Annotated in this window: 116 protein-coding genes, 1 pseudogene and 1 riboswitch (1 of these 118 only partly in view); of the genes and pseudogenes, 60 read left to right on the forward strand and 57 right to left on the reverse strand. The window is 58.4% G+C overall.

Going from position 1 to position 110,742, the window contains the following annotated elements; genetic code table 11:
* Positions 1–160: 160 nt before the first annotated feature.
* The 10 genes and pseudogenes from UB90_RS17955 to UB90_RS17995 all read right to left on the reverse strand — a co-directional run bounded on the left by UB90_RS17955 (position 161) and on the right by UB90_RS17995 (position 6,164).
* Positions 161–601: a hypothetical protein gene (locus UB90_RS17955; protein ID WP_227512130.1), complete on the reverse strand. Its 441-nt coding sequence runs from the start codon at positions 599–601 to the stop codon at positions 161–163.
* Positions 543–842 (reverse strand): recombinase family protein, encoded by a 300-nt coding sequence (locus tag UB90_RS23330; protein WP_074712614.1) that lies wholly within the window; start codon positions 840–842, stop codon positions 543–545. Before UB90_RS23330 ends, UB90_RS17955 begins: the two co-directional genes overlap by 59 nt.
* Positions 788–1,129, reverse strand: a pseudogene (locus tag UB90_RS17960) (transposase); the annotation flags it as partial. The gene UB90_RS23330 and the pseudogene UB90_RS17960, both read right to left, overlap by 55 nt.
* A 152-nt stretch (positions 1,130–1,281) precedes the next feature.
* Complete coding sequence (locus tag UB90_RS17965) at positions 1,282–1,611, reverse strand: hypothetical protein (RefSeq protein WP_039982235.1); 330 nt, start codon at positions 1,609–1,611, stop codon at positions 1,282–1,284.
* A gap of 1 nt (position 1,612) precedes the next feature.
* Positions 1,613–1,999 carry a response regulator gene (locus UB90_RS17970; RefSeq protein ID WP_005612843.1) on the reverse strand — a complete coding sequence of 129 codons (387 nt, stop codon included), beginning with the start codon at positions 1,997–1,999 and terminating at the stop codon, positions 1,613–1,615.
* A 43-nt stretch (positions 2,000–2,042) separates the two neighbouring features.
* A complete protein-coding gene (locus tag UB90_RS17975) occupies positions 2,043–2,900 on the reverse strand; it encodes a CheR family methyltransferase (RefSeq protein WP_009175623.1) in 858 nt (285 codons plus the stop codon).
* Positions 2,897–3,385, reverse strand: coding sequence for a chemotaxis protein CheW (locus UB90_RS17980; RefSeq protein ID WP_005612856.1), 489 nt, complete (start codon positions 3,383–3,385; stop codon positions 2,897–2,899). Before UB90_RS17980 ends, UB90_RS17975 begins: the two co-directional genes overlap by 4 nt.
* On the reverse strand, positions 3,369–5,504 hold the full coding sequence (locus UB90_RS17985) for a chemotaxis protein CheA (protein ID WP_065325094.1): 2,136 nt from the start codon (positions 5,502–5,504) through the stop codon (positions 3,369–3,371). The genes UB90_RS17980 and UB90_RS17985 overlap by 17 nt, the downstream gene beginning before the upstream one ends.
* A 1-nt stretch (position 5,505) precedes the next feature.
* Complete coding sequence (locus tag UB90_RS17990) at positions 5,506–5,880, reverse strand: response regulator (protein ID WP_005612860.1); 375 nt, start codon at positions 5,878–5,880, stop codon at positions 5,506–5,508.
* On the reverse strand, positions 5,877–6,164 hold the full coding sequence (locus UB90_RS17995) for an STAS domain-containing protein (RefSeq protein WP_005612862.1): 288 nt from the start codon (positions 6,162–6,164) through the stop codon (positions 5,877–5,879). The genes UB90_RS17990 and UB90_RS17995 overlap by 4 nt, the downstream gene beginning before the upstream one ends.
* A 332-nt stretch (positions 6,165–6,496) precedes the next feature.
* Here UB90_RS17995 and UB90_RS18000 point away from each other — a divergent pair, with 332 nt between their 5' ends.
* The 5 genes from UB90_RS18000 to UB90_RS18020 all read left to right on the forward strand — a co-directional run bounded on the left by UB90_RS18000 (position 6,497) and on the right by UB90_RS18020 (position 13,015).
* Complete coding sequence (locus UB90_RS18000; RefSeq protein ID WP_065325092.1) at positions 6,497–8,854, forward strand: methyl-accepting chemotaxis protein; 2,358 nt, start codon at positions 6,497–6,499, stop codon at positions 8,852–8,854.
* A 160-nt stretch (positions 8,855–9,014) separates the two neighbouring features.
* A complete protein-coding gene (locus UB90_RS18005; RefSeq protein ID WP_050774557.1) occupies positions 9,015–9,950 on the forward strand; it encodes a CheB methylesterase domain-containing protein in 936 nt (311 codons plus the stop codon).
* Between the two features lie 26 nt (positions 9,951–9,976).
* Positions 9,977–10,540, forward strand: a complete 564-nt coding sequence (locus UB90_RS18010) for a chemotaxis protein CheD (protein WP_065325091.1) — start codon at positions 9,977–9,979, stop codon at positions 10,538–10,540.
* 237 nt (positions 10,541–10,777) lie between these two features.
* Positions 10,778–11,416 carry a TetR/AcrR family transcriptional regulator gene (locus tag UB90_RS18015; RefSeq protein WP_065325112.1) on the forward strand — a complete coding sequence of 213 codons (639 nt, stop codon included), beginning with the start codon at positions 10,778–10,780 and terminating at the stop codon, positions 11,414–11,416.
* Between the two features lie 27 nt (positions 11,417–11,443).
* Positions 11,444–13,015 carry a 5-guanidino-2-oxopentanoate decarboxylase gene (locus UB90_RS18020; RefSeq protein WP_065325090.1) on the forward strand — a complete coding sequence of 524 codons (1,572 nt, stop codon included), beginning with the start codon at positions 11,444–11,446 and terminating at the stop codon, positions 13,013–13,015.
* A gap of 9 nt (positions 13,016–13,024) precedes the next feature.
* On the opposite strand, the gene UB90_RS18025 is transcribed toward UB90_RS18020, so the two are convergent.
* The 6 genes from UB90_RS18025 to UB90_RS18050 form a co-directional block, all read right to left on the reverse strand.
* Positions 13,025–13,831, reverse strand: coding sequence for a carbohydrate ABC transporter permease (locus UB90_RS18025; RefSeq protein ID WP_065325088.1), 807 nt, complete (start codon positions 13,829–13,831; stop codon positions 13,025–13,027).
* On the reverse strand, positions 13,828–14,703 hold the full coding sequence (locus UB90_RS18030) for a carbohydrate ABC transporter permease (RefSeq protein ID WP_065325086.1): 876 nt from the start codon (positions 14,701–14,703) through the stop codon (positions 13,828–13,830). Before UB90_RS18030 ends, UB90_RS18025 begins: the two co-directional genes overlap by 4 nt.
* A gap of 60 nt (positions 14,704–14,763) precedes the next feature.
* Complete coding sequence (locus UB90_RS18035; protein ID WP_005612878.1) at positions 14,764–16,041, reverse strand: ABC transporter substrate-binding protein; 1,278 nt, start codon at positions 16,039–16,041, stop codon at positions 14,764–14,766.
* A 117-nt stretch (positions 16,042–16,158) separates the two neighbouring features.
* Positions 16,159–17,229, reverse strand: a complete 1,071-nt coding sequence (locus UB90_RS18040; protein ID WP_065325084.1) for an ABC transporter ATP-binding protein — start codon at positions 17,227–17,229, stop codon at positions 16,159–16,161.
* 243 nt (positions 17,230–17,472) lie between these two features.
* A complete protein-coding gene (locus UB90_RS18045; RefSeq protein ID WP_065325082.1) occupies positions 17,473–18,540 on the reverse strand; it encodes an FAD-binding oxidoreductase in 1,068 nt (355 codons plus the stop codon).
* Between the two features lie 6 nt (positions 18,541–18,546).
* Positions 18,547–19,773: an aromatic ring-hydroxylating oxygenase subunit alpha gene (locus tag UB90_RS18050; RefSeq protein WP_065325080.1), complete on the reverse strand. Its 1,227-nt coding sequence runs from the start codon at positions 19,771–19,773 to the stop codon at positions 18,547–18,549.
* A gap of 139 nt (positions 19,774–19,912) precedes the next feature.
* Positions 19,913–20,119: riboswitch (cobalamin riboswitch) on the reverse strand.
* A 274-nt stretch (positions 20,120–20,393) separates the two neighbouring features.
* On the opposite strand from UB90_RS18050, the gene UB90_RS18055 reads away from it, so the two are divergent.
* From UB90_RS18055 to UB90_RS18085, 7 genes are all read left to right on the forward strand, one after another.
* Complete coding sequence (locus UB90_RS18055) at positions 20,394–21,410, forward strand: C4-dicarboxylate TRAP transporter substrate-binding protein (protein ID WP_065325078.1); 1,017 nt, start codon at positions 20,394–20,396, stop codon at positions 21,408–21,410.
* Between the two features lie 84 nt (positions 21,411–21,494).
* Complete coding sequence (locus UB90_RS18060) at positions 21,495–22,169, forward strand: TRAP transporter small permease subunit (RefSeq protein ID WP_039982249.1); 675 nt, start codon at positions 21,495–21,497, stop codon at positions 22,167–22,169.
* Positions 22,166–23,566, forward strand: coding sequence for a TRAP transporter large permease (locus UB90_RS18065; protein ID WP_005612896.1), 1,401 nt, complete (start codon positions 22,166–22,168; stop codon positions 23,564–23,566). The genes UB90_RS18060 and UB90_RS18065 overlap by 4 nt, the downstream gene beginning before the upstream one ends.
* 229 nt (positions 23,567–23,795) lie before the next feature.
* Positions 23,796–24,527 (forward strand): response regulator, encoded by a 732-nt coding sequence (locus UB90_RS18070; RefSeq protein ID WP_065325076.1) that lies wholly within the window; start codon positions 23,796–23,798, stop codon positions 24,525–24,527.
* A gap of 81 nt (positions 24,528–24,608) precedes the next feature.
* Complete coding sequence (locus UB90_RS18075) at positions 24,609–26,879, forward strand: sensor histidine kinase (RefSeq protein ID WP_065325110.1); 2,271 nt, start codon at positions 24,609–24,611, stop codon at positions 26,877–26,879.
* Positions 26,876–27,346, forward strand: a complete 471-nt coding sequence (locus UB90_RS18080) for a response regulator (RefSeq protein ID WP_065325074.1) — start codon at positions 26,876–26,878, stop codon at positions 27,344–27,346. The genes UB90_RS18075 and UB90_RS18080 overlap by 4 nt, the downstream gene beginning before the upstream one ends.
* Positions 27,339–28,439 (forward strand): sensor histidine kinase, encoded by a 1,101-nt coding sequence (locus tag UB90_RS18085; protein ID WP_065325108.1) that lies wholly within the window; start codon positions 27,339–27,341, stop codon positions 28,437–28,439. The genes UB90_RS18080 and UB90_RS18085 overlap by 8 nt, the downstream gene beginning before the upstream one ends.
* Positions 28,440–28,485: 46 nt before the next feature.
* On the opposite strand, the gene UB90_RS18090 is transcribed toward UB90_RS18085, so the two are convergent.
* The 3 genes from UB90_RS18090 to UB90_RS18100 are packed head-to-tail and all read right to left on the reverse strand — an operon-like array spanning position 28,486 to position 30,596.
* Positions 28,486–29,106, reverse strand: a complete 621-nt coding sequence (locus UB90_RS18090) for a class I SAM-dependent methyltransferase (RefSeq protein ID WP_065325072.1) — start codon at positions 29,104–29,106, stop codon at positions 28,486–28,488.
* 1 nt (position 29,107) lies between these two features.
* On the reverse strand, positions 29,108–29,875 hold the full coding sequence (pssA, locus tag UB90_RS18095) for a CDP-diacylglycerol--serine O-phosphatidyltransferase (protein WP_005612909.1): 768 nt from the start codon (positions 29,873–29,875) through the stop codon (positions 29,108–29,110).
* Positions 29,868–30,596, reverse strand: coding sequence for a phosphatidylserine decarboxylase (locus tag UB90_RS18100; protein ID WP_263643592.1), 729 nt, complete (start codon positions 30,594–30,596; stop codon positions 29,868–29,870). Before UB90_RS18100 ends, pssA begins: the two co-directional genes overlap by 8 nt.
* Before the next feature lie 315 nt (positions 30,597–30,911).
* Between UB90_RS18100 and UB90_RS18105 the strand changes: the two genes are divergently transcribed.
* Positions 30,912–31,391, forward strand: coding sequence for a MarR family winged helix-turn-helix transcriptional regulator (locus UB90_RS18105; RefSeq protein ID WP_065325069.1), 480 nt, complete (start codon positions 30,912–30,914; stop codon positions 31,389–31,391).
* 42 nt (positions 31,392–31,433) lie between these two features.
* On the opposite strand, the gene UB90_RS18110 is transcribed toward UB90_RS18105, so the two are convergent.
* Complete coding sequence (locus UB90_RS18110) at positions 31,434–33,398, reverse strand: TonB-dependent receptor plug domain-containing protein (protein WP_065325067.1); 1,965 nt, start codon at positions 33,396–33,398, stop codon at positions 31,434–31,436.
* 306 nt (positions 33,399–33,704) lie between these two features.
* On the opposite strand from UB90_RS18110, the gene UB90_RS18115 reads away from it, so the two are divergent.
* The 4 genes from UB90_RS18115 (at position 33,705) to UB90_RS18130 (ending at position 39,620) form a co-directional block, all read left to right on the forward strand.
* Entirely contained in the window at positions 33,705–34,754 is a 1,050-nt protein-coding gene (locus tag UB90_RS18115) for a homocysteine S-methyltransferase family protein (RefSeq protein WP_065325065.1), read from the forward strand.
* Positions 34,747–37,476 (forward strand): methionine synthase, encoded by a 2,730-nt coding sequence (gene metH / locus UB90_RS18120; RefSeq protein ID WP_065325063.1) that lies wholly within the window; start codon positions 34,747–34,749, stop codon positions 37,474–37,476. The genes UB90_RS18115 and metH overlap by 8 nt, the downstream gene beginning before the upstream one ends.
* Before the next feature lie 90 nt (positions 37,477–37,566).
* Positions 37,567–38,016, forward strand: a complete 450-nt coding sequence (locus UB90_RS18125; RefSeq protein ID WP_065325061.1) for a thiol-disulfide oxidoreductase DCC family protein — start codon at positions 37,567–37,569, stop codon at positions 38,014–38,016.
* On the forward strand, positions 38,013–39,620 hold the full coding sequence (locus UB90_RS18130) for an SDR family oxidoreductase (protein ID WP_065325059.1): 1,608 nt from the start codon (positions 38,013–38,015) through the stop codon (positions 39,618–39,620). Before UB90_RS18125 ends, UB90_RS18130 begins: the two co-directional genes overlap by 4 nt.
* Positions 39,621–39,662: 42 nt before the next feature.
* On the opposite strand, the gene adh is transcribed toward UB90_RS18130, so the two are convergent.
* Positions 39,663–41,183 carry an aldehyde dehydrogenase gene (gene adh / locus UB90_RS18135; RefSeq protein ID WP_065325058.1) on the reverse strand — a complete coding sequence of 507 codons (1,521 nt, stop codon included), beginning with the start codon at positions 41,181–41,183 and terminating at the stop codon, positions 39,663–39,665.
* Between the two features lie 147 nt (positions 41,184–41,330).
* Positions 41,331–42,290, reverse strand: coding sequence for a GAF domain-containing protein (locus UB90_RS18140; protein ID WP_204161361.1), 960 nt, complete (start codon positions 42,288–42,290; stop codon positions 41,331–41,333).
* Here UB90_RS18140 and UB90_RS18145 point away from each other — a divergent pair.
* Positions 42,289–42,702, forward strand: a complete 414-nt coding sequence (locus tag UB90_RS18145; protein ID WP_319822662.1) for a YrhK family protein — start codon at positions 42,289–42,291, stop codon at positions 42,700–42,702. The two genes, UB90_RS18140 and UB90_RS18145, sit on opposite strands and share 2 nt — an antisense overlap.
* Before the next feature lie 142 nt (positions 42,703–42,844).
* The gene (gene pheT / locus UB90_RS18150) at positions 42,845–45,241 is read left to right on the forward strand and encodes a phenylalanine--tRNA ligase subunit beta (protein WP_065325054.1); all 2,397 of its coding nucleotides are present in this window, start codon (positions 42,845–42,847) and stop codon (positions 45,239–45,241) included.
* A 133-nt stretch (positions 45,242–45,374) separates the two neighbouring features.
* Here the strand turns inward: pheT and UB90_RS18155 are convergent, their stop codons facing one another.
* A complete protein-coding gene (locus UB90_RS18155; protein ID WP_065325053.1) occupies positions 45,375–46,265 on the reverse strand; it encodes a LysR family transcriptional regulator in 891 nt (296 codons plus the stop codon).
* An 88-nt stretch (positions 46,266–46,353) separates the two neighbouring features.
* Between UB90_RS18155 and UB90_RS18160 the strand changes: the two genes are divergently transcribed.
* From UB90_RS18160 to UB90_RS18180, 5 genes are all read left to right on the forward strand, one after another.
* Positions 46,354–46,989 (forward strand): class I SAM-dependent methyltransferase, encoded by a 636-nt coding sequence (locus UB90_RS18160; RefSeq protein WP_065325052.1) that lies wholly within the window; start codon positions 46,354–46,356, stop codon positions 46,987–46,989.
* A gap of 83 nt (positions 46,990–47,072) precedes the next feature.
* Positions 47,073–47,522 carry a YtoQ family protein gene (locus UB90_RS18165; RefSeq protein ID WP_065332050.1) on the forward strand — a complete coding sequence of 150 codons (450 nt, stop codon included), beginning with the start codon at positions 47,073–47,075 and terminating at the stop codon, positions 47,520–47,522.
* Complete coding sequence (locus UB90_RS18170; RefSeq protein ID WP_065325049.1) at positions 47,519–48,049, forward strand: GNAT family N-acetyltransferase; 531 nt, start codon at positions 47,519–47,521, stop codon at positions 48,047–48,049. The genes UB90_RS18165 and UB90_RS18170 overlap by 4 nt, the downstream gene beginning before the upstream one ends.
* Before the next feature lie 180 nt (positions 48,050–48,229).
* Complete coding sequence (locus UB90_RS18175) at positions 48,230–48,727, forward strand: hypothetical protein (RefSeq protein WP_225262527.1); 498 nt, start codon at positions 48,230–48,232, stop codon at positions 48,725–48,727.
* 217 nt (positions 48,728–48,944) lie between these two features.
* Positions 48,945–49,412, forward strand: a complete 468-nt coding sequence (locus UB90_RS18180; RefSeq protein ID WP_227512125.1) for a hypothetical protein — start codon at positions 48,945–48,947, stop codon at positions 49,410–49,412.
* A 14-nt stretch (positions 49,413–49,426) separates the two neighbouring features.
* Here UB90_RS18180 and UB90_RS18185 read toward each other — a convergent pair whose 3' ends face one another.
* Both UB90_RS18185 and ald read right to left on the reverse strand, forming a co-directional pair.
* Positions 49,427–50,233: a mechanosensitive ion channel family protein gene (locus UB90_RS18185; RefSeq protein ID WP_005612950.1), complete on the reverse strand. Its 807-nt coding sequence runs from the start codon at positions 50,231–50,233 to the stop codon at positions 49,427–49,429.
* A gap of 277 nt (positions 50,234–50,510) precedes the next feature.
* Complete coding sequence (gene ald, locus UB90_RS18190; RefSeq protein WP_065325045.1) at positions 50,511–51,635, reverse strand: alanine dehydrogenase; 1,125 nt, start codon at positions 51,633–51,635, stop codon at positions 50,511–50,513.
* Positions 51,636–51,774: 139 nt separating this feature from the next.
* Between ald and UB90_RS18195 the strand changes: the two genes are divergently transcribed.
* From UB90_RS18195 to UB90_RS18215, 5 genes are all read left to right on the forward strand, one after another.
* Positions 51,775–52,236, forward strand: a complete 462-nt coding sequence (locus UB90_RS18195) for an Lrp/AsnC family transcriptional regulator (RefSeq protein WP_005612955.1) — start codon at positions 51,775–51,777, stop codon at positions 52,234–52,236.
* Positions 52,237–52,446: 210 nt separating this feature from the next.
* The gene (gene ppk2, locus UB90_RS18200; RefSeq protein ID WP_005612958.1) at positions 52,447–53,364 is read left to right on the forward strand and encodes a polyphosphate kinase 2; all 918 of its coding nucleotides are present in this window, start codon (positions 52,447–52,449) and stop codon (positions 53,362–53,364) included.
* Between the two features lie 207 nt (positions 53,365–53,571).
* A complete protein-coding gene (pgsA, locus tag UB90_RS18205; RefSeq protein ID WP_005612960.1) occupies positions 53,572–54,243 on the forward strand; it encodes a CDP-diacylglycerol--glycerol-3-phosphate 3-phosphatidyltransferase in 672 nt (223 codons plus the stop codon).
* Complete coding sequence (gene moaD, locus UB90_RS18210) at positions 54,243–54,488, forward strand: molybdopterin converting factor subunit 1 (protein WP_005612963.1); 246 nt, start codon at positions 54,243–54,245, stop codon at positions 54,486–54,488. Before pgsA ends, moaD begins: the two co-directional genes overlap by 1 nt.
* Positions 54,489–54,492: 4 nt before the next feature.
* On the forward strand, positions 54,493–54,939 hold the full coding sequence (locus UB90_RS18215) for a molybdenum cofactor biosynthesis protein MoaE (RefSeq protein ID WP_065325043.1): 447 nt from the start codon (positions 54,493–54,495) through the stop codon (positions 54,937–54,939).
* Here the strand turns inward: UB90_RS18215 and UB90_RS18220 are convergent.
* The 4 genes from UB90_RS18220 to ubiA all read right to left on the reverse strand — a co-directional run bounded on the left by UB90_RS18220 (position 54,926) and on the right by ubiA (position 58,614).
* Complete coding sequence (locus UB90_RS18220) at positions 54,926–55,327, reverse strand: nuclear transport factor 2 family protein (protein WP_227512126.1); 402 nt, start codon at positions 55,325–55,327, stop codon at positions 54,926–54,928. The genes UB90_RS18215 and UB90_RS18220 overlap by 14 nt on opposite strands.
* Before the next feature lie 9 nt (positions 55,328–55,336).
* Positions 55,337–55,657, reverse strand: coding sequence for a hypothetical protein (locus tag UB90_RS18225; RefSeq protein ID WP_005612972.1), 321 nt, complete (start codon positions 55,655–55,657; stop codon positions 55,337–55,339).
* Positions 55,654–57,570, reverse strand: coding sequence for an OmpA family protein (locus UB90_RS18230; RefSeq protein WP_065325041.1), 1,917 nt, complete (start codon positions 57,568–57,570; stop codon positions 55,654–55,656). Before UB90_RS18230 ends, UB90_RS18225 begins: the two co-directional genes overlap by 4 nt.
* Before the next feature lie 81 nt (positions 57,571–57,651).
* Positions 57,652–58,614, reverse strand: a complete 963-nt coding sequence (ubiA, locus tag UB90_RS18235) for a 4-hydroxybenzoate octaprenyltransferase (RefSeq protein WP_005612976.1) — start codon at positions 58,612–58,614, stop codon at positions 57,652–57,654.
* Positions 58,615–58,626: 12 nt separating this feature from the next.
* On the opposite strand from ubiA, the gene UB90_RS18240 reads away from it, so the two are divergent.
* The 5 genes from UB90_RS18240 (at position 58,627) to UB90_RS18260 (ending at position 62,693) form a co-directional block, all read left to right on the forward strand.
* A complete protein-coding gene (locus UB90_RS18240) occupies positions 58,627–59,367 on the forward strand; it encodes a 16S rRNA (uracil(1498)-N(3))-methyltransferase (protein ID WP_065325039.1) in 741 nt (246 codons plus the stop codon).
* On the forward strand, positions 59,367–60,236 hold the full coding sequence (locus UB90_RS18245) for a GNAT family N-acetyltransferase (protein WP_065325037.1): 870 nt from the start codon (positions 59,367–59,369) through the stop codon (positions 60,234–60,236). Before UB90_RS18240 ends, UB90_RS18245 begins: the two co-directional genes overlap by 1 nt.
* Positions 60,233–60,760 carry a hypothetical protein gene (locus UB90_RS18250; protein ID WP_065325035.1) on the forward strand — a complete coding sequence of 176 codons (528 nt, stop codon included), beginning with the start codon at positions 60,233–60,235 and terminating at the stop codon, positions 60,758–60,760. The genes UB90_RS18245 and UB90_RS18250 overlap by 4 nt, the downstream gene beginning before the upstream one ends.
* 102 nt (positions 60,761–60,862) lie before the next feature.
* Entirely contained in the window at positions 60,863–62,233 is a 1,371-nt protein-coding gene (locus UB90_RS18255) for a glutamate--cysteine ligase (RefSeq protein WP_065325105.1), read from the forward strand.
* Between the two features lie 205 nt (positions 62,234–62,438).
* Positions 62,439–62,693, forward strand: a complete 255-nt coding sequence (locus UB90_RS18260) for a hypothetical protein (protein WP_005640783.1) — start codon at positions 62,439–62,441, stop codon at positions 62,691–62,693.
* A 103-nt stretch (positions 62,694–62,796) separates the two neighbouring features.
* Here UB90_RS18260 and UB90_RS18265 read toward each other — a convergent pair whose 3' ends face one another.
* From UB90_RS18265 to UB90_RS18290, 6 genes are all read right to left on the reverse strand, one after another.
* Positions 62,797–63,282, reverse strand: coding sequence for a YHS domain-containing (seleno)protein (locus tag UB90_RS18265; RefSeq protein WP_005640780.1), 486 nt, complete (start codon positions 63,280–63,282; stop codon positions 62,797–62,799).
* A 281-nt stretch (positions 63,283–63,563) separates the two neighbouring features.
* Positions 63,564–64,172, reverse strand: a complete 609-nt coding sequence (plsY, locus tag UB90_RS18270; protein ID WP_406707421.1) for a glycerol-3-phosphate 1-O-acyltransferase PlsY — start codon at positions 64,170–64,172, stop codon at positions 63,564–63,566.
* A complete protein-coding gene (pyrC, locus tag UB90_RS18275) occupies positions 64,172–65,482 on the reverse strand; it encodes a dihydroorotase (protein ID WP_065325032.1) in 1,311 nt (436 codons plus the stop codon). The genes plsY and pyrC overlap by 1 nt, the downstream gene beginning before the upstream one ends.
* Before the next feature lie 49 nt (positions 65,483–65,531).
* Positions 65,532–66,065 carry a hypothetical protein gene (locus tag UB90_RS18280; protein ID WP_065325030.1) on the reverse strand — a complete coding sequence of 178 codons (534 nt, stop codon included), beginning with the start codon at positions 66,063–66,065 and terminating at the stop codon, positions 65,532–65,534.
* A 5-nt stretch (positions 66,066–66,070) separates the two neighbouring features.
* The gene (locus UB90_RS18285) at positions 66,071–67,030 is read right to left on the reverse strand and encodes an aspartate carbamoyltransferase catalytic subunit (protein WP_065325028.1); all 960 of its coding nucleotides are present in this window, start codon (positions 67,028–67,030) and stop codon (positions 66,071–66,073) included.
* Positions 67,031–67,266: 236 nt separating this feature from the next.
* The gene (locus UB90_RS18290; RefSeq protein WP_065325101.1) at positions 67,267–67,821 is read right to left on the reverse strand and encodes a YqgE/AlgH family protein; all 555 of its coding nucleotides are present in this window, start codon (positions 67,819–67,821) and stop codon (positions 67,267–67,269) included.
* 179 nt (positions 67,822–68,000) lie between these two features.
* Between UB90_RS18290 and UB90_RS18295 the strand changes: the two genes are divergently transcribed.
* Entirely contained in the window at positions 68,001–68,825 is an 825-nt protein-coding gene (locus UB90_RS18295) for a protein-disulfide reductase DsbD domain-containing protein (RefSeq protein ID WP_065325027.1), read from the forward strand.
* A 67-nt stretch (positions 68,826–68,892) separates the two neighbouring features.
* Positions 68,893–69,384 carry an NUDIX hydrolase gene (locus tag UB90_RS18300; protein ID WP_065325025.1) on the forward strand — a complete coding sequence of 164 codons (492 nt, stop codon included), beginning with the start codon at positions 68,893–68,895 and terminating at the stop codon, positions 69,382–69,384.
* Here UB90_RS18300 and UB90_RS18305 read toward each other — a convergent pair.
* The 7 genes from UB90_RS18305 to UB90_RS18335 form a co-directional block, all read right to left on the reverse strand.
* The gene (locus UB90_RS18305; RefSeq protein WP_065325023.1) at positions 69,330–72,743 is read right to left on the reverse strand and encodes an efflux RND transporter permease subunit; all 3,414 of its coding nucleotides are present in this window, start codon (positions 72,741–72,743) and stop codon (positions 69,330–69,332) included. The genes UB90_RS18300 and UB90_RS18305 overlap by 55 nt on opposite strands.
* 75 nt (positions 72,744–72,818) lie before the next feature.
* Entirely contained in the window at positions 72,819–74,282 is a 1,464-nt protein-coding gene (locus tag UB90_RS18310) for an efflux RND transporter periplasmic adaptor subunit (protein WP_065325021.1), read from the reverse strand.
* Between the two features lie 118 nt (positions 74,283–74,400).
* Positions 74,401–74,943, reverse strand: coding sequence for a molybdenum cofactor biosynthesis protein B (moaB, locus tag UB90_RS18315; RefSeq protein WP_065325019.1), 543 nt, complete (start codon positions 74,941–74,943; stop codon positions 74,401–74,403).
* A gap of 5 nt (positions 74,944–74,948) precedes the next feature.
* Entirely contained in the window at positions 74,949–75,572 is a 624-nt protein-coding gene (locus UB90_RS18320) for a LysE family translocator (RefSeq protein ID WP_065325017.1), read from the reverse strand.
* Positions 75,569–76,168, reverse strand: coding sequence for a metallophosphoesterase family protein (locus UB90_RS18325; protein ID WP_065325015.1), 600 nt, complete (start codon positions 76,166–76,168; stop codon positions 75,569–75,571). Before UB90_RS18325 ends, UB90_RS18320 begins: the two co-directional genes overlap by 4 nt.
* A 24-nt stretch (positions 76,169–76,192) precedes the next feature.
* Positions 76,193–76,960: a uracil-DNA glycosylase gene (locus UB90_RS18330; RefSeq protein WP_065325013.1), complete on the reverse strand. Its 768-nt coding sequence runs from the start codon at positions 76,958–76,960 to the stop codon at positions 76,193–76,195.
* 60 nt (positions 76,961–77,020) lie between these two features.
* Positions 77,021–77,980 (reverse strand): L-threonylcarbamoyladenylate synthase, encoded by a 960-nt coding sequence (locus tag UB90_RS18335; protein ID WP_065325100.1) that lies wholly within the window; start codon positions 77,978–77,980, stop codon positions 77,021–77,023.
* Between the two features lie 209 nt (positions 77,981–78,189).
* Between UB90_RS18335 and UB90_RS18340 the strand changes: the two genes are divergently transcribed.
* From UB90_RS18340 to UB90_RS18350, 3 genes are read left to right on the forward strand one after another with little or no spacing between them, the layout of a single operon-like run.
* On the forward strand, positions 78,190–79,902 hold the full coding sequence (locus UB90_RS18340; RefSeq protein ID WP_065325011.1) for an acyl-CoA dehydrogenase: 1,713 nt from the start codon (positions 78,190–78,192) through the stop codon (positions 79,900–79,902).
* Complete coding sequence (locus UB90_RS18345; RefSeq protein ID WP_065325009.1) at positions 79,902–80,945, forward strand: MBL fold metallo-hydrolase; 1,044 nt, start codon at positions 79,902–79,904, stop codon at positions 80,943–80,945. The genes UB90_RS18340 and UB90_RS18345 overlap by 1 nt, the downstream gene beginning before the upstream one ends.
* A gap of 45 nt (positions 80,946–80,990) precedes the next feature.
* Positions 80,991–81,452 carry a DUF6173 family protein gene (locus UB90_RS18350; protein ID WP_005675718.1) on the forward strand — a complete coding sequence of 154 codons (462 nt, stop codon included), beginning with the start codon at positions 80,991–80,993 and terminating at the stop codon, positions 81,450–81,452.
* Between the two features lie 232 nt (positions 81,453–81,684).
* Here UB90_RS18350 and UB90_RS18355 read toward each other — a convergent pair whose 3' ends face one another.
* The gene (locus UB90_RS18355) at positions 81,685–82,971 is read right to left on the reverse strand and encodes an Nramp family divalent metal transporter (RefSeq protein WP_065325007.1); all 1,287 of its coding nucleotides are present in this window, start codon (positions 82,969–82,971) and stop codon (positions 81,685–81,687) included.
* Positions 82,972–83,139: 168 nt separating this feature from the next.
* Between UB90_RS18355 and mntR the strand changes: the two genes are divergently transcribed.
* From mntR to UB90_RS18370, 3 genes are all read left to right on the forward strand, one after another.
* Positions 83,140–83,574 (forward strand): manganese-binding transcriptional regulator MntR, encoded by a 435-nt coding sequence (gene mntR / locus UB90_RS18360; RefSeq protein WP_009175563.1) that lies wholly within the window; start codon positions 83,140–83,142, stop codon positions 83,572–83,574.
* 142 nt (positions 83,575–83,716) lie between these two features.
* Positions 83,717–83,851, forward strand: a complete 135-nt coding sequence (locus UB90_RS18365) for an aa3-type cytochrome c oxidase subunit IV (protein WP_005629607.1) — start codon at positions 83,717–83,719, stop codon at positions 83,849–83,851.
* 27 nt (positions 83,852–83,878) lie between these two features.
* On the forward strand, positions 83,879–84,502 hold the full coding sequence (locus UB90_RS18370; RefSeq protein ID WP_009175758.1) for a hypothetical protein: 624 nt from the start codon (positions 83,879–83,881) through the stop codon (positions 84,500–84,502).
* A 102-nt stretch (positions 84,503–84,604) separates the two neighbouring features.
* Here the strand turns inward: UB90_RS18370 and UB90_RS18375 are convergent, their stop codons facing one another.
* Positions 84,605–84,949, reverse strand: coding sequence for an AzlD domain-containing protein (locus tag UB90_RS18375; protein WP_065325005.1), 345 nt, complete (start codon positions 84,947–84,949; stop codon positions 84,605–84,607).
* Entirely contained in the window at positions 84,946–85,674 is a 729-nt protein-coding gene (locus UB90_RS18380) for an AzlC family ABC transporter permease (protein ID WP_065325003.1), read from the reverse strand. The genes UB90_RS18375 and UB90_RS18380 overlap by 4 nt, the downstream gene beginning before the upstream one ends.
* Before the next feature lie 25 nt (positions 85,675–85,699).
* On the opposite strand from UB90_RS18380, the gene UB90_RS18385 reads away from it, so the two are divergent.
* The 6 genes from UB90_RS18385 (at position 85,700) to UB90_RS18405 (ending at position 90,307) form a co-directional block, all read left to right on the forward strand.
* Positions 85,700–86,611, forward strand: a complete 912-nt coding sequence (locus UB90_RS18385) for a formate dehydrogenase accessory sulfurtransferase FdhD (RefSeq protein WP_204161360.1) — start codon at positions 85,700–85,702, stop codon at positions 86,609–86,611.
* Between the two features lie 121 nt (positions 86,612–86,732).
* Positions 86,733–86,900 carry a hypothetical protein gene (locus UB90_RS22870; RefSeq protein ID WP_157888770.1) on the forward strand — a complete coding sequence of 56 codons (168 nt, stop codon included), beginning with the start codon at positions 86,733–86,735 and terminating at the stop codon, positions 86,898–86,900.
* Between the two features lie 191 nt (positions 86,901–87,091).
* Positions 87,092–87,730 (forward strand): molybdenum cofactor guanylyltransferase MobA, encoded by a 639-nt coding sequence (gene mobA / locus UB90_RS18390; protein ID WP_065325001.1) that lies wholly within the window; start codon positions 87,092–87,094, stop codon positions 87,728–87,730.
* A complete protein-coding gene (gene mobB, locus UB90_RS18395) occupies positions 87,727–88,218 on the forward strand; it encodes a molybdopterin-guanine dinucleotide biosynthesis protein B (protein ID WP_065324999.1) in 492 nt (163 codons plus the stop codon). The genes mobA and mobB overlap by 4 nt, the downstream gene beginning before the upstream one ends.
* 20 nt (positions 88,219–88,238) lie before the next feature.
* Positions 88,239–89,051 carry a molybdopterin guanine dinucleotide synthesis gene (locus UB90_RS18400; protein ID WP_065324998.1) on the forward strand — a complete coding sequence of 271 codons (813 nt, stop codon included), beginning with the start codon at positions 88,239–88,241 and terminating at the stop codon, positions 89,049–89,051.
* Positions 89,048–90,307, forward strand: coding sequence for a molybdenum cofactor synthesis domain-containing protein (locus UB90_RS18405; protein WP_065324996.1), 1,260 nt, complete (start codon positions 89,048–89,050; stop codon positions 90,305–90,307). Before UB90_RS18400 ends, UB90_RS18405 begins: the two co-directional genes overlap by 4 nt.
* A 236-nt stretch (positions 90,308–90,543) precedes the next feature.
* On the opposite strand, the gene UB90_RS18410 is transcribed toward UB90_RS18405, so the two are convergent.
* The 5 genes from UB90_RS18410 to UB90_RS18425 all read right to left on the reverse strand — a co-directional run bounded on the left by UB90_RS18410 (position 90,544) and on the right by UB90_RS18425 (position 93,315).
* Entirely contained in the window at positions 90,544–91,056 is a 513-nt protein-coding gene (locus UB90_RS18410) for a GNAT family N-acetyltransferase (RefSeq protein ID WP_065324995.1), read from the reverse strand.
* A 28-nt stretch (positions 91,057–91,084) separates the two neighbouring features.
* Positions 91,085–92,116, reverse strand: coding sequence for a hypothetical protein (locus tag UB90_RS18415; RefSeq protein WP_065324994.1), 1,032 nt, complete (start codon positions 92,114–92,116; stop codon positions 91,085–91,087).
* Positions 92,117–92,152: 36 nt separating this feature from the next.
* Complete coding sequence (gene greA, locus UB90_RS18420; RefSeq protein WP_009175625.1) at positions 92,153–92,623, reverse strand: transcription elongation factor GreA; 471 nt, start codon at positions 92,621–92,623, stop codon at positions 92,153–92,155.
* Between the two features lie 178 nt (positions 92,624–92,801).
* On the reverse strand, positions 92,802–92,957 hold the full coding sequence (locus UB90_RS22875; protein WP_157888771.1) for a hypothetical protein: 156 nt from the start codon (positions 92,955–92,957) through the stop codon (positions 92,802–92,804).
* The gene (locus UB90_RS18425; protein ID WP_065324993.1) at positions 92,935–93,315 is read right to left on the reverse strand and encodes a VOC family protein; all 381 of its coding nucleotides are present in this window, start codon (positions 93,313–93,315) and stop codon (positions 92,935–92,937) included. The genes UB90_RS22875 and UB90_RS18425 overlap by 23 nt, the downstream gene beginning before the upstream one ends.
* A gap of 154 nt (positions 93,316–93,469) precedes the next feature.
* Here UB90_RS18425 and soxR point away from each other — a divergent pair, with 154 nt between their 5' ends.
* The 4 genes from soxR to UB90_RS18445 all read left to right on the forward strand — a co-directional run bounded on the left by soxR (position 93,470) and on the right by UB90_RS18445 (position 98,464).
* Positions 93,470–93,925, forward strand: a complete 456-nt coding sequence (soxR, locus tag UB90_RS18430) for a redox-sensitive transcriptional activator SoxR (RefSeq protein ID WP_005632233.1) — start codon at positions 93,470–93,472, stop codon at positions 93,923–93,925.
* Between the two features lie 235 nt (positions 93,926–94,160).
* On the forward strand, positions 94,161–95,810 hold the full coding sequence (locus UB90_RS18435) for an electron transfer flavoprotein-ubiquinone oxidoreductase (protein WP_009175604.1): 1,650 nt from the start codon (positions 94,161–94,163) through the stop codon (positions 95,808–95,810).
* Between the two features lie 124 nt (positions 95,811–95,934).
* Positions 95,935–97,653, forward strand: coding sequence for a tetratricopeptide repeat protein (locus tag UB90_RS18440; protein WP_009175546.1), 1,719 nt, complete (start codon positions 95,935–95,937; stop codon positions 97,651–97,653).
* Positions 97,640–98,464 (forward strand): 4-(cytidine 5'-diphospho)-2-C-methyl-D-erythritol kinase, encoded by an 825-nt coding sequence (locus UB90_RS18445; RefSeq protein ID WP_065324992.1) that lies wholly within the window; start codon positions 97,640–97,642, stop codon positions 98,462–98,464. The genes UB90_RS18440 and UB90_RS18445 overlap by 14 nt, the downstream gene beginning before the upstream one ends.
* Positions 98,465–98,523: 59 nt before the next feature.
* On the opposite strand, the gene UB90_RS18450 is transcribed toward UB90_RS18445, so the two are convergent.
* Positions 98,524–99,534: a polyprenyl synthetase family protein gene (locus UB90_RS18450; protein ID WP_065324991.1), complete on the reverse strand. Its 1,011-nt coding sequence runs from the start codon at positions 99,532–99,534 to the stop codon at positions 98,524–98,526.
* A gap of 57 nt (positions 99,535–99,591) precedes the next feature.
* On the opposite strand from UB90_RS18450, the gene UB90_RS18455 reads away from it, so the two are divergent.
* The 3 genes from UB90_RS18455 to UB90_RS18465 all read left to right on the forward strand — a co-directional run bounded on the left by UB90_RS18455 (position 99,592) and on the right by UB90_RS18465 (position 100,993).
* Entirely contained in the window at positions 99,592–99,813 is a 222-nt protein-coding gene (locus UB90_RS18455) for a putative signal transducing protein (RefSeq protein ID WP_005632250.1), read from the forward strand.
* On the forward strand, positions 99,785–100,594 hold the full coding sequence (locus tag UB90_RS18460) for a tRNA1(Val) (adenine(37)-N6)-methyltransferase (RefSeq protein WP_065324990.1): 810 nt from the start codon (positions 99,785–99,787) through the stop codon (positions 100,592–100,594). Before UB90_RS18455 ends, UB90_RS18460 begins: the two co-directional genes overlap by 29 nt.
* Positions 100,595–100,825: 231 nt before the next feature.
* Positions 100,826–100,993: a YdcH family protein gene (locus tag UB90_RS18465; RefSeq protein WP_005641483.1), complete on the forward strand. Its 168-nt coding sequence runs from the start codon at positions 100,826–100,828 to the stop codon at positions 100,991–100,993.
* Positions 100,994–101,108: 115 nt separating this feature from the next.
* On the opposite strand, the gene yddG is transcribed toward UB90_RS18465, so the two are convergent.
* Positions 101,109–102,020 (reverse strand): aromatic amino acid exporter YddG, encoded by a 912-nt coding sequence (gene yddG, locus UB90_RS18470; RefSeq protein WP_005641486.1) that lies wholly within the window; start codon positions 102,018–102,020, stop codon positions 101,109–101,111.
* 5 nt (positions 102,021–102,025) lie between these two features.
* Positions 102,026–102,964: a transcriptional regulator GcvA gene (locus UB90_RS18475; protein ID WP_065322474.1), complete on the reverse strand. Its 939-nt coding sequence runs from the start codon at positions 102,962–102,964 to the stop codon at positions 102,026–102,028.
* A gap of 112 nt (positions 102,965–103,076) precedes the next feature.
* On the opposite strand from UB90_RS18475, the gene UB90_RS22880 reads away from it, so the two are divergent.
* On the forward strand, positions 103,077–103,241 hold the full coding sequence (locus UB90_RS22880) for a hypothetical protein (RefSeq protein WP_009175597.1): 165 nt from the start codon (positions 103,077–103,079) through the stop codon (positions 103,239–103,241).
* 86 nt (positions 103,242–103,327) lie between these two features.
* Here UB90_RS22880 and phbB read toward each other — a convergent pair whose 3' ends face one another.
* The 4 genes from phbB to UB90_RS18495 all read right to left on the reverse strand — a co-directional run bounded on the left by phbB (position 103,328) and on the right by UB90_RS18495 (position 107,432).
* Entirely contained in the window at positions 103,328–104,050 is a 723-nt protein-coding gene (phbB, locus tag UB90_RS18480) for an acetoacetyl-CoA reductase (RefSeq protein WP_009175580.1), read from the reverse strand.
* Positions 104,051–104,273: 223 nt separating this feature from the next.
* Entirely contained in the window at positions 104,274–105,449 is a 1,176-nt protein-coding gene (locus UB90_RS18485; protein ID WP_009175651.1) for an acetyl-CoA C-acetyltransferase, read from the reverse strand.
* A 396-nt stretch (positions 105,450–105,845) separates the two neighbouring features.
* Complete coding sequence (locus UB90_RS18490) at positions 105,846–106,685, reverse strand: EAL domain-containing protein (protein WP_009175721.1); 840 nt, start codon at positions 106,683–106,685, stop codon at positions 105,846–105,848.
* A gap of 183 nt (positions 106,686–106,868) precedes the next feature.
* Positions 106,869–107,432 (reverse strand): TlpA family protein disulfide reductase, encoded by a 564-nt coding sequence (locus tag UB90_RS18495; protein WP_065324988.1) that lies wholly within the window; start codon positions 107,430–107,432, stop codon positions 106,869–106,871.
* 19 nt (positions 107,433–107,451) lie between these two features.
* Between UB90_RS18495 and argH the strand changes: the two genes are divergently transcribed.
* The 4 genes from argH to UB90_RS18510 all read left to right on the forward strand — a co-directional run.
* Entirely contained in the window at positions 107,452–108,843 is a 1,392-nt protein-coding gene (gene argH / locus UB90_RS18500; RefSeq protein WP_040642900.1) for an argininosuccinate lyase, read from the forward strand.
* Between the two features lie 24 nt (positions 108,844–108,867).
* The gene (locus UB90_RS22950; protein ID WP_165610554.1) at positions 108,868–109,044 is read left to right on the forward strand and encodes a hypothetical protein; all 177 of its coding nucleotides are present in this window, start codon (positions 108,868–108,870) and stop codon (positions 109,042–109,044) included.
* A gap of 252 nt (positions 109,045–109,296) precedes the next feature.
* Complete coding sequence (gene lysA, locus UB90_RS18505) at positions 109,297–110,562, forward strand: diaminopimelate decarboxylase (protein WP_065324987.1); 1,266 nt, start codon at positions 109,297–109,299, stop codon at positions 110,560–110,562.
* A gap of 96 nt (positions 110,563–110,658) precedes the next feature.
* Positions 110,659–110,742 carry the 5' end (the start) of a TIGR02302 family protein gene (locus UB90_RS18510; protein ID WP_065324986.1) on the forward strand. Its footprint extends 2,580 nt past the window's final position, so the window shows 84 of its 2,664 coding nt (coding positions 1–84); it begins with the start codon at positions 110,659–110,661; its stop codon lies off the right edge, out of view.

Consider the following 110,742-nt stretch of genomic DNA (forward strand, 5'->3'; position numbering starts at 1 on the left):
CTTTTGTCAACACGTCCTAGCAGGAAAATCAAACAAGAGGTTATGAACTGGGTACTCTTGCGGTTGAGGTCGGTCTTACATTGCAAAGTGAACATGATGATCAGACTCGCTCGAAGGAGTAGAGATTCGCTTGTCGCCCCTTTTAATTCGCGGGTTTCCCTTACTTGAATCGGTACCTATCTACTGCCTTCCCAATCCTTTCATTAATCGGTATCGGGTGTTCATCAGACATGCGCTGGATCGCCTCGATCTGGGTGTCCAAAAACTCTCCGAAATGGGAAGGTTGGATCCCAGACGCCGCCGCGTGGGACACCAGTAGCCCAAGGATTTGCCGGTCCAGCATCCGCAAATGTTCGGCCCGGTTGGTCTCGATCACATCGCTTGGCAGGACACCAGAGCAGTTCTCATGCAGGTCATTGGCGATGACGCTGGCGACCTCGCGCCAGAGGTTGTGTAAGGGCCAGCGGGCGCGGTTGCTGTCGGTGGTGGGGCGGGTGTATCGGATCTTTTCACAGAACTCGGTGTAGGCGTCGCCCACCATGTTACGCAGGTCTTTCCATGACCGCATTTCCCATCGGTTGCGCAGTTGTTTTGCCCCCATCGTGCCCTTGTAGCTCCGAGATCTCGCCTTCGGACTGTGTATGGATCAGCGTATCGGTGAATGACATCTGTTGGTAGATTTGCGTCACATCCGCTTGGTTGCGGCTAAGGCGATCCAGACCTTCGGCGAGGACGACGTCGAAGTGATGGTCCTGGTTGTCTCGCAGAAGTGACTGAATTACGCTCCGCCTGTACCGCCGTGATAGGGGATGCTCACGTTCAGCGCCTTTTGGCGGCGGCACAGGGTGCTGAAGTCCGGCATGGTCCAGTCAAGCCCGACCAACTGCAGCAGGCTCTGCACGAACCCGGTCGTCTGTCTCAGGGGCATGCCAAAGAGCACCTTCATCGTCAAACAGGTCTGGATCGCGGCATCGCTGAAGCTCTGTTGGTGACCGCGCTTCTCGGTCGGCAGAGGGATCCATTCCATGACAGGATTAAACCAAATCGTCAATGATCCCCGCTGACGCAGTGCTTCATTGTAAGCCGACCAGTTCGTGGTCTTGTACTTCGTAGGGGCCCAAGAGTTCATGCCTACCAGCTATCAGCCTGGATTCATGTCGTGAATCCCTTACCCGATTTGTGCAACAACGCCCCCTATGTGGCTAAACAGCATAAGCCGCGCAGCACGCATTGACCTATGTCTTTGCGAGTGCTGCACGGCTTATCTATTAACCGAACTGTTCAGAGTTCGAAGAGTTCATGTCGTTCTCGGAGTCTATCTCGCAATAGTTGGAGGGTAATACTGTCGGTTGCCAAGTCGATATCAGTACAGTCCTCTGTTCCAACCTGCTCTCGCAAAGTGTCAAAGAAAGTGGACATCCCTCCAAGGGTTTGGGAGATCAGGTCAAAATCTTGCAGCTCACGAATTTCAGCGCTGGTGGGGGGGGAACGACGCTCGAGTATTGTCAGCACTGTATCTTCAAGCTGCTGAATCTGCTTTTGCAGTTGGCGCATTTCGCGCGCCGAATTTGCATAAACAGTATCGAGCGGTTTAGAAGAATTCGCGCTCATCTCACAGGCGCCCCACAACTTGTTCGATAGCCTGTCGCATAGATGCGACCGTGAAGGGCTTGCGAATGATATTATTCAAGCCGAGCTTCTTGCCAACCTCGATCATTTCAGGGGTCGGTTTGCCCGTCACCAGAATGAAACCAATGCGTTGGGTCGCAGCATGCCCACGTACTGCCTGCAGCAGACCGAGACCATCCATGCCGGGCATGTTGTAATCCGATAGCACCAAGTGAACTGGATTGGTCGCCAGTTTTTGGAACGCAGATTGCCCGTTGTTTTCGACGAGATAGTTCTTGACGCCGAGTTCATCGAGACACTGGGTAAGAATGCCTCGGCTGGTCGACATGTCGTCGACAACCATCACGCGCAGAGAGTCTTTCAAGCTCATCGTTTTTTCCTCGTGTTCTCGTCTTGGCTAACCGTGAGTGAAACTAGCCTGGGGTATTGACGTATGTTGTGATGCCGACCGTCTTCAAATGTTGTGATGCCGGGCCGGACATTCGTTCTGAGTGACCTATGAAAAGGTACCCGCCGGGGGTCAGTGTGCGTTGGAACGCTTGCCACACTTTCTGTTGCGTCGGATTGTCGAAGTAGATTGCGACATTGCGACAAAAGATTGCATCGAACTTCCCTTTGAATGGGAAAGGCTCAATCAGGTTCAGCACACCATAGGTGACCTTCTGGCGTAGGTGCTGAGGCACGCGGCCGGTACCCTGTTTCGCGCCCGGTTCGAGCTTCATCTTGTACTGTTTGGGAATGCCATCAAAATCCTCTAGCGGATATTGGCCTTCCTCTGCTGTTCTGACGACAACCGGGTCGATGTCTGTGCCCAGGATCTTTATGTCGTAACGATCCGCATCGGGGCACATGTCGTGCAGGACAGCGGCGATTGTGTAGGGCTCCTGTCCGATGGAACATCCCGCGGACCAAATTCGGACGCGCCCCCCTTTCTTTGCCTTCTCCAGCAATGGTGGAAGAACGTCATTGCGCAACGTCTCAAAATGATGCGGTTCCCGGAAGAACTGCGTCACATTGGTGGTCAGCAGGGACAGAAGTTCGCTTCTTTCTTGATCCGCATTTGGTCCATCTAGCTGCTTCAAATATTCTTTGAACGCTTTGATGTTTTGCTTTCTCAATTTCCGAGACAAGCGTGAAGAGACCAGAGGTTTCTTGCTTGGCGACATCGCCAAGCCGAAGTGTTTGTATGCGAATTGAGCAATGGCCTCGAAATCCTGATCAGACAGGATAATGCCATCGTCAAAGGGTTCGATTTGACCAGCGATGCTCACGAGAGGCCTTGCTCCGGTGCAGAAATGACAGCGTCCAGATTGATGATACGAACCATGGTGTCATCATGGGAAATGATCCCCTGAATATACTCCATCGTGTATCGGCTATCGACAGGGGGAGTGTCTTGGATCTCTTCTGGATTGATCGAGATGATCTCGGACACGGATTCTGCCAGCAGTCCCACGGGCTTGCCATGAACAGCAACCACGATCACGACATTCCGTTCGCTTGCCTCTGTTTGTTGCAGGCCGAAACGGGCGGATAGATCATAGATCGGAATCACTGCGCCGCGCAAATTCATCACACCCAGCACATCCATAGGAGCATGCGGTAGGATTGTGACAGGAGCCCAGCGGCGGATTTCCCGGATTTGGGTGATTTTCAGGCAGAAGGCCTGGCCGGCAACGGTGAAACTTACAAACTCGCTCTGCTGAGCATGTTTGACCTCTTGGTCGCCAATTTTAACTTCAGCTTGCGATTGCATTGCTCATTCTCCGATCTGAATCAAAGGTGGCCGATGTCGGCGAGGCCGCGATGATGCTTTCTGAGTCCAAGATCATGGCGATTTTACCGTCGCCCAAGATCGTTGCCGCTGCCACGCCTGGGATGTTTCCACAAACGCCATCGAGGCTTTTGATCACGACCTGTCGTTGGTCGTGAATATCGTCCACGGCGAGGGCGCTACGTTGCCCCGTTTCCGTTTCTACCAAGAGATACACTCCAGGTGGTTTGTCGCCTTCGGGTTTGCGCAACCCGAGAGCACCCGCTACGTCACAAATCGGGACAAAGTTGCCGCGAATGGACAGCAACGTGCCGTCAGCGCCCAGGCTGTTGATCATGTCATCACTGCCACGCATCGTCTCAATGATGGATGTAATCGGGACAACCATGGTTTGATCCGCAACGGACACAACCATGCCGTCCATGACTGCCAAAGTGAGGGGCAATATGATGGTAAAGGTAGATCCTTTGCCCGGCGTGGACGAGACGTTGATCCTGCCGCCCAGTGCCGTCACCGCGTTTTTGACCACATCCATGCCAACACCACGTCCAGAGAGGTTTGACACCTCCTTTGCAGTGGAGAATCCCGGCAAGAACAGCAAGTTGTCGATTTCTGCATCTGTCAGGTCGGCATTTTCCGGGATCAATCCCTTCTCAATGGCGATCTGCTTGACGCGGGGACGATTGATCCCTGCACCATTGTCTTTAATTTCGATGCAGACACTGCCGGACCGGTGCGACGCTGATAGGCGAATTTCACCGGTTCGGTTCTTGCCAGCGGCTTCACGATCTTCCGGTTTTTCGATGCCATGATCGACAGCATTCCGAAGGATGTGCGTCAACGGATCAGAGAGGCGCTCGATTACGGTCTTGTCGACCTCGGTATTTTCACCTTCAGTGATCAGTTTTGCCGTTTTCTCCGTCGCCGATGATGCCTCGCGGACAATACGTGCCATCCTCTGAAAGAGTGGCTTCACGGGCTGCGCACGGATAGACATGACGCCTTCCTGTATGTCGCGCGCCAGATTCTTAAAGCCTTCCAGTTCAGTTTCGACATCGCGCAGATCAGCCACATCAAGGTTGGCAATCTGCTGCGCCAACATCGAATGGTTGATGATGAGCTCGCCAACCGCGTTGATCAGCCGGTCCACCCGCTCCAGATCAACACGAAGGGTCGGCTTAGGTCCGCGTTGTTCTGACTTATTGCTCTCCGGCTTTACTGTTTCGACCTTTTCCGTCGCTTGAGGAGTTGCCATTGGAGTAGCCTCTGCAGGTGCCGGCGCGTCAAAAGGGGCTGGCGTCTCGGGCTCGGCACTATCCCCGGGGACGCCAAATGCGGCGTTCAGTGCAGCCAGGGCAGCGGCTTCCTCCTCTGCGTCCTTGTCGGATGCAATTGAGAGTTCACACAGGCCTTCGACAAATTCGAATACTGCTTCAACCGCAGATTTCGGCTCTGTCGTGGTCAAGGTCAGGTTCCAGGCGAGGTAACTGTCATCCATCGCCATGGCATCAAAACCGGGGAGTTCTGTTTCATCCAGAACAACCTCTAGCGTGCCAAGCTCGGACAGAGCCTGAAACAAGAAGAATGGTTCGTTGCCGGTCCCAAACATTTCTTTGAGCGGCCGGAAGCGAATTTCATAGGACTTCTCTTCCTCCGCTGCCAAAGGCAACGGAACCGAAGGGCCGCCGAGCCCCATAGGCTCAAACGTGAGATCCTCTTCTTCCTCGTCGAGATACTCTTCAAGGCCTGCAATGAGGACATCATTGTGTTCCTCATCGACGCTGCCGCCATCGCGAGAAACGGTGACAAGATCCGCAAGATGATCGCTACAGCGCAAAAGCAACTGGATCAGCTTGGTATCAAGTTCGAGTTTGTTGGACCGAACCTCGTCAAAGACGGTTTCAAATTTGTGGGCAAATGCCACTAACTCATCAAGCCCAAATGCCCCGGCACCACCCTTAATCGAGTGCACAGCCCGGAACACGGCATTGACAACCTCGGGATCGTGATCGCCTCCTTCGATAGCGGTCAGACCCTCATCCATCGCTTCGAGGAGCTCTTCACACTCCTCAAAGAATGTATCTTGAATCGACCCCGACATTTTATGCAACCGCTCCGGTCACGCGCTTTAGCGCAAAAATCAGGGATTGATCGTCAAAAGGTTTGGTAATCCAGCCAGTTGCGCCAGCGTCGCGAGCGCGTGCTTTCATCTCAGGTGCGCTCTCGGTCGTCAGCACGAGGATCGGTACCTTGGAGTTGATGCCGTCCCCCCGCAGTTCCTCGATCACACCAAAGCCATCAAGATTGGGCATGTTGATGTCGGTAATCACAACATCGGGCGCCACATCATCATACATGTCAACGCCTTCACGCCCATCAACGGCGCAATGGTACTCAAAACCCGCTTCTTCCAGCGTTGCCGCCAGCAGATTCCGGATAGTACGAGAGTCGTCGATTGCCAGAACTTTGGTTTTCATACTGTTTCCTCGTCTTCAAATCGGTTGGGTTCCAAACCCAGAAGGGTGAGGGATTTTCTGCACCCCTCGTTGACATTAGTGACCGAGAAACCCAGGCCCTCGGAACGCCACTGTTGCTCTGCTCCCAAAAGCAGTTGCAGGCAGCGAGACGGCATTACCGCAACTTTGCTGCAATCGACCTCAACAGCCTTGTCACGAGAGGCGTTGAGAAAGGCGACCAGTGGGTCTAGATCCGCGAAGGCATTGGGCAAATCCAGAGTATGCTTTTGCGTTTCGGTGGTCATATTCGCGATTCGCACCCCCGTTTAAGGCGATTGATTTCAGTTCGATGGGAGCAGTCTTAGCTTCAGGGCCTTAACATTTGATTTCCGCCCTTCTGGAGAAATCACCAAAGATCGCTAAAGCCGATTTTGTTCGGACTCATGAAGCAGACCTGCTGACCCAGCATAGCGCCTTGGAAGGGATAAGATTGCAGTTCGACCGGCTATAAGATGTCACCGAGAGAATATAAGAAGATCGAATTTGCCCCCGTAAGGCGCAAATTAACCCCTGATGGAGGAGACATATCCCCAAGTATCATGCGCATCATATTGGATGCGTCGTCTTGGAGGCCCTAATGACTGCGCTGTCTCGACTGAAGATTCGCTACAAACTACCTGCATTTCTTGTGGGATTCGCGGTGCTGGCCAGTACCATTCTCGTGACGGTCAGTACCGTAAATTATCAGAGAAACGCGTGGGTCACGGTCGCGAATCGATTCGAATCCATCGTCTCTGACCGTGAGACAGTCTTGACGGCTTTGTTCAAATCCATTCGTGCAGATGTTGAGGTGCTCGCGCAGATGCCGTCTACGGCGACCGCTACACAACGTATCTCTGCCGCATGGGGTGGAGTGAGCGATTCGCCAGCAGAAACGCTGCGACAGATGTACATTTCTGAAAACCCCAACGCGCCAGATGAACGATTCAAGATGGATCGAGCTCAGAAAACGATCCCGTACAACATTCATCACGCAACATTTCATCCGTCGTTCAGAGAGCTGTTGGTCTCAAAGGGATACAGCGACGCCTATCTGGTGACGGTTGCAGGCGATGTAATTTACACAGTCGCAAAGCAAGATGATTACGGCAGCAACCTGCTATCGGGCGCGCTGAAAGACAGCAGTCTGGCTTCTACGTTTCAGCGGATCATGTCTGCACCGACAGACGAGATTGTGTTTTCCGATTTTGACCGTTTTGCACCGCGAGGGAATTCTCCGAAGGCATTTGTTGGAACGCAAATCGTGGCGAGCAGCGGTCAAGTGGTGGGCGTGTTGATTTTGCAGATACCGGAATCTCTCGTGAATCAGATCATTACCCCGTCCGAGGGGCTAGGCGAAAGTACCGAAGTCTTTCTGGTCGCCGAAGATGGCCAGGCGCGGTCGCGATCACGATTCGATGATGGTCACAATATGCTGGATGCGCTGACATTTTCGACCCAAGAACGTGTCGCAGAGCAGGGCCAAGTGTTTGATCGCAACGCTGTCGGGCTGCGCGGTACTCCTGTGGTCGCGTTAAGCCGACAACTCTCAATACCGGGCGTGACCTGGTTTTTGACAGTAGAGCAGGAGCGCGCGGAAGTTCTGGCCCCGGTACGCAATGACAGGTGGTTGTTGATCCTGACATCTCTGGCGAGCGCGCTGCTTATGACCGCAATCGGTTGGTGGTTCGCGCGTAGCTTTCTCAAACCGATCGACGGGCTGTCAGAACGTATGAGTCAAATCAGTGAAGGGAAACTGGATGCTCCTATCCCCGAGGCGGATCGCTGGGATGAGTTTGGTCATATGGGTAAAGTTCTTCAAACCATGCAAGGGGATCTGAGAGCCGCCAAAGAAGCGGAAGCGCGCCGACAGGAACTCCAAGTTCAGCAAGCAGAGGTGGTCCATCATATCAGTGAAGGCCTTGTGCAACTGGCAAACGGAAACCTTGCACATCGGATCACCAATCCTTTCGATGATGAACACGAAAAGCTGAGAACAGATTTCAACGCTGCTCTCACGGAGTTGAGCGGTGTGGTGCGGCAAGTTGCGGATACCGCAGGGGGGATTCGATCCGGCTCCGATGAAATCAGCCAAGCCTCGGATGATTTGTCGTCCCGTACCGAAGCACAGGCCGCAACACTGGAACAGACTGTGGCCGCGCTGGATGAGTTGACGGCGAGCGTTAAATCGGCTGCAGCAGGCGCAAAGAATGTCGAGGACATCGTCAAGCAGGCGCAGGGCGAAGCGCAGAAAAGCGATATTGTCGTGCGCAATGCCGTAGATGCCATGACCAAGATCGAGCAATCGTCAGAAAAAATCGCGCAGATCATCTCTGTCATTGACGATATTTCTTTTCAGACCAATCTCTTGGCTCTAAATGCCGGGGTCGAAGCCGCACGCGCAGGCGAAGCAGGGCGTGGGTTTGCCGTTGTCGCATCGGAGGTGCGCGGTCTGGCGCAGCGCTCTTCTCAAGCAGCACTTGAGATCAAAAATCTTATTTCAGAATCCACTCAACATGTTGGGGACGGCGTCAACCTTGTTGGCGAGGCAGGGAGTTCTCTGAAATCGATTGTCGAGCGTGTTTCGCATATCTCGAGCTTGGTGTCTGAAATCGCCGAAGGTGCAGCAGAACAATCCGCCGGATTGAGTGAAATTAATGACGGCGTGACGCAGTTGGATCAGGTCACCCAACAAAATGCGGCAATGGTCGAAGAGGCGACCGCTGCCAGTCATTTGTTGAAATCTGATGCGGGAAAATTGGCCGATTTGGTTGCGCAGTTTCAAACGGGGCAACCGGTCGCACCAATGCGCACCGTAACAATACCGGAGGTCACAAGCCCGGATTGTGAACCGATGCAAGTCTCAGCACATGGAGATGATCTTGAATTTGATCCACCAGTACCAATGCCTTCCTCTAGCGGGTCTGCAGCGCGCGACCTCTGGCAAGATTTTTGAATGAGCGGGCGAAATACGTGGTCCTTAGTTGACCGGTTCTACGTCGCTGAACATGAACTTCCCGGGTCTCCGGGGCAAACAAACGGGTAGTAAATTGTCTTCATTGAGCGTTTTGATAGTCACCACTGATCGTAACTTTGCCCGGACTCTGCAGAGTCAGATGGAAGCTGCTTATCCCGGCTTGCAGGTGCTGTTGGCCAACAATTTGATGATGGCCTATAATCAGGCCGAAGCTGGGCAGCCTAGTTTTGCATTTGTTGAAGATGGCTTCACGAAACTGCCGGAATTTGAGATGATGTTGGCGCTGTTTTCGGCGCTGGACGTGCGGTGGGTTTCGGTGATGGACGATCGGAACTCCACGCCAGCGCGCCGATCTTCGCCGCTGCTCAATGTGGGGGCGGGTATTTTTGAGCTGACCAAATCCGACAGCCCGCGTCAGTTCATTCAGTACTTTGATATGATGATCAAAGCGCCGCGTAGAAATTCGCCATCGGCAACTTCAGCAAAGCCCTCTGTTGGCAGGGATGACTTCAAGAAGATCATCCTGATTGGGTCTTCGACCGGCGGCGTCGAGGCGCTGAGAAATGTTCTGGTGGGCTTTCCGATCCAATGTCCGCCCACTTTGATCGTGCAGCATACGGGAAAGAGTTTTGGCAGCGGTCTGGTTTCCCTGCTTGATCGGATTTGTCCCGCCAAAGTTGTCGCGGCTGAAGACAATATTCCCCTACAAAGCGGTCACGTTTATATCGCTGCGGGCCAGCCACGACATATGGGAGTCACACCCCGAAAGCCCTTCAAGATTCGGATGAAAGAGGGCCCGAATATCTCTGGGCATACGCCTTCAGTTGACGCTTTATTTTCGTCCGCAGTCCCATTTGCCAAAGATGTCGTTGCCGCAATTTTAACTGGTATGGGGCAAGATGGGGCAAAGGGGATGTTGGATCTGCGAAAAGCAGGTGCAGCGACATTCGCCCAAGACGAGAAAACTGCCGTGGTCTACGGAATGCCCAGAGTTGCCTGGGAAATCGGGGCCGCGCAAAAACAAGTGCCCTTGGCCAGAATGGCCGGTGCAATTCTGCAAGCCTGCAAGACCTGAGACGAGACATCTGGAAGGAAGCCGCTTTGTCGAATGTTTTTCAAAATACGAGTACGGTCACTGTTCTGCAGGGTGACTATAAAGTTACGACCGATCCTAAGGTGGTTTTCTCAACCGTTTTGGGTTCCTGCATTGCGGCTTGCATCTATGATGAACAGGTCGGTGTTGGCGGCATGAACCACTTCCTACTCGCATCCTCATCGGGTGCTGGAGGTGTCAGTGCGCGATATGGTGTGCATGCGATGGAGCTTCTGATCAACGGGATCATGAAGAAAGGCGCGTTGCGGTCTAACCTCAAAGCGAAAGTTTTTGGCGGTGCAAAGATGTCTGCCAACCTATCTGACATCGGTGCAAATAATGCGGACTTCGTACAACGGTTTCTCAGAGAGGAGGGCATCCCGGTGATTTCTTCGTCGGTCGGGGGCACATCTGCACGCAGGGTACGCTTTCACGCCTGCTCGGGTGCCGCGCAGCAGACCCATGTGGCCGATGATCGTCGACTAGGTGAAGAAGAGCGCGCAGCAGTTGCACGTACGCAGGCAGCTCCGGTTCGCAAACCTGCCGCCGCAGACAATGTGACCCTGTTCTGATTTAGAATTCAGCGTCTATGGTCAAAGTTAGTCACAAACCCCTGAATGCATTCGCGTTCAGGGGTTTTAAGTGATGATACCGTGTCGTTCTCGAACATCTTCAAGTGACGTACCCGCGTTTTTCGTCACCGGTGCTAGAATCCGATGTGATCTGGCTGCCAGCACTCTACATGAGGGCTCTTGCTTGACGTTGGACATTAATTGTACGATTGTGCAATAAAAGTGAGGACGCTTATAGTGAATGCCGCCCCTAAAGAACCCAAGTTTCGTCGCGAGAATCCTGAACAGCGTCGAGAGCAGTTAATCGAGGCCACTTTGCGGGTTATCGCGCGCAAAGGTGTTTCCGCAGCGACAGTGCGTGAAATATCTGCCGAAGCAGGCGTTGCCTTTAGTCTGATCCGCCATCACTTCCGCACCAAAGAAGATTTGATGTACGCAGCATATGCTCACCACATGCAGAATATGGCGCATCTTTCGTTGTCTTCTGCAGGCGACATCAGTCGTCCGTTACCTGACCGTCTAAGGCAGTGCATACGTGATACGCTGTCTGCACCGGTGACCAATGGCGAGAGCTTGCAGATTTGGGCCGGGTTTATCCAGATGGTCCCACATGACGATCGTATGAAGCAAATTCACAGCGATACATATTTAGGTTTTCGAAACACGCTAGAGCCGCTCATCAGAGAGGCATTGGTGTCACAGGGCAGTCCCGCGACTCCTGCGGAGGTGGAAGCAAAAGCGATTGCCTGTAACGCCGTTTTGGACGGGCTTTGGCTGGAAGGGTCCATGCTCCCCGATATGTTGCCTCATGACAGATTGACCGCACTCGCAGAGGAGACGGTGTTTCGCATTCTCGGACTGCCTACATCTGTCTGATATCTATTATTTATTTAGGAAATGCCCATGGTAACAGTCGGCCAGACCTTAGTTCAAAATCTCGTTGATCGTGGAGTGGAGATCATATTCGGCATCCCGGGTGTGCACACGATAGAACTGTATCGTGGAATTGAGAACGCGGACATTCGCCACATTACCCCACGCCATGAACAAGGTGCAGGCTTTATGGCCGATGGTTATGCGCGCGTGTCTGGCAAGCCCGGTGTGGTGTTTGTGATCACGGGGCCGGGCCTCGTGAATACAATGACGCCCATGGCGCAAGCGCGTGCAGATAGTGCCCCTATGATTGTTGTCACTGGGGTCAATCGTCGCGACAGCCTCGGTAAGGGGTTGGGGCTTTTGCACGAGTTGCCCGATCAGATCGGCCTCTCACAAACAGTGTCCAAACATGCGGAGCATATCGCGAGTGGGGCTGATCTGGAGGGTGCGTTGACGCGCAGCTTTGCGGCACTCGAAGGTCGCCCAGGACCAGTTCATATCGAGGTGCCCACTGATGTGATGGATCTACCTGTTTCACCCCCCCTGTCGATCACAACACAATGCCAGCAATCGCAGCCGGATCTTGAACCTTTTGTTCAGGCATTGGCCGATAGCGCTCATCCCGTAATCCTTGTTGGTGGTGGGTGTCGTCGACAAGATCAGGCGCTAACGCAGCTGGCTGAGAAGCTAGATGCGCCGGTGGTTCAGACAGTAAATTCACGCGGTTTGATGCATGGGCATCCTTTAACAGTCCCCGCCAGCCCGTCGTTGCAATCTGTGCGCAGCTTGATTGCACAAGCCGACTGCGTTCTGGCATTGGGCACCGAATTGGGTCCGACGGACTATGATATGTACGCAACCGGGACTTATCCCGAGATGGACACGTTGCTGCGCATTGATGTGTGCGACGAACAACTCGCGCGTCACCCTGCAGAACGTACTCTCCTTGCAGATCTGAACGAGTGCCTGCCTGAATTGGCGTGCCAAGTTACTGAAAAAGCGAAAACAAATGGGGCATCTCGTGCAGAGCGCGCGCGAAACGCTGCCCGTCAAGAAGTTGAATCACAGACGCCCGGCTATGGAGATTTCATAGCCCAAGTTGAAACCCTGCGAGAGGCCATGCCCAGGGCGGTCTTGGTGGGAGATTCAACACAAGCGGTCTATGCGGCCAACTTGTACTTTGATCATGATCGACCGGGTGGCTGGTTCAATGGTGCAACCGGTTTTGGCGCGCTGGGTTATGCGATCCCTGCTGCAATAGGGGCTGCGCTTGCAGATCCTTCCGCACCGGTCATTGCATTGATGGGGGACGGGGGGGCACAGTTCACCCTTCCCGAGCTGGGTGTGGCCAGTGATGAGAACCTCCCCGTCCTGTTTGTGGTCTGGAATAACAACGCATACCTAGAGATTGCCAATTCAATGGAGGCGGCGGGTATTGCAGCCACTGGATGCCACCCCGGCGCGCCAAATTTTGAGGCGATTGCAGCGGCCTATCGGTTGGGGTTCAGGCGTATATCACCCGCGCAGCTTGCTGTCGCATTGGCGGAAATGCTGCCGCTCGCAGGTCCGATGCTGCTGGAGATTGATATGCGGGCATGATGCGGATGGCTATTTGATCCCAGCGCGCATGAAGCTCTGAACAAACTGGCGTTGAAACAGCAAAAAGGCCAGCAAGAGTGGTCCGGACGTCATCAATGTGGCTGCATTGATGACGCTCCATTCGACACCTGAATCGATCGCTGAAAAGATGCTCAGACCGACCGTAACGGGGCGCGTCTCTACCGAGTTGGTGATGATCAGGGGCCAGAGGAAATTGTTCCAATGGTGGCTCACCGACACCAGGCCGTAGGCGAGATAGGTCGGGATCGCCAAGGGCATGTAGACCTTTACCAGAATACCAAGTGTCGACATGCCTTCGACTTGCGCCGCTTCTTCCAATTCCTTGGGGACAGACATAAATGTCTGACGCAACAGGAAAATCCCGAACCCCGATGCAATATAGGGCAATGCAATTGCGGGGATTGTATCGACAAGATCGAGAAGCCGGATGGCCTTGTAGTTCTCAACGATGAGGATGTCGGGCATGATCAGCAATTGCAGCAACACCAGCCCGAACAATACGCCGCGTCCGGGAAATTGATAGCGGGCAAAGGCATAGGCGGCGAAAGTGCACAGGACGATCTGACCTGCGAGGATCACGGTCACCAACACGAATGTGTTGAGGAAATAGCGCCCGAAAGGAGCCGCGTTCCAAGCCTTGATGAAGTTCTCTAGCGTGAGCGGCGCAAAAAGATCAAACCGCGCCTCATAAGCCGCCGGATGAACTGCTGTCCAGATCGCATAGGCCAGCGGCAACACCCAGATCAGCGCCAACGCCCATGCACCGGCAGTGTTCAGAATACGATCAGCTGTCATCTGTAGTGTACCTTGCGATCAAAGAGGAAGAACTGCCCGATGGCTAGGATCATCAGGAAGACCAACAACACAACGGTCAGCGTTGCAGCGTAGGCCGTATCCCAAAAACGGAAGGCCACTTCGTAGATGTAGAACAGCAATAGAGAGGAAGCATTGTCCGGTCCGCCTCCCGTCAGGATGAAGATGTGATCAACCATGCGGAACGAGTTCACCACTGCGTTGATCGAGACAAAAAGCGTGGTCGGCATCAGCAGAGGTAAGGTGATGCGGCGAAAGATGGTCCAGCCCCCGGCGCCTTCGACACGCGCAGCCTCAATCAGCGAGGTCGGGATGGTTTGCAGCGCCGCGAGGTAGAAGATCATGAAGAACCCCGCTTCCTTCCAGATCGTTACCACCATCACACCAAAGAGCGCAGAGTTCGCAGAACCAAGAATATTGGTCTGACCAAAACCAAGCGCGCCGCCAATCTGGTCGATAAGCCCGAAGCCGGGGGTATAGAAGAACATCCAGATGTTGGCGACAGCGATCATTGGCAACACAGTGGGCGTGAAATAGGCCATCCGTACAAAGCCACGACCAGCCAATTGGCGGTTGACCCAAAGGGCCATGACCAGCGCAATAATGATCGAGAGCGGGATGGTTCCGGCGGCGTAAATTGCGTTATTCCACAGAACCTTCCAGAAAATCGGATCGCCGATCAGTGTGTCGTAATTCTCAAGGCCTGCCCATTTGGCGGGACGTCGCCCCCGTGGCGTGGTGAAAAAGCTGCTCCACAACGTGGTCAGTGCAGGGAGATGTGTAAAAGCGATCAGGAAAACAAAGCCCGGCAGCAACAGCAGCCAAGCGTGTATCCAGCCTCGTGTGCGCAGCATTTTCGGCTCCTGAAAAACATGCGCGCTAACTCTGATCGGGCAGCGCGCATGGGGTTGATTTTAGCGGTAGTCCTGAAGGATCGCGTCGGCCTTGGCTTGCGCTTCTTTCAGTGCTTCTTCGGAGGTTTTCTGACCGGTGATTGCAGCCGCGAGCGCGTCGTTAAAGATGCGGGTCACGCGCTGGTTTTCATAGGTTGAGAGTTCCGCCACAGCATGTTCCAGCTGATCGCGGGCGACCAGAACCGGTGGGAACTCAGCCGCATAGGCTTTCATGGTTTCAGTTTCCCATGTTTCGGGGCGCGGTGCCACATAGCCGGTTGCAATGGTCCATTTGGCGGATTGCTCCGGCCCGGAAATCCACTTCACGAAATCAAACGCTGCCTTGGCCTGTTCGTCCGAAGCCCCCTTGAAGAGGAAGAAATTGCCACCACCGGTCGGTGCGCCACGACGTTTGTTTGCAGGCAACATCGCCACACCAAAGTCAAACGGAGCATTTTTGCGCACGTTGGTCAGATTGCCGGTCGAGGTCCACATCATTGCGGTCTGACCCTCAAAGAACGCCTTGGGAGTAGCGCCCCACTCAATGATGCCGGGTGCCATCACTTTGTGTTCCTTGGAGAGGTCCACAAGGTAGTCCAGTGCTTCAACAACCTTCGGGTCGTCAAAGCTCACCTCGTTGCCATCCGCGTTGGCAAGGATCGCGCCGTTCTCGGTGGTCAGGCCCTGAAACAGCCAATACGGAAAGCCCGAGGACGGGATGCGCACACCCCATTGGGTCACATTGCCTGCATCGTCCTTCAGGGTCAGCTTTTTGCCCATCTCAACCATCTCGTCCCAGGTCGCCGGGGGCGTTTCGGGATCAAGGCCTGCGGCTTTGAAGGCTTCTTTGTTCCAGTACAGAACCGGGGTCGAGCGCTGGAAGGGGATGCCGTAGGTTTTTCCGCCGGTCTGGGAATTCTCCATGAACGCCGGATAGAAGGAGTTCAGCCATGCCTTGTCTTCTTCGCTGGTGGCAAAGTCATCAAAGGGCATGATCAGGTCTTCATCGAGGAGCGTGAACATGTCGACCGACAGGATCACCGACAGTTGCGGAGCATTGCCGCCGCGCGCAGCGGTGAGCGCTTTGGCTACGGTGTCCTGATAGGAGCCGGCATAGATGGCCTCGATATTTACACCCTCATTTTCTGCCACATATTGCGCCGTCAGTTCCTCGATGGTGTCTGCCGCGGCACCGCCGACGGCGACCGGGAAGTAGAACTGCAAGTCAACATCAGCCGCTGCAGGGGCAGCGGCAAATGCAAGGGCAGCGGCGGCTGCCTTGAATTTCGTCATCAGCATGGTGTCTCTCCGTTGCTTTCACAGCCGGTCGTCGTCCGGCATTGAGCGCCCCCTGTCGAAATCGGGAGCCATGGCAAAACCGCCTGATCGCGGCTGGTCCGCAATCGCTTCGACGGTTCATCTTTGAATGTCTCGGATACGTGCGGCGAGGCTTTCGTCTTCAAGCCGCGAATTCTGTGCGATATCAAACGCGTGGAGTTGATCTGGCGTCACAGCCAGACGCAGGGTTTCTCCCGGCGTCAGACTGCGCGTGCCCGGCAATTTTGCCAAGAGATCCGCTCCCGCGCAGTTCAGTTCAACCAGCGTGTCAGCGCCAAGGAACTCCGCGCCTTTGACCTGTGCTGTGATTGGGCCATCCGCTGACTCCGTCAGTGCTTCGGGCCTTACACCAATGCGCAAGGTCTCAGGCACCCCGCGTAAGGCCTCGCCAAAAGCGGCGGGAGGCAACAGGTTCATCGGCGGTGTACCGATGAAACGCGCAGCAAAGGGGGTGGCGGGGCGCTGATAGATCTCCTCTGGGGATGCGACCTGTTCAATCTGCCCCTTGTTCATCAGCACAACCCGGTCGGCCATGGTGATGGCCTCGGTCTGGTCGTGCGTCACGTAAACCATAGTAAAGCCAAGCGCGCGCTGCAGGCGACGGATTTCGCGGCGCATCTCGTCACGCAGACGCGCGTCGAGATTGGACAGCGGCTCGTCCATCAGGCAGACCGGGCGCTGTGAAATGACCGCGCGACCCAAGGCGACCCGTTGCTGCTGCCCGCCCGACAGCGCTGCAGGTTTGCGATTGAGATAGGGGGCAAGCTCAAGCAGTTCTGCCACCTCATTCAGGCGACGTTGCCGTTCCTGCCGGGGTACCCCCGCAACTTTTAAGCCAAAGACAATATTCTCTGCGACGGTCAGATGCGGGAATAGGGCATAAGACTGAAACACCATGGAGATGCCGCGTTGCGCCGGGCTATATTCTGTGACATCGCGACCACCGATCAGAACCTTCCCTGCGCTGACAGACTCAAGGCCCGCGATAATACGCAGCGTGGTCGACTTGCCGCACCCCGAGGGGCCCAATACGGCTGTGAAAGATCCGGCTGGAACCTCAAGGCTGAGGTCCTCTAATGAGACGGTTTGCCCCCAGACCTTCCGCACATGCTGAAGTGAGATGGCCTGTCCGTTTGCCGCAACGGTCATGTGCTATCCCCTTTGAGCATGGCGACATTGATCAAGACGCCGCGAGAGGCACGCGCGGTGTGAGCGATGTCGATCGAGCAAGGGCAGCGGAATATTGAGTCGTTTGGTTTCATATGAACCTCATAGAGGCTTCATATGAATGTTATGCGACACTCTCGATAGGATTTTGTGTGAGCGCCGGTGAACGAAAATGCCGCGCTTGGCCAAAGCGCGGCATTGGCCACTTTCACTGTTTCTTCGGGATCAAATCTCGACAGAGACCTTTCCGATCGGATTTGAGCAACACGCAAGGATGTAGCCAGCTTCGATATCGTCGTCCGATATGCCACCGTTATGCACCATGTGAACCTCGCCTGAGGTTTTCTTAACCTTGCAGGTGCCGCAGACCCCAAAGGTGCAGCCGGAGGGGATATTCAAACCATTTGCACGTGCTACTGCAAGGATCGTGTCCGTTTCCGCAACCTTTGCGGTAACACCAGAGGTTTCGAACGTCACCTCGACCTTGGTTTCATCGTCCAGCACCACATCATCAAAGTCAGGTTGCTCTGCCGCGGTTTCAACCGGTGCGTGGAAGCTTTCTTGATGATAGTTTTCCATATCAAAGCCGAGGCCTGCGAGCGCGTCCCGCACGGCTTGCATAAAGGGCTCTGGACCGCAGCAATAGACTTCGCGTTCCAGATAGTCCGGGGCCATGAGGCCAAGCATCAACTGGTTGAAGACACCCTGATACCCTGTCCAGGGCCGATAGGGGTCAGGCTCTTCGACCACGAATTTCAGATCCAAACCCTCAGATCGGCTTGCCATCTGTTCCAAGCGTTGGCGAAAGATGATCTCTGAGGGGCGTTTGGCACAATTGACAAAGACGATGTCGAGGTTGTCGCCATCATCCCACATGCTTGTCGTCATCGACATCATCGGTGTGATGCCAGAGCCTGCGGAGATAAACAGGAACTTCTTTGCTGAGCTGTTGGCGTTGGTGAACAGACCTGCCGGACCCAGCGCTTTGATCCGGCTACCAGGGCGCAGGTTGTCCAACATCCAGCGTGTTCCGATACTATCGCGCTGAGCCTTGGCGGTGATGGTGATATTACGCGGCCGCGACGGCGAGGATGAGATCGTGTAGGTTCGGTGCAATGGTCCACCCGGAACCGGGATCTCCACTGTCATGAACTGGCCGGGGTCATATTCAAAAAGGGCACCAGAGGGCGCCTTAAAGGTGAAAGACGCCGTATTGTCCATTTCGGGAATAATGGAGACGCATTCCAGCATCTCCGTATCTTTCCAGATCGCGCGTTCGCTGTTTCTCGGCATGATCGTTTACTCCGCCGCTACAGCTGTTGGGCCGCTGTTGCGCTTGAGGGTTTCGAGGTACCACTGGACGAATTGCAACACGCCGCTTTCCTGCACCTCCGAGTAGGGGCCGGGTTCATAGGCAGGTGAATTGATGCCCATTTGATTGAACTCTACCACCTCACGGTCCTCATCGTTGGTGGCGATCCAGACCTCGGTGAGCCGCTTTAGATCATAATCGACCCCTTCGACAGCATCCTTGTTCACCAGCCATTTGGTGGTGACTTCGGTTTCTGTTGGGCTGATCGGTGTGACCCGAAACACGATGGAATGGTCGGCGAGAAAATGGTTCCATGTGGTTGGATAGTGAAACTTCAGCAGTGACCCGGCATCTGCGAATGCCGCTTGCCCAAGCCACCGGCGGACTGCGGTTTTGCCGTCCAGCGTATAGCTTTCGGCACCCTCTTTCAGGGGCATGCGGGCGACGCGAAACTGGCCGTTCTCACTCATGTGAAAGGTAGAGGGCATCCCGGCTTGTTCGCAGCGCTCAAAATGCGCTTGCAGGTTTGCCGGGGTTTCGCCGCCCTCAATACCTGTGATGGAGGGATCATCTGGGAACGTGCGGCACAGCGAAGGGTGGTTGCCGCCGCAGTGATAGCACTCGCGATTGTTTTCCCAGACGAGCTTCCAGTTTCCCTTCTCAATGATCGAACTTTCAAAGGCGACCTTGGCATTCGAGAGATCATGGATTTCCAAATACGGACGGGCAACATCGGCAAACTGTTCGAAATCTGGCGGGTCATCTGCAAGGCAAATGTAAACCAAGCCGGCGAGTTCGCGGCAGTGTACAACTTTTAAGCCATGTTTGCTGGCGTCGAAGTCTGGTCCCATATCACGGGCCCAGAGCAGGCGACCGTCGAGCTCGTAGGTCCACTGGTGATAGGGGCAAACTAGCTTTGGATTGTTGCCTTTTTTCGCCTTGCAGATCACCGATCCACGGTGGCGACAGGAGTTGTGGAAGGCGCGGATTTCATTGTCGGAGCCGCGCACAATGATCACATTGTAGGTGCCAACCTGATGGGTGACATAGCTGCCAGCCTTTTCCAGCTCGCACGCCGGGATCGCAAAGAGCCATTCCTTATAAAAGATCTCCTGCAGATCAGTCTGAAAGATTTCAGCATCATTATAAAATGCCTGCGCAAGGGCGTGACCCGGATTGTGATTTGCGATCAGCGCACTGATATTGCTGTTCATTTCCTGACTCTCCTGCCGCGCAACGCGGTCGGTGACAGCACGTTTGGCGGTTGGTTGGGGTGCGTACGGCAAAGGGTATCCATTAGGCCGCAGCGGAGGGAACCGCGTCCTTTGAAGATGCCCAAACCGCCGCCCGCGGTTGACGATATCTGCTGAGGCTGGTTTCCGGGCTGAGAGACTGACCAACTGGTCGGAGCGCGACGCCTTCCCGGGTTTCCTCCTCCCAGTGGCCAGATGTCGCGCCCGCAAGTCTCATGACCGTTGCGGGGGCAGCGCCGGAATTGCACCGGCTTCCCAATTCTCCGCCTGCGCAAGCCCAGACGGCACCTCGTGATTCAAAGTTGTATCGAGATTTGACGAATTGGATCTGCGATTTGCGACATTGTTTAATGTGTTCGAGACAAGCCATGTCGCGGCGGGGGAAAAATACCGAGGGTAGCGAAACGGTATACCTCAGCACGGTTCGAAATAGATCACAGCATGTGCCGTGCGGTCTTGTCGGTGAAATCAGTCGGCTGCGGCATCATTGAGTATGCGAACTTTGGGGTTGGCAAAGCGGCCCAATTTGGTGATCCTGCCCCGCATAACCAGACATCAAAAATCCGACTGGGGAGGAAAATATGAAAAAATTCTTGGGACTTACCGCTCTTGCGTCCTTGAGCTTCGCCTTTGCTGCAGAAGCCATGGCGACAGAATGGAATGTCTCGGTCTGGGGCAAGCGCCGCGCCTTTACCGAGCATGTTGAAAAGCTCGCAGAACTTGTTTCTGAGAAAACCAACGGCGAGTTCACCATGAATATCAGCTATGGTGGCTTGTCAAAGAACCGTGAAAACCTCGATGGGATCTCCATCGGTGCGTTTGAGATGGCGCAATTTTGTGCGGGCTATCACCGCGACAAGAACCGCGTGATTACTGTGCTGGAACTGCCTTTCCTTGGCGTCTCTAACCTCGAGGAAGAAGTTGCAGTCTCCAGCGCTGTTTACAATCACCCGGCCGCTGCGGATGAGATGGCTCAGTGGAACGCAAAGCTGCTGATGACCTCGCCGATGCCGCAGTACAACATCGTTGGCACGGGTGAGGTTCGCGACGAACTGGCTGAATTCGAGGGCATGCGAGTGCGTGCAACCGGTGGCATCGGCGAAGCCTTCAAGGCCGTTGGAGCCGTCCCCACGTCCGTCACCGCGACAGAAGCCTATCAGGCGATGGAGTCCGGTGTTGTAGACACGGTTTCCTTCGCGCAGCACGCTCACTTGAGCTTTGGCACGATCAACCGCGCGGATTGGTGGACGGCGAACCTGAACCCCGGCACCGTAAATTGCCCGGTCGTCGTAAACATCGACGCATATGAAAGCCTCTCGGACGCGGAGCGCGAAGCTCTGGACAGTTCTGTTCCAGAAGCGCTGGATCATTATCTGGCGAACTACGGGGAGCTGTTGAAAAAGTGGGATGCGGTGCTTGAGGAAAAAGGCGTCGAAAAAGTAGAGATCTCTGATAAGGTCTTGGCGGAGTTCCGTTCCAAAGCTGCAGATCCAATCCGTGAAGCATGGATCAAGGACATGGAAGCGCAAGGTCTGCCGGGGCAGGAGCTCTATGACCTCGTGCAAAAAACACTCGCAGATCAGCGCAGCGGCAGCTGATCTTCACTCGATCACGTAGGGCCCGGACCCAATGGTTCGGGCCTCTGCGTGTCTTGAGCTCATTTTCAGATATCGGGGGAAGGTATGGCAGGTTCATCAACCGTGCTGAGTGATTCCAGCATCATATCAAAGCTGGACAGGACCCTTTTGCCAATCGAACGGGCAACCGCGATCCTAAGCGGGCTTGCCGCGTTTTCGCTTATGTTTCTGGCGGCGTATTCCGTTGCGGGTCGCCAATTGGACCGCACGTTCCTCGCGCCGTTTTTTGACAAGATCGGTTTGATGGATGGTCCGCTGCCGGGGTATGTCGACTATATCGAAGCCTTGATGCCCCTTATTGCCATTTTGGGTGTCTCTTACGTGCAGCGAGAAGGTGCCCATATCCGGATGGACATCCTTGTGGGTCGTTTGCAGGGACGTGCCCTTTGGCTGTTCGAATTTATCACTGTGTTTTGCATGTTGGTGCTGGTCGTGGCGCTTGTCTGGGGATCATGGGCGCACTTTGACCGTTCTTTTGATTGCGCGCGTCCCTTATGTTCACGCGACAGTTCCATCGACATCGGCCTGCCCATCTGGCCCTCAAAACTTGTGGTTCCAGTTGCGCTGTCTGTGCTGACGGCACGTTTACTCTTGCAAATGGCGGCTTATGCGCGCGCATTTGTGCTTGGTATAAAAAGCCCGCCCGCAGTTCCGCTCATTCAGTCCGTTGCCGAACAAGCCGCCGCCGAAGCCGAGCAGCTGAAGGAGGTAGGTAAATGAGCGATATCGAGATTGGGCTCTGGGTGACTGCCGGGATGATGTTTCTTGTTGTCCTCGGTATGCGCGTTGCGTTTGCTGCAGGATTGGCAGGGTTCGTAGGCCTCGTCTGGTTGCGTTGGAACGGCTTTGACTACGATCCAGCGCGCTTTGGCAAAGCCGTTGAAATCAGCGTGAAAATTGCTGGCCAAGTGCCACACTCAAAAGTGTCCAGCCAAGCGCTCAGTTTGATCCCAACATTCATTCTGATTGGCTATCTTGCCTATTACGCGCGCCTGACCACCGCGTTGTTTGAGGCCGCGAAACGCTGGATCGCGTGGGTGCCGGGCGGGCTTGCGGTTTCGACCGTCTTTGCCACCGCCGGATTTGCTGCTGTTTCGGGTGCATCGGTCGCAACCGCTGCGGTCTTCGCGCGTATCGGCATCCCTGAAATGCTGGCGGTTGGCTACAACAAACGCTTCGCGGCAGGGGTCGTAGCGGCAGGCGGGACACTGGCGTCGCTGATCCCACCATCCGCCATTTTGGTGATCTACGCCATCATCGTGGAACAGGACGTGGGCAAACTGTTGCTGGCAGGGTTTATTCCCGGTGCGTTTTCCGCCGTGGTTTACGCAGGCCTGATCGTGGCAATCGCGATGATTTTCAAATCCGTAGGCCCGCCGGTCACTGGGTTTACATGGCGAGAGCGGTTGGTGTCGCTTCCCCCGGCGTTACCGATCCTTGCGGTTGTGGTGATCATTATTTTCTTTGTGTACAACCCCTTCGGTGAAGCTTGGGGCACACCGACAGAAGGTGGCGCAGTGGGGGCGTTCATCGTGTTCATTATGGCGCTCTTGCGTGGTATGCGCCTGCGAGAGTTGCTGGATGCGCTGCTTGAAACGGCAAAGCTCACGATCATGATTTTCACGATCATTTGGGGCGTTTTGATCTACGTGCGTTTCCTTGGCTTCGCGGACCTGCCACATGCGTTTGCGGATTGGATTTCGTCACTTTCTGCGCCGCCGATGCTTATCCTGATCTGTATTCTCTTGGCTTACGCAGTGCTTGGCATGTTCATGGATGCAATCGGTATGCTGCTATTGACGCTCCCGGTTGTGTATCCGGCGGTTATGGCGCTGAATGGCGGGGAAATGGTCTCGGCCGCGGATTCAGCGTTTGGGATGTCCGGTCCTATGTGCGCAATCTGGTTTGGCATTTTGGTTGTGAAGATGGCCGAGTTCTGCTTGATCACGCCTCCCATTGGCCTGAACTGTTTTGTGGTGGCAGGCGTGCGTGATGACCTGTCGGTGCAGGATGTGTTCCGCGGGGTGATCCCGTTCTTCATTGCGGATGCGGTGACAATTGCGCTCTTGGTGGCCTTTCCGGCGATTGTTCTCTGGCTTCCGAGCTTAGCGGGTTAAATTTTTGCGCCCATTTCACTGTTTTGAAATGGGCGCAAAATACGCACAAAAAACATCATCAAAATAGAATATATCCTTGCCTTCTTCCGTGATTGAAGGGGTTCATTAATTCAATTCGACAAGATTTTCTTTTTAGGTGATCAGCTGTGAAATGCTACCCTTGGTGGGAATGGCTGATCCAAATGCTGCGGGTGTGTGCAGCAGTGTTTTATGAGTAAAAGGTCAATACATGTCGAAATCAAACATCCACGACTTCGCGGTGACATCTCAGTCAAAGCCAATTTTACTGAACGTCCTTTCCATTGATGACGATGAAATCGACAGAATGCGATTGCTTAAAACCTGTCGTAAAGCCGGTTTAATGGTGGATTTCACCGAAGCCGCAAACCTTGATGAGATGCGAGAATGCCTCGCGGTGGAAACATATGATTTGGTCTTTATCGACCATAATCTTGGGATGGATACGGGGCTGGATGCTTTAGGTATTCTCCTCGCCCACGAAGAGCAGGTAAATGCGGTTCCAATCATGCTGACCTCCTCGGTGGATTACCATATCGCGGTCGAGGCGATGCGTCGCGGTTGCGCGGATTATATCGTCAAAGATGAGCTGACGGTCGACGCGCTGATCAAATCTGTGACCTCTGCAATTGAGCGCCGGGCGCTCTATGGTGCGTTGTCAGAGGCGCGTAGCTCGGAAAGCGAATTGAAGTCGATCTTCGAGCGTTTCATGGTCAGTTGTGGTCCGGAGATGCGGGAGCTTTTGCGTCGCAGCATGATGGGCGTGCGCGCAGTGAAGATGCAGGCCCGGAGCGATGATAACGTCGACCCGACACTTCTTGCCAACCTGTCAATGTTTGAACGCGGCGCAAAAGATCTCGTTGTCTTTATGGACGATCTCGAAAGTGTCGTTGGTGCTGGTCGTCGGCTGACCGTGAACGAACTTCGCAAACGCATTCAGTGAGTATGTGACCTCAACCGCTGCGGATATTTGCGACGCGGCGGCAGACATCTGGGTCAATTCCTCTAAAGAAAGGTGACGGCCGTGTCGCCAAAAGGACTATCGATTAAGCTCAAAGTCGCCCTCGTCGTTTGTTTGGTTTCGGGGGTGTCTTTCGGCGTATTTTTCTTATTGAACTACAATGACACCGTTGCGAGAATTCATGCGCATTCAGAGCAACTTCTGAATCGCGATCATAAAACTCACGCGCGCTACGTGCTTGATACGTTGACAACAATGCGACAGGACTCTGAGACTCTTGTCGGCTTCCCTCCGATTTCCGGTATTTTCCGCACACGGGCAAGTGCCGATCAAACTGACCCGCTAGATGGATCTTCGCTTGAGGATTGGCGTTCGCGACTTGAAACACTGTTTACCAGCGTGCTTGAAAACCGGAGCGGATACAGTCAGATCCGCCTCATGCTTTCTGAAAACAATTGGTCCGAGTTCGCGCGCGTGAATCTCGTGGATGGGGCGCTCACGGTCGTGCCTCAGTCTGAGTTACAAGAGAAGGGCAATGAACCGTATATCCGGGCGCTGCAGGGCGCGACAACAGACGAGCTCTTGTTTTCTAATGTCACGCGAAACCGTGAAAACGGTCAGGCGGTCGGACCACCAACCTTACGATCAACCAAAAGGTTGATAGATGAAAATGGTGAGACCGTTGGAGCAATCGTGATTAACGCGCGTATCGCCAATCTCCTGACCATTCCCGATCACCCTGATGAGATCGGACGAACCTATTACGCGATCACCAACCATATTAGCCCAGCCTTTCCGCTGACTGCAGAAGACCGTAGTTTTACGATCCTGCCCACGGGCATGTCGAGACCCGTAGATCAGCACGCGCTGGCCGGGCTTCCGGCAGAAAGATTGATCGAGTTGGAAGAAGGGCGTGGTGCGTTTGTAAGTACCTTAGAAATCACTGACGCCCACGTACCTTTTAGCTTTCGTATAGCCACAGATGTCGACATGGGCGCACTCTATGCGACAGCGCGAACGGAGCTCTGGCGCAATCTCGGTCGTGCACTGCTGCTAACAGTTCTTGCATCAGTCCTGGGCTACGTCTGCACTGATCGTCTGCTGACGCCACTTCAGGCGTTGGTTAAGGATATAAAACTCAATACAGGTCCTCGCTTAAGCCCGATCAAAAGCAATGCAAAGGGCCACGATGAGATTGCATTGATCGCACAGAATTTCACGCAACTGACCAATGATCTGATCAGAGAAACTCAGCGCCTCGATATGGTTTTATCCAACGTGACCGAAGGTGTGATAACCTTGTTGGAAGATGGCGTCGTGGAAGATTGCAACCCCGCTGCCTGCCGTATTCTTGGGAGCAATGCGCCCGAGTTGAACGGAGTTTCACTTCTATCGCTGCTTGGTTTCGATGTTGAGGAAACAGCATTGATATTAAGCGAGGCGAAGGCCGCGCACGAGTCGGGTGTACCAGTTCAGCGGGAGATCAATAGTGCCCGGGCGGACGGCAAGCCAATGGTTTTAAACCTATCTTTGCGGCATGCGTCCTACATTGAGGGCAATCGTTTTGTTGCCATGATCCGTGATGTTACGGCGCGCGCGGCTGCGACCGAGCAATCTGCCGCCCTGATTTCTGCGCTCAGGCGTTCAAATGCAGAATTGGATCAATTCGCCTATGTCGCTTCCCATGACCTCAAAGCACCGCTGCGTGTCATCAACAACGCCGTCTCCTGGCTTGAAGAAGACTTGGAGCCCTATCTGACGGATGACACCAGAGAGAGCATGAACCTCCTCCAAAGCCGAGCAAGCCGGATGGAGCGGCTCTTGAATGATCTCCTTCACCATTCGCGGATCGGCAGAGTTGCCGAACCTGATGCGAAGGTTACGGGAGAGCAGCTTGCTAAGGGCATTGTAGAATTGTTGGAAATACCGGGAGGTATCACGCTTAGCTTCTCAGATGCCTTCCTCGGGGTGAGTGTTCGTAAGCTGCCACTGGAGACCATCCTGATAAATCTCATCGGAAACAGCATCAAACACCACGATCTTAAAGAGGGGCGCATCAGGGTTGATGTGGAGACAGGTGACAGGTTCTTGCGCTTTTGTGTGGAGGACGATGGCCCCGGGATAGATCCGATCTATCATGAGCGCATATTTGAGATTTTTCAGACACTGAAGTCCCGTGACCAGCTCGAAAGCAGTGGCATGGGACTGGCGATTGTTAAGAAACACATAGAAGTGGCGGGCGGCGAAATCTCTGTAACTTCGGACGGCAAACGCGGGACGACCTTTGAATTTCTTTGGCCCGTTAGTGTGCCACAACAGGATAAGGCGGCATGATGTCATCACAGGCAGCACCAGCGCAGGATGTTAAAATTATCCTTGTGGAAGATGATGATGGGGATGCCAAGGCGATCCGCCGTGCGTTCTCCAAGGCGAGGATCGCGAACCCTCTCATTCGGTTTCGAAATGGTCGTGAAGCGCTGTCTTTTCTCAAGGGGGAAACCGATCAGGACCCACCGCTACAATTCGTGGTGTTAAGCGACATCAATATGCCTCGTATGTCAGGTATCGAGCTACTCGAAGCGCTGCGCGACGATCCGACACTTCACAAAACGCTGTTCTTTGTTTTGACCACGTCAGACGATGAACGTGATATCACCGCAGCCTATTCCAACAACGTCGCCGGATACATACTGAAATCGCAGGCTGGTGACATGTTTATCGAGTTGATGACTGTGATGAATAACTTTTGGCGGATTGTCGAGTTGCCTATCATCGATGTGCGGGGCGGGGCGCATGGTTGAAAAAAACATCCTCATCGTGGATGACGATGCAGGTGATCGCAAAATGATGCGACGCCACCTCCTCAGATTGTATCCGAGCGTCTCTACCCTGGAGGCTGATAGTGGAGAAGCAGCGCGTGCTTTTTTCGAGGAAGACGTCGAAGTTATCTTTTTAGATTATCAGTTGCCGGATATTTCCGGCCTTGATCTGATGTCCAGTTTCTTTCGGCGCTGGCCGCATTGTGTGATCTTTATCATGACGGGGCAGGGGGATGAGGAGATCGCAAAAAGCGCGATCTTAAGTGGCGCTGCGGATTACATCGCCAAATCTGCCATAACGTCCGGGGCCTTGCAGCGGATGATTGCCAACGGACTTCAGGTTGCGCGAATGCGGTGGCGGATAGAAGAACATCAAAAGGAGTTGCAGCAATTCTCCGATGTCTTAGTGCATGATCTTCGCGCCCCGATCAGAGCCATAAAATTCCTGAGCGACCAGATCCTTGAGGACTTTGATGCCGGTGATTTGGAAGAGGTTAAGCGCGAGTTCGATCTGATGAAGCGGTCTGTTTCCAAAATGTCCGATCTGATCGAGCGGCTTGCCAGTCATATTAACCCGCATAGCGAGGGGGCACCCGAAACGGTATCTGCCGACAGTTTGGTCGAAGCGGCGTGTCTGGTAATGGCACAAGATATCTCAAACGCGGATGCGGATATATCGTCCGATTTCGGCGATCTCGAGGTCTATTGCTTCCCGCCAGACATATCCCAGTTGCTTCAAAATCTTATCGGTAACTCGATCAAGTATCGCAGCGAGGCCCGGCCTTCGATCCAGATTACGGCGCGCCCGCTGAACAGCGGTGTTCAGTTTTCCATTCGTGACAACGGAATTGGGGTGCCGGAGGAATATCGAACCCGCATTTTTGAACCGTTCAAGCGGCTGCAACGTAGCAGTGACCTGCCCGGTAGCGGTCTTGGACTCGCGACATGCGCAAAAATTGCCAAACGCCACAATGGTGAAATTTGGTGTGAACCGGAGACAACCGAAGGCACCTTAATTCACTTCACATTGAAGTTGCGGCCCGCCCAGGTGGCGTCAGCTGTAGCAGCCACGTAAGATTGAGGCTGCGTACCATCCGGGAAGGCCAAGTTCATCAGTTCGCTCAGTTAACGCGTTTTTCCAAAACCAGAAAGGTCATCATCCCAAGGGGTGGCAGTTTGCGCAGTTCTGCAATTTGCAGTGATGGCTCTTGCAAGATGGTGTCCATTTTAAAGTCTGAATGCCAGCCGATCAGGTTGGCCATCGGTGCCGCGACACGCTCCAATCCCGCCATTACACCCGTGGTCTTGGCAAAGTGATTGGTGATGACGACTTTTCCGCCGGGTTTTAGCACTCTGGCGATCTCGGCCATGACCTTTTCCGGTTCAGGGACCACCGATAGAACGTGCATCGCAGCAATGGTGTCAAAGCTCGCATTTTCAAAAGCCAGTTCGCGGGCATCCATGCGTTGAAGATCAACACGGTTTTGGAGCTCAAGCGCATCCACTTTCCGCTGGGCTTTGGCGAGCATTTCAGCGCTGAAGTCAACGCCGGTTATCCGCACTTCGGGGCCGTAATGAGGCAGCGACAGTCCGGTTCCGACGCCCACTTCGAGCACATGCCCTTTGCGATCATTGATAAAACTCACAGCACGGCGGCGCCCGACATCTGTGACCGCACCGAAGGTTCGATCATAAACCGGCGCCCATCGGGCATAGGATGACTCGACCGCTTCAATTTTCAATTCAATGTCCTTTCCTATCTTCAGAAATGCGATGGGACAGAATGCTCCAGAAAACTACAATCAAATATGCCACACACAGAACTACAAGAGTGATCCAAGCATAAATAAGTACTGCCGACCCAAGTACCGCAAAACCGACCAGAAAAAACTTCACGTTGTTGCGAGAGATTTTTGCGGTTTTGAAGGACCAGACGGGGAAACGCGCGATCATGGCCCATCCGACGAGGATCAAATGCAGGCAAATGACGACATCGGGCAGCAAAGGCGCGTCGGCAAAAGCGAATGACAGAAACATCGGCAGCATCGCCAACAAAGCGCCAGCTGGCGATGGAATGCCGGTGAAGTAAGCGCCAGCAGTGTCTTTGTCTTCGGGCGTGTCAGATTTTGCGGTGACATTGAACCGGGCGAGGCGCACGACACAACAGATCGCGTAAATCAGGACCGTTATCCAGGCGATACCGCGCAAATCCTGTAACGCCCAAAAATAGATGACCAGTGCGGGGGCGACGCCAAAATTTACAAAATCTGCAAGTGAGTCCAACTCGGCACCCATCTTGCTGTCACTGTTGAGGAGGCGAGCCAACCGCCCGTCCAATCCATCCAGAACGCAAGCGGCAAGGATCAGCTGAACGGCCAGCACGTAGTTGCCCTCGATGCCAAATCGAATGGCAGAAAGGCCCGCGCAGATTGCAGCGATCGTCAGCATATTTGGGATCAGCTGAACGATCGTCAGGTGTGAGGGGGTAGGATGCTCTTCGCCTTCACCCATTATCGACCCCTGCTGCAGTTTGCGTCGGCGCTGCGGCAGTCAAATCCGCAATAACGGTTTCTCCCGCAACCATTGTCTGACCAAGATCGACAAGAGGTGTGACACCTTCGGGCAGGTAGACATCCAGCCGAGAGCCAAAGCGGATCAGACCGAAACGCGTGCCCCGGTCCAGATGCGCGCCGGGTTTTACAAAACACACGATCCGGCGGGCGACCAGACCGGCAATCTGTACCACGGCCAGATCGCGACCATCTTCCATACGGATCGCGAGGCTGTTGCGTTCATTATCCGCACTGGCCTTGTCCAGCGAAGCATTAAAGAACTTGCCCGGGCGGTAGGCTACGGCGGTGACTTCGCCCGCGACCGGTGCGCGGTTCACATGGCAGTTAAATACGCTCATGAACACGCTCACCCGTGTCAGGGGAACATCAGGCAGGCCAAGTTCCGCAGGAGGAATTGCGGGTTCAATCAGGGAGATAACCCCATCCGCAGGTGACACCACAAGACCCGGCCGCGCAGGCGTAACCCGTTCGGGATCGCGGAAAAAGTAATAACACCAGACGGTCAAACCCACACCAATCCAGCCCAAAATCGGGGTCAGCAGGAAAAGCCCAAAGGTTACTGCAGCAAAGATCGCGACAAACTTGCGCCCCTCAGGGTGCATAGGTTTGATGAAAGTCCCGATCATGTTCATAGTTATTTCCCTTGTATTGGAACGCAGGCGCGGGATGGTCTTTGCGGCTGATTTGCGCCACTTCCCCGGCAGTCAGGCCTCCCGTAGCATGTCCTGACGTCCCTAGCTACTGACCATGATCATGAAAGCAGTAGCTTTGTTTGAACCGAGCGGTTCAAGACTGTGGTATTTGGTGGCGCGTCGGCGATGTCCCGCCACAAGGCGCGATGTTGCTTGGAGTGGTATCACGGTCTTGTTCTGCCCGGCGTTCTGCTGAATAAAGATGCGGTTTCACGAACTCAATTTTGAGCCATCTTTTCATCCCGCCTCTTTTCTTCACATGAGATCAAAGTGACGTCTGATATGAGCCGCCAAGAAACCGTACAACGTGCAAAGCAGCTCTTTGGTCCCGAAGACCACAAGGTTGGCTATAACCGGCTGTGGTTCAACATCATGCGCGCGCACCGCAAATTCTATCCGGTGATGGCTAAGGTTATGCGCCGTGAAGGATTGAAAGACCCAATCTGGTACGAAATCTTACTCGCAGTGGAAAACGCCGGACCGACCGGCAAGCCCATGCAACAGCTCGAAGAAACTCTCTTCGTGCCACAATACGCGCTCTCGCGGCACATCGGGCGGATGCAAAAAGAAGGTTTGCTGCGGCGCGAGTATGTCTCGGAGGGTAAACGCAAGCAGATCCTGTTTCTGACGCCAGAAGGCGAGGGGCTGCACGAACGTGTCTGGCCAATATATATGGACACGATCCAAGAGGTGATCGGCCCGACCATGGATGAGGATGAAGCCTATGAAATTGCTTATCTTCTCATCAAGATGTTGCCTTAAAATGTGAGTGCCCCAACGCCCAACGGCGTCGGGGCAGGTTGTTCAAAAGCGCATGATCGCCTCAAGGACGAAGGTCCGCCCCGGTTCATTCAGGGTGGAGAACCCGGCATAGTCACCGCCGTAGGTGGCGCGATCTGCGTAAGCCTGATCAAAGAGGTTATTGATCGAGCCGCGAATGGTGACACCGTTCAGCGCAGGCGGGGTGTATTCGGCAAATAGATTTACCACCTCATAGCCCTCAAAGGTTTGATCGGTGTAGATCCCTTGCCCCTCATAATCGAGAGCCATATCGAGGCTGCCGCCGACCAACAGATTGTATTGCGGAAGGCTCTGCTGAATTTCGAGCGCGATAACCTCACCCAGTGGTGCGCCAAGGTCCAAGGTCTCATAGCTGCCGGCTTCGGTGCCGTTGATCTTGGGTTTGTTGTTTGAATAGGTCAGGCGCGCAAAGCCACTATCCCAGTCATAGGTCGCCCCGATATTGAAGCCACTGCTTTCAAAGTCATAGTGACTGGCCTCGTACCGGCTTGTTGTACGGTTATAGGTTGAGCCACGCGCGTTCTCGATTTTGGTCTGAAACAGCTCCGCACCCAAGGTCCAGCCGCCCTGTTTCCAGTCGATCCCGACAACAATGTTGTCCGAGCGTGAGGTTTCGGTCAGCCCGGAGTAATCCCAAGTATCCCCAAGCAGGTAGTTATCCTCAAGATTGATGCCACCGAAAACTGACGAGTATCCTGCGCGCAGGGATAATGAATCCGTTGCCTGATAGACAACAGACAGGTTGCCGCTTGCCCCCGAGACGCTGGTGTTTGCCTCGTACCTGTCACTAAAATCCATCCAGTCATAGCGAAGACCGGCCGAAACCTTCAGATGTTCCGTTGGCTGCAAACGGGCTTGTGCAAAAATACCTGTGTTTTTGCTTTGCTCGAACGGCGCGTCGCTGATCCAGTTGGCACGATACCGGTTCTTCTTGTCCTGATAATCGATGCCGGCGGTAATCGAACTCACGTCAGAGAGATGGAACTCGTTGGCGATTGTGATGGATTTGGTGCGGGATTTCGCATCATCTGCATAGGGAACTGGCGTTTTTACGTCCGTTTCGGAGTAACCGATTGTCACCGACGGATCCCAAATCCCATCCGCCAGTGTGTTTTCATACCGAAGCGACACTGTGCTTCTCGCTGTATCGTAAAAGCGGGTTCCTGCGCCGGGGCCGAAGTTTGCGCGGTAATTCCGCTCTGCTGCATCTTCCAGCCGCTGAGCCGAGAACTCTACACGATGGCCCTCAGCGGATTCATAGGCCAGCTTTAGCAATGTTGCCGACAGATCTGCGCCTGATCCTTCCATTACCCGACCGTCGCCATCGGTGTAATTTTCACCTGTCATACGCCGGGTATATCCGAGGATTCCAAATCCAGCTGAACGCGCGGCCAAGGTCAGTGCGCCGCCTACGGTGCGTCCATTATCGCCATAGCTCAGATGCGCTTTGCCACCAAAATTTGCACCGTCATCGAGAAAATCTTCGGCGTCGATGGTTTCCATGACAACGCGACCAGCAAGCGCCTGCGGGCCCGCATCCGCCGGAGCCACGCCCGGATCAACGCGCACAGACTTCATCAGACCGGGATCGAAGGCATTGGCGCTGACGTGGTGAAATACACGGTTGTTCTGTGGGATACCGTCAAGCTGGATCGCGAGGTTCAGCATATCGACGCCGTTGACGAAAATCTTCTGCGCGACCGGGATACCGCCCCCAACCGCAGCGGAGGCGATCCCCGCAAACAGATCTTTGACGTCGCCCATGCGGGCGCGGTCAATCTCGGCATCTGCGACGTAGACCGCAGTCGCGCGATCAGCAGCCTCGCCGAAGGGGTCCTGCTGGCGCACGATGATAGGGTCGAGCGAGAAAACCTCTGCCTCCTGCGCCCAAAGAGGTGTTGTCGACATAAAGGTGAGGGCGGTTCCGCAGGCCAGAAGCGCCCGGGTTGAGGTGATATGAGCAGCCATAACATTTCCATTGAACGGGGTGGATGCTGTGCTGGCACAAGGGAAAGCTGGCGGAGCGGTGGCCCAGCCGATAGGCGCGCCATTGTTAACATGCAAGTGCATGTAGTGAATTTATGATCCGTTCTCGGTGATTTTCCCGCTGTTTGTGGTCCGCATGTCACAAACCCGCCCTGCAGCAATCTGCGGTCGTTGAGGCTGGTCGGGCTAGATTGAATGTGAGCAAAACTCATAATCATCTGCCATAAGATGAATTTGCTTACTGGTCGCGGGGCCACTATGTGTGTGCGAAACTCTGCGAGCGGAAACATGCATAACTTTAGCCTACCCAAGTCCAAAGCCTTTGAGGCCCTGACACGAACTGCCCAAGAACGCATCCTGATCCTTGACGGGGCGATGGGGACACAGATTCAAACTCTGGGCTTGGATGAAGAGGCGTTCCGCGGCCACGGAGGGCATACATGTGCGTATCACTCCGATCATCCGCAGAAGGGAAACAACGATCTGCTGATCTTGACCCAGCCTGAAGCGGTTGAGCAGATCCACTATGACTTTGCGATGGCTGGCGCAGACATTGTTGAAACCAATACGTTTTCTTCGACAACCATCGCGCAGGCGGATTACGCGCTTGAGGATGCCGTGCATGATCTGAACGCCGAGGGCGCGCGGGTCGCGCGTCGCGCCATGGATCGCGCCACCGCAGAGGATGGCAAACCCCGCTGGGTCGCGGGCGCTGTCGGGCCTACCAACCGGACCGCTTCGATCAGCCCCGATGTGAATGATCCCGGCTATCGCGCCGTGACCTTTGACGAGCTGCGCATCGCCTATGGGCAGCAGATCCGAGGTCTGATTGCGGGTGGGTCGGATTTGATCCTGATCGAGACTATCTTTGATACGCTGAACGCCAAGGCCGCGATTTTTGCGTGTTTCGAGGCCTTCTTAGAACATGGCGAGCGTCTGCCCATCATGATTTCCGGTACCATTACGGACGCCTCGGGCCGTACCCTTTCGGGGCAGACACCGACCGCTTTCTGGCATTCTGTGCGCCATGCGCGCCCATTCACGGTTGGGCTCAATTGCGCATTGGGGGCCGATGCAATGCGTCCTCACCTGACCGAACTGGCCGGAGTCGCAGAGTCGCTGGTGTGTGCTTATCCGAATGCAGGCCTGCCCAACGCTTTTGGCCAATATGATGAAGAACCCGAAGACACCGCCGCGAAGGTCGAGATCTTTGCGAAAGAGGGTCTGGTGAACGTGGTGGGTGGGTGCTGCGGCACCACGCCTGAGCATATCCGCGCCATTGCCGAACATGTCGCCCCTTACGCCCCACGTCAGATCCGGGAGACCGCAAATGTCTGAGCCACTGCTTCGCCTGTCCGGTCTTGAGCCTTTTGTGCTGACCAAGGATATTCCCTTCGTCAACGTGGGCGAGCGGACCAATGTCACCGGCTCTGCCAAATTCAGAAAACTGATCACCAATCGCGACTATGCCACCGCATTGGATGTCGCGCGGGATCAGGTGGAAAACGGTGCGCAGATCATCGACATCAACATGGATGAAGGGCTGATCGACTCCAAGCAGGCGATGATCGATTTCCTGAACCTCGTGGCGGCGGAACCCGATATTGCGCGGGTGCCGATCATGATCGACAGCTCCAAATGGGAGGTGATCGAGGCCGGTCTGAAATGTGTGCAGGGCAAGCCGATTGTGAACTCCATCTCGCTCAAGGAAGGTGAGGAGAGTTTTCTGCATCAGGCTGGCCTATGTCTGGCTTACGGCGCAGCTGTCGTCGTGATGGCTTTTGATGAGGACGGTCAGGCCGATAGTTTTGAGCGTAAAATCGAAATCTGTGCGCGCGCCTACAAGATCCTCACCGAGCAGGTCGGCTTTCCGCCCGAAGATATCATCTTTGATCCCAATGTGTTTGCGGTGGCGACCGGCATCGAGGAGCACGACAACTACGGTGTCGATTTCATCGAGGCGACGCGCTGGATCAGGGAAAACCTGCCGCATTGCCATATCTCAGGCGGGGTCTCGAACCTGTCGTTCAGTTTTCGCGGCAATGAGCCCGTGCGCGAGGCGATGCATGCGGTGTTTCTGTATCATGCGATCAAGGTCGGCATGGATATGGGGATCGTCAACGCGGGCCAGCTTGCGGTCTATGACCAGATCGACCCGGAGCTACGCGAGGCCTGCGAAGATGTTGTGCTGAACCGCACGCCCAAATCCGGTGGTACCGCAACCGAGAACCTTTTGGACATTGCCGAACGGTTCAAGGGCGGTGCGCGCGAAGAAAAGAAACGTGATTTGTCGTGGCGTGAATGGTCCGTGGAGAAACGGCTTGAGCATGCGCTGGTGAACGGGATCACTGAGTTCGTCGAGGAGGACACCGAAGAAGCCCGTCAGGCCGCCGACCGCCCCTTGCATGTGATCGAAGGTCCGCTGATGGACGGCATGAATGTGGTGGGCGATCTCTTTGGCGCGGGCAAGATGTTCCTGCCGCAAGTGGTGAAATCCGCCCGCGTCATGAAACAGGCTGTGGCGGTGCTTTTGCCATATATGGAAGAAGAAAAACGCCAGAGCGGAGGAGGCGGCAAGGACACCGCAGGCACCGTGCTGATGGCCACCGTAAAAGGCGATGTGCATGATATTGGAAAGAATATCGTCGGTGTTGTTCTGGCGTGTAATAACTTTGAGATCATCGACCTCGGCGTGATGGTGCCGCCGCAAAAGATCCTGGAGGAAGCGCGCGCGCATAATGTCGATGTGATCGGTCTGTCTGGTCTTATTACTCCGTCGCTGGATGAGATGGTGCATTTGGCGTCCGAGTTGGAGCGCGAGGGATTTGACATCCCGCTCCTGATCGGTGGTGCGACCACCTCTAAGGTCCACACCGCGGTGAAAATCTCACCGCAATATTCGCGCAATCAGGCCATATACGTCACCGATGCCAGCCGTGCGGTCGGTGTGGTTTCCTCGCTTCTGAGCGACACGCAACGTGACACCTACATTGCTGATATTCGCTCAGAATATAATGAGGTGGCCGAACGGCACGAGCGCGCCGAGCATGCTAAGACCCGTTTGCCTCTGGCGGCAGCGCGGGCGAATGCGATGCAAATCGATTGGAGCGACTACAACGTCGAGGCACCTAAGTTTACCGGCGCGCAGGTGGTTGAAGACTGGGACTTGGCAGAGATCGCACGTTACATCGACTGGACCCCGTTCTTCCAGACGTGGGAACTAAAGGGTGTCTATCCGCGCATACTGGAGCATGAAAAATATGGCGAGGCAGCACGTGCGCTGTTGAAAGATGCGCAGGCCATGCTGGAGCAAATCATCAGCGAGCAGTGGTTCAAACCGCGCGCTGTGGTCGGGTTCTGGCCCGCAAATCGGCATGGTGACGACATCCGACTGTTCACGGATGAAACGCGGGCGCAAGAACTTGCAACACTCTATACGCTGCGCCAGCAGACCTCCAAACGCAAGAACAGCCCGAACCTCGCAATGGCGGATTTCGTTGCCCCCGAAGGCGTGGCAGATTGGGTCGGCGGCTTCGTTGTGACGACAGGCCCGGAAGAGGTCGCTATTGCCGACGCCTTTGAAAAAACGGGCGATGATTACAGCGCGATCATGGTCAAGGCTCTTGCGGATCGCTACGCTGAGGCAATGGCCGAAATGCTGCATGAACGAGTGCGCCGCGACTATTGGGGCTATGCCCCAGACGAGGCTTTTGCGCCCGAAGAGCTGATTGGCGAACCCTATCGCGGGATACGGCCCGCTCCGGGGTATCCGGCGCAGCCCGATCATACCGAAAAGCTCACCCTGTTCCGCCTGCTCGATGCTGAGGCGACCACGGGTGTTGAACTCACCGAGAGCATGGCGATGTGGCCGGGATCATCGGTCTCGGGGATCTATATCGGCCACCCGGATGCCTATTACTTTGGTGTGGCCAAGGTGGAACAGGATCAGGTGTCAGAATATGCAGATCGCAAGGGCATGCCCCTTGAGGAGGTCGAGCGCTGGCTTACCCCGATCCTGAACTATCGCCCGGGTGATCGTGCGGTGATCGCAGCGGAGTAATCTTCACCAAGGCAGGGTCCATTCTGTCGCAGGACTGGACCCTGAAACGAGGTTGCGCTGTGTGATCGCACTGGCGATGATCTGCACATTATGACCCAGCCCTATTCCTACCGCGATGATCCGCAGGTCCCGGCCTTTGACGATAGCGCGCCCATTGCTGTGATGGATGCGGAATGTGCGATCTGTAGCTGGGGCGCACGCATGATCCATCGGTTGGATCACAGTTGCCGGGTTCGGATCTGTCCGGTGCAATCTGATCTTGGTGCCGCGTTCTTGCGCCATTACGGCTTGCGCCCCAATGACCCGACGAGCTGGCTCTATCTCGATGCGGGGCGCGCGCATGTGGATTTTGAGGCTGTGATCCAAGCGGGCCAAAGCTTTGGTGGATGGGGCAGTATGGTTCGCGTGCTGCGGCTTTGCCCGCGTTTCTTGCGGGATTGGCTCTATCAACGTCTGGCCCGCAATCGCTACAGGGTGTTCGGACGTGCCGATATGTGCGCCTTACCTGATCCTGAATTTCGCAAAAGGCTGATGCGGTGAAAGTACTGCTCATAGGTGGGACGGGTGTTTTTGGCTCGCGCCTTGCGCGGTTTCTGATCCGAGATGAACATCAGGTCACACTCGCGGCGCGAAACAGGGCGCGTGTGCAGGCGCTTGCATCTGAGCTTGGCTGTGATGCCATCACGCTGGATCGCGATGGTGATCTTTCCGGCGTTGTCGGCTTTGATGTGGTGATTGATGCAGCGGGTCCGTTTCATACCCATGGGCCAGATCCATATCGCCTGGCACGCGCCGCTCTGAAAGCGGGGCAACATTATCTGGATCTCTCTGATAATGCGGCGTTTTGCGCTGGTATCCGCGCATTGGACACCGAGGCGCAGGCGGTCGGGCGGGCGGCGATTTCGGGCCTCTCGTCAGTGCCTGCCCTTTCAAGCGCAGCGGTGAGCGCATTGTCAGCGGGCGCCAGACCAGAGGTGATTGATACGGCGATTCTGCCGGGCAATCGCAGCCCGCGTGGCATTTCAGTGATGACCTCAATCCTGTCGCAGGCGGGGCGTCCCATGCGGGTCTGGCGCAGCGGTGCGTGGGAGGAGGTCACAGGTTGGTCGGACCCTCGCATGTATGATCTTCCGGACGGGGTGCGTCGTCAGGGTTGGCAGATTGAGGTGCCGGACCAGTCGTTATTTCCCGCGCATTTCGGAGCTGACAGTGTGACCTTTCGGGCGGGGCTTGAGCTGGCCATCATGCGCTACGGGCTGGCGGCGTTCGCCCTGCTGCGCAAATTTGTGCGGGTACCTGTGAATGGATTTGTGGTGCAGGTTTTCAAAATCGCCGCCGATCTTCTCTCACCGTTTGGGAGCGGACGCGGCGGTATGTCGGTTATGGTGGTAGTTGCTGGCGAGCGGCGCTATTGGCGTTTGCTGGCTGAAGACGAGGACGGGCCGTATATCCCCGCGATCGCGACACGCGCGCTTTTGCGTCGTAGTGTTCTCTCGGTGGGCGCGCGTCCGGCGCTTGATGTCATTACTCTTGCGGAGGCCGAGGCAGCGATGTCAGACTTGCGCGTGAAAACCGAAGTAGCCTCTGTACCCTTCCAGCCTATAGTTCCGCAGGTGTTCGGGGCGTCGTTTGGTGCCTTGCCCGAAGTGGTGCGCAAAACCCATCTCATGACGGATATCAGCCGTTGGCAGGGGCGGGCGCGTGTGCGCCGGGGGAGCAGCCTCTGGAGCCGATTTCTGGGAGGTCTGTTTGGATTTCCACCCGAGGCAGATGAGATCGACGTTGAGGTCGTAAAGACCGCAACGCCACTGGGTGAGCGATGGAACCGCCGGTTCGGCTCAAGCCGGTTTCGTTCCTTCCTGGCGGCAACGCCTGACGGGATGACTGAGCGCTTTGGCCCGTTTACATTCCTGCTTGGCCTGACGGTCGAAGGGGCCGCCCTGCATTTTCCGGTGAAGTCCGCCCGTGTTGGTCCGCTGCCATTGCCGTGCTGGCTGCTACCGGTCTCAATCGCGCGGGAATATGAGCAGGGTGGGCGTTTTTGTTCTGATGTGAAGCTCCATGCGCCTGTCACAGGGGATCTGTTGGTCCATTATCAGGGCCAGCTATCGCCAGTCCCACGCGCCGAGGCGTCAGAGCGATAAGACCAGCCGCACAGTGCGCGGCTGGCCAGAGTAAGTTTGGGATCAGAAGAACCCCAGTTTGTTCGGATTGTAGCTGACCAGCATGTTCTTCGTCTGCTGATAGTGGTCCAGCATCATCTTGTGCGTTTCCCGCCCGATCCCCGACTGTTTGTAGCCACCAAAGGCCGCATGAGCGGGGTAGGCGTGGTAGTTGTTCACCCAGACGCGCCCAGCCTCGATGTTGCGGCCAAAGCGATAGGCGCGGGTGCCATCGCGGGTCCAGACACCAGCGCCAAGGCCGTACATGGTGTCATTGGCAATCGCGAGCGCCTCTTCTTCGTCTTTGAAGGTGGTGACCGATACGACGGGGCCAAAGATTTCCTCTTGGAACACGCGCATTTTGTTGTGGCCCTTGAGGATCGTGGGCTGGATATAGAACCCATTGGCGATATCACCGTTGAACCGTGCGGCATCGCCGCCGACCAGAACCTCTGCACCTTCTTCGACGCCGATGGTCAGATAGGACATGATCTTGTCCTGCTGTTCACGGCTGGCCTGTGCGCCAACCATGGTTTCAATATCGCGCGGATCGCCTTGCTTGATCGCTTTAACGCGCTCGATGCACCGCGCGATGAACTCTTCATAGATGTCTTCCTGAATAAGCGCACGAGAGGGGCAGGTGCAAACCTCGCCTTGGTTAAAGGCAAAGAGCACAAAGCCTTCGACCGCCTTATCAAGAAACGCGTCATCCTCTGCCATCACATCGGAGAAGAAGATATTGGGCGATTTGCCCCCAAGTTCCAGCGTGACCGGGATCAGGTTTTTGGTCGCGGCCTTCATGACGATGCGCCCAGTCTCGGTGGAGCCGGTAAAGGCGATCTTGGCAATCCGGTTGGATTCTGCGAGCGGGCCGCCAACCTCTGGTCCCATACCGTTTACGATATTCAAAACCCCGTCTGGCAACAGGTCTGCGATCACTTCGATCAGGACGAGGATCGCCGCCGGGGTCTGCTCTGCGGGTTTCAGCACGATGCAGTTGCCCGCCGCCAGTGCAGGTGCCAATTTCCATGCCGCCATCAAAACCGAGAAGTTCCACGGGATGATCTGCCCCACCACGCCAAGTGGTTCGTGAAAGTGGTAGGCAACCGTGTCGTGGTCAATCTCGGACATGCTGCCTTCTTGGGCACGCAGGACACCGGCGAAATAGCGAAAATGATCGACCGAGAGCGGAATATCGGCGGCCATGGTTTCGCGGATTGGCTTGCCGTTGTCCCATGTCTCGGCGGTGGCGATCAGCTCAAGGTTCTCTTCGATACGATCCGCAATCTTCAATAGCACATTGGCGCGTTCCGCCGCCGAGGTCTTGCCCCAGCTCTCTTTGGCTGCGTGGGCCGCATCCAGTGCCAGTTCCACGTCCTCTGCGGTGGAGCGCGCCACTTCGCAAACCTTTGCCCCAGTGATGGGGGTGATATTATCAAAATACTGCCCTTTCACCGGAGCGACGAAGCTGCCGCCGATGAAATTGTCGTAGCGGGCCTTGAAAGGCGATGTGTATTCGCCTGCGACCTGTGTCATCTCGTTCATGAAAAAATCCTCCTCTGTGCATCCGGTCCTCCACCGGAGTCACAAGGAAGGCTGCCCTAGGGCGCGCGCGCCGTCATCTGCCTGCGCGTAGAGTCTCACCAAACCTGTCTCAGCTTTGAGACAGGTTGGCCGCGGGTTCGAGGAATTTCATCCGCCCGTGAGGCCCAGCCGTTTCATGCGCCGATAAAGGGTGGCGCGGCCGATACCCAAAAGCCGTGCGGCCTCGGACACATTTCCACGCGCTCGCGACAGCGCCCGGTTCACCGCAGCGCGTTCGGCCCGGTCAAATCCGCCCACTTCATCCTCGCCCCCAAAAAGATCTGACGCAGGGCAGGGGGTGATAGGGCCTGTCGCCGCGAGGCTGAACGCCTTGCGTGCGGCGCGGGTTGCACCTCTGACGATATCGTCACTATCCACCGCAAGCAGAACCGCTGCGTCCGTCGCGCCCGCCTCCGCTGTCACAATACGCGCGTCGGGAAAGGCGTCCCGAAAATTCTCCACCTCAATCTGACGTGCAGTCTGCGCAACCATCGCTGCAATAAGTTGATTGAAGGAAGCGGTCTGATCTGCCCGCGCTGACGACACATCCAGCGCGCCGATCAGGCGACCATCGGCACCAAAGATTGGGGCATCCATGCAGCTCATGGCCGTGTTGCGGGCGTGAAAGTGCTCTTCGCGGTGAATAATCACCTGCCGCCCTTCGGCGATACAGGTCCCTATGCCATTGGTGCCTTCGGAGGCCTCAGACCAATCTGCTCCTGGCGTGAGCCCCCATGCGTGAAAGGTATCACTATCGCCATCACTTGCGCGCAGATCCAGAACTACCCCTTCCGCATCGGTGAGCAAGACGCCGCAGCCTGATCCACCAACAAGTTGAAACAAGGCATCAATCTTTGGCAGAGCGATACGGCGCATCCTGTCCGCTTGATCGAGCCGCTCGGTTAAGGCGTGCGCACATACACGTTGCACCTCGCGGTGTTGACCGGGATCAAGCCCGTAGTGGTTGAGCGACCTGCGCCACGAGGCGGCCAGCCGTGACCGTGCCGCCGCACCCGGATGACCGGCGGTTTTAAGGACATGATCGATATGCCGTGATAGAGAACTCATGCTGAAACACCCTCAGTCACCGACGATAGCGAGCGATCCGCGTTCTGGAAAGCCTTGCGTATTGGGCGCAGGGTGCGGCGGGCTACCTGCTTGCCAAGGTAAGGTGGCATTGGAGCCAAACCGGGAGAGACATATGTTATTTGAAAAAGACCACAGGCACGGCAGCACAGCAAAGCAGCGCCGCTACGCTCGATTTGAAATCGCATATACTTTTGCAGACTTTGGTGCTGCATTCAGTTTTATTGTTGGGTCGATCTTTTTCTTTTTTGAGTCGTTGATGACCGCAGGCACATGGTTGTTCCTGTTCGGCTCCGTCTTGTTTGCAGCAAAGCCCAGTATTCGGTTGATCCGGGAAATCAAACTCGCCGCAATGGGTGACGACGATGTATTGGCAAAACGCTATCAGGACTGAGTGTGACTGCACCCTGCGGGCGGCTTTCAGGTCGCATCTTATACGAAGCGGTTCGACCATGGTGCGCCAAGGCTTGAACCCGGAGGCAATCTTTGCCATTGCCATGGACAAACCTGATGACTTTGCCAAAGGGCGCTGACCGATGAAATTCACTCTCTCCTGGCTCAAGGACCACCTCGACACTGATGCAAGCGTTGAGGAGATCACCGAGACCCTGACCGACCTCGGGCTGGAGGTCGAGGAGGTCGTGAACCCCGCCGATATGCTCGGTGCGTTTACACTGGCTAAGGTGGTCGGCGCAGAGCAGCACCCGGATGCAGACCGTCTGCGCGTATGTCGCGTGATGACCGATGAGGGCGAAAAACAGATCGTTTGTGGTGCACCCAATGCGCGGGAAGGCATCACTGTGGTTCTGTGTAAACCGGGCGACTATGTGCCGGGGCTGGATTTCACCCTCTCTGTTGGCAAAATCCGTGGCGTTGAAAGCCATGGTATGATGGCCTCTTGGAAAGAGCTGACACTGGGCGAAGATCATGACGGCATTGTTGAACTGCCCTCTGGCGACGTCGGCGACAAGCTGGTCGATTGGCTGGCGGCTCACGATCCCTCCAAGGTTGACCCTGTCATCGAAATCGCCATCACGCCAAACCGTCCGGACGCGCTTGGTATCCACGGGATTGCCCGTGATCTGGCAGCGCGTGGATTGGGGACGCTGAAAACCACCGGTTACACACCGGTTGAAGGCCAGTATGAGAGCTCGATCAAGGTTACCATTGATGAGGACACTCTGGATGGTTGCCCGCTGTTCACAGGCCGCATGATCCGTGGGGTGAAAAACGGTCCCTCGCCCAAGTGGCTGCAGGACCGACTGACGGCGATTGGCCTGCGTCCGATCTCTGCGCTGGTGGATATCACCAACTTCTTCACCTTTGATCAGAACCGCCCGCTGCATGTTTTTGATGCGGCCAAGGTCACTGGCAATCTGCGCGTCCACCGGGCGGCGGGCGGTGAAGAGCTGCTGGCGCTTGATGAGAAAACCTACACGATGCAGGCGGGCCAGATGGTCATCTCCGATGACAATGGTGCCGAGAGCATTGCTGGCATCATGGGTGGTGAAGAAACCGGCTGCACCGACGAGACTGTTGATGTGTTCCTTGAGAGCGCGTTTTGGGATCACGTCCAAATCGCGACCACCGGTCGTGCGCTCAAGATCAACTCTGATGCGCGCTACCGGTTTGAGCGCGGTGTCGACCCGGAATACACCTACGAAGGGTTGGAGCGCGCGACGCAGATGATCCTTGATCTGTGCGGTGGCGAGCCCTCCAACGTTGTTTCCGCAGGTGATGTGCCCGATCATTCACGCGCCTACCGTCTAAACGCGGAGCGGGTGCAGTCGCTGGTTGGGATGGATATTCCGGAAAGCGAGCAACGCCAGACTTTGACGCGTCTTGGTTTCCGTCTCGAAGGGAATTTGGCCCATGTGCCAAGCTGGCGTCCTGACGTTCAGGGCGAGGCCGATCTGGTCGAGGAAGTTGCGCGCATAGCTTCGCTCACCAAACTTGAGGGTAAACCGCTGCCGCGCCTGACCGCTGGTATACCGGCACCGGTGATGACACCGCAGCAGCGCCGCCTGCAGATGGCGCGCCGCACGGCAGCTTCGCTCGGTTATAATGAGGTGGTGAGCTACACGTTTATCGACAAGGCGGCAGCAGGACTGTTTGGTGGTGGCACCGATGCGACCATGTTGGCCAACCCGATTTCTTCGGAAATGTCACATCTGCGTCCTGATTTGTTGCCGGGGCTTTTGCAAGCCGCAGCGCGTAATCAGGCGCGCGGGTTCGCTGATGTGTCTCTGTTTGAGGTGGGTCCTGCCTTTACCGGTGGCGAGCCCGGCGAGGAACGTATTCAAATCTCGGGTCTTCTGGTCAATCGCAACGGACCGAAAGATGTCCACGGTGCCTCGCGCAATTGGGATGTCTATGACGCCAAGGCCGATGCCGAAGCAGTGCTGGCCGCCATTGGTGCGCCTGCCAAAGTGCAAATTCTGCGTGAAGGCGATACTTGGTGGCATCCGGGCCGTCATGGTCGGATTTGCCTTGGCCCTAAGAAGACGCTTGGTGTCTTTGGCGAATTGCACCCCAAGGTGCTGAGTGAGCTTGGCATTAAGGGCACAGCAGTTGCTTTCACCATCTACCCGGATGAGATCCCGCTGCCGCGCAACACCGGCGCAAGCCGCAGCGCGCTGGCAATCAGCGATCTCCAGGCTGTGGAGCGGGACTTTGCCTTTGTGGTGGACGCAAAGGTTGAAGCACTGACGCTGGTGAATGCCGCGGCGGGTGCTGACAAGGCACTGATCGAGGATGTGCGCGTCTTTGATGAATTTATCGGCGGTGCGCTGGGCGAAGGTAAGAAATCTCTGGCGATTGCGGTGCGTTTGCAGCCTGTCGACAAGACCTTGACCGAAAAGGACATCGAGGCGGTAAGCGAGAAGATTGTCGCCAAGGTCAGCAAAGCCACAGGCGGAACGCTGCGCGGTTGATCGCATTGTTGAGCTTCTGTTGAATTCACCAACGCGCCCCTGAAAAAATGGGGCGCGTTTTTTTTGTTAGGGGTGCGAGGGGCCAGCCCCTCGCGCTCCCCGGGATATTTGGGGGTTAGAAGAGAACAGGCTGTCAGGATCTCTGGGTCAGGGCGGTGGCCAGGTGATCAAAGACAAGGCGGATTTTGCGGCTGGTGTGAAGCTCACGGTGCGTGATGAGCCAGAATGGGAACCGCGTCGTTGGAACCCAGTGCATAATCCGTTCGATCCCTTGGGTTTGCTCGGCAACCTTGTCGTGCATCGGCGCGATGCCGAAGCCAGCGCGAAGCAGATCCCAGCCGACCAACCCATTGCGGGTCTCAATGCGAAACTGGTCGGGGCGTAGGGTGAGTCCAAGATCGCTAGCGTGCTCGATCATCCGTTTGCTGTCGCCAAAACTGATAAAATCATGAGAGGCGAGGTCCTCGGGGGTCTGGGGGCGTCCGTGCTGGTCAAGGTAGCTTGTGGCCGCGTAGAAATGCGCTTGGCCATCGGGCAGCTGACGGGCAATCAGGTCAGGTTGTTCGGGGCGTATATGTCGGACTGCGATATCGGCTTCTCGTCGCATCAGATCGCGAATGTCGTTTGCTGCCACAAGGTCGATGGTGAGCTGGGGGGCAATCTGGCGCAACTGGTGCAGTATTGGTGGCAGCACATAGGACGAAAGAATATCGCTGGCAGTGATCCGAATGGTGCCGTCAATCGCTTCGGCCTGCCCTGAGGCGGTGAGGGTCAGAGCAGAGGCTCCGTCAGCCATGTGGCGTCCGTGCTCCAACAGCTGTCTGCCAGCTTGTGTCAGTGCCAGTTTGCGCCCAATGCGTTCAAACAGAAGAAGCCCGAGTTCGGCTTCGAGCGCCGCGACCTGACGCGATAGGGTGGGTTGCGTCAGGCAAAGCCGCCGTGCGGCTGCAGAGAGTGAGCCTGCCTCAGCCGTCACCAAGAAGGCGCGGATGTGGTTCCAGTCGACTGTGCGCAGTTTGTCCATGCGTATACGTATATAGATACTGCGAATTTCCACAATTTATATGCGCTTTTTGTATGTCTATCCTACTCATATTCAGAGGGAGGTTGTCATGTCGGCCAATGCAATGTTTTGGGATAGGGTTGCCAAAAGATACGCCGCACAGCCCGTATCTGACCCGGCTGCATATGAGGTGACCCTGAGCCGGACAGCCAGCTACCTGCGGGCTGATCAAACGATACTGGAGTTAGGGTGTGGCACCGGTAGTACCGCCGTGACGCTGGCGCCAAATGTCGCGCAGATGTTGGCGACGGATTTCTCTGCCAAGATGATTGAGTTTGGGCAAGAGCGGGCCCGCGCGGCGGGGCTCAGTAATTTGAAGTTTCAGGTTTGCGACCTTGAGACCGCACCCGTGGGGCCATTTGACGCGGTGCTGGCCTTTAATCTTTTTCACCTTCTGCCGGAACTGGATGCAAGTTTGCAAAAGGTGACGCAGCGCTTGAAACCCGGAGGTTTGTTTATCTCCAAGACGGTATGTATGCAGGATGCCAAAAGCGGCCTGAAGCGGCGCTTGATACGTGCGGTTCTGCCGATGATGCGATGGGTCGGCAAAGCGCCCGATACGGTACATTTCATGACGGTGCGGGACTGGCAGAGACGGATTGAAATGGCGGGATTTGAAATTCTTGAGACAGGCAGTTATCCCGCCGATTTACCCAGCCGCTTTGTGGTGGCGCGCAAGTCGTGATGGGGTTGGCCCGTCGCGCCTGAACCGATAGGGCTTGATCTGAACCCACGGCCCCCCATCTGGGGGTGAGGCAGGAGGACCAAATGACCCTATCCGTTTATCTTTCCGGTGAAATTCACACCGATTGGCGCGAACAGATTATCGATGGCGCGCGCAACCTGAGTGTCTCCTTTGACAGTCCGGTTACTGATCATGGCGCCTCTGATGATTGCGGCGTTGCAATCCTTGGCGCAGAGGACAACAAATTTTGGCATGATCACAAGGGGGCCAAGCTAAATGCCATTCGCACCCGCAAAGGCATTGAAGAAGCCGATGTGGTCGTGGTGCGATTTGGGGAAAAATATAAACAGTGGAACGCAGCGTTTGATGCGGGCTATGCTGCCGCGCTTGGCAAATCGATCATTGTGCTCAGTCAACCCGAACACCAACATGCGCTGAAAGAGGTCCACGCCGCAGCCCTTGCTGTGGCTGAGGATCCCAAACAGGTGGTCAGCATCCTCACCTATATTCTAACCGGAGAACTGCCTGCATGACGCTCCCCGTGCTTGAAACGGATCGGTTGATCCTGCGCCCGCATGAAGTGAGAGACTTTGACGATTTAGCCCAAATGTGGGCTGATCCTGATGTCGTGCGCTATATCAGCGGGAAGCCCTCAACCGAGGAAGAGAGTTGGGGGCGTTTGATGAAGTATATCGGCCATTGGTCGATGCTTGGGTTTGGCTATTGGGCGGTGACGCTTCGCGAGACCGGGGCCTATGCCGGGGATGTCGGGTTTGCTGATTACCGCCGCGGGATGACGCCGAGTCTTGAGAGCGTGCCTGAGGCGGGGTGGGTGCTGTCTCCCAAGGTGCATGGTAAGGGCGTCGCAACCGAAGCGGTGGCGCGCATGCATCAATGGGCGCAGGAAGAAACCGATTGGCAACAGACCTGCTGCATTTTTGACCCAGAGCATAAAGTGTCGCAAAAAGTGGCGTTGCGTCTTGGGTATCAACCGGCCGAAGCGCTGGGTGATTATGGTGGGCTACCGACGTTGATTATGCACCGTAAGATGACCCGATGAAGTTCTGTCGCGCCGAATGCGCGCGACAGAAGTCTCATTCTGCTATGGGTTGAAAATTCTCAAAACAGGGCGTTGAATTCGCACAAAGCCTGAACCGTTTTTTAACGGTGCCTTGCTAGGAATAACGATGAATTAATGATTCAGCTTGTTTTCCTTGCGACCTCAACATCCCTGGTATTTATGTCTGACACATCTAAACACGACCGCCGCCGGTCTCGCTTTGAAGTCACTCCGGAAACCGAAGACCGCGGCCTTTTCAAACGTGGTTTGACGCAAGTGGCTGTCGCATTGGTTCCGGTTATCAGCAAAACGCCGCGTGGGGATGTCTGTGTGCGCGGCTATGTTGAAAAAGGCGAAGAAATCACCGTGATTTTTGCCGGGCGCCGGGTGACAGAGTTTGCACCTATGCATGAAGAATTGCGCAGATTGCTGACAGAGGCGAATTATTCTGCGCAGCGGCTCAAGAAGGATCCTCCGCCCATCAATTCCATCCAACTCCCGGCACAGATCGAGGGGGCGTGGCGGCTGCGATTTGAACGCAGTAGCACAGGTGAGGATATCCGGGTGCTACAGTTTTTGGCCGCGCGCTGGGGATTTCGTGACCGAAACGGTGAAACGGTCACCAATGGAAAGCAGGCGCTCTATGGCAAACGTAGCGCGGATATCAGCGCGCGCTGAGAGGCCATCTTGATGCCTCAATGTTCCTGCCACGCTATCTTTTCTTAAGGAATCGTGGGGATAGTTGTCTTTCAAATCCCACCGCCGCATGGCCAATTCTTGCAGCAGATATCTGACATAAATGCCCCCGTTTGTCCCACCAATCGATCGCCGTAAAAAAGGACCGGTTTCGCCGGAGTATGAAGATAGCGGCCTGTTCAAAGGTGGCGTCATACAAGTGAAACTTGCCGTGGTTCCCGTCTTTGGAACGACCTCACGCGGGGATTGCACCGCCCGTGGTTTTAATGCTGATGGGAAAGAGGTGAGCGTGGTGTTTGCGGGCCGTCGGCGTCCGCATTTTCAGGCACTCTATACGCAGCTTCGCTACATGTATGCGCAGGCCCAGCAACGGGATTTGGAACGCAAGGTGGCGATGCGGGATGTGAATTCCATCCAATTGCCAGTGCAGTGCGAGGGGTCATGGCGCGCTATTTCTGAGACAGACGCAGAAGGGCAGGTGCATCAACACTTACAGTTCATGGCCGCACGCTGGGCGTTTCAGGCGCATGACGGTCAAACGCTGAAATATGGGACCGCGCCTTTATTGCCAAAACCGGGCGACCCCGCGCAGGCGCGTTCCGACAGACCACCTCGGCCTTATTTTGGCCCGGTGTCCCCCGCCCGTGGGCAGGGGAGTGTGTCTTAGGGCAGGAGGCGCAATCAGCCTTCCTTCTGAATTTCCACGCTGTGGGGATAGGGGATGGAAATACCTTCGGCATCGAAGGTCTCTTTTACCCCTTGGATCATCGCCCACTTCAGTTCCCAGTAATCAGCCGCTTTGCACCACAGACGGGTGGAGATATCGACAGAGCTGTCACCGAGGTTGGTTACGCGAACCCAAGGTTCCGGGTTGGAGAGAACACGGCCATCGGCTTCTGCAAGACGCAGGATGATCGCTTTGGCTTTCTCAATGTCATCACCGTAGTCGATGCCATATGTGATATCGAGCCGGCGTGTGTCATGGGCCGAATAGTTGGTGATGATGGAACCCCAGGCCTGACCGTTCGGTACGATGATCTGCACATTGTCCGGTGTGACGAGTTCAGTCACAAAGAGGTTCAGATCTTTTACAGTGCCTGCTGTGCCACCGATGTCCACGAATTGGCCCAGTTTATACGGGCGGAACAGGATCAGCATAAAGCCAGCTGCCAGATCGCTCAACGTGCCCTGCAGGGCGAGGCCAATGGCGAGGGTGGCAGCACCTAGCATCGCCACGAGGCTGGTGGCCTCGATGCCAAAGACGCCAAGCACGGCAACCAGCACGATGGCCAGCAAAACCCAGCGGATGAGGCTCGCAACGAAGTTGCCGAGGGTTTCGTCAATTTGCGGTGTTTTGTTGATGCGGCTGCGTACTGCGCCTGAAATCAGGCCAGCTGCGATCCAGCCGAGTACCAAAACCACCAGCGCTTTTGCGCCGCTGACGACCAGTGGCCAGTACGCACCGGCCTGTTCGATTACATTTTCCATGTCAGTCCCCACGTTTCTCGGGTTGCGCCGTGCAGGCCGGGGGAAGGTCCGGCGGCTCACGGAGCACTATTTTGCACGAGCCAAAGGTATCGTTCTCGCGTCATCCCTATTTGCGACAGGGAGACGGCTAAAATCGAGAGGTTTTTAACCTCTTCAAGGGGGAATTTGCCTTCGGGGACCGCTGAAAAGCCGATTTTAGCAAAAAAAGCGCGGCCCCAAAGGGGAGGCCGCGCTATCTGGGGTAGTATTGCGCCCTCTTCATTCTATCGAAAATTGCTCAGCTTGCATCGCGCAGGGCGAGGGTCGGTGAGAGCACATCAAGCCCAAGCGCCTTGCCCACGGCGTAATAGGTCAGCTTGCCTGCATGCACGTTCAGACCATTCAACAAATGTGGGTCATCGGCGCAGGCCTGTTTCCAGCCCTTATCGGCCAGTGCCAGCAAGAAGGGCAGGGTGGCGTTCCCGAGCGCTTGGGTCGAGGTGCGCGCCACTGCGCCCGGCATGTTGGCCACGCAATAGTGCATAATGCCGTCGACCTCGTAGATCGGGTCCGCATGAGTGGTGGCGCGGGAGGTTTCAAAACATCCGCCTTGATCAATGGCCACATCCACCAGCACTGCGCCCGGTTTCATTTCGGACAGATCCGCGCGCGAAACCAATTTTGGCGCAGCTGCACCGGGGATCAGCACCGCGCCGATGACCATGTCGGCCTCGCGGATCAGTTCGGCTGTCGCTCCTGCGGTGGAATAACGGTTCTTGAAGGTTCCGCCAAAAACGTCGTCCAGATACTTCAGACGCGGCAGGGAGCGGTCGAGTACGGTCACATCCGCGCCCATTCCGGCAGCAATCTTGGCGGCATGGGTGCCGACAACGCCGCCGCCGACAACAACCACTTTGGCCGGAGCCACGCCGGGCACACCGCCCATCAGCACGCCACGACCACCGTTGGCCTTTTGCAGGGTATAGGCACCCACTTGCGGCGCCAAACGGCCTGCAACTTCGGACATCGGCGCCAAGAGCGGCAGGCCGCCACGGTCGTCGGTCACGGTTTCATAAGCAATCGCGGTACAGCCGGATGCCAGCAAATCATGGGTCTGTTCGGGGTCGGGAGCCAGATGCAGATAGGTGAACAGCAGCTGACCTTCGCGCAGCATTTTGCGCTCAACGGCCTGCGGTTCCTTTACCTTGACGATCATATCGGCGCTGGCAAAAATTTCCTCGGCGGTGTCGATGATCGCGGCACCTGCGGCGATATAGTCCTCATCGGGAAATCCCGCACCAAGGCCCGCACCTGTCTGGATCATCACCTGATGTCCATGTACGACTGCTTCGCGGGCTGCATCTGGCGTCATGCCAACGCGAAATTCCTGTGGCTTGATTTCCGTGGGGCATCCGATTTTCATGGGGTCTCCTCCGTTCCCTACAGGGACATAGTGTCGCAGAGCTGCGTGCAAATGTGCTGCTTTTTTGGGCACCATGAAAACTCGACTTTCGAATTTTCTTCGACTATGAGGGAGTCTCACGCAAGAAAAGGTATGTCGTTTGGCGTTAGATCAGGTGGATCGTCGAATCCTCGCGGTGCTGCAAAAGCAGGGCCGGATCTCAAACAGTGACTTGAGCGAGACGGTGAATCTCTCTGCATCTGCATGTCACAGGCGGGTTCAGCGGCTTGAGAGCGACGGCTATATTCGCAACTATGTTGCCCTGCTTGATGCCCGGAAGCTAGGGGTGCCGACCACGGTTTTTGTGGAAATAACGCTTCAGACGCAGGCGGACGAGGTGTTGGATGCGTTTGAAAAGGCGGTAGCCCGGATTCCGGATGTGTTGGAGTGCCACCTGATGGCTGGGACCGCCGACTACATTCTGAAAGTTGTGGCAGAGAACACCGACGACTTTGCCCGCATTCACCGTCAGCATCTCACCCGCTTGCCGGGCGTGGCGCAAATGCAATCGAGTTTTGCGTTGCGCACTGTGTTCAAAACCACGGCACTGCCAATCAGTTGATGCTGTCTTAACGGCTGCTTTGTGCCAAATGGCGTAAAAATTGTGCGGGCTGCCTTGTTTACGTCGTTGATCCGGGCGCAAACTGGGCGTGGTGATAGAGTTTTTTGCCCAAGTGGCTGTTTTTCGACCCTTACGCCGCCATCTGACACCAAAGGATCACATGCCAGCTATATGCATTGGCGAGCCTGTATAATTCAAAGGAGACACAGTGTGAGCAGCGATCAGGACAATACATCCTTCGAGTGGCTGGAAGCCGAGCTGCAGGACACGCTGGACGAGGACTTCGAAATCGAATTCGCCGAGCCCATGCTGTCCATGGAGCTTCGCAAAATCTATCGCGCCCAGCATCCCGAAATGCTCGACCGTAAGGTCTATTTCCGCAACCTTCTGCGCCTGCAGGCGGAGCTGATCAAAGTGCAGGATTGGGTCCAGCACACAGGTGCCAAGGTGTGCATCCTCTTTGAGGGGCGCGACAGCGCCGGTAAGGGGGGCGTGATCAAACGCATCACGCAGCGGCTCAATCCGCGGGTTGCGCGGGTCGTGGCCTTGCCCGCGCCGAGCCGTCGCGAACAAAGCCAGTGGTATTTCCAGCGCTACGTGCCGCATTTGCCAGCTGCGGGCGAGATCGTCTTGTTTGACCGCTCTTGGTACAACCGCGCCGGTGTCGAACGCGTGATGGGCTTTGCCACGGATGATCAGGTCGAACAGTTCTTTCAGGACGTTCCGGAATTTGAACGCATGCTGGTCCGTTCTGGCATCATCCTGCTGAAGTACTGGTTCTCCATCACCGACGAAGAGCAGCAGCTGCGATTCCTTATGCGTATTCATGACCCGATGAAGCAGTGGAAACTATCGCCGATGGATCTGGAGAGTCGCATTCGCTGGGAACAATACACCAAAGCCAAGGAAGACATGTTCTTTCGCACCAATATCGACGAGGCCCCTTGGTACATCGTTGAAGGCAACGACAAAAAGCGCGAGCGTCTCAACTGTATCGAGCACCTGTTGACAAAGATCCCTTATCACGATGTGCCAAGTGAAAAGGTCAATCTTCCAGATCGAGAATATAACCCGAGTTACGAGCGCAGAGTGCTTCCGGACGAGCTGTACGTGCCCAAAATATACTGAATTCGGGCGACAACACGCAGTCATGCAGGGGCGAGGGGAAATCCTCGCCCTTTTCGCATTTCTTATACTAGTCGTTGTCTTACGCACCTTGCGGGGTGTCACGACTCACGAATCGGTGCTGGCATGTGTCTGATGAGAGGCGCGAAGATCGCCTAACGCGCGAATTGTCCCTTCCCGACCGAAGAGCCAGACTGTAGGAATGCGCTTATGATCTGGAATTTGCCTAATATCCTCACAGTCCTGCGACTGCTGGCAGCGCCAGCGCTGGCGGTGATGTTCCTCTTTTTCAGCCGCCCCTATGCGGATTGGTTTGCGCTGGTCTTGTTTGTGAGCGCGGCCATCACCGATTGGTTCGATGGCTATCTGGCGCGCAGCTGGAAGCAGGAAACCAAGATGGGCGCGATGCTTGATCCGATTGCCGACAAGGCGATGGTGGTGATCGCGTTGATGATCCTCGTGGGGTATTCGACGTCGCATTGGACTGCGTGGCTGGTCCTTCCTGCCACGGTTATCCTGTTTCGAGAGGTGTTCGTCTCTGGCCTTCGGGAATATCTCGGCGATACAGCTGGGACGCTCAAGGTGACTAAGCTTGCCAAATGGAAAACCACCGCCCAGATGATCGCCATCGCGACCCTGTTTTCCCAAGGTATTTTCGAGCATCATCTCGGGATGGGTGGATTTGGCATGGATGTGCAGATGGTGCAGGATGTGCTCAGCGGTACGATTGAAGATACGCAAGGTCTACGGTTTTACTTCGAAGGCATGATCTGGTCCGGGCGCATCGGATTGGGGCTTTTGTGGATCGCAGCGGCGCTGACGCTGATCACGGGTGTCGATTACCTGAAAAAAGCCCTGCCATACCTGAAGGAGACACGCTGATGGATGTTCTCTATTTTGCATGGGTGCGTGAGCGCATTGGTCTGCCCAAAGAAACCGTCGAGACCTCTGCCGTCACCGTGGCAGAACTCATTGAGGAGTTGAAGGCACGTGAAGAGCGCTATGCCGCAGCCTTTGCGGATTTGTCTGCCCTGCGGGTGGCGCTTGATCAGGAGCTGGCAGAATTTGACGCGCCGCTTGAGGGCGTGCGTGAAGTGGCGTTTTTCCCACCGATGACCGGGGGCTGATCCCATGCGGGTGCTCGTCCAGCAGGAGCCTTTTGATTTTGGCTCGGAGGTTGAGGCCTTTGCAACTGGCGCCGGTGGCGCGGGCGCTGTTGTGACCTTTACCGGTGTGGTGCGCGAGGCGGACAGCGGTGCCATGGCGGTGATGGAGATCGAGCATTATCCGGGCATGACCGAAAAGGCGCTGGAGAAAATCGCATCAGAGGCGATCACGCGTTGGGATTTAACGGATGCGCTGGTGATCCACCGTCACGGGCGCCTTGTGCCCGGCGATCAGATTATGATGGTCGCCACCGCCGCCCGTCATCGCGTCGCAGCGTTTGAAGCGGCTGAATATCTGATGGACTACCTGAAATCCCGCGCGCCATTCTGGAAGAAGGAAATTCTGCAGAACGGTGCCGAGGATTGGGTGGCTGCAAAATCGGCAGACGAGGATGCGCTTAGGCGCTGGTGACGGTTTCTATGTCGCCGCAGCCGTATCTTGGCTGAAGATATTCACCCAGCCGTTGTCTGTGAGCTGCCAGATTGAGCTGACGTACATGTCTTCTGCGGTGAGGCGACCGCCAGCGCTGAAAGCGCGCGTGATAACTCAACACAGCATATTCCGGCCCAAGAGCACGCGCGGTGAGCTGTGATAGCTCGTATGTCTGAACTGTTGGGCCATGTTCAAGCTGACCTGTGTGATCCGCTTTGCCCGCAAAACCAGTGCCGTAGACCCCGAGGAAGCTCTCGCACAGCAGCGCCGCATCTGCCACCGCATCGCCTTGAACAAGGGCATCCCAGACCTGTCGTTCGCAGCTGGTGAGGTCTTGCAACAGGTGATCTGCGGGCAGGCTGGTCATCCTTGCGCCTTAACCCTCACCACGCAGACGGTTGCGCAGTTCTTCGGTCTCGTATCTTGCCTCGCGCAGCCCATCCATTGCGGCGCGCAACTCTGCTTCGGTCTGGCTCAACTGGTTGGTCAGTTCGGCCTCGCGCTGCTGCAGATATGTGATCGCCTGATCGCGGGTTTCCTCTGCCTCGTGCAGCTCCTGACTCATGCGGTCCAGATCGGCCACATCGCTTTGCCGCACGCGGGTGAAACGGTGTACCAGCCAATTGGCAAACCACCCCATCGCAAAGGCGACAAAGAGGATGATCGCTGTGGTGAGGATGAACTCTGTTCTGCTCATTGTCCGTCGGTGTCCTCTTCGGGTTCGGCCTGTGCGGGCGCTGTTTCAGCCGTCTCATCTGTTCCAGAGTCGCCCTCGTCTTCGGCATCCTCGGCGTCAGGCAGCTCGCTCTCAATCAGGCGAAATTCAATACGCCGGTTGGCCTCGCGGCCGTCTTCGGTGCTGTTGCTCGCAATCGGATTGTCCTCACCATAGCCTTTCGCGACGAAGCTCCCGGTCAGGATGCGTCGGGCGCGCAGTGCATTCAGGACGGATTGCGCACGGGCTTGGCTCAGGTTCAGGTTCATCTCCTCGCGGCCTTGGCTATCTGTGTGTCCCTGAATTTCGAGCGGTATCTCACCGCATTGCTGCAAGAGCTTGGCGATTTTGTCGATCACCCGCGCGCTGTCGGCAGCAACTGTGGCCGACCCGGGTTCAAAGGCGATTTTGTCGGCGCGTTGGATCGCGGCCAGCTCCGCCTCACAAAGGGCAGGCGCCATTAACTGGTCTTCTGGCTCTGGCGGAGCCTCATAGGTGATGTCGAGCTCGTAATCCTCGGCTTCGCCCAATTTATCAGAAAGCATCCGTGCAATTTCGGCGCTGGCGTTTTCTTGATGGCTCATCCCACGCACGGCGACCAGTTCCGGGGTGACAGTGACAGAGCCACGTTCCAGCTGCGCCAAGGCATCAAGGGCTGCCAGCACGCGAATCGGCCAGACGCCAGGTAGATCAGGTGCGTTACGGGTCGCCAGATAGACCGACCCACTGCCAAACCGCGCTTTGGCGTAGCTGTCTACAGTGCGCCGCTGTGCATTGTCGCTCAGCCGGCCGCGCAGCTGAACCTGCCCCTCGGGACTGAGGGTGGCGGTGAATTCTGGTGTAAGGTCGGGGTTTTTCTCTTCGGGTTCGGGCAGCACTGCATGCAGGACGAAGACCTGCGGCAATGCGCTTTCCAGCTCGCCCACCACATGATCAAACACCCCCTGTGCGGTGCCTTGGGCGGCAACAAGCGTTACCTCACCATTGGAGAAGGTGATCGAACCTTGCCCCAGCTCTGTGAGCGCCTTCAAACCGCTTTCCACGGCGCGAGACCAACTCGCAGAGGGCACGCCAAGGCCAATGGTGCAGTCGCTTTGGCGTCGCAGGCCTGCGTCTTGAGCCGCTTGCAGAATACGCAACCGGCTTTCCTCGCTCTCTGCGGAGCAGGCGTCAAAGCGTCCACCGTCAGGGCCTAGGACATAGCGCAGTGTAAAGGGTGAGATAACCGGGCGCGGCGCCGCAATATCGAGCGTGACATGCACGGTCGGGGGCAGCATCCGGTTGAGGTCTGTTTCGAGCTTTTCTTTTGCCTCTGGGCTATCTGCAATCGCGGTGATCCGCACAACCCCGGCCTCGACAGAGATTTTGGTGCGCGGCAGCAGGGCCAGTGCCTTGAGCGCATAGGCCATGGCGTCATTCCAGCCCTTGGGCATTGGATAATCCGCCGTCTCAACAAAGTCAGTGACCTCAGGATTGCCACGAATTGCGCTCAGTTTGCGGACAAGCGCGCTATGATCGCTGGCGCTTGGGATCAGGCCGATGATGGAAATTCCGGCGTCGTTGCGCAGTATCTCGGTCGAAAACCTGGGCGGGGCGATGCCCTTGGAGGGGGTGATCTCCATCAGGTCAATGATCCGCGCCGCGTCCACCACTGTGCCGACCTTGGAAATGGCTGCAAAACGCTTGGCCTCATCCGGGGCTTCGCCCGAAAGTTCAACACGCAGGCCGTCTGCGACCACTTCAGCCCAGGAAAACCCTGCCTCATCCAAGGTGCGGCGCACCACGATTTCTGAATTGTTCTCCAGCGCCGTCGCAGCAAATCCCGCAACCACCAAGCTAAGGCCGGCTGCACCGGCAAAGGCAGCGGTGGGGATCAGAAACGAGGATATGCGCATGAGGTAAGGAATTCCGGTAGTTTCGTCGTTAACGGTCTTACAAGGCCATCGGCTGTGGATCAATCATGCCGGTGGTCGCAGTTATGCAAACAATGCCAGCCCAAGGAAAATGAGCGGAATCAAGCCGGTGTCGCGGTTGAGGCGAAACAGCGACAGGAGCCGGTCATTATTATCTGCATCAAAGGCACGCAATTGCCACGTCATATGCCAGCCCATCGCCCAAGGCGCACAGAGCGAGAGTGCCAATGCGAGCACCGAAGCCGTAGGTTGAACCGCCATAATGATCGAAAGCGCCATCAGGCTCACAGTTGCGACGATGAAGCGACGCAGCCAAGTCGGTGTTTCAGTTCCAAACAGTCTTGCGGTGGATTTCACTCCGATCAGCGCATCGTCTTCGGTGTCTTGGTGCGCGTAGATGGTGTCATAAAATAGCGTCCACGCCATGCCAGCGGCATATAAAACCACGGCAGGCCAGTCCAAGCGGCCACTATGAGCTACCCACGCCAGCATCGCACCCCAGTTGAACGCGAGCCCCAAAAATACCTGCGGCCACCAGGTGAACCGTTTGGCAAAGGGATAGATTGCAACCGGGAACAGGGCCAGAATGCCCATCGCGACTGCGGCCTGATTAAAGGTCAGCAGGATGCCAAAGGCGATCAGCGACTGCAGCGCCATCCATGCCAGCGCGCCCCTGACCGTGACCTGACCGGAGGGGATTGGGCGCGAGCGTGTGCGCTCGACACCGCCGTCGATGTCGCGGTCGGTGATGTCGTTCCATGTGCAGCCCGCCCCACGCATCAACCACGCGCCCAGCCCGCATGCGACAAAGATCCAAAGATCTTCCCAGCGTGCGTTCTGTCCCGCGATCATTGCCAGAGCCAGCCCCCACCAGCAAGGCAGCAGCAAAAGCCATGTGCCGATCGGCCGATCCGCACGGCTCAGGCGCAGATAGGGGCGGGTCCAGGCGGGGGCGTAGATATCGACCCAATTGTCTTTTACCGCATCCGCGACACGTCCATCTGGTGTTGGCGACTGGCCTTGCATATGTAGGACCCCATGAATGCTAAAGTCAGACTGTATGTAGATCACCCCTTGGGGGCAGGGCAAACGGTTCCTCTGGACCGCGATCAGGCACATTATCTGTTTGGGGTGATGCGACTGGCTGTTGGTGCGCGGGTTGCACTTTTTAATGGGCGCGATGGGGAATGGCAGGCCGAGGTGGCAGAAGCCAGCAAGCGCTGCGGCGTCTTGGCCTGCGTGGAGCAGTCCAAACCCTTGCAGTTGCCGCCAGATTTGTGGCTGATCTTTGCACCCATCAAGAAAGCGCGCACCGATTTCATCGTCGAGAAAGCCGCCGAAATGGGTGCCGCGCGAATTTTGCCTGTAGCGACGGATTTCACCAATTCCGAACGCATCCGTCAGGACCGCCTGCAGGCGCATGCGGTCGAGGCGGCCGAGCAATGCGGCGGCACCTATGTGCCAGAGGTGGCGGAGTTGCAAAAGCTGTCCGCCTTGCTGGACCACTGGCCCGAAAACCGCCAGTTGATGTTCTGTGACGAGGCCGAGGTGGGGCAGCGGTTGTTTCTCGATGCTGTCCAGTCCGAAGACCCGCCCACAGCCTCCGGCCCTTGGGCGATCCTGATCGGGCCGGAGGGTGGTTTTTCAGATGCGGAGCGCAAACGTCTGCAGGCCATGCAGCAGGCGCATGTGGTCAGTCTCGGACCACGTATTTTGCGGGCAGATACGGCGGCGGTGGCGGCCATGACCCTTTGGCAGCGGGCATTAGGAGACTGGTGATGGGATGGCGCGCAGCAAATCGGTCGGATCTTGACTGGATCGAGGTGCTGCTGTTTGCGCATATCGAAGGCTCCATGTTCCTGATCGGCAACCTGCGCAATCACGGCTTTGGTTCTGATCATCCACACGGGCTGACGCTTTGGGTGCGAGAAACCCGAGATGGCGTCTTTGCCATCACCAATACCGGGTCTGTTATGATGATGGCACCGGGTTGCGGCAACGCGGAATGGCAAGACGCGGGCCAGCTTCTGGGGCCGCGCGAGGTGACAGCGGTGATCGGAAATGCTGCACAGGTGCGCAGCTTTATTGCGGCCAATGGGTTGCAAGATCATCCGTGCCAACTGGATCGGGATGAACCAGGTTTTGTGCTCGATGTGGCGGAACTCGCGGTGGAAATCCGCCCCGATGAGAACATCATTCCCCTCGCGGATGCGCCTCGCGCGCTGATTGAGGAATGGCGCGCTGCCTATGAGGTCGAGGCGGTGAATGCGTCTCCTGATCAAGCACAGGAAAAGGCGCGCCGTGACATCGCACAGTATATTGCCAGAGACAGCCACCGCGTGTTGTTGGTGGAGGGGCGCCCGGTTGCAATGGCCGGACATAATACTGCGTTTGCCGAGGCGGTGCAGGTCGGCGGGGTCTATACGCCGCCTGCGTTGCGTGGTCGGGGCTACGCGCGCCGCGTCGTCGGTCGGCATATGTTGGAAGCGCGTGCACGCGGCGCAACGCAAGGGGTGCTCTTTGCCGCCAGTGAAGAAGCGGCGCGCGCTTATCGCTCTATCGGTTTTCGCCGGGCAGGGACGTTTGCGCTGGTGCTGTTTGCGAGACCTGCGCAGATCCGCGCAGGCCATGTGAGGAGATGCACATGAGTTTCATTCGACCAGAAGCACAGGCCTTTTTGTGGCGCTGGCGCGAGCTTTTTGGAGCATTGGCGCTGCTGTTGCTGGGGCTTCGTTGGGCCATCTGGGGCATAGGTCTGATGCAGATCACCGGCTGGGCCTGTGTCGCATTAGCGCTAGTGCTTGGGGTGGTTGGCGCGCAGCGAATGCGATTTCGGCTTGGCTCTGGCGGGCCTGGCGTGGTGCAGGTCACCGAAGGGCAAATCAGCTATTTCGGGCCGCTCACCGGCGGTGCCGTGGCGCGTTCCGAGATTGAAACCTTGCGGCTCGACCATACAGCGCGGCCGTCGCATTGGGTGCTGGAACAGCCCGGTCAGTCACCGCTGGCAATTCCGGTGACAGCTGCCGGAGCAGAGGCGTTGTTTGATGTGTTTGCCAGCCTGCCGGGGTTGAAGACAGAACGCATGTTAAGTGAACTGCATCACAAAGGTCCTCATCAAGTCGTGATATGGCAGCGATCACCAGAGCCACGCAGCCAGTATCGGCTGCATTGACACTGGCGCGATTTCGCATCACGACTTTAACCCCGGGCCCCGTGCCCTTTGTCAGAAATGCCACGCCTGCCCTTGGCGGCGACCTACGAAGGGGGCCTACCCATGTCTATTCCTCAGTCCGGCGGCGGACCAATCGAAAGCCATGCTCAACTGGCGGAGTATATGGAAGCGGGCTGCAAGCCGAGCAGTGACTGGCGGATCGGTACCGAGCATGAAAAATTCGGCTACTGCAAGGATACGCTGAAGCCGCTGCCCTATGAAGGTAAGCGTTCGATTCAGGCGGTGCTTGAAGGGCTGCGCGACCGGCACGGCTGGGACCCGGTCACCGAGGGGGGCAAGCTGATTGGCCTCACCAAGGACATGGCGAACGTTAGCCTAGAACCCGGCGGTGCGCTGGAGCTGTCGGGGGCGCCGCTAGAGACGATCCATGAGACCTGCGACGAGGTGAACACTCACCTGCGCGAAGTAAAAGATATCGCTGATGAGATCGGAGTTGGCTTTATCGGTCTTGGTGCTGCGCCGATCTGGCAGCACGAAGAAATGCCCTTGATGCCCAAGGGGCGTTATAAGCTGATGAACGACTACATGGAGCGCGTCGGCACCATGGGGCGCGCGATGATGCGGCGCACCTGCACCGTGCAGGTGAACCTCGATTTCGCTTCCGAAGCCGACATGGTGCAGAAGTTGCGCGTGGCTCTGGCCTTGCAGCCGGTGGCCACCGCGCTCTTTGCCAACTCTCCCTTCTTTGAGGGCAAGCCCAACGGGCTGAAATCCTGGCGCAGCCACATCTGGCGGCATCTGGATGACGCCCGCACAGGTATGCTGCCTTTCGTGTTTGAAGATGGCATGGGGTTTGAGCGTTACGCCGATTATGCGCTCGATGTGCCGATGTATTTTGTCTACCGCGATGGCAAATATATCGACGCGTTGGGCCAGTCTTTCCGGGATTTCCTCAAAGGAGAGCTGCCCGCGCTGCCGGGTGAAACACCGACGCTGAGCGACTGGGCGGATCACCTGACGACCGCATTCCCAGAGGCGCGGATCAAGAAATACATGGAGATGCGTGGTGCCGATGGCGGCCCGTGGCGACGTCTTTGTGCGCTTCCAGCCTTCTGGGTGGGACTGATGTACAATCAGACCTCTTTGGACGCGGCTTGGGATCTTGTCAAAGGCTGGGATGCGCAGACCCGCGAGAGCCTGCGCGTTGAGGCGTCGGTCAAAGGGCTGCAGGCCGAGGTTGGCACACTCAAGATGCATGATCTTGCCCGCGAGGTTCTGGCGATTTCCGAGGCCGGGCTGAAGGCCCGCGCACGCCAAGGAGCAGGCGGATTGGTGCCGGATGAGACACATTTCTTGAGCGCCCTGCGCGAAAGCGTCGAGAGCGGAAAGGTTCCGGCGGATGAATTGCTGGATCGGTACAACGGTGACTGGAACGGTGATCTGAGCCGGATCTACGCAGACTACAGCTATTGATGTCTTGCGCATCTCAATATCGATAATGCAAAAGCGGCGCTGCTGAGACGCCCCTTTTTCTTGCCCCTGTTGTCCCTGGCGGCGCGGCGAAACCTCGCGTTGGTGGTGACGATTAAGGGGCGTTTTTCCCCCTAATCTGATTCTTGTGAGATGACAGACGGCCCCTTATGAGAGCGCTCAATCTATCGCTCTGAAAGGTGTTCAAATGGGCAATTTCTTTATCTCTGCATTCGAGAAACTTGTTGGCGTCGTGATGGTTTTGTTGCTGCTGCTCGTATTGGGCGGCACCGTTGTCGCCCTAATCGAGCCCAGTGCAGGTGGCATTTTGCCGGCGCTTGGCGTGCTCGTCGGCGGCACACTCTATGTCATCTTGATTGGTGGTTCGCTCTATCTGGCGTTGGGTATCTACAACAATACCAAGCGTACAGCCGAAGCGGTCGAGCGTCTCGCATCGAAATAAGCGCCCTGTTCACCGTTCCCTCCGGTGTCAGTGTGCAAAGAACGGGCGACAGGATATCCTGTCGCCCGTTTTCATGTCGTCGGTGTGAGTGGTGCGCGCCGTCTTATTGCAGCAATTCTGCGGGATCAGCGTCTTCGATGTTTTCCCAGTTCACATCTGCTTTTTCGATGTAGCCCGGAATATCGGTGACCCAGCGTTCCTGAATGTCTTTGGAGAGGTTCAGGTAGAGCACATCGTCAACGATCTTCCATTGATGCGGGTCGCCATCGAATTTGAAGCCCATCGCCGCGCCGAACGCGCAGTACCCTCCGTAAGCGGGCACATAGGCTTCCGGGTTGGCTTCGAACAGGGCTTTGTTCTCCTCAGACGTAAACCAGTAGGTCGCCTCGTCATGCGTTGCGGTCAGCTTATAGCTGCCCTTGTTGGCCTCACCTTCGGTGAAATAGGCGACCGGGTCGAAGCCCTGCATCGCAAGGCCAGTGGATGAGGCGTTCACGTCAACGCCCGCAGCGAAGGAGGCAGTTGCCAGCGCCACAGAGAAGGCGAGACCGCCGAGGAGGGATTTGGTCAGGGATGTTGTCTTGGTCATCGATTTGAACCTTTTGATCTGTCCGGGGCCGAAATGCACCCGGGGGGGACGTGTGAAAAGGGACAGGTACTCAAAATCCTGTGTGAGTTGGGCGGGTGAGTGCCGCCACACCGACGATTTGGGGAAAGATCTGATCACATGCAAAACAACTCAATTTGTCTGTGCGCCGGCGCAAGGTCGACCTGCGCTGCTGCGGTAAAACAATCCTGTGAGTGCAATGTGAAAAGCCCCGCCGATGAGGGCAGGGCTTTGGAAATCATGGCTGTAGACGCTGGGTGGGGTTACTTCTGGCCGATCTTTGGCTCGCTCCCCGCCAGCAGCCGCGCGATGTTGTCCTTGTGCCGCCAAAAGATCACCAGCGTGAGGACGATCGAGAGCGCAACGGTCGATGGGTAACCCAGGACCAGACACCAGATCGGAGCAGCCACAGCCGCACAGAGCGCCGCCAGAGACGAAATTCGCCGCAGCAGCGCCAATGCGAGCCATGTCATGCAACAGGCGACGCCTACCGGCCAGGCGATAGCCAGCAAGAGCCCGAGGAAAGTCGCAACACCCTTGCCGCCCTTGAACCCCAGCCAGACCGGGAAGCAATGCCCGACAAAGGCCAACAGCCCCGCCAGCTGCGCCGCATCCTCGCCTGCCAGAGCACGCGCCAGCAGCACCGCCGCCGCGCCCTTGCCGCCATCCAGAAGGAGCGTCGCTGCCGCGGCGGCTTTGCTTCCGGTGCGCAGCACATTGGTGGTGCCGATATTGCCCGATCCGATTTCGCGCAGGTTGCCCAGACCAAAGGCCCGAGTGATCACCATGCCAAAGGGAATGGAGCCGAGAAGATAGCCGATCACACCCCACATCAGGAGCATCGGCAGGGCGGTCTCAAGCGCAGGCAACATCACGCCTCCTTCCGATAGACGGGTTCACCCGCCACATAAGTGGCCAACACGCGGCCCTGCATCTGTTGGGTGTCAAACGGCGTGTTCTTGGATTTGGACTGTAGCTTGAAACGGTCCAAAACCAGCGGTGCGTCCGGGTCAAACACCACCAGATCCGCAGGCGCGCCTGCGCTCAGGCGGCCAGACGCAAGGCCAAGCCGCGTTGCGGGGTTAAGTGACATCGCCCGAAACAGCGTCGGCAGATCCAAAAGCTCTGCATGATAGAGGCGCATCGCCGCCGGCAGCAGCGTTTCCAGCGCCACCGCCCCGGCGGCGGCCTCTTCAAACGGCAGGCGCTTGCTCTCTTCGTCCTGCGGCGTGTGCATCGAGGAGATCACGTCAATCAGCCCCGTGCGCACGGCCTCGACCACGGCGAGGCGATCCTCTTCGGAGCGCAGCGGCGGCTTCACCTTGAAGAAGGTGCGATAATCGGCCACGTCCAGCTCATTCAGCGTCAGGTGGTGGATCGAGGTGCCCGCCGTGATGTCGATCCCGTTGGCCTTGGCGCGCTCCAGCGCAGGCAGCGCGCGCGCCGTGGTGATCTGATCCGCGTGGTATTTGGCACCGGTCATTTCCAGCAGCGCAATGTCGCGGTCGAGCCCCATCCGCTCCGCCATGGGAGAGACCGATGGAAGCCCGCGCAGCGCTGCGAATTTGCCAGAGGTTGCAGCAGCGCCCGCCGACAGGCCCGGCTCTTGCGGATGGGCGATCACCAGCGCGCCACAACTCTTGGCATAGGTTAGCGCGCGCGAGAAAACCTTGGTGCTGGTGACCACGTGGTCGCAGTCGGTAAAGGCCACGGCACCCGCGTCCAGCAAAAAGCCGATCTCGGTCATCTCGCGCCCCTCGCGCCCCTTGGTGAGCGCGGCCATGGGCAACACATTGACGGGGGCGTCGGCCTGTGCGCGGCGGGTGACGAATTCCAGCGTCTCCGGGCTGTCAATGCAGGGCGTGGTATCGGGACGGGTGACAATTGTGGTCACGCCACCTGCCGCCGCCGCAAGCCCTGCGGATTTATAGCTTTCCTTGTGACGCTCGCCCGGCTCGCAAACCTTGACGCCAATATCGACGATCCCCGGCGCAAGGCATTTTCCGCCGCAGTCTACTATCTGCACATCGGCTGTGTTCAGGTTATGCGCAGCAAGAAACGCGGCTTTGTCGCTTTGATCGGACCGGGCAAGGATATGGCCGTGCTGAACCAGCAGGCTGCCGGGGGCATCGCTGCCTGCTTCGGGGTCGATCAGGCGGGCGTTGAGGAAAAGCGTCGTCATCAGACCGGGTCCTTCGCAAATGTCGGGCGGGCAGGGGGGCAGGGCGCGGTCATGTGGCCAGCGCCCAGATCAGCAGGAAAATCAGCAGCATCACCACTGCAAACAAAGACGCTCCGATGCGTCGGGCGCGGTTGCGGGCGTCGCGGGGCGATGTGCGCAGGGACGGCTGGGCCGCATCGCTTGGGATCGCGCCGGGGGCGGACCAGTCGGTTTTGACCTCGCCGAGACGCGCCACCAACATGAGGCTGCTGGCCGGGGTCAGCCGGGTCTCTGCCCCGTCAAAGGCGCGGGCGCGCAGCACCAGAACCCAGCCGCTGAGACCATCCAGAGCCATGCCGTGTGCGGAAAGATCAGCCTCGGAGACCCCCATGCCCTCGCGCAGATACCCCAGCAATCCCAGACCTTCGAGGTCCTCGACGGGGAAGATCTCCGCTTGCCCCATGTCCAGTGCGGGCAGGCCCAACACTTGCGCCAATGCGCCATCTTCGTCGCGCAGGAATTTTGCCTGCTCTACCGGCATCTCGAGGGTAAAGACCAGCACCTGATCGCGGGCACCCTTGGGGATTTCGATCACATCACCCATCGCGCTCAGGACGCCTCGGCCTGACGGATGCTACGCAGGTTACGCGCCAGCAGGTCCATCGCGGCCATGCGCACGGCCACACCCATCTCCACCTGTTCCTGAATGACGGAGCGTTTGATGTCATCGGCGATGGTGCCGTCGATCTCCACGCCGCGATTCATCGGGCCCGGGTGCATGACGATGGCGTCGGGCTTGGCCAGCGCCAGCTTTTCGGCATCCAGCCCGTAGCGATAGAAATATTCGCGTTCCGAGGGGATGAAACCGCCGTCCATACGCTCCTTTTGTAGGCGCAGCATCATGACCACATCGACGTCCTTCAGCCCTTCGCGCATGTCGTCATAGATTTCGGCGCCAAACTCCGCAAATTGCTGCGGCACCAACGTGGGCGGGCCGATCAGGCGGATGCGGTTTTCCATCTTGCCCAGCAGGATCAGGTTCGACCGAGCCACCCGCGAGTGGGTAACATCACCGCAAATCGCGATATTCAGCCGGTGCAGCCGCCCTTTGGCGCGCCGGATCGTCAGCGCATCCAGCAGCGCCTGCGTCGGATGCTCGTGCCGTCCGTCGCCGGCGTTCAGTACCGCGCAGTTCACCTTTTGCGCCAAGAGATCCACCGCGCCGGAATGCGGGTGGCGCACCACCAGCAGATCGGGGTGCATGGCGTTCAGCGTCATGGCGGTGTCGATCAGGGTTTCGCCTTTTTTGATCGAGGACGCCTGCATCGCCATGTTCATCACATCCGCGCCCAGACGCTTGCCCGCCAGCTCGAAACTGGCCTGGGTGCGGGTGGAATTTTCAAAGAACATATTGATCTGGGTGAGGCCGGCCAGCGCCTCGGAGTGTTTCTCGGTCTGCCGGTTCAGCGCGACATAGTCTTCGGCCAGATCCAGAATGGCGGTGATCTCATGTGGCCGAAGCGGCTCGATCCCGAGGAGGTGAGATTGGTCGAAAGAGGGGGGCTGCATGGGCGAACTCCGCGCTGTTTCGGCCCTTATAGGAGGGCTGTGCCTATGGGGCAAGCGGTGGTCAGGACCGCGTGGGCGGCTCTGCAAAAATTGTCGTTAGAGAGGCCAGCCTAGCGCCAGGATGCGCGCCGCGTCAGCGGCGCCCGGCCCAACGGGAGGGAATGCATCTTTGATGCAGATCCGACGGGCGGGAGCGCTACGGTTTCGAGTTTTGTCTGTCGCCAGCGGCCAAGATCTCAGGCATGGCCTGCATCCATCGACAGGTTCAGCGGGGTCACACCCAGACTGGCCAGTGCCGCTTCCCACTTGGTGTCCGCAGTGTCGGTAAAGATCATTTCCGGCTCGGCATCCGTGGTAAGCCAGCCGTTTTGCGCGATCTCGTCTTCCAACTGCCCCGGTCCCCAGCCTGCATAGCCCAGCATCACGAGATACCGCTCAGGCCCGCGTCCTTCTGCGATGTCTTCCAGAATATCCAATGTCGCGGTCATGGAGAATCCGGGCTTTACCGGCAGCGAATTGACAGTGGAGATATATTCATCCGAGTGCAGCACAAATCCGCGCTGGGTTTCCACTGGCCCGCCAAAATAGACGGGCGCACTTGCGATGGCGGGTTCGATATCGATTTCAAGCTGATCCATCAGGGTTTGCAGCGCCACGCCGGGCGCGAGCTTGTTGATGATCAGCCCCATCGCTCCCTCATCCCCGTGCGAACACAGGAATACCACCGAGTTGTCAAACCGGGGATCCCCGATTCCCGGCATGGCGATCAGCAACTTACCTGTCAGTTCCATGTGACTGCCTCTGTTGCGGCGCGTGGCCTTTCCACCCAGCATGACGCGCAGGCGCGACACTTGCAACCCTGCCTCCGCCTCTGGGAAATTCACTTTCCATGTCACGATTGAGTTATTTTACGCGCGCCTCTCTGGGTTGTGACTTGGCTTTAACGACGCAAGCGGCAATAGCTTCGGGCATGATTTCGATACTTCGCTCCTGCCTCGCGCCTGCTTTGCTCGCCTGTGCCACTTTGATTGTGGCTCCGGGCATCGCCTCGGCGCGTGAAAATCTGGATAAGCTTGTCTCGATTGAGGTGCTGGATGGCGGCCCGACGCAGAATGGCCGCTATATGGGCGCTTTGCGTCTGCGGCTTGCAGAGGGGTGGAAAACCTACTGGCGCGCGCCGGGCGATGCGGGCATTCCGCCGCAGTTTAACTGGCAAGGGTCGCGCAACGTCGCCGATCTGCGCATCACATGGCCCACGCCCGAGGTGTTCCTGACCTCTGGAATGCGCACCATCGGGTATCACGATGAACTGGTGCTCCCGATTGAAATCACCCCCAAGACACCGGGCCAGCCGATCCGCATCAAGGGCCGGATGGAGTTGGGTCTGTGCAAGGATGTTTGCATCCCGTCCGAACTGCGCTTTGACCATCGCGCCGACCTCGCCGCCGGACGCCATCCCGCGATTGCCGCGGCACTGGCCGCGCGACCCTACACGGCGGCCGAGGCTCAGGTGCGCGGTGTGACCTGTCACCTTTCGCCAACGCCATATGGTATGAAAGTGTCGGCTCGGATTTCCATGCCCTCTGTGGGCGGTGAGGAATACGCGGTGATCGAAGGGGGAGGTGCCTTGGTTGCGACAGAGACCAAATCCTGGCGCGAAGGTCGCGAATTGGTGGCCGAGGCTGAGCTTTTGCCTGCAAGCAACGGTCCCGTTGCGGTTGACCGCTCCGCCCTGCGCTTTACGGTGCTGGGCAAATCACATGCGGTAGACATCCGAGGCTGTACTTCGGGCTAAAGGCTTGGTTCTTGCCAGGTCCATGTTGTCGCCGCGTCCTTTGTGTCGACAGAAGGCCCTTATCCTGATGACTGATATTACCCCGGCCCCACCGCGCCGACCGATCCTTGGCGCTCTTGGGGTCGTTTGCGCCCATATCGAGGGTGAGGATTGCGTGATCCTTGTGAAGCGCAAGAACCCGCCCAATGCGGGCACATGGGGGTTTCCCGGTGGTCATGTGGAACTGGGCGAAACAGCCGCCGAGGCCGCCGCGCGGGAGCTTTTTGAAGAAACCGGCGTTATCGCAGAGCCCGGCGCGCAGTTGATGACGCTCGACGTGATCCCGCGCAATGCCGATGGCTCGGTGGGCGGGCAGTATTTTCTCGTGGCGACGCTGTGCCATTATATGTCTGGCCAGCCAGTTCCTGATGATGACGCGCTGGAGGCTCGTTGGGTGCCGGTTGCGCGGATCGAGGACCTGGGCCTTGAGTTGCTGGACCGGGTGGCGGATCTGGCGCGAATGGCTCAGATCGCTCGGCGAGAAGAGTCCCGCGTGGCTCCCAACGCGCCGATTACATAAGTCAGCAACGCCAAGATCATCATACCGCCGAGGCACAAAAGCAGCGCGGCCCGGAGGGGGTCTATATCCGTCATCCATGGCAGTGCTTTGCGCAGCACCGCAGGCAACAGACCCGTTGCCATGGTCCAGCCCAGCGTACAAGCCAACCATACAAGTTGCACAATCCCGCTAAGCGCGATCAGCGCCCGCAAGCGGCGTGCCCCGGCATGTTGCCCGGCGGCCATGGCCCGCTTCAGCGACTGCATCGGGCGGGCAATGTCGGCCTGTATCGCCACCAATGCGGGCACCACCAGCAACACGAGGAACATGCCAAATCCAAGGCCATAGACCAGCGTGATGACGGTGGGTTTCAGAAACTGCGCCTGTTGCGAGGTCTCATACATCAGCGGCGCCAGCCCCAGCACGGTCGTCAGCGTGGTCAGCATCACCGGCCGCAACCGGTCCGCCGCCCCATCTATGATCGACGGGATCAACCCGCGCTCCTGCGCGTATTCGTCGATGGTCGAGACCAGCACGATGGAATCGTTGATGATGATCCCGGTCATCCCCAACAGCCCCACGACGGTGAACATGCTCATCGGCAGCTCCCACAGGTGGTGGCCCCAGATGGTCCCGACGAGGCCAAACGGGATGATCGCCATCACCACGATCGGGCGCGTCCAGCTGGAGAAGATCCAGCACAGCACCAGATAAATTCCGGTGAGGCACAGGATCAGCCCGGTGCGCGCATCGCTTAGGAACTCGTCCTCCTGTTCGCTGAGACCCGACAGACGGAACTCGATCTGGCGCTCCTCGGCGATCTTGGGCAGGATCTCGGTTTCCAGCGCCGCGATGATGGCCTCGGCCTGCACCGGATCATCCTCGGAAATGTCGCCGGTAACGGAAATCAGCCGCACCCCGTTTTCGCGCCGTACCGTTGAGAACCCGGTGCGCTGGCTGACGGTCACGACATCCGCAAGCGGCACATAAATCCCCGACGGCGCGCGCATCTGCGTACGTTCCAGAAAGTCCGCTGTCAGCTCGCCTTCGGGGAGTTCCACTCGGATCTGGGCAGAGCGCGGCCCGTCTGGGTATGTGGCAGCCTCTATCCCGTTCAGACGCCGCCGCAGGGCCTGACTAAGGTTTTCAATAGTGAAATTGAGCGCCTGACCCTGCGGTGTAAGATCCAGAACCAGCTCTTCCTTGTCATAGGCGAGGTTGTCCTCCACCGCCGAAACCTCGGGATAGCGGGTCAGCGCGGCTTTCAGATCTTCTGCGGCGGCCTTCAGCGTGGTGACATCGGCGCCATAGAACTGCACATCCAGCGCATCACCGCCGGGACCAGAGCGCCAGCCACGGAAGGACACCACCTCGGTCAGGGGCAATTGCACCACGCGCTCCTGCAACTCGCCCACAAAGGCAAAGCTCGAATAGGGGCGCAGGTCCGCATCGATCAGCTCGATGGCGATGCTGCCCAAGAGGTCGCTGTCCTTGGTTTCAGTCCCCGCAAGGCCCCGGCCCGTGTTGCCGCCCACTTCGGCCATGACAAAATCGACAGGATTGCGGCCATAGCGTTCCTCATATTCCGCTCCCAACACCTCGACCGTGCGCTGAAATTCACGCATCTGCTCCAGCGTATCGGCGCGGGTGGCACCTTCGACCATGGCAAAATTGCCGGACACCGATGCCCGCTCCGGCGCGTTGAAGAACCGCCAGCTGACATCGCCCTTAATGAACAGCGCCATCTGGCTGGCCAGCAGCACAAAGGCGCCCGCCACCACCACGTAGCGCGCTCGGACCACACCGACCATCAGCGGCCGGAACAACTGGCCCCGGCACCAGCGAAAGCCCCGGTTCACCACCCGGTTTGGCGCATCATACCAATGCCGCTCGCTGGTGTGGGCCAGGGCGTGCGCCATATGGTTGGGCAGGATCAGGAAACATTCCATCAGGCTCGCCGCCAGCACCGCAATGACGGTAAAGGGAATGTCGGCGATCAACTCGCCAAACCGCCCGCCAATTGCGGTCAGGCCAAAAAAGGCGATCACGGTTGTAAGCGTCGCGGCGAAGACCGGCATCGCCATGCGCCGGGCAGCGTTTTCGGCGGCGATCATTGGCGGCTCGCCCAAGCGGCGGGCGCGGAAATCTGCGTGTTCGCCCACCACGATGGCGTCATCCACCACAATCCCCAGCGTGATAATCAGGCCAAAGAGCGAGATCATATTGATCGTCAGCCCGCCGATATACATCAGCGCAATGGCGGCAAACATGGCCGCCGGGATGCCAGCGGCCACCCAAAATGCAATGCGGGCATTGAGGAACAAAAACAGCAGGATTACCACCAGCCCGAGGCCCATCAGCCCGTTGTCGACCAGAATATCGAGCCGCCCGGTGATTGCCTCGGCACGGGTGCGAATAAGCGAAACCTCCACCCCCTGCGGCAGCGACAGGTTCATCTCGGCCACGACGTCCTCGACCTGCCGCTGGATCTTGATTGCATCGCCCTGATCAGAGCGGTCCACCCGGATCGACATGGCCCGGTTCTCGCCGACAAAATAACTGCGCTGACGATCCACGCCCTCGACCCGGATTGTGGCCACGTCGCCAATCGTCAGCGCCGATCCATCCGCCTCGGAGCGCAGGACGACCGCCTCCAGTTCCTCGGGTGTGCGTTTCTGGGTGCCGGTACGCACGCGGGCGTTTGCGCCCTCGACCTCGCCCGCCGGGTTGATCTCCACCTCGGCGGCGATCACCGACGCAATCTCCGCCATGGTGATGTCATGGGCAATGAGCTGACTGGAGGGCACCTCGACAATGGTGCGGGGGGCGGCGACACCGCGAATGGTGGTGCGGGTGACGCCCACCTCAAAAAGCCGCAGGATCAGCTCATCCGCCAACAGCCCCAGTTGCTGCGCCCCGACCGGGCCAGTGATGACGATATCGGTGACCCGGTCACGCCAGATCGCGCGCTCGACCTCCGGATCTTCGGCGTCTTCGGGCAGGGTGGTGACCGCATCGACCGCGTTTTGCACATCATCGGTGGCGCGCGCCATGTCCCAGCCGGGTTCAAAGTCGATGTCGATCACCGCGCGTCCCTCGCGCGAGGATGATCGCGTGTCCTCAACACCGTCGACGGCCAGCAGGGCAGGTTCCAGCGCCTGTACGATGGCGCTGTCGACATCCTCTGGTCCCGCACCTTCCCAGACGATGGAAACATCGACAGATTCCACAATCACATCGGGAAAGAACTGTGCCCGCATATTGGGAATTGCAGCTGCGCCCAACACCAGAAGGAGCATCAGCAACAGGTTCGCCGCCGTGCGGTGGCGGGTGAAATAGCTCAGGATGCCGCTGGCCTTGTCGGTCGATTTGCTCGCCATGAGAATTCACCTGTTGCTGTCGCTTATGAGGGCCTGCCCCACGGCGAACGGTGGACTTGCGGCTGAGGTCGCCCCTCAGCCGCCCCTGTTCTGTTCAATTCGGTCGATAAGCGTGGCAGGAACCCGCGGCTGATCGAGCTGCGCCAGCACACGCGTTTTCACCGCGCTTGGCATACGGCCATTATCGGTAACGATGGCTTTCAACTGGGCGCGGCGTTCATCTGTCAGCTCGATGAGGTCAGGTTCCACCGCTTGCGCGGCGTTGTCCGCGCCCTTGGTCAGGGGGCGGACTTTAATACCGGCCCCCAGCAAGGGAGTGCGTCCGGTGACCACTTGGCGACCATTCAGCCCATCACCACGCACGAGGATCTCATCTCCCTGACGGCGCACCAATTCCACCTGTACCTCTTCAAGACGATCATCATCGCCCAAAACCAGAACGGTTTGACGCGAATCCATCGCTGAGGCTGGCAACCGGGCCAGATTGGCGATCACCGGCTCGCGCACCGTTACGGTGACGAAATCGCCGGGTTTAAAGCCCGTGGCATTGTCCATGCGGGCATAAATCAGACGTCCAGACTGGCCATCCCCGACCGCACCACTGGCCCGCACAAGCATGCCCTTCGCCTCGATCCCAGCACCAGCAGCGTCCAGTGTCACAGTGACCTCTGCCGGGATAAGCTGGCCAGTGTCCTCTAGCAGCCGCGCATATTGTGCCGTGGAGACGCGAAAGGCGACCTCCAGCAGGTCCGGATCAACCAGTTGCGCAAGGATTTCATTGGCCGAGACCAGTCGCCCCTCGACCAGCGTCACCGCTTGTAATGTGCCGGTAAAGGGCGCCGTGACGGTGGTGTCTTCAAGGGTGCGCTGCGCCTCGTCCAGCGCGATTTGCGCCCGCGCCACGAGGGTTTGTGCCTGATCCACACGGGCCTCGGCCTGACTTACGGCCTGACGACGGGTGATCACTGCCTGACGGGCGCTGGTGGCGGTCAGCTCTGCCGCCTCAACCGAGGCTTCGGTGCCGACGCCGCGCGATTTCAGGTCCACTTGCCGCTGATACGCCCGTTCCTGTAATTCGGCCTGCATCTGCGCGGTTTCCAACTCGTCCATCGCAAGCCCAAGGGCGCGTCCCGCATCGCGGCTCTCCGCTTCTGCATCCATCATGTCTGCTTCGGCGCGGGCCAGCGTGGCCTGTGCGTCGGCCTTGTCTATTTCGACCAGCGTGTCACCCGCAGTGACGCGACCGCCGTCCTGAAACCCCTCTGCCAGCGAAATGACGCGGCCTGAGACAGCGGCGCGCAGTTCAAGCGTGCGGCGGCTCTCAACATGGCCAAATCCCGTGAGTTCAGGGCGTTCTTCTCCCAGTGAGGCCGTGATCACATTCACCGCAAACACCCGTTCGCGTGCGGGCGGCGCGCGCCGCTCTTCTGCGAGGCTGTCCTGTATGGCTGAACTGATCAGTTGCAGCGCAAAAAGCGCCAGCGCAATCGTGAGGCCAAGCAAGAACAACCCCGTCACGCTGTGTCGCAGAAATCGCATCCTCATCCCTTTCGGCTGGCCCGGGTGCGTCCCGGCTGGCCATCTGATGTGTGTCACGCAAAGACCGCGCAAATATAGCACGAACCATATGCTTTACGCTCTTATACGTGACGGCAGATCATTTCCGTCGCAAATGTTCGTCAAGTCTGGGCAAAATTTCTACGAAATTGCAGGGGCGATGCCGGTAATCGAGCTGTTTTTGCAAAATTTCATCCCAGGCATCTTTGCAGGCACCGGGGCTGCCGGGCAGCGCAAAGAGGTAGGTGCCCTGCGCAACCCCGCCTGTTGCGCGGCTTTGTACGGCTGAGGTGCCGATCTTTTGCATCGAGACAATGGTGAACACGGTGCCAAAGGCGTCGATTTCTTTTTCATAGACATCGCGATGCGCCTCTACCGTGACATCACGCCCCGTAAGCCCGGTGCCGCCGGTAGAGATCACCACATCCACGTCTGGGTTTGCGCACCATTGACGCAATTGATCGGCGATGTCGGCACGCTCGTCCGGCAGGATCTGGCGGTCGGCGAGGGTGTGACCCGCTGCCTGAAGCCGGTCAACCAACACCTGCCCCGAGCGATCCTCATCAAGGCTGCGGCTGTCGGAAACCGTCAGAATGGCGATACGGACCGGGATGAATTCCTTGCTGTCATCAATGCGAGACATGGCTCTCAGGCCCTTTCCAATAGCGCAAGCCGCACTGCGAGGCCTGCAAAAATTCCACCTGTGATGCGGCTCATCCAGCGCGCGGCGCGTCCGCCTCCGGCAAAGAGTGCGCGCGCCCGTCCGGCAAAGACGCCAACACCGCCGTTGATCATCACTCCGCCCAGTCCGATGATCGCGCCGAACACCAAGAACTGACCCAACACCGATCCGGCCTCAGGTCGGATGAATTGCGGCACAAACGCCAATACGAACAGGATCACCTTTGGGTTTGTGAGGCTCACCATCAGCCCGGCACGAAAGGCGCGTGATGCACGCACTGCCTGACCGGGGGGCTGCGCGCCGCCGGGGTGCATGATCGCGCCCCACGCCAGATAAAGCAGATAGGCCACGCCGACCCAGCGGATGATATCAAACAGCGCCGGTTGTGCTGCGACCACTGCCGCAACGCCAAGCCCGGCCAGCGCCACATGCACCATGCCGCCCGCCGCCACGCCAAGGCTTGCGGCAATGGCAGGGCGCGGGCCGGATTTCAGCCCTTGCCCGAGGCAGAACATCATATCCGCACCGGGGGTGACGTTGAGCGCGAGCGCGGCTGGGACAAATGCGGCAAATGTGGAGAGCGCAATCATTGCGACACCTCAAACCAATTGGGCGTCGGGCCAAGGTTGGCGCATTGCGTCGCTCCGATCTGACCGCGATAGCCCCAGCAATCATGCACATGGCCATAGACCGCAAGTTTCGGCTGCAAGGTCTGGATCGCGGCGAGGATGCTTTCGGAACCAATCGACAGCCCCGCTGACGTGGTATCGCCTGCGTCTTTTGGTGGCGAATGCGTCACCAGAATGTCGATCTCGCCCGCTTTGGCCAGTTCCCGCGCGGCGGCGCGGTCAGAAAGATCAAAGGACCAATCGCCAAAGGGCGTCTCCGGGATGCCACCGCCAAGACCAAAGATGCGCAGCCCTTCGACCTCTGCGGCCTGACCATGCAGCACGGTCATGAAGGGCAGGGCACATCCATGCAGCTCTTCGGCGCTTTCGGCGTTGCCGGGCACCACCACCATGGGGGCAGCAATACCGGCAAGCATCTCCATCGCGCGCGGCAGGCCTTGGCGTGTGTTGCAGAAATCGCCAGCGCCAATCACCAGATCCGCCCCGACACTGGCGGTGACCAGATCTACGGCCAACTCCTCGACCAGATGCAAATCGGAAAATGCGAGGATTTTCATGGGCAAGGGTCCTTGATGCGGTGGTCAGTTCTGACTGTTGAGGCGTGCGCGCAATTCCAGCAAATCGGCCCAAGCCTGTCGCTTGGCAGAGGCTTGTCGCAACAAATAAGCAGGGTGGAACATTGGGATCACCGGCTTGCCCCAGGCTTGGGCCCAATTGCCGCGCAGCCGCGTGATGCCCCGTTTGCCCAGTACGGCCTGACAGGAGATATTGCCCATCAACACCAGCACGTCTGGTTGCGCCAGCGCCACATGGCGCTCGAGGAAGGGCACCAGCATCGCAATTTCTGCAGGCAGCGGGTCGCGGTTCTGAGGCGGACGCCACGGTAGCACATTGGTGATATAGACGTTCTCGTTGCGGCTTAGGTCAATGGCGGCAAGCATTTTGTCCAGCAACTGCCCGGCGCGGCCCACAAAGGGTTTGCCTTGCAGATCCTCGTCCCGGCCCGGTGCTTCGCCAATGATCATCACACGCGCACCGGCCTGACCATCTGAGAACACCAGATTGCGCGCCCCGCGTTTGAGGTCGCAATGTTCGAAAGTCTCAAGAGCGGCCCGCAAGCTTGGTAGTGCATCAGCGGATTTGGCGAGTTTTGCAGCTTCGGCCACGGGATCGACCGATTTGGGCTTCACCGGGGCGGGCGGGGCCTCCGCTCCGCGTGCGGCTTTAGGCTTTTGGTCCTGTAGCTCGTACCTGTTGATGGGCGCATCCATCATGGCTTCGGTAGCGCCAAGCTCTACCTGCCACTCCAACAGCGCCTTTGCGCTCCAATAATCCAGCTCCGATTCCATGGCTCACACAGTAGACCGCTGCTGAACAAAGGAAAACGCCCATTGCGCCTCGGGTGGCATTCAGCTGTCGCGCGGGGCTGCAGCGCGGCGCAGGCGGTCGTTTATCGCGATGCCAAGGCCATGTTCCGGCACCGGAGCCACCGCAATCGGGCGCTCCATCGCATCGAGTTGGTGCAGATACCCAAAGAGATTCGCCGCCGCCTCATTCAGATCACCACTGGGCGAGAGGTTCAGATCAAACGCACCCGGGCCAAACCCCAGCGACACTTCACCGGGGGCAAAATCGCGCGCCGCCAGTCGCACGCTGGCGTTTGGTGCGTAATGGGATTGCAACTGCCCCGGCGCGGTCAGGGGATCTGCGGCGTTTCGCTCGGCCAACCGATAGCCAAGGGTGGTCTCAATATCCTCAGCCGCCAGCCCACCGGGGCGCAACAGCACAGGGGCATCCCCCGCCAGCCCGAGGATGGTGGATTCCACACCAACCCCACAGGGACCATCGTCAAGGATCGCGGCGATTTTACCTCCGAGGCCTGCGCGGACATGGGCGGCGGTTGTCGGGCTGATCCGGCCTGATGGATTGGCCGAGGGGGCTGCAATGGGACGGGCCACCGCTGCCAGAAGATCACGCGCGCAGGCTTTGGCCGGGACCCGCACCGCCAAGGTATCAAGACCTGCGGTCACCAGAGGCGACACAGGGTGATCCGGGCGCAATGGCAAAACCAGCGTCAACGGGCCGGGCCAAAAGGCTGCCGCCATTGCTTCGGCCCACTCATTCCACTGCACCAAGGTCTGCGCCGCCGCAACATCAGCCACATGGGCAATCAGCGGATTGAACGATGGCCGCCCTTTGGTGGCGTAGATCGCTGCCACCGCCGCGCCATTGGTGGCATCCGCGCCAAGGCCGTAAACAGTCTCTGTTGGGAATGCCACCAGCTGGCCTGCCGCAAGCAGTTCCGCGGCACGGGCAATGCCCTCGGGCGCTGCGGTCAGCGCTTCGGTGTTATGTGTGGCATCGGTCATGGTGGGGTACATCTCGGGGTAAAATTCAGGCTTGGCCGTTCCGTCACTTCCTCGGTGACGCCGCGTTTTGATTGCGCTGCCGCCGGGGCTGTTTACGAAATCGACCAAGGCACAGTAAATAACGGCTCGCAGTCCGGAAGCCAAGCGGCTCCGGTCTTGGGTCTGAAGGCTGCGCCATGACGCCCGCCAGGATGAGAAGAGGTCCCCCGATGAGCTACCGCGCCCCCGTTTCCGAGTATCAGTTCCTGCTGCAGCAGATCCTTGGCTATGAGCAGATCACCGCAACGGAGCGTTTCGCCGAAGCGGACAATGATCTGATGGCCGCGATCCTCACGGAGGCGGGCAAGATGTGTGACGAGGTGATGGCCCCTCTGCAACGCGGTGGAGATCTGGAACCGGCGCGGCTGGAAAATGGCGTCCTGCGGACCTCACCGGGGTTTGGTGACGGCTACAAGGCCATCGCCGAGGGCGGCTGGATCGGGATGAGCGCAGACCCCGAATATGGCGGGATGGGGCTGCCGATGTCGCTGACCACCTCAGTCAATGAGATGATGTCGGGTGCGTGCCTTAGCCTGCAACTGGCCCCGCTCATGAGCCAAGGCCAGATTGAGGCGCTGGAGCATCACGCCTCTGATGCACTGAAGGCGCTGTATCTGCCCAAGCTGATCTCAGGTGAATGGGCGGGCACCATGAACCTCACCGAGCCGCAGGCGGGGTCTGACGTGGGGGCGCTGTCGTCAAAAGCAGAAGACAACGGCGATGGCACCTATGCGGTCTCCGGCCAGAAGATCTTCATCTCCTGGGGTGATAACGACTTTACCGAGAATGTCTGCCATCTGGTGCTGGCGCGGCTGCCGGATGGGGTGCCCGGCACAAAGGGCATCTCGCTCTTTCTGGTGCCCAAATACCTGCCCGACGAGAACGGTAACCTCGGCAAGGCCAACAGCCTTAAGGTGGTCAGTCTCGAGCATAAGATGGGCCTGCATGGCTCCCCCACCTGTGTGATGCAATACGACGGTGCCACCGGCTGGCTTGTGGGCAAGGAACATGGCGGCATGGCGGCGATGTTCACCATGATGAACAACGCCCGTCTTGGCGTGGGCGGTCAGGGTGTTGGCGCAGCCGAAGGCGCCTATCAGCACGCGCTGGCCTATGCGCTCGATCGCAAGCAGGGCAAGACCCCGGTCGAGGGCGGTACGGGAACCATTGTAGACCACGCCGATGTGCGCCGGATGCTGATGGAGATGAAGGCGGATGTCTATGCATCGCGCGCGATCATGCTGGCCTGTGCGGGGGCCATCGATATGGGCACCGCCACAGGCGACGCCGAATGGAAAACCCGCGCGGCTTTCCTGACACCCATTGCCAAGGCCTTTGGCACCGAGACCGGCATCCGTGTGTCCGAGCAAGGCGTGCAGGTGCATGGCGGTATGGGCTTTATCGAGGAAACAGGTGCGGCGCAGTTTTACCGCGACGTGCGGGTCACGGCGATCTATGAGGGCACCAATGGTATTCAGGCCATGGACCTTGTGGCGCGCAAGATGATGGACGGCGGCGAGATGGCGCATCGCCTGATCGACGAGATCGAGGAACAGGCCGAGCGAGCCCGCCCCACGCACCCCAATATGGCCGAAGCCGTCTGGCAGGCCTGCGAAACCCTGCGCGAGGCCACCGAATGGCTGGTCGAAGCGGATATGCAGGACCGCTTTGCCGGGGCGGTGCCCTACCTGATGGCCTTTGCCCGCGTTTTGGGCGGGCACTATCACCTTGCGGCGGCCTTGGCGGACAAAGGCGGTGCGCGTGAGAAACTGGCGCGGTTCTACATCAAGCGCATGTTGCCCCAGCACGCAGCCTATCTGATCCACGCCCGCGAAGGCGCTGCGGGGGCCTTTGCCCTCACCGCAGAAGAGCTGGCAAGCTGATGGTTTCCGTCGCCGACGTGGCCCCCCGCACTCCGTGGGAAGAGCCGCCCGCACAGGGCGACGCCATTGAGGTCGCCGAGGGCGTTCTCTGGATGCGCCTGCCGCTGCCGATGAAACTCGATCACGTCAACGTCTATGCCTTCGACGAGGGAGATAGCTGGACGGTGGTGGATACTGGCATGTCCTCAAACAAGACCCGCCGCATCTGGGAGCAGTTGATGGCGGGGCCTCTGGGCGGCAAACCCGTGCGCCGGGTGGTGGTGACCCATCACCACCCCGATCATATCGGCAATGCGGGCTGGTTTCAGTCCGAACACGGCGCGGAGCTGGTCACCACCCGCACGGCCTGGCTGTTTGCCCGTATGCTGACGCTGGATGTGCAGGAGGAATGGCCTGCGGAAACACTGGCCTATTATCGCAGCGCCGGCATGGACCCGGAAACCTACGAGACGCGCAAGGCCGACCGGCCCTTTAACTTTGCCGATACGGTCTACCCGATGCCCTTGGGCTTTACCCGCGTGCAGCAGGGCGATGTGTTTCGCATGGGTGGACGCGACTGGGACGTGCATATGGGCAATGGTCACGCGCCGGAGCACGCAACCTTCTGGAGCCGGGACGATAACCTCGTGCTGACCGGCGATCAGGTGCTGTCCTCCATCAGCCCCAATATCGGCGTCTATGCGACCGAACCCGAGGCCGATCCGCTGGCGGAATGGCTGGAGGCTTGTGAGCGACTGGCGGCATTGGCGCGCCCCGAGCATCTGGCGCTGGGCGGGCACAAGCTGCCGTTTACCCGGCTGCCGCTCAGGATGCGGCAATTGATCGACAATCACCACGGCGCGCTGGAACGGTTGATGGAGTTTCTCGAGACCCCCAAAAGTGCAGCGGAGTGTTTTTCTGTCTTGTTCAAACGCACCATTGGACCGGGCGAATACGGCCTCGCGCTGGTCGAGGCGGTGGCCCATGTCAATCATCTCTACCGCACTGGCCAAGTCTCGCGCACACGGCGCGATGATGAGGCTTGGGTTTACCAACGGCGCTAAGCCTGCCACCTTGGGTGAAATATCGACGACCCAAGGACTTTTCCAATGGATGACAAGATTTCCACCAGTGCCGAAGTGGCAGAAGCGGCTGCACTGCCATGCCACCGCGAAGTGCATACAGATCCAGATGCGCCCGCCGCCCTGACGGACGTGCCTGCCCCGATGCAGAAGGTGCCAGCGCCTGAACAAAAAAGCGAGGCGCGCTGGGCCTACGAACGTCTGATTCTCTACATCCAGAACTTTGAAAAGACGCTCGACGGCGAACACGAGGTTGCCATGGGGTTTGCAGGCGGCGATGCAGGTGTGCTGCGGATCGAGGGCATGGGCTATTTCGATCCCGATATCATCACTTTCTACGGCAGCGACACGCGTGGCGCTAAAACGCAGCTAGTTCAGCATGTAAGCCAACTGAATGTTATTCTGCGGGCGATGCCCAAGCCGAAACCGGAAGAACCTGCGAAACGCATCGGATTCCGGCTGGTGGCAGAACTGGAAGATCAGGTCTGAAACAGCGCGTGAAGCGCGATGTCGCCCGCGACTAAGCTGTGCCTTCCGCTCCGGGGCATTGAGGTATTGCGCTTTGCTTTGCAAATCGCCGCCCCTGCCGGGCCCAACGCTTTTGCGGGAGGCTCTGCCTCATGCACAAAGGGGCGGGAGCGCTCCGCGTATTGACGCGAAGCTGTGTGGTTTAAGGTGAGCGGCTGAGGTGTTGCCCGCTTGGGTCTATGCGAGAATGGACTTACTCGAGAAACGGGATGCTTGCGCCAAACACATCCGCAAGCAGCACGAAATTGAGCCCCAGAACCGCGCAAGATCCAAGCGTTGCCAGCACACGCAGCAGCGGGCTGATTGCGAAGGCCCCCATGATATCGCGGCGCGCTGAAAAGTAGAGCAAGGCGAGCATTGGCACCGGCAGTGCGATCGACAGCACCACCTGCGACAGAACCAGCGCCTGCGTGGCGTTGACGCCTGCGGCCACCACGGCAAAGGCCGGCAGCATCGTGATCAGCCTGCGCAGCCAGATCGGAATGCGGATGTGCAGGAAGCCCTGCATGATCATCTGGCCAGCCATGGTGCCGACCACCGAACTGGATATCCCCGACGCAATCAGAGATGTCAGGAAAAATCCGGCCGCTGCGGCCCCCAGCAAAGGGGTGAGCATATAATAGGCGGTCTCGATCTCGGCCACTTCGGGATTGCCTTGGTGGAACGCACTTGCGGCCATCACCACCATCGCCACGTTGATCATCCCTGCGACAGCCAGCGCCAGCACCACTTCGATATTGGAATAGCGCAACAGTTTTCGGCGGTCGCCGTCATCACGCACCTCAGCCCGCGATTGGGTCAGACCGGAGTGCAGGTAGATCGCATGCGGCATGACCGTAGCACCGATGATTCCAACGGCGATGGTCAGTGCCATACTGTCGGGCAATGCAGGGGTCATCAGCCCGACGCCAAGTGCCGCCCAATCAACAGGAGCAATCAGCATCTCCGCCAGATAACACAGCCCGATCACGCCGACGAAAGCTCCGATAATCAACTCCATCGGGCGGAAGCCGCGGTTTTCAAAAATCAAAATACCGTAGGTCACAACCGCGGTGATCGCCATGCCCACCACAAGCGGCAAATCAAACAGCAGTGAGAGTGCAATCGCGCCGCCCAGAAACTCTGCAAGGTCCGTGGCCATGGCTGCAACTTCGGAGATCGCCCACATCACCCAAACCAGTGGGCGGGGCAGATTGTCGCGTGAGACCTCGGCCAAATTCTTTCCCGTTACGATGCCGAGGCGCGCCGAAAGCGCCTGAAAGAGCATCGCGATAAGGTTCGCCAACAGCACAACCCACAATAGTTTGTAACCATAGCCCGCGCCGGCCTGAATGTTGGTCGCATAGTTTCCGGGGTCCATATAGGCGACCGAGGCGATGATTGCGGGCCCCGCGAACAACAAGCGGCTGCGCAGACCACGCGCGTCACCGCGCAGCACGGCAGCTATTCCGCTGCGCGTGCGATGGGTCAGGTCAGACATTGGGGATGACTCCATTAAATTTACACAAATATAGCCATGGCTATAACTTGGTTATCTGGCAATAAGGTGTAGCATCAACTTTTCGTGTGACATCGCGCTGAACCAATTGGTGTGGAAAACAGCATCGGCTTTGCTATATGTTGGACCTCCAACCAAGAGACTGCTGCCTTGCCCGATACTTTCCTTGATAAAGACCAGCCTGCGAACCGGTTTGCGCGTGCCAGAGAAGCACAGGCCGCTGCCGTTCTCGAAGACTATGTTGAGATGATTGGCGATCTTATTGAGGAGTTTGGCGAAGCGCGGGTGGCAGATATCGCAGCCCGCATGAGCGTCTCTCAACCTACCGCCACCAAATCGATAGCACGCCTCAAACGCGAGGGGCTGGCGATGTCACGTCCGTATCGCGGTGTGTTTCTGACGGAAGAAGGCGCAGCGCTGGCGACGCGGGTGCGCGCACGGCATCGGACAATCGTTGAATTTCTGGTGAAGACAGGTGTGCCACGCGACATCGCCGAACTTGATGCGGAAGGGATCGAGCATCACGTGTCGCAGGTCACATTGGAAGTGTTTGAGCGCGCCCTTCAGGCCCGTGGTGGGGATTAACCCAGATACGATTGCTAAAGCGCGATGCCGCTGGGTTTAGAAGGTATTCCTTCTCGCTTCTTCTCTCCAGTAGGGTGGTGACAGCGGTTTTGAAATCCAGTATCACCGCTCGCAAGCACAAGTCGCGAACAGGACCAAAGATATGGCTGAACATAAGCACGGCACCATGGACATCACCGTTCAGGAACAAACTTACACAGGGTTTATGACCTTCGTGACCCGCTTCTGCATTGCGATGGTGTTTTTCGCTTTGTTCCTCGCGATCTTCGCCACCTGATCTCACCAGATACCGGAGCAATCCTCCATGCGGACCCCGATCCTGATTCTTGCGCTTTGCGCAGCTCTTGCGGGGTGCGCAGCGCCTCAGCGGCCGGACGCCGACCCTGAAGCGATCGCGCGTGTCGCCTATCGGGACGCAGGGCAGCCATCGATGACCCTGATTACCGTGGTGAATAACCGAACCGGGCAGGGCGGTCATACCGGGCTGATGATCAACGCCTCCGAACGGATCATTTTTGATCCGGCGGGGTCGTTCTACGCCGATGTGGTGCCAGAGCGCCAAGACGTGCTGTACGGCATTACGCCGGGGGTCTTTCAGGCGTATCGCAGCGCACATGCGCGCTCCACTTTTCATGTTGTGACTCAGAAAATCCAGCTGACACCTGAGCAGGCTCAGATCGCTTATCAGCTGGCGACAAGCAATGGCCGTGTGTCGGGAGCGTTTTGCTCAAACGCGACCTCTTCGCTGTTGAAACAAATTCCCGGCTTTGAGAGTATTGATGTGACCTTTTATCCGGTGAAACTGCAGGAGCAATTTGCGCAACTGCCCGGGGTTGTTACCGACAAATACTACGAAGATGACAGCGATGACCTCAAAGCAGGGCTTGCTGCAGGGAATGCCACGCTCAACGCGACGGCGGGCGGCTGATACATCGCAATACTGCCATTCCCAAGATGGTAAAATTCATAAGGCGTCGCAAGTGCGACGCCTTCTTAAGTTCTGCAGTCTGCGTTCTGAGCGACGAGGACCTCAGCCGAAGAGATACATGAGGGTCCACAGGCTGCAGGCCCCTGTCACCATGGCAAGCAACACGTTCTTGCTGAACACGGCCACAGCAAAGGTCAGGGCAGCGGCGGCAAAATGAATGAGGCTGGGTGCGCCATCGGTTGGGGCGGGCCAGACCACCAGCGGGGCCACAAGGGCGGGAATAATCGCCACTGCCGTATACCGCAGGTGCCGCATCAGCCATGCAGGCATCGCGCGATTGCCGACCAGACCAATAAAGGCAAACCGCAGCGCATAAGAGCCGACGGCCAGCCCAACGATCACCAGCCAGAGCGTGGTGCGATCAAATGCCATCTCAGTGCCTGTCATTGCTCTGCCTCCGCTGCAGCGCTTTTGCGCTCAAACCACACTTCGGCCTGTGCGCCCGCCATCATTCCGGCGATCCCGGCAATGATCAGCCCAAGGTTATATGGCATCAAGGTTGCCGGCAGTGATACCGCGCAGGCCGTGAAGCAGGCGACCACATGCGCTGGTGTGCGCAGCATCGGCCCGATCATTGCAAGAAACGCGATGGGCAACACGAAATCCAACCCCAGACTGTCCGGGATCGAGGCTCCGACCAAAGCGCCAGTGATGGTTGCCGCCATCCATGCCGGGGCCACCAGCCCATTGGTGCCAAAGAAATACGCCATCCGCTCGCGGGTGCCCCACTCTGCGCGGCGTTCAAATTCGATCATCGACAGAGCATAGGCTTGATCCACGGTTAGATAGGCTGCACAGGCCCGCTGCCACAGCGGCGCATCGCCCAGATACGGTGTGAGGGAGGCCGAATACATCGCCACCCGCAGGTTTACCGCCAGTGCCGAGATCAGCACGATCAACGTCGGTGTATGTTCCTGCATCAACTGGAGCGCGGTAAACTGTGCAGAGCCTGCAAAGACCGCAAGCGAGAAAGACATTGCTTCGAGCACATTGAGCCCGGCCTCTGCGGCGAGCACGCCGAACAGCAGTCCAAACGGGCCAGAGACCAGTACAAAGGGTGCGCTGTCGCGAACACCTTTCCAAAATGCGGATTTCGCGGTGGAGATTGTCATGGCGGGGCCTTAGGTTACGTTGCACATGGCTACGCGGGTTGAAGGATCTTGGCAATTGTCAAAGCTTAACGTGTCAACGGAATATCGTATTGCACCGGACCCCGGCAACCCGCGTCTGACTCGCAAGGTCACCGGCGTTGATCACCTTGGTCAAGAGGCCGAGATTTCGGTGGTCGAGGAGCGCCCGCTTACGATCTATCTGAACCGGCAAGAGATCGTCACCGCCATGACCATTGGCGACTACCCGGAGTATCTGGCGCTGGGGTTTCTGAAAAACCAGGGCATGCTGAGCGCTGAGGATGTCGTGACCCGCGTCGACTACGACGAAGAGGTCGAGACGGTCGTGGTCCGCACCGAGGTCGAGACCTCGCATGAAGAAAAGCTCCAGAAAAAGACTCGCACCTCGGGCTGCGCGGTGGGCACGGTCTTTGGCGATATGATGGCGGGGCTGGAGGGCGTGACCCTGCCCGCAACACCAGTGAAGACCTCGTGGCTCTATGCGTTGGCGCATGAGATCAACCGCACGCCTTCGCTCTATCTGGAGGCGGGGGCCATTCATGGCACGGTGCTGTGTCATCAGGACCGCCCGCTGGTCTACATGGAGGACGTGGGGCGCCACAATGCGGTGGACAAGATCGCGGGCTGGATGCTGTCGGAGCGGGCAGAGGCATCGGACAAGATCCTCTATACCACCGGGCGGCTGACCTCGGAGATGGTGATCAAGACCGCGATGATGGGCATCCCGGTGCTGGCCTCGCGCTCTGGCTTTACCGCATGGGGCGTGGAAATCGCGCGGCAGGTGGGGCTGACCCTGATCGGCCGCATGCGCGGGCAGCGATTTGTCTGTCTGGCGGGCGAAGAGCGTCTGCTACGCGACGTGGACCCAAGCGCCATGCCGGAAGAAGACAAGAAACACCGCCGCAAGAGTGCGGATTGACCGCGCGGGGGGGGCAGCGCGCCTCAGGGCCATCGAGGCCCCTCGGCGCGCGTCGCGGCTGTGCCGCTTTGGGCGCAGTGCCGCGAGCGGATTTGAATAATATCAACAAGCGAGAGGTAAGATGATCGAAGCGTTCGACAGCTGGTTTGTGCCAGTTCTCTTTCTCGCGGTCATGATCGCTGTCGTCGGCCTGCAGTTCTGGGCGATGTTTCGGTACTGGCGCCCTGTTGCCTTGGAACTTGGCGTTTCTTTCATGGACCGATCCGCGTCGCGCAGCGTCATCCTCTGAGGGATCTCTGGCGGCTCGTCCTCCCTTCATGCCTTGGTCGCGCAATGCAGATGGGCGTTTGCCGTATCCTATGCGATGTGCTTTGTGTTTATTTGGATTGTTCTCGGAACGGATGGATCGGTGTTTCTTTTGGCTTGTCTGATTGTGAGCGTTGTACTCTCAAAACCTTATGATGTTGAAGGAGAGTCAACATGACCCAACCCCTCGGAGTGATCCTTGCAGGCGGTCTCGCCACCCGGATGGGCGGTGGTGACAAGGGGCTGTTGTCCCTTGGCGGTCAGAGCCTGATGGTGCGTGTCATCGACCGGCTGTCACCGCAAGTGCGTCAGATGGCGCTGAATGCCAATGGCGATGGGGCGCGGTTTGACGACTTTGGGCTGCCGGTCATCCCGGACAGTATCGAAGGCTTTGCGGGTCCGTTGGCGGGGGTTCTTGCGGGTCTCGATTGGGCGGCGGAACAGGGGGCGGAGGCGATTGTCACGGTGGCGGCTGATACGCCGTTTTTCCCGCATGATCTGGTGGCGCGGCTGGTCGCGGCCTCTGATGGGCAGAGCCATCCGCTGGTTCTGGCAACCACCCCCAAGAGCGGCGATGAGGTGCTGAAATCCGGCGGTAAGGGGCGGGTGAACCGCCACCCGACGTTTGGTCTGTGGCCGGTTGCCCTGCGCGATGATCTGCGCGCGGCACTCACCGGCGGTTTGCGTAAGGTAGTCCTGTGGACCGACCAGCACGGCGGGCGCGAGGCCCTGTTTGAGGCGGAGCCCTTTGATCCCTTCTTCAACGTCAACACGCCCGACGATCTGGCGCGGGCAGAGGGCCTGCTGCAATGAAACTCTATGGCGTGACGGGCTGGAAGAACAACGGCAAGACCGGGCTGATGGAGCGCTTGGTGGCGGAGTTCACCGCACGTGGTCTTACGGTCTCGACCCTCAAGCATGCCCATCACGCCACCGATGTGGACCAGCCCGGCACGGACAGTCACCGTCACCGTGTTGCGGGCGCATCAGAGGTGGTGCTGGCCTCGCCCAATCGCGTCGCCATCATGCAGGAGCTGCGCGGCGCGCAGGAACCCTCATTGACGGAGCTCCTCGCCCGGATGCGACCGGTCGATCTGATCTTGGTCGAAGGCTATAAGCGTGAGACCCATCCAAAGATCGAAGTGCACAGGGCGGAGGCCTCGACAGCGCTGATCGCGCCAAACGATCCGACCATCCGCGCGGTGGCGTCTGATACGGCGTTGGAGCTTGATCGCCCTGTCTTTGATCTCGATGACACGGCGGTGATTGCCGATTTTATCGCGGCGGAGCTGGGGCTCTGAGGAGCTTTGATACTTTTGTCATGGTCGATTGGTCCGGGGGCAACGACACCGGACCGCGCCCGCGCAAGGATGCCATCTGGGCTTGCGTGGCGCGCGGGGGCGCGGCTGAGGCCCCTGTCTACCTGCGCAATCGCGCGTTGGCGCAGGAATGGCTGGTGGATCTGATCGAAACCGAACTGACAGCGGGCCGCAGGGTGGCGCTTGGGTTCGATTTCCCGTTTGGCTATCCCGTAGGATTCGCCGAGGAGATGACGGGCAGACCCGACCCGCTGGCCTTGTGGCAGTGGTTCGCTGACCGGATCGAGGACGCACCGAAGGCGAACAATCGCTTTGATCTGGCAGGTGAGATCAACCTGAGCCTTGGGTCGGGACCGCAGAGGCAGGGTCCGTTTTGGGGCAAAGGGTTGAGGCGTGACATTCCCGGCCTGCCGCGTCGCAAGGTGCGTTATCACAACCCCTTTGCGGATCGTCGAGCGGTGGAACATCGCGCCAAGGGCAGCTTCACGTGTTGGCAGATGTCTGGTGTGGGTGCGGTTGGCGGGCAGATCATGATGGGCCTGCCGGTGCTGCACCGCCTGCGCGCAGGGTTTGCGCCCCATGTGACGGTTTGGCCGTTCGAGCGGCTCGATACGCCGGTCGCGCTGTTGGAAATCTGGCCGTCGCTCACGACCCCTCCGGCCCCCGATGGGTGGATCAAAGACGCCTGGCAGGTGCATAGCGTGGCGCTGGACCTCGCCCGTCGCCCTGTGGCAGACCTGAACCGATATCTGAACGTGACCGCCCCCATTGCATTGGAAGAGGGCTGGATCTTCGCCGTGGAGCCTGACCGATGACCCTCACACCGCCGCCTCTCAGCAATGATTGTTTCGCTTTGCCGCAAGGGGTGAACTGGACGCCCGTGGACGAGGCGTTGGCACTGTTGCGTGGCCGTCTGTGGCCAGTGACCGGGGCGGAGGCCGTGTCCTTGTCCGAGGCGCCGGGGCGTGTCCTTGCCGAAGATGCAATTGCGCTGCGCTCCAATCCGCCACAACCCAATACGGCAGTGGATGGCTATGGCTTTGCCGGTGGGCGGTCTGAGGGGGCGCATGTGATGCCGCTGGTGGCGGGGCGTGCAGCTGCCGGGGTGCCGTTTAACGGCGCAGTGCCACCCGGACAGGCGATCCGCATCCTGACGGGTGCGGCGCTGCCCGAGGGGGTTGATACGGTGATCCTTGAGGAAGACGTGCGCACGGACGGGGTCTCTGTGGCCTTTTACGGGCCGCTGAAATCGGGGGCCAATACCCGTAAGGCGGGCGAGGATGTGGCCGCAGGCGATGTAATCCTGCCCGCAGGCCGGGTGCTGACTCCAGCGGACCTGGCGCTGGCCTCTGCCACCGGGCTTGCCGAGCTTCTGGTGCGCAAACCTCTGCGGGTGGCGGTGATCTCCACCGGCGATGAACTGGTGGAGCCCGGCGCGGCAGCAGGCCTTGGCCAGGTCTACGATGCCAACCGTCCGATGTTGCTGGCTCTGATCCAGCAGTTCGGTTTTCAGACGGTGGATATGGGGCGGATCAAGGATGACCGCGCCGCGCTCGGCGAAGCCCTTGATCAGGCCGCAGCGCAGGCGGATGTGATCTTGACCAGCGGTGGCGCCTCGGCGGGGGATGAGGACCATGTGTCGGCTCTGCTGCGCGAGGCTGGCGCGATGCAGGAGTGGCGCATCGCGCTGAAACCGGGCCGCCCGCTGGCGCTGGGAATGTGGCAGGGCACGCCGGTCTTTGGCCTGCCGGGCAATCCGGTGGCGGCGCTGGTCTGTACATTGGTGTTCGCCCGCCCCGCGATGGGGCTGATGGCAGGCGCCGGTTGGGCAGAGCCACAGGGGTTTGAGGTGCCAGCCGCCTTTGCAAAACGCAAGAAACCGGGGCGGCGGGAGTATCTGCGCGCGCGTATGCGGGCAGGCCGGGCGGAGGTGTTTAAATCCGAAGGCTCAGGCCGGATATCGGGCCTCAGCTGGGCCGAGGGCCTGGTGGAGCTACCCGACGGGGCCGCCGAGATCGCGCCGGGGGATCCTGTGCGATTTATCCCTTTCGCCAGCTTTGGCATGGGGTGACAGGGCGGGCGGGGGCACTCCCGCCGAGCGCGGCGGCATCACAGATGCCACCACCCCCGTTTGGGCCCGGCAGCGCGCCCTGCGGGCGCGCTGTGGGTTGCGTTTGAATCACCCCTATCGCTATAAATCGCGGGCCGCGTCCGCAGGGCGCGCCGGGCCCAACGGGAACGGCTGCATTTACAATGCGGCTGTGACGGGCGGGAGCTTCCCCGTCCTTGCGCCCCCGGTCAATGTCATCAGGGGGCCAGCGCCCGCGCAAAAACATCGTTTTGATAGGCCTGATCCTCAATGCAAAACTGCGTGATGCCGATCCGTTCAAAGCCCTGAGCGAGATAGAAGGCGATAGCGGGCGCATTCTCAGAGTTGGTGGTAAGCCAGACCGAAGCAGCTCCCGCCTCCTGTGCGGCCCGCATGCCTGCCAACAAGAGCGCGCGGCCAATGCCCTTGCCATGATGACGAGGCTGCACGTAGAGCGTGGCGACCTCGGTTTGGTGGTCGCCCGCCAGCGGGTCCGGGCAGCGGTGCGACACCCGGATGTAGCCATCAATGCCATCTTGGTTCTGCGAGACGGTGATGTTTTGATCCGCCGCTTGGATCAATGCCTCCAGTCGGGCAGGCGTAAACTCCGAGAGCACATAATCCGCAAAATGCGCGTTGATCCCTCGGCGCAAGTAAGTGCCGATCCAAACCTCCAGCGACAGGGCCGCAAGGCTTGACGCATCCTCGGGTCGGGCCGGGCGCAGGGTCATGCGCGGGCTATCCCTCGCACATAGCGCATCAGTCGAACGTGCCCGCAACACGGCCCAAGAGCATGAACGCCCGGGCGGTGCGGGTATCGCTCAGGGCGGAGATTTCGGCATCCGTGGCCTCCCCCTCAAAGCGGGTGAACATCTGGTCAAACCGGCGCAAAAAATGATGGGCGCTGTCACGAAACAAGGGATCTTGCCGCATCCGTGCCGACGACAGGGCCAGCGAGGAGCGATCCCTCACCCCGCCAAGTGCCGCCACAGACCGCCCGCGCGCGCCATTGGCAAACTGACGCCAGATGTCCGGACGCGCCCGGTCCGGACGCAGGTCATCCATATAGATGCCTTCTTGGCTGAGCAGCGTGAGCACATCCTGCGCGGCGCGGATCACCTGCGCCGCATGGCGGTCCCGCAAGGCCAGTCGCAGCGAGACAAACCCCTCTTCATCCTCGGCGGATTCGGGAAAGTTCAGCGCCCGGATGAAATGCTCATTCGAGAGGGGCGGTGACATGTCCTCGGCGGAGGTACCAAGCTCCAGCGAGCCTTGATCCGCAACCGCCTCCATCGCCTTCGACGGGATCGCAAGGCGGGTGGGCGTGGCGCGGGAGGACTGAAAGGTCGCAAGCACCGTTTCCGTCTTGCGGGCGGTTTCTGCGATCTCATCGAGCTTTTTGGTGACGGATGGCTCCGAGACAACCGCTGCTGCCTGCGTATGCGCCAGATACATGTGACGCAGGCTGGAAATCGCAGCATGCAGGCGCTCGGTTTCTTCGCGCATGATCCGCGCGGAGCGCAGCGCAATCGCCGCCACCAGCAGCATCAAAACCGGCATCATCACCGCCAGAACCCGCACGAGGGGCGCGTTCCATTCGGTCGACAATGCCATCTGGGGTGCCAGCACATAGGTGGCAATCACCACCAGCGCCCACAACACGCCAAGCGCGAGAGCGACCACTTCGGCAAGGCCGAGGGACGGGCGAGAACCGCTCTCCAACTCCGGCAACGACAGATCGGACTGCCGCGGTGCTGTGGGCTGTTCTTTTTGATTGAGGTCGCTGGTCATGATGTGCCCGTCCGCCCCTCGCAGTGGTGCTCTTGTTCAGCCGTAGATGATCTTCAGGATCTCGTAAGCACGGTCCCCACCGGGAGTGCGTACCTCTACACTGTCGCCTTCTTCCTTGCCGATCAAGGCGCGCGCGATAGGGGATTTCACATTGAGAAGGCCCGCTTCGATATTGGCCTCATGCTCACCCACAATCTGCCAGGTTTTTTCTTCGTCGGTGTCTTCATCCACCACGGTAACTTTGGCACCGAATTTGATTGCACCAGAGAGTTTCGTCGGATCAATCACATCGGCCAGCGACAGCACACCCTCAAGCTCCTTGATGCGGCCTTCGATAAAAGACTGCTTTTCGCGGGCGGAGTGGTATTCGGCATTTTCCGACAGATCGCCCAGCTCGCGGGCTTCGGCGATGGCCTGAATGATCGCCGGGCGCTCCACGCTTTTCAGGTTCTTCAGTTCTGCTTCGAGGGCGTGAAAGCCCTGCGGCGTCATCGGGATCTTGTCCATGGTCTTGTCCGCTTTCGTCGTTCGTTCTTTTGTTGTTGCATGCGCATGAACGCCGCCGCCCCGCCGCGAAGAGCAGCGGGGCGAGCAGTCGTGTTGGCAAATACCTGACCCAATCGCGGACGCAATTGCAAGGGGGGCATCACAGGTTGTGCGGGGTTTTGCTGTCTGGGACGGGCGTTTAACGCTCCCGTGAGACTCGTTCAGGCAGCGGTGCCGTCAGACCGGGCGGACGCGGGTGGCTGCGCCTGTTGCCCCCAAACAGGCCAAACTCCCGAAACCCGCGCGGGCCATAAGCCGCGAGAAACAGCACCTCAATCATACTGAACGAGCTCATATTCCACCCCCTCCTCGTCTTCGAAGTAAAACCGCCGCCCGGGTTCATAATCCGCGTGGCTCTTTGGGGTGTAGCCTGCGTCCTTCACCGCTTGTTCTGCGGCATCAAGGTCATCAACAATCACCGCGAGATGATTGAGCGCGCCTTTGGTGGAATAGGGCGTGGGCGGCGCACCCAGACCTTCTTTGGGGGCATAAAGCGCGAGATAGCTGTCTTTTGATCCCACATGCACGGAATAGCCGCCGTTGAGGGCCGGTCCCTCCCAACGGATGCGCCAGCCAAAGATCTTTTCCATCCATGCGGCGGTCTTATGTGGGTCGCTGACGCAGATATTTGCGTGTTCGAGCGTTGCAGTCATGACTGAGGCTCCTTCCTTTTGTCTTGCCTCGGTCTGTGATAATTTCTAAACCTAACTTTAGCTCAAGCTATTTCTGAGGTGATCCAGAAATTTTTCGCCTCGCTCTGGCGAATTGACCGATCGGTCTGGCGAAACATCTAAAAAGGGGTACGCGATGCCTGCATCTCACGGATTGTCGATTGGATATCTCGCCGAGCGCACCGGCCTCGCGGTCTCGGCCATCCGCTATTACGAGGCGCAGGGCCTGTTGGAGCCTTGGCGCAACGCAGGTGGCCAGCGTCGGTTTCACCGCGCCGACATCCGGCGGCTGAGCTTTATCATGATTGCGCAGAAATTCGGCTTCACCTTGCCTGAAATCCGCGATCAACTGCAAAGCCTGCCCAACAAACGCACCCCGACCAAGGACGATTGGTCGCGTCTGTCGGCGGGGTTTCGCACCCATCTGGATGCCCGAATCGCAACACTTGAAAAGCTGCGCGATGATCTGGATGGCTGTATTGGCTGCGGTTGCCTGTCGCTGCCCACCTGCGCGCTCTATAACGCCGACGACCGGGCGGCAAAAAACGGGCAAGGACCGCGATACCTGATGGGGGACCGCCCGGAAACTTGACACTCCTGTCGATTAACGCCGTTATTTGCGTCTCGGATGACGAAAACCAGCGCGTCAAGGGGGTGTTTTCCGGGTCTGTCAGGGAACCTACGTAGGGTATGGATTGACCTCTCTATGCTGCACCAGCTAAGCAACCGCGCAAGAATGTTGCGCCATAACGCCAGCGCACTCATGTTGCGCCAACCAGCCAAGGACCAGATGCGCGGGTCCGTACGATAGCCAAGGAGCACCTCGAATGGCCGAGATTGAACGCGAAGCAATGGAATACGACGTTGTGATCGTCGGGGCCGGTCCCGCCGGTCTGTCGGCCGCGATCCGTCTGAAACAACTGGATGCCGACCTACAAGTGGTGGTGCTGGAGAAGGGCTCCGAAGTGGGCGCGCATATCCTGTCCGGCGCGGTGCTTGATCCATGTGGTCTGGATGCGCTGATGCCCGACTGGAAGGAAAAGGGCGCCCCGCTCAACGTGCCGGTCAAGGACGACAATTTTTACATGCTGGGCGAGGCGGGCGACGTTCGTATTCCGAATTTCCCGATGCCGCCCCTGATGAACAACCACGGCAACTATATCGTCTCCATGGGCAATGTGTGCCGCTGGATGGCGGAACAGGCCGAGGAGCTGGGCGTCGAAATCTTCCCCGGCATGGCCTGCTCTGAGCTGGTCTATGGCGACAACGGCGAAGTCAAAGGCGTGGTCGCCGGTGTCTTTGGCCTAGAGGAAGACGGCTCTTACGGCCCCAACACCGAACCGGGAATGGAGCTGCACGGCAAATATGTCTTCCTCTCCGAGGGCGTGCGCGGCTCGCTCTCCAAAGAAGTCATCGCCAAATACGGTCTCTCTGACGGCAAGGAGCCGCAGAAATACGGCGTCGGCATGAAAGAAATCTGGGAGATTGATCCCGCCAAGCACAAGGAAGGCTCCGTCACCCACACCATGGGCTGGCCGCTGAATTCCAACGCAGGCGGTGGGTCTTTCATCTATCACCTTGATAACAATCAGGTTTATGTGGGCTTTGTGGTGCACCTCAACTACAAGAACCCGCATCTCTATCCCTACATGGAGTTCCAGCGCTTTAAGCATCACCCGATGGTGGCGGAGCTTCTGAAGGGCGGCAAACGCGTGGCTTACGGCGCGCGGGCGATCACCGAGGGTGGCTATCAATCGATGCCGAAGCTGACCTTCCCGGGCGGCGCGCTGCTGGGCTGTTCCGCGGGCATGGTCAATGTGCCGCGCATCAAGGGCAACCATAACGCCATGCTGTCCGGCAAGGCCGCAGCCGAAGCGGCCTATGAGATGATCAAGGCCGACACCACCGATCAGGAGCTGACCGCCTATGAGGCCGAGGTGCGCAATGGCGCCATCGGCAAGGATCTGAAAAAGGTCCGCAACGTCAAACCGATGTGGTCCAAATGGGGTCTCACCGCCTCGCTGGCGCTGGGTGGTCTGGACATGTGGACCAACACTCTCTTGGGGTTTTCGTTCTTTGGCACGCTGGGTCACGGCAAAAATGATGCCGAGGCGACGGAGCCGGCTGAAAAACACAAGCCCATCGACTATCCCAAGCCCGATGGCGTGTTGTCCTTTGATCGCCTGACCAACGTCTCCTTTGCGGCGACCAACCACGAGGAAAGCCAGCCCTGCCACTTGCGTCTGGGCAACAAGGACACACCAATTGCGGTCAACCTGCCCAAATACGATGAACCCGCGCAGCGCTATTGCCCCGCAGGCGTCTACGAGGTCGTGGAAAAAGACGGAAAGCCCGAATTCGTGGTGAACTTCCAGAACTGCGTCCACTGCAAGACCTGCGACATCAAAGATCCGTCGCAGAACATCACATGGACAACGCCGCAGGGCGGCGACGGGCCGAACTATCCCAATATGTAACGGCAGATTTGCCATCTGTGATCACTTTGATGGGGCGGCCTGCGGGTCGCCCCATTGCGCATTGCGGGGCTGGCGTCTACGCTCCGCGCTAGATGTGTTGTGATCCTGCTCTGGAGGCCCCTTCGTGCCCGTATCCTATCTCCGTTCCCTGACCTGCGCCGCAGCGCTTTTGTTGACCACTGGCCCAATGGCGGTGGCGGACGGGCTGGCTGGGGCTTACCTCGCCGGGCGGGCTGCGACCTACGACAGCGATTTTGCTGCGGGTGCTAAATACTACACCCGTGCGCTGGTGCGCGATCCACAGAACGTCACCCTGATGGAGAACCTCGTCTATGCGCAGCTGGCACTGGGGGATGTAGAATCTGCCCTCCCAGTGGCAAAACGGATGTGGGAAGCAGGCGTGCGCAGTCAGGTGGCCAATATCGTCATGGCCGGGAATCTTGCGCTTCAGGACGACTTTGACGGGCTTCTTGCGCGCGATTCCGCGCAATATGAGATCAGCCCGCTGGTTGATGGCTTGCTCGATGCGTGGGCCTATATGGGCAAAGGTGCCGTCTCTCAGGCGCTGGAGCAATTCGACACCGTGGCCGAGCAGGACGGGCTAAAGTTCTTTGCCACCTATCACAAGGCCTTGGCGTTGGCTTCGGTCGGGGATTACGAGGGCGCAGAAGAGCTTTTTGCCGCTAATGAGGGCCAGCTTGGCCGGTCTTCTCGTCGTGCGGCGATTGCGCGGGTGCAGGTCCTGTCACAGCTGGGGCGCACCGAACAGGCACTGGAAGTTCTGGTCGACAGCTTCGGCGAGGGCTTTGACCCGGCGCTCACCGATCTGGCGGATAAACTGGCGATGGGTGAAACCGTGGGCTTCACCATTACGCCCACCCCGCGCGATGGCATGGCCGAAGTGTTTTTCAGTCTCGGACAGGCGCTATCCGGCGAGGCGGCAAGCGATTATGTGCTGATGTATGCACGTATGGCCGCAAAACTCAGCCCCGCCCATGTGGATGCGGTCCTGCTGAGCGCGGGTCTGCTGGACCAGATGGGCCGATATGAGCTGTCGATTGCCACGTACAAACAGGTGCCGCGCGATCATCCCGATTTCCACGCCGCAGAACTGGGCCGCGCCGAGGCGCTGCGCCGCTCTGCAAACCCGCAGGCCGCCGCCGAGGTGCTGGAACAACTGGCCCGCGACTTTCCCCAGCATGTCGCGGTCTATATCGACCTTGGCGACCTGCTGCGTCAGCAGGAAAATTATTCCGATGCCGCAAAGGCTTATAGCCGCGCTCTGGAACTCAGCCCCGAAGAGGCCACCAACCGTTGGTTCCTCTTTTATGCGCGTGGCATCTGCAATGAGCGTTTGAAAAACTGGGACGCGGCTGAGGCTGATTTCCGCGCGGCTCTCGAAATTGATCCGGAACAGCCGCAGGTGCTGAACTACCTTGGCTATTCGCTGGTGGAGCGTCAGGAAAAACTGGACGAGGCGCTCTCGATGATCGAACGCGCCGTCGAGGCCCGCCCGGAAAGCGGCTATATCATCGACAGCCTCGGCTGGGTGCTTTACCGGATGGGCCGCTACGAGGATGCCGTCAGCCATATGGAGCGCGCCGTCGAGCTGATGCCGGTCGATCCGGTGGTGAACGACCACCTCGGCGATGTCTATTGGGCAGTGGGCCGCAAGTTGGAAGCAGAATTCCAGTGGCGTCGTGCCCTGTCTTTCGTTGATCCCGAAGATACCGACGCCGAGGCCAAACCCGACCGTATCCGTCGCAAGCTGGACGTGGGGCTGGATGTGGTCTTGGCCGAAGAAGGAGCAAAGCCGCTGCAGGTCGCCAATGACGACCGTTGAGGTCTTTGCTCCCGCCAAGATCAACCTGTCTCTGCATGTAACCGGCCGCCGCGCGGATGGGTATCATTTGCTCGACAGTCTGGTGGCCTTTGCAGACACCGGGGACCGTTTGCAGATCACGCCGGGCGCTGATCTGTCGCTCACCGTGTCGGGCATGTTTGCCGAAGGTGTGCCACAGGATGCGCGCAATCTGGTCTGGCGTGCGGCCGAAGGAGCAGGCTGGCGCGGACAGATCGCGCTGGAAAAATCCCTGCCGCATGGGGCTGGGATCGGTGGGGGTTCCTCTGATGCGGGCGCGTTGTTGAATGCGCTTGCGGGTCAGGGGGTGGTGTTTCCACACTCGCTGGCGCTTTCCCTTGGTGCGGATGTTCCGGTCTGTATGACCGCTTCCGCTGCGCGCATGCAGGGCATTGGTGAGGAAATCAGCCCTGTCGCCCTGCCGCGCCTCCCGGCATTGCTGGTCAATCCCGGCGTTGAAGTCCCGACAGCTGCGGTGTTCTCGGCGCTCACGTCGCGCGACAATGCCGCAATGCCAGTTGAGGTGCCGCTGTTTGACGGTGTCGCGGATTGCGCAGGCTGGCTGTCGGCGCAGCGCAACGATCTGGAGCCCGCCGCGATCAAGGTCGCACCTCAAATCGACCGCGCGCTGAGCGATCTGCGCAGGTCGCGCGATGCGCTGATGGCGCGGATGTCAGGGTCGGGTTCGACCTGTTTTGCGCTCTATCCCAGCATGAAGGCGGCGCATTTCGCGGCCTATGAGATTGGCGCAGAACATCCCGATTGGTGGTGCGTGGCGACCGAACTCCATTGAGCACTGTCGCCATGCGCATTGCCCGGTCTGCGACCTTGCCATACCACCGGGCAGGCGGATCAGTTCAATCGCGAGACTACGTAATCTGCCAGGTCAATCAGCATGGTGCGGATCGGATGGTCCGGCAGCTCTGCCAGCGCTGATTTTGCCTTTTCCGCCCAGCCAAAGGCATCTGCGCGGGTGGCGTCCAGTGTGGCGTATTTTGCCATCAACTCCAGCGCGTGGTCGAGATCACCCTCTTCCTGTCGCCCCTTGGCAATGGTGCGCTGCCAGAACGCGCGCTCCTCATCGGTGGCCTGTGCAATCGCTTTGATCACCGGCAGTGTCAGCTTGCGCTCGCGGAAATCATCGCCGACATTTTTGCCGGTTTTTGCCGTATCACCTTGATAATCCAGCAGATCATCTGCGATCTGGAACGCAATGCCAAGCGCGTCGCCATAGTCATAGAGCGCCTTCACCTGCGCGTCTGTCGCGCTGGCGATCACGCCGCCCACCTCGGTTGCGGCAGAAAACAACGCCGCAGTTTTGCCGCGCACGACTTGCAGGTAAATATCTTCGGTGGTGCGCAGATCGGTCGCCGCCGTCATCTGCAGCACCTCACCTTCGGCAATGGTGGCCGAGGCATTGGCAAGGATATCGAGCACCCGCAGGGAGCCGGTATCGACCATCAACTGGAAGCTGCGGGCAAACAGATAGTCGCCCACCAGAACCGAGCTTTTGTTATCCCACAACAGGTTCGCGGTCGGGCGCCCCCGGCGCTGCGCGCTTTCGTCGACCACATCGTCATGCAACAGCGTTGCCGTGTGGATGAATTCGACCGTTGCCGCGAGTTTCAGGTGATGATCGCCCTCATACCCACACATACGGGCCGCAGCCAAGGTCAACATCGGGCGCAACCGCTTGCCGCCTGCCTCGACCAGATGCGCGGTCACCTCTGGGATGCGCGGCGCGTGTTCCGATGCCATTCGCTCTTGGATTAAGAGGTTCACGGCTTCCAATTCAGAGGCCAGAGTTTCGGCCAGCAATTCATGGGGCTTGCCCTTAGGCGTCTGCGTCATCACCTGGTTCATCACATTCCCGACTGATAGGCTCGACAAGACCCCGGTCTTGCCCTTAGATCCGTGGATATGAAGGAACTTTTACGCAGCACCGACCCAACGGTTTTGGCCTTTGCCACCGCCCTTCTTAACGGGGAGGGTATAGACTGCTTTGAAATGGACGTAAATATGAGCGTTCTTGAAGGTGGCATCGGGATTTTCCCACGCCGTCTGCTTGTGCACGCGGATGATCTTGAAGATGCGCAACTGGTGATGCGCGACAATGGATTGCCGGTGTCGGACCGTGGCTGATCAGCCGGGCTTTTGCGATGCGGATCTGAGCGCGGACGGCTTTTTGGGGGGGCGGATAACGCTCTTTCAGCCGAAATCAGGCTATCGCGCGGGTGTGGACCCGGTGTTGCTGGCGGCCGCTGTGAACGCGCGTCCCGGTCAATCTGTGCTGGAATTGGGCTGTGGGGCGGGGCAGGCGTTTCTCTGTTTGGCCGCCCGCGTGCAGGATCTGAAGATCACGGGAGTTGAGCTGCAGGCGGCCTATGCAGAGCTTGCGCGCCGAAATGCCGCAGAAAACGCCACCGCCGCGCATGTCGCCACTGCCAACCTGAGCGATCTGCCTGCTGATCTGCGCCAGCAGCGGTTTGATCATGTGATCGCCAACCCGCCTTACTACCGCGCCGGGGCGCATAGCCAGGCGAACGACGCGGGGCGGCGCACCGCACTGGGCGAGGGTACGCCGCTTGAGCTGTGGTTCGATGTCGCCGCGCGCAGACTCGCGCCCAAAGGGTATTTGCACATGATCCAGCGGGCGGACCGCCTGCCGGATATGATGGCGGCTGCGCAGGGGCGGCTTGGCTCACTCGAGATCCTGCCGCTCGCGCCGCGCATCGGACGTGCAGCAGAGTTGGTGATTCTACGTGCCCGCAAGGGTGGGCGTGCGGATTTTCGGCTTCATGCACCACTGTTGATGCATGATGGTGCGATTCATCAGACGGATGGCGATGACTACAGTGCCGCAATCCGAACGGTCCTGCGCGAAGGGGCCGCGCTGCCGTGGCCGGAGGGCAGATCTGTCTGATTTATCAGATCGCAAGGTGACCGCGACGATTTGCGCTAGCTTTGCGCGTTAGAATAGGCAGGTCGGAAGCGCGCTGCCTGATCGCGCATCGGAATAGGCGGGAAACAGCCAAAAGTTGCAAATTGTTCGAAAGAACCGTTCCGAATTGTGCGCGTGCAGCGTGACAGGTTGAAAGAAGCGTGCTCCAATCACCATGTTGTTGGCATCAAGCTTTGTAGAAGGAGGAACGACATGAGCCTCAGCTCGCATCTGAACCAATTGAAGAAGAAGCACGAGCATCTGAGTTTTGAAGTCGAACAAGCCGAGAGATCTCCGGCCACCGACCGAATGCATATTAAGTCCCTCAAAAAAGAGAAGCTGCGCCTGAAGGACGAGATCGAACGTCTCAATCACGCCTGATCGCGCGATCTCTGGCCGCCTATCCGGCCCTCTTGTAGCGATCCGGCCTGCGACGCAGACGACGGAGAGCCAAGGCCCTGCCACACGCGGGGCCTTTATTCGTTTTATGGTGTTCTTACGGCGTGGGCGGGGTGATCGCTGGCCCCTCGGCAACATCCTGTGCTGGGGTCGTTGAAGAGGCCCGCGCTGCCAGCACCGCGCCTGCGGTGATCAGCAGAGCGGCCAGCGCCAACCCCCATGAGGGCGCGGCAATCCCCGCGATCACCAGAATCAGCGTCGACAATAGCGGCGCTGCGTAGGAGCTGGTCCCGAGCATCTGAATGTCACCCTGTTTGACGCCGATGTCCCAGACGTAAAACGCCAGCCCCACAGGACCAAGCCCCAGTAACACGGTCGATGTCCAGCCCAGTGCCCCAACGGGCCAGACTGTCTCTTCCAGCAGCAGATGTAAGCCGAGCGAGGCAAGCGCGCTTAGCAGGCAAAACACCGCAACCGATGCGGTTGGCGCATCCCCCAACAGGCGGGAGCCCACGGAATAGCTGGACCAGAACAACGCACAGAGCAGCGCAAGGCCATAGCCCGGCAGATATTGCGCCTGAAACCCCTCACCGCCGCCGGTGATAATGCAGGCCGCGCCCGCAAACCCCAAGAGCGCCCCGAGGAAATGGCCCGTCCGCAGCTTCTCACCGGGCAGCAGGCCCGACAAAAGCACGATCAACAATGGCCACAGATAGGCGATCAGACCGGCCTCAGCTGCAGGGGCGGCGCGCAGGGCAGAGAAATACAGCGCGTGATAGCCAAAGACCCCAATGGAACCAAAGGCATAGACTCGGAGCGGAACGCGCCTGAGGTGCGCCCAGCTGCCTGTCATCTGTACCCAGATCAGGCCAATCACGCCGCCAATCCCAAAGCAGATGGTATTGAGCAGCAGTGGCGGCGTCGGGCTGGAGCCCACCGTCAACAACGCCAGCAGCGCCCAAAGTAGAACGGCAACAAATCCGATTGCGGTCGCGCGAGCACGGGTCATCAGGCTTATAGATCCTTCACGGGGACAATCTTAAAATCGTCCCACATATGCGCAGTTTTTTCGATCTCCGCAAAGAACCATTCGCGGAACGCTTTGATCTGCGGGCGGTCTTGGGTACTGGGCAGGCAAAGAAAGCGAAACTTGGCATCTGTCTCGATCGCCACCTTAAAGGGTGCAATCAGCCGCCCTTCCTGCACGTCTTTGATAATCATCGGCCGTCGACCCAGTGCCACCCCAAGACCGGCGCAGGCGGCGTCAATCGCGTGATCGGCGTGGGAAAAATGTGTGCCGTGACCGGGCGTAAACTCAAGACCCATCGCGCGAAACCACGTTGGCCAATCGCAGGTTGGATTGAGGAAACCGATGCTGTCGTCATAGATCAACGGCGCTTCGCGCAGGCTCTCGGGTGTGGGGAAACGCGCATAAAGCTCCGGAGTCATCACCGGAGTCAGCCATTCGGGGCGGGCAGCTTGCGATACCAGATCCTCGTCAACGCCGTAACCGAATCGGATCGCCACATCCACATTGTCGCGGTGTAGATCCATGACCCGCAGTCCGGCGGACAAGCGCAGATCAATGTCCGGGTGACTGCGGGCAAACTCGTATAACCGGGGTGCCAGCCATTTCGCCGTCAACGCCGGTCCAGCGGTCACCGTCAATGATGTAGTGTCCAGCACCCGCCGCGCCTGTCGCCACGCGGTGCTCAACGCTTGAAACCCTTCATCTGCGCCCGGCGCCAATGCCGTGCCAGCCTCCGTCAGCTCAACCGCGCGGTTGAGGCGGCGAAACAGTGGCGCGCCCAGATGCTCCTCCAGCGATTTGATCTGAAACGACAATGCCGCCGGAGTCACATTCAGCTCCTCCGCCGCCTTGGCAAAGGACATATGCCGGGCCGCCGCGTCAAAGGCGCGCAAAGCAGTCAGCGGGGGGAGGCGGTCGGACATGGTTCACCCAAGAATAATTTAACTGAAGCTCGCAAAACTCTCGTTTGTCGTCAATCCAGCAAACGCGCATATTGAAGACACAACAGAGACGCTAAACCGAAAGGTGGCCAGGATGATCGAATATGCTGCAACAGCCGAAGTGAAACAGGGCATGGCCCGGGCCCACGAAGCGCGTGCGCAGGTCCTGCGTGATGCGCTCTCATGGATCTTTGCCCGCCGCCGTGCATCGGCTTCGGGGTATCGGGTTTCCCGCTGGGCCTCAGCGCGCGCGAGCTGAATGACAGGCACTTACGGGATGAGATAAGGGCCGGTTCATCACGAACCGGCCCTTGCTCTATTTATAGTGTTGCGACGTCCCGGCGATCAGACGAAGAACTGGCCGCCGTTTGCGGAAATGGTGGAGCCGTTGATAAACGATGCCTCGTCCGAGGCGAGAAAGCCCACGCAGCGCGCAATTTCTTCAGGCTCACCCAGACGCCCTGTGGGGATCTGGCCGATGATTGCATCGCGCACTTTTTCGGGCACTGCCATCACCATTTCCGTCGCGATATAGCCGGGGCAGACCGCGTTTGCGGTGATGCCCTTGGCCGCGCCTTCCTGAGCCAGAGATTTCACAATGCCGAGGTCGCCTGCCTTGGTTGCGGCATAGTTGACCTGTGCAAACTGGCCCTTTTGACCATTGATCGACGAGATCACAATCACCCGGCCAAAACCCCGTTCGCGCATGCCGGGCCAGACCGGATGCACCGTGTTAAAGACGCCGGTCAGGTTGGTATCAATCACCTGCTGCCATTGTTCGGGCTGCATTTTGTGAAAAGGTGCGTCACGGGTGATGCCCGCATTGGCGACAACGATGTCGATTGGGCCAAGTTCCGCCTCAACCTGCGCGATCCCGGCCTTGCTTTCCTCATAGCTGGCCACGTTCCATTTGAAGGTCTTGATTCCGGTTTCTTCGGTAAACTGTGCAGCTGCGGCATCGTTGCCGGCATAGGTCGCGGCGACCTGACAGCCTTGCGCCTGAAGAGTCTTAGAAATAGCGGCGCCGATACCGCGCGATCCGCCGGTAACAAGGGCAATACGAGCCATGTGAGGGGTCCTCCAACTTCTTTACTTCACTTTGTAATCTTATTGCACATCTATCAGTATTAGAGCAATAAAATTTCACAACCATTTTGCGCTTGCAGCATTCCGCCACGTCTCAGGTCGTGGCCCCACACTAAACCGGAGATTGTAACGGGGGAACGAAAAAACAAAGGGGCGCCCGAAGACGCCCCAAAATCAGCCTATATTTAAAGCGTTTGCGCGCTTTTTACGGACGCTCAACGCACATGGCGACGCCCATGCCGCCACCGATGCACAGAGTCGCGAGACCTTTTTTCGCGCCGCGGCGTTTCATTTCAAACAGCAGCGTGTTCAGAACGCGGCAGCCGGAGGCACCGATCGGGTGGCCGATGGCGATGGCGCCGCCGTTGACGTTCACGATCTCCGGGTTCCAGCCCATGTCCTTGTTCACGGCGCAGGCCTGCGCGGCAAAGGCTTCGTTGGCTTCGACCAGATCCAGATCATCGACGGACCAGCCTGCCTTTTCCAATGCTTTGCGCGAGGCAAACACCGGGCCGACGCCCATGATAGACGGGTCCAGACCTGCGGTGGCATAGGATGCGATGCGGGCGAGCGGCTCAATGCCGCGCTTTTCGGCCTCGTCGGCGCTCATCAACAGGGTCGCCGCCGCGCCGTCGTTCAGGCCGGAGGCATTCGCCGCCGTCACCGAACCGTCGCGAGTGAACGCGGGGCGCAGTTTTTGCATCGCCTCAATGGTGGCACCGTGGCGGATGTATTCGTCCTGATCCACGGTGATGTCACCCTTGCGGTGCTTCACGACAAAGGCTGCGATCTCATCGGCGAATTTACCCGCTTTTTGCGCGGCTTCGGCCTTGTTTTGCGACGCGACAGCAAATTCGTCCTGCATGTCGCGCGAAATCTGCCATTGCTCGGCCACGTTTTCTGCAGTCTGGCCCATGTGGTAGCCGTTGAAAGCATCCCACAGACCATCGCGGATCATGGTGTCGATATATTGCATGTCGCCCATTTTGTGACCTGCGCGCAGGTTGGCAGCATGGGGAGAGAGGGTCATGTTTTCCTGACCGCCTGCGGCCACGATGGACGCATCCCCCAGTTGGATGTGCTGTGCGCCGAGGGCCACGGCGCGCAGGCCCGACCCGCACACCTGATTGATGCTCCAAGCGGCGGATTCTTTTGGCAGGCCTGCGTTGATATGGGCCTGACGCGCGGGGTTCTGGCCTTGGGCTGCGGTCAGCACCTGGCCGAGAATGGTTTCCGAGACCTCGGATTTGTCGATGCCTGCGCGGGCCACGACGGCCTCCAGCACAGCTGCGCCCAGATCGTGGGCGGGCGTGTTGGCGAAGGCGCCGCCAAAGCTGCCGACGGCGGTGCGCGCGGCGGATGCGATTACTACGTTGGTCATTCGGTCAGTCCTCTGCATGTTCTGCGAAAACGCCGACGCGGCGGGGTCTTTAGCGTCACCCGGATTGCGCGACGTCTCCTCCCTTCCACCTTGGAATAGCCCAACCGTGCAGTTGCAGCAATGGTTTCGGCACAACCAGCGTGGATTGCGCATAAAATCGAAATTGATTTCAGGTCTGGATGCGCCGGGTGAAGCAAGGCGCGGACGTGCCACAAAACACAAGTCAGCCCCTACTTGTTCCGCTGCCTGCCACGGTGAAACTTGGGGATTTATGCGGAGGACGCTATGCGGGCGGGAAATGCAACGACATGTATGATCCACTGCCACGGGTCATGTCGCGTGGCAGTGGAGTGTCATCAGGTGCTGTACTGCAGCAAACATCGCAGCAAGCAGGAATCAGGCGCGGGCGCGCGACTCACCTTCGCCCTGCCAAGGGGGCGTGATAGACGGCGCACCATAGAGGAAGCCTTGCAGGCAATCCGCCCCGGCAGCGATCAGGAATTCTGCGTCTTCCTGCCGTTCCACCGACTCTGCGACAATAAACATGTCAAACTGTTTGGCGATGGCGATCAGGGCTTTGATTACCGCTTGATTGTCGTGGTTGCTGTGCACGCCGCGCACAAACTGGCCGTCAATTTTCACCGCATCAAAGAAGAAATCGCGGAAATGACCAATGGCAGTGGTGCCCGCGCCAAAGTTATCAAGCGCAAAGGCGATCCCGTGCTGTTGCATCTGATCCATAAAGTCGATCACCAGTTCTGGCGCGGCCATGGCCGAGGCTTCGGAGATTTCCAGCACCAGCCGTTCGCCCAGAAACTGATCGCGTTCCAAAAACCGCTCAAGCACCTTATTCCATTGGCTGTAGCCGATGGACCGGGCGGACATATTGATCGACAGCCGCACATTGGGATTGCGCTGCAGAACCCGCAGACCCTGTTCCAGCGCGAGGCAGTCGAGCTTGCGCCCCAACTCGCGCTCCTCAATCACGCCCATGAACTCGCGCGCGGGGATAATGCGCCCGGTGGCGTCCATGACACGGATGTAGCCCTCGTAAAAGGCGATGGTATCGGTTGCCTGACTTTGCACGATGGGCTGATAGGCGAGCAGGGTCTGATCATGCTTCACCGCCTCCGCCACCATGTCCACAACATTGCGGTCGCGTGCCACGATCGCAGCTGACAGAGGGTTTTCAGCCCCTTCCGGGATGTCGTTCTTCCAGAAATGCCGTTTCTTCACGTTCTCAGCCCCATCGGTTTGCGGTGCCCTTGCGCAAGGGCAGCCTTCCGAGTTGTAGATTGGACTCTACAGTCTCTCAAAAGGGTTGAGCGGGGATTAAGACGCGAATTTTAACTACCCCGCCGGCAGAACGCGCAAAAACGTCGCTCTGCCGGAGGAGAAGGCCCGGGGCATTCGCCGCGGTCAGGACCCGGCGACCAAGGCAGCGATCACCGCGCGTGCGCTCTCTGACGCCCAGTCCGCCTCGCCGCGAAGACGTGCAATCTCATTGCCTTCGGGGTCAAGAATCACGGTGATCGGCAGACCAAAAACCCCCATTTCGCGTGCCACGGCACTCTTGGGATCCTGATGGCGCGGCAGATTGGTGACGCCAATTTCGTCAAAGAACTTTTTGATGCCAGCCGGGTTGTTGCGCCCGGTTGCCAGCGTCAAAACTTCGAAATTCTCGCCGCCGAACTCGTCTTGCAGGGCCGAGAGCATCGGCATTTCCTTACGGCAGGGCGGGCACCATGTGGCCCAGAAGTTCAGCAGGACATATTTGCCCTCATAGTCCGACAGCTGCGCCTCACCCGCGCCATCGGCCAGCTCAAAACTGGCATTTGATGCCGCTTTTGCCTCGGTGTGGAAGACCAGTTTCTTCATGTCGCCTTCGCGCAGCGCTTCTACCGCGCTGAGGTCGGCGCCAAAGGCGGCATTTGCACCGAGGGCAAGGGCCATATAAAGGGAAAGCTGACGAACAATACGCATAGTATCTCCAGGGTTGGCCATGACAGACAAGACCTCGAACCAGATGTGGGGCGGCCGCTTTGCCGCCGGACCGGACGCGATCATGGAGGCCATCAATGCCTCGATCGGATTCGACCAGCGCATGGCAGCGCAGGATATTGCCGGTTCACGGGCGCATGCTGCGATGCTCGCCGCCACCGGTGTGATTACGGATAGTGATGCAGACGCGATCCGTGAAGGGCTGCTCACCGTTTTGTCAGAGATCGAAAGCGGAAATTTCCAGTTTTCCACTGCTCTCGAAGACATCCACATGAATGTCGAGGCGCGCCTCAAGGAGATCATTGGCGAGCCAGCAGGCCGTCTGCACACTGGCCGGTCGCGCAACGATCAGGTCGCAACAGACTTCAAACTCTGGGTGCGCGATCAGTTCGATGCCGCAGAAAAAGGCCTGCTGGCGCTGATTGGCGCACTGGTGGATCAGGCCGAGGCTGGCGCGGATTGGGTGATGCCGGGCTTTACCCACTTGCAAACCGCGCAGCCAGTCACATGGGGGCATCACATGATGGCCTATGTGGAGATGTTTGGCCGCGACCTCAGCCGCGTCCGCGATGCCCGCAAACGGATGAACGAATCGCCCCTTGGCTCTGCCGCGCTGGCGGGGACGTCTTTCCCGATTGATCGCGAGATGACCGCCGAAGCCCTTGGTTTTGACCGCCCGACCGCGAACTCGCTTGATGCGGTCTCGGACCGTGATTTCGCGCTGGAGTTTCTGTCGACCGCCTCCATCTGCGCCATGCATCTGTCGCGCTTTGCCGAAGAGCTGGTGATCTGGTCGTCGGCGCAGTTCCGCTTTGTGACGCTTTCGGATCGGTTCTCCACCGGCTCCTCGATCATGCCGCAGAAGAAGAACCCTGACGCCGCCGAGCTGATCCGCGCCAAGGTGGGTCGAATCTTTGGTGCCAACACGGCGCTGATGATGGTGATGAAGGGGCTGCCACTGGCCTATTCCAAGGACATGCAGGAAGACAAGGAACAGGTCTTTGATGCCGCCGACAACTGGATGCTCGCACTTGCGGCGATGGAAGGCATGGTGAAGGACATGACCGGCAATCGCGAAAGCCTTGCGGCCGCGGCGGGGTCTGGCTTCTCCACCGCCACCGATCTGGCGGATTGGATGGTGCGGGTTCTCAAGGTGCCGTTCCGCGATGCGCACCATGTCACCGGCGCTTTGGTCGCGATGGCCGAAGGGCGCGGCGTTGATTTGCCGGATCTGACCCTTGAGGACATGAAATCCGTGCATGAGGGCATCACCGAGGATATCTTCTCTGTATTAGGCGTCGAGAATTCGGTGAATTCGCGTATGTCTTATGGCGGCACCGCCCCCGCGCAGGTGCGCGCTCAGGTGGCTCGCTGGAAAGAGATCTTGGGCTAACCCCCTGAGGCAGGAGAGAATAACATGACCCGTATTCTGATGTTTCTTGGTGTCGCAGCGGTGCTCAGCGCCTGCGGTGCAGATGGCGAACCCGTTCGTCCAAGCCTCAACGCGGGTCTTGGCCTCTCTAGTAGCGGCGTGCATGTCGGTGGCGCAGTCGGCGTCAGCAAAGGCCCCGTCACCTTGAGTGTAGGCCTGTGATGCGGTCGTGCTCTTTCTGTGTTTGGCCGTGGTTGTCGGCTGTGATAGCACCGGCGCTCCGTTATCTAACCCTGCCGAGCCGACCGCGCCGGGGATTCACATCTCTGGCGAGGCGCGCGTGGGTGTCGTCTACGGCGATTGACAAGGGCGCACTGCTGGTTGTCCTGCCGCAAGGCGGGGCAGCCAACTCCCTGTGTATCCACACATCGGAATCATTTGCCCAAGGGGCCAGTTTTGCCCTAAACGCGGGCCATGGATCATTTTCTCTACCGCGATGGCGCATTGCACGCCGAAGACGTCCCCGTAGCCGAGATTGCCGCTACGGTGGGCACGCCGTTCTACGTCTATTCGACCGCGACGCTCTTGCGCCACTTCCGCCTGTTTGATGAGGCACTCGAAGGCACCGACCATCTGGTGTGCTACGCGATGAAGGCCGCCTCCAATCAGGCGATCCTGAAAACGCTGGCCGCGGCGGGTGCGGGCATGGATGTGGTCAGCGAGGGCGAATATCGCCGCGCCAAGGCCGCAGGCGTGCCGGGGGACAAGATCGTCTTTTCCGGCGTCGGCAAGACCACAGACGAGATCCGATGCGCGCTGAGCGGCGGCATTCGGCAATTCAACGTCGAATCCGAGCCCGAGATGGAAGTCATCAATGCCGTCGCGCTGGAACTCGGCACCACCGCGCCGATCACCGTGCGGGTGAATCCGGATGTGGATGCCAAAACCCACGCCAAGATTGCCACCGGCAAATCCGAGAACAAATTCGGCATCCCGATTGCGCGCGCCCGCGAGGTCTATGCCCATGCCGCCAGCCTGCCGGGGCTTGAGGTCATCGGGATCGACGTTCACATCGGCTCTCAGCTCACGGATCTCGCCCCGTTCCGCCTTGCGTATCAAAAGGTTGCGGAGCTGACGCAGGCCCTGCGCGAGGATGGTCACGATATTCGCCGCCTCGATCTGGGCGGCGGGTTGGGCATCCCTTACACCCGCTCCAACGAGGCGCCGCCGCTGCCGGTGGAATACGGCCAGATGATCAAGGAAGAACTCGGCCATCTGGGCTGCGAGATTGAGATCGAGCCGGGCCGACTGGTGGCAGGCAACGCAGGGATCATGGTCTCCAAGGTGATCTACGTCAAAGAGGGCGAAGGGCGCGATTTCTTGATTCTGGATGGCGCGATGAACGACCTTATTCGCCCTGCCATGTATGAGGCCTATCACGATATTATTCCGGTTGTGGAGCCTACGCCGGGACTGGAACCCAAACCTTACGATATCGTCGGCCCGGTCTGCGAAAGCGGCGATACCTTTGCCAAGCAGCGCCAGATGCCGCCGCTGGGGGCGGGCGATCTGGTCGCCTTCCGCAGTGCGGGCGCTTACGGCGCGGTGATGTCGAGCGAATACAACTCTCGCCCGCTGATCCCCGAGGTTCTGGTGCATGGCGATCAATTTGCGGTCATCCGGCAACGCCCGACCTTTGACGAGATGATAAATCGCGATACCATCCCGGAGTGGCTGTAACCCGCGCGCTTGGCTTGCCTCATCTGAACATTTAGATGGGGCGAGACGCATGGGGAGGGCCACGCCCCATTCAGGGCACACCCAAGGCGGAGCGGTATGAGCGAGCAAAAGACCCCCGATAGATCCCGCGCTGATGGTGCGGCACGGGCCACCAACCCGCTGGCTCCGCTCAGCCGGGCG

The organism is Tritonibacter mobilis, assembly GCF_001681715.1.
GTDB lineage: Bacteria > Pseudomonadota > Alphaproteobacteria > Rhodobacterales > Rhodobacteraceae > Epibacterium > Epibacterium mobile.

What these genes read in the sequence shown, in the direction of transcription:
- UB90_RS17955 (WP_227512130.1), bottom strand. Translation starts at nt 601, where the DNA reads ATGGGGGCAAAACAACTGCGCAACCGATGGGAAATGCGGTCATGGAAA.
- UB90_RS17965 (WP_039982235.1), bottom strand. Translation starts at nt 1,611, where the DNA reads ATGAGCGCGAATTCTTCTAAACCGCTCGATACTGTTTATGCAAATTCG.
- UB90_RS17970 (WP_005612843.1), bottom strand. Translation starts at nt 1,999, where the DNA reads ATGAGCTTGAAAGACTCTCTGCGCGTGATGGTTGTCGACGACATGTCG.
- UB90_RS17980 (WP_005612856.1), bottom strand. Translation starts at nt 3,385, where the DNA reads ATGCAATCGCAAGCTGAAGTTAAAATTGGCGACCAAGAGGTCAAACAT.
- UB90_RS17985 (WP_065325094.1), bottom strand. Translation starts at nt 5,504, where the DNA reads ATGTCGGGGTCGATTCAAGATACATTCTTTGAGGAGTGTGAAGAGCTC.
- UB90_RS17990 (WP_005612860.1), bottom strand. Translation starts at nt 5,880, where the DNA reads ATGAAAACCAAAGTTCTGGCAATCGACGACTCTCGTACTATCCGGAAT.
- UB90_RS17995 (WP_005612862.1), bottom strand. Translation starts at nt 6,164, where the DNA reads ATGACCACCGAAACGCAAAAGCATACTCTGGATTTGCCCAATGCCTTC.
- UB90_RS18000 (WP_065325092.1), top strand. Translation starts at nt 6,497, where the DNA reads ATGACTGCGCTGTCTCGACTGAAGATTCGCTACAAACTACCTGCATTT.
- UB90_RS18005 (WP_050774557.1), top strand. Translation starts at nt 9,015, where the DNA reads ATGGAAGCTGCTTATCCCGGCTTGCAGGTGCTGTTGGCCAACAATTTG.
- UB90_RS18020 (WP_065325090.1), top strand. Translation starts at nt 11,444, where the DNA reads ATGGTAACAGTCGGCCAGACCTTAGTTCAAAATCTCGTTGATCGTGGA.
- UB90_RS18025 (WP_065325088.1), bottom strand. Translation starts at nt 13,831, where the DNA reads ATGACAGCTGATCGTATTCTGAACACTGCCGGTGCATGGGCGTTGGCG.
- UB90_RS18030 (WP_065325086.1), bottom strand. Translation starts at nt 14,703, where the DNA reads ATGCTGCGCACACGAGGCTGGATACACGCTTGGCTGCTGTTGCTGCCG.
- UB90_RS18035 (WP_005612878.1), bottom strand. Translation starts at nt 16,041, where the DNA reads ATGCTGATGACGAAATTCAAGGCAGCCGCCGCTGCCCTTGCATTTGCC.
- UB90_RS18040 (WP_065325084.1), bottom strand. Translation starts at nt 17,229, where the DNA reads ATGACCGTTGCGGCAAACGGACAGGCCATCTCACTTCAGCATGTGCGG.
- UB90_RS18045 (WP_065325082.1), bottom strand. Translation starts at nt 18,540, where the DNA reads ATGCCGAGAAACAGCGAACGCGCGATCTGGAAAGATACGGAGATGCTG.
- UB90_RS18050 (WP_065325080.1), bottom strand. Translation starts at nt 19,773, where the DNA reads ATGAACAGCAATATCAGTGCGCTGATCGCAAATCACAATCCGGGTCAC.
- UB90_RS18055 (WP_065325078.1), top strand. Translation starts at nt 20,394, where the DNA reads ATGAAAAAATTCTTGGGACTTACCGCTCTTGCGTCCTTGAGCTTCGCC.
- UB90_RS18060 (WP_039982249.1), top strand. Translation starts at nt 21,495, where the DNA reads ATGGCAGGTTCATCAACCGTGCTGAGTGATTCCAGCATCATATCAAAG.
- UB90_RS18065 (WP_005612896.1), top strand. Translation starts at nt 22,166, where the DNA reads ATGAGCGATATCGAGATTGGGCTCTGGGTGACTGCCGGGATGATGTTT.
- UB90_RS18070 (WP_065325076.1), top strand. Translation starts at nt 23,796, where the DNA reads ATGTCGAAATCAAACATCCACGACTTCGCGGTGACATCTCAGTCAAAG.
- UB90_RS18080 (WP_065325074.1), top strand. Translation starts at nt 26,876, where the DNA reads ATGATGTCATCACAGGCAGCACCAGCGCAGGATGTTAAAATTATCCTT.
- UB90_RS18085 (WP_065325108.1), top strand. Translation starts at nt 27,339, where the DNA reads ATGGTTGAAAAAAACATCCTCATCGTGGATGACGATGCAGGTGATCGC.
- pssA (WP_005612909.1), bottom strand. Translation starts at nt 29,875, where the DNA reads ATGGGTGAAGGCGAAGAGCATCCTACCCCCTCACACCTGACGATCGTT.
- UB90_RS18105 (WP_065325069.1), top strand. Translation starts at nt 30,912, where the DNA reads ATGAGCCGCCAAGAAACCGTACAACGTGCAAAGCAGCTCTTTGGTCCC.
- UB90_RS18110 (WP_065325067.1), bottom strand. Translation starts at nt 33,398, where the DNA reads ATGGCTGCTCATATCACCTCAACCCGGGCGCTTCTGGCCTGCGGAACC.
- UB90_RS18115 (WP_065325065.1), top strand. Translation starts at nt 33,705, where the DNA reads ATGCATAACTTTAGCCTACCCAAGTCCAAAGCCTTTGAGGCCCTGACA.
- metH (WP_065325063.1), top strand. Translation starts at nt 34,747, where the DNA reads ATGTCTGAGCCACTGCTTCGCCTGTCCGGTCTTGAGCCTTTTGTGCTG.
- UB90_RS18125 (WP_065325061.1), top strand. Translation starts at nt 37,567, where the DNA reads ATGACCCAGCCCTATTCCTACCGCGATGATCCGCAGGTCCCGGCCTTT.
- adh (WP_065325058.1), bottom strand. Translation starts at nt 41,183, where the DNA reads ATGAACGAGATGACACAGGTCGCAGGCGAATACACATCGCCTTTCAAG.
- UB90_RS18145 (WP_319822662.1), top strand. Translation starts at nt 42,289, where the DNA reads ATGCTGAAACACCCTCAGTCACCGACGATAGCGAGCGATCCGCGTTCT.
- UB90_RS18140 (WP_204161361.1), bottom strand. Translation starts at nt 42,290, where the DNA reads ATGAGTTCTCTATCACGGCATATCGATCATGTCCTTAAAACCGCCGGT.
- pheT (WP_065325054.1), top strand. Translation starts at nt 42,845, where the DNA reads ATGAAATTCACTCTCTCCTGGCTCAAGGACCACCTCGACACTGATGCA.
- UB90_RS18155 (WP_065325053.1), bottom strand. Translation starts at nt 46,265, where the DNA reads ATGGACAAACTGCGCACAGTCGACTGGAACCACATCCGCGCCTTCTTG.
- UB90_RS18160 (WP_065325052.1), top strand. Translation starts at nt 46,354, where the DNA reads ATGTCGGCCAATGCAATGTTTTGGGATAGGGTTGCCAAAAGATACGCC.
- UB90_RS18165 (WP_065332050.1), top strand. Translation starts at nt 47,073, where the DNA reads ATGACCCTATCCGTTTATCTTTCCGGTGAAATTCACACCGATTGGCGC.
- UB90_RS18170 (WP_065325049.1), top strand. Translation starts at nt 47,519, where the DNA reads ATGACGCTCCCCGTGCTTGAAACGGATCGGTTGATCCTGCGCCCGCAT.
- UB90_RS18175 (WP_225262527.1), top strand. Translation starts at nt 48,230, where the DNA reads ATGTCTGACACATCTAAACACGACCGCCGCCGGTCTCGCTTTGAAGTC.
- UB90_RS18185 (WP_005612950.1), bottom strand. Translation starts at nt 50,233, where the DNA reads ATGGAAAATGTAATCGAACAGGCCGGTGCGTACTGGCCACTGGTCGTC.
- ald (WP_065325045.1), bottom strand. Translation starts at nt 51,635, where the DNA reads ATGAAAATCGGATGCCCCACGGAAATCAAGCCACAGGAATTTCGCGTT.
- pgsA (WP_005612960.1), top strand. Translation starts at nt 53,572, where the DNA reads ATGATCTGGAATTTGCCTAATATCCTCACAGTCCTGCGACTGCTGGCA.
- moaD (WP_005612963.1), top strand. Translation starts at nt 54,243, where the DNA reads ATGGATGTTCTCTATTTTGCATGGGTGCGTGAGCGCATTGGTCTGCCC.
- UB90_RS18215 (WP_065325043.1), top strand. Translation starts at nt 54,493, where the DNA reads ATGCGGGTGCTCGTCCAGCAGGAGCCTTTTGATTTTGGCTCGGAGGTT.
- UB90_RS18220 (WP_227512126.1), bottom strand. Translation starts at nt 55,327, where the DNA reads ATGACCAGCCTGCCCGCAGATCACCTGTTGCAAGACCTCACCAGCTGC.
- UB90_RS18225 (WP_005612972.1), bottom strand. Translation starts at nt 55,657, where the DNA reads ATGAGCAGAACAGAGTTCATCCTCACCACAGCGATCATCCTCTTTGTC.
- UB90_RS18230 (WP_065325041.1), bottom strand. Translation starts at nt 57,570, where the DNA reads ATGCGCATATCCTCGTTTCTGATCCCCACCGCTGCCTTTGCCGGTGCA.
- ubiA (WP_005612976.1), bottom strand. Translation starts at nt 58,614, where the DNA reads ATGCAAGGCCAGTCGCCAACACCAGATGGACGTGTCGCGGATGCGGTA.
- UB90_RS18240 (WP_065325039.1), top strand. Translation starts at nt 58,627, where the DNA reads ATGAATGCTAAAGTCAGACTGTATGTAGATCACCCCTTGGGGGCAGGG.
- UB90_RS18245 (WP_065325037.1), top strand. Translation starts at nt 59,367, where the DNA reads ATGGGATGGCGCGCAGCAAATCGGTCGGATCTTGACTGGATCGAGGTG.
- UB90_RS18250 (WP_065325035.1), top strand. Translation starts at nt 60,233, where the DNA reads ATGAGTTTCATTCGACCAGAAGCACAGGCCTTTTTGTGGCGCTGGCGC.
- UB90_RS18255 (WP_065325105.1), top strand. Translation starts at nt 60,863, where the DNA reads ATGTCTATTCCTCAGTCCGGCGGCGGACCAATCGAAAGCCATGCTCAA.
- UB90_RS18260 (WP_005640783.1), top strand. Translation starts at nt 62,439, where the DNA reads ATGGGCAATTTCTTTATCTCTGCATTCGAGAAACTTGTTGGCGTCGTG.
- UB90_RS18265 (WP_005640780.1), bottom strand. Translation starts at nt 63,282, where the DNA reads ATGACCAAGACAACATCCCTGACCAAATCCCTCCTCGGCGGTCTCGCC.
- plsY (WP_406707421.1), bottom strand. Translation starts at nt 64,172, where the DNA reads ATGTTGCCTGCGCTTGAGACCGCCCTGCCGATGCTCCTGATGTGGGGT.
- pyrC (WP_065325032.1), bottom strand. Translation starts at nt 65,482, where the DNA reads ATGACGACGCTTTTCCTCAACGCCCGCCTGATCGACCCCGAAGCAGGC.
- UB90_RS18280 (WP_065325030.1), bottom strand. Translation starts at nt 66,065, where the DNA reads ATGGGTGATGTGATCGAAATCCCCAAGGGTGCCCGCGATCAGGTGCTG.
- UB90_RS18285 (WP_065325028.1), bottom strand. Translation starts at nt 67,030, where the DNA reads ATGCAGCCCCCCTCTTTCGACCAATCTCACCTCCTCGGGATCGAGCCG.
- UB90_RS18290 (WP_065325101.1), bottom strand. Translation starts at nt 67,821, where the DNA reads ATGGAACTGACAGGTAAGTTGCTGATCGCCATGCCGGGAATCGGGGAT.
- UB90_RS18295 (WP_065325027.1), top strand. Translation starts at nt 68,001, where the DNA reads ATGATTTCGATACTTCGCTCCTGCCTCGCGCCTGCTTTGCTCGCCTGT.
- UB90_RS18300 (WP_065325025.1), top strand. Translation starts at nt 68,893, where the DNA reads ATGACTGATATTACCCCGGCCCCACCGCGCCGACCGATCCTTGGCGCT.
- UB90_RS18305 (WP_065325023.1), bottom strand. Translation starts at nt 72,743, where the DNA reads ATGGCGAGCAAATCGACCGACAAGGCCAGCGGCATCCTGAGCTATTTC.
- UB90_RS18310 (WP_065325021.1), bottom strand. Translation starts at nt 74,282, where the DNA reads ATGCGATTTCTGCGACACAGCGTGACGGGGTTGTTCTTGCTTGGCCTC.
- moaB (WP_065325019.1), bottom strand. Translation starts at nt 74,943, where the DNA reads ATGTCTCGCATTGATGACAGCAAGGAATTCATCCCGGTCCGTATCGCC.
- UB90_RS18320 (WP_065325017.1), bottom strand. Translation starts at nt 75,572, where the DNA reads ATGATTGCGCTCTCCACATTTGCCGCATTTGTCCCAGCCGCGCTCGCG.
- UB90_RS18325 (WP_065325015.1), bottom strand. Translation starts at nt 76,168, where the DNA reads ATGAAAATCCTCGCATTTTCCGATTTGCATCTGGTCGAGGAGTTGGCC.
- UB90_RS18330 (WP_065325013.1), bottom strand. Translation starts at nt 76,960, where the DNA reads ATGGAATCGGAGCTGGATTATTGGAGCGCAAAGGCGCTGTTGGAGTGG.
- UB90_RS18335 (WP_065325100.1), bottom strand. Translation starts at nt 77,980, where the DNA reads ATGACCGATGCCACACATAACACCGAAGCGCTGACCGCAGCGCCCGAG.
- UB90_RS18340 (WP_065325011.1), top strand. Translation starts at nt 78,190, where the DNA reads ATGAGCTACCGCGCCCCCGTTTCCGAGTATCAGTTCCTGCTGCAGCAG.
- UB90_RS18345 (WP_065325009.1), top strand. Translation starts at nt 79,902, where the DNA reads ATGGTTTCCGTCGCCGACGTGGCCCCCCGCACTCCGTGGGAAGAGCCG.
- UB90_RS18350 (WP_005675718.1), top strand. Translation starts at nt 80,991, where the DNA reads ATGGATGACAAGATTTCCACCAGTGCCGAAGTGGCAGAAGCGGCTGCA.
- UB90_RS18355 (WP_065325007.1), bottom strand. Translation starts at nt 82,971, where the DNA reads ATGTCTGACCTGACCCATCGCACGCGCAGCGGAATAGCTGCCGTGCTG.
- UB90_RS18365 (WP_005629607.1), top strand. Translation starts at nt 83,717, where the DNA reads ATGGCTGAACATAAGCACGGCACCATGGACATCACCGTTCAGGAACAA.
- UB90_RS18370 (WP_009175758.1), top strand. Translation starts at nt 83,879, where the DNA reads ATGCGGACCCCGATCCTGATTCTTGCGCTTTGCGCAGCTCTTGCGGGG.
- UB90_RS18375 (WP_065325005.1), bottom strand. Translation starts at nt 84,949, where the DNA reads ATGACAGGCACTGAGATGGCATTTGATCGCACCACGCTCTGGCTGGTG.
- UB90_RS18380 (WP_065325003.1), bottom strand. Translation starts at nt 85,674, where the DNA reads ATGACAATCTCCACCGCGAAATCCGCATTTTGGAAAGGTGTTCGCGAC.
- UB90_RS18385 (WP_204161360.1), top strand. Translation starts at nt 85,700, where the DNA reads ATGGCTACGCGGGTTGAAGGATCTTGGCAATTGTCAAAGCTTAACGTG.
- UB90_RS22870 (WP_157888770.1), top strand. Translation starts at nt 86,733, where the DNA reads ATGATCGAAGCGTTCGACAGCTGGTTTGTGCCAGTTCTCTTTCTCGCG.
- mobA (WP_065325001.1), top strand. Translation starts at nt 87,092, where the DNA reads ATGACCCAACCCCTCGGAGTGATCCTTGCAGGCGGTCTCGCCACCCGG.
- mobB (WP_065324999.1), top strand. Translation starts at nt 87,727, where the DNA reads ATGAAACTCTATGGCGTGACGGGCTGGAAGAACAACGGCAAGACCGGG.
- UB90_RS18400 (WP_065324998.1), top strand. Translation starts at nt 88,239, where the DNA reads ATGGTCGATTGGTCCGGGGGCAACGACACCGGACCGCGCCCGCGCAAG.
- UB90_RS18405 (WP_065324996.1), top strand. Translation starts at nt 89,048, where the DNA reads ATGACCCTCACACCGCCGCCTCTCAGCAATGATTGTTTCGCTTTGCCG.
- UB90_RS18410 (WP_065324995.1), bottom strand. Translation starts at nt 91,056, where the DNA reads ATGACCCTGCGCCCGGCCCGACCCGAGGATGCGTCAAGCCTTGCGGCC.
- UB90_RS18415 (WP_065324994.1), bottom strand. Translation starts at nt 92,116, where the DNA reads ATGACCAGCGACCTCAATCAAAAAGAACAGCCCACAGCACCGCGGCAG.
- greA (WP_009175625.1), bottom strand. Translation starts at nt 92,623, where the DNA reads ATGGACAAGATCCCGATGACGCCGCAGGGCTTTCACGCCCTCGAAGCA.
- UB90_RS22875 (WP_157888771.1), bottom strand. Translation starts at nt 92,957, where the DNA reads ATGAGCTCGTTCAGTATGATTGAGGTGCTGTTTCTCGCGGCTTATGGC.
- UB90_RS18425 (WP_065324993.1), bottom strand. Translation starts at nt 93,315, where the DNA reads ATGACTGCAACGCTCGAACACGCAAATATCTGCGTCAGCGACCCACAT.
- soxR (WP_005632233.1), top strand. Translation starts at nt 93,470, where the DNA reads ATGCCTGCATCTCACGGATTGTCGATTGGATATCTCGCCGAGCGCACC.
- UB90_RS18435 (WP_009175604.1), top strand. Translation starts at nt 94,161, where the DNA reads ATGGCCGAGATTGAACGCGAAGCAATGGAATACGACGTTGTGATCGTC.
- UB90_RS18445 (WP_065324992.1), top strand. Translation starts at nt 97,640, where the DNA reads ATGACGACCGTTGAGGTCTTTGCTCCCGCCAAGATCAACCTGTCTCTG.
- UB90_RS18450 (WP_065324991.1), bottom strand. Translation starts at nt 99,534, where the DNA reads ATGAACCAGGTGATGACGCAGACGCCTAAGGGCAAGCCCCATGAATTG.
- UB90_RS18455 (WP_005632250.1), top strand. Translation starts at nt 99,592, where the DNA reads ATGAAGGAACTTTTACGCAGCACCGACCCAACGGTTTTGGCCTTTGCC.
- UB90_RS18460 (WP_065324990.1), top strand. Translation starts at nt 99,785, where the DNA reads ATGGATTGCCGGTGTCGGACCGTGGCTGATCAGCCGGGCTTTTGCGAT.
- UB90_RS18465 (WP_005641483.1), top strand. Translation starts at nt 100,826, where the DNA reads ATGAGCCTCAGCTCGCATCTGAACCAATTGAAGAAGAAGCACGAGCAT.
- yddG (WP_005641486.1), bottom strand. Translation starts at nt 102,020, where the DNA reads ATGACCCGTGCTCGCGCGACCGCAATCGGATTTGTTGCCGTTCTACTT.
- UB90_RS18475 (WP_065322474.1), bottom strand. Translation starts at nt 102,964, where the DNA reads ATGTCCGACCGCCTCCCCCCGCTGACTGCTTTGCGCGCCTTTGACGCG.
- UB90_RS22880 (WP_009175597.1), top strand. Translation starts at nt 103,077, where the DNA reads ATGATCGAATATGCTGCAACAGCCGAAGTGAAACAGGGCATGGCCCGG.
- phbB (WP_009175580.1), bottom strand. Translation starts at nt 104,050, where the DNA reads ATGGCTCGTATTGCCCTTGTTACCGGCGGATCGCGCGGTATCGGCGCC.
- UB90_RS18485 (WP_009175651.1), bottom strand. Translation starts at nt 105,449, where the DNA reads ATGACCAACGTAGTAATCGCATCCGCCGCGCGCACCGCCGTCGGCAGC.
- UB90_RS18495 (WP_065324988.1), bottom strand. Translation starts at nt 107,432, where the DNA reads ATGCGTATTGTTCGTCAGCTTTCCCTTTATATGGCCCTTGCCCTCGGT.
- argH (WP_040642900.1), top strand. Translation starts at nt 107,452, where the DNA reads ATGACAGACAAGACCTCGAACCAGATGTGGGGCGGCCGCTTTGCCGCC.
- UB90_RS22950 (WP_165610554.1), top strand. Translation starts at nt 108,868, where the DNA reads ATGACCCGTATTCTGATGTTTCTTGGTGTCGCAGCGGTGCTCAGCGCC.
- lysA (WP_065324987.1), top strand. Translation starts at nt 109,297, where the DNA reads ATGGATCATTTTCTCTACCGCGATGGCGCATTGCACGCCGAAGACGTC.